At 30.4% G+C, this 115,343-nt stretch carries 102 protein-coding genes, 4 tRNA genes and 2 pseudogenes (2 of these 108 only partly in view); 59 read left to right on the top strand and 49 right to left on the bottom strand.

Annotated features, from left to right (window positions below; genetic code table 11):
- The 27 genes and pseudogenes from MPF19_RS08230 to MPF19_RS08105 form a co-directional block, all read left to right on the top strand.
- Nucleotides 1-122, top strand: partial view of a nucleotide sugar dehydrogenase gene (locus MPF19_RS08230; protein WP_249987704.1) — the 3' portion only. The gene continues 1,162 nt to the left of window position 1, outside the view; only the last 122 of its 1,284 coding nucleotides appear in the window; the start codon falls outside the window, past its left edge; its stop codon occupies nt 120-122.
- Between the two features lie 3 nt (nt 123-125).
- Entirely contained in the window at nt 126-1,058 is a 933-nt protein-coding gene (locus MPF19_RS08225) for a Gfo/Idh/MocA family protein (protein WP_249987703.1), read from the top strand.
- Between the two features lie 185 nt (nt 1,059-1,243).
- A complete protein-coding gene (locus tag MPF19_RS08220) occupies nt 1,244-1,675 on the top strand; it encodes an adenylyltransferase/cytidyltransferase family protein (RefSeq protein ID WP_203394110.1) in 432 nt (143 codons plus the stop codon).
- A gap of 111 nt (nt 1,676-1,786) precedes the next feature.
- Nucleotides 1,787-2,209: an adenylyltransferase/cytidyltransferase family protein gene (locus MPF19_RS08215; RefSeq protein ID WP_249987701.1), complete on the top strand. Its 423-nt coding sequence runs from the start codon at nt 1,787-1,789 to the stop codon at nt 2,207-2,209.
- A gap of 70 nt (nt 2,210-2,279) precedes the next feature.
- Nucleotides 2,280-3,602 (top strand): UDP-glucose dehydrogenase family protein, encoded by a 1,323-nt coding sequence (locus tag MPF19_RS08210; protein WP_249987700.1) that lies wholly within the window; start codon nt 2,280-2,282, stop codon nt 3,600-3,602.
- Between the two features lie 93 nt (nt 3,603-3,695).
- Nucleotides 3,696-4,643: a GDP-L-fucose synthase family protein gene (locus tag MPF19_RS08205; RefSeq protein ID WP_249987699.1), complete on the top strand. Its 948-nt coding sequence runs from the start codon at nt 3,696-3,698 to the stop codon at nt 4,641-4,643.
- Nucleotides 4,644-4,924: 281 nt separating this feature from the next.
- Nucleotides 4,925-5,269, top strand: coding sequence for a four helix bundle protein (locus MPF19_RS08200; RefSeq protein WP_203394107.1), 345 nt, complete (start codon nt 4,925-4,927; stop codon nt 5,267-5,269).
- Nucleotides 5,270-5,418: 149 nt separating this feature from the next.
- The gene (gene gmd, locus MPF19_RS08195; RefSeq protein WP_203394106.1) at nt 5,419-6,546 is read left to right on the top strand and encodes a GDP-mannose 4,6-dehydratase; all 1,128 of its coding nucleotides are present in this window, start codon (nt 5,419-5,421) and stop codon (nt 6,544-6,546) included.
- A gap of 61 nt (nt 6,547-6,607) precedes the next feature.
- Complete coding sequence (locus MPF19_RS08190) at nt 6,608-8,056, top strand: MBOAT family O-acyltransferase (RefSeq protein ID WP_249987698.1); 1,449 nt, start codon at nt 6,608-6,610, stop codon at nt 8,054-8,056.
- A gap of 26 nt (nt 8,057-8,082) precedes the next feature.
- Entirely contained in the window at nt 8,083-8,940 is an 858-nt protein-coding gene (locus MPF19_RS08185) for a hypothetical protein (RefSeq protein WP_249987696.1), read from the top strand.
- Between the two features lie 15 nt (nt 8,941-8,955).
- Entirely contained in the window at nt 8,956-10,473 is a 1,518-nt protein-coding gene (locus tag MPF19_RS08180; protein WP_249987695.1) for an oligosaccharide flippase family protein, read from the top strand.
- A 48-nt stretch (nt 10,474-10,521) separates the two neighbouring features.
- Nucleotides 10,522-11,415, top strand: coding sequence for a polysaccharide pyruvyl transferase family protein (locus tag MPF19_RS08175; protein ID WP_249987694.1), 894 nt, complete (start codon nt 10,522-10,524; stop codon nt 11,413-11,415).
- A 12-nt stretch (nt 11,416-11,427) separates the two neighbouring features.
- A complete protein-coding gene (locus MPF19_RS08170) occupies nt 11,428-12,387 on the top strand; it encodes a glycosyltransferase family 2 protein (RefSeq protein ID WP_249987693.1) in 960 nt (319 codons plus the stop codon).
- Nucleotides 12,387-13,397: a glycosyltransferase family 10 domain-containing protein gene (locus MPF19_RS08165; protein ID WP_249987691.1), complete on the top strand. Its 1,011-nt coding sequence runs from the start codon at nt 12,387-12,389 to the stop codon at nt 13,395-13,397. The genes MPF19_RS08170 and MPF19_RS08165 overlap by 1 nt, the downstream gene beginning before the upstream one ends.
- A 706-nt stretch (nt 13,398-14,103) precedes the next feature.
- Nucleotides 14,104-14,634 carry a hypothetical protein gene (locus MPF19_RS08160; protein WP_249987690.1) on the top strand — a complete coding sequence of 177 codons (531 nt, stop codon included), beginning with the start codon at nt 14,104-14,106 and terminating at the stop codon, nt 14,632-14,634.
- Nucleotides 14,635-14,763: 129 nt separating this feature from the next.
- Entirely contained in the window at nt 14,764-15,861 is a 1,098-nt protein-coding gene (locus MPF19_RS08155) for a glycosyltransferase (protein ID WP_249987689.1), read from the top strand.
- A pseudogene (locus tag MPF19_RS19490) lies at nt 15,851-16,063 on the top strand (hypothetical protein); the annotation flags it as partial. The gene MPF19_RS08155 and the pseudogene MPF19_RS19490, both read left to right, overlap by 11 nt.
- A gap of 87 nt (nt 16,064-16,150) precedes the next feature.
- A pseudogene (locus MPF19_RS19485) lies at nt 16,151-16,309 on the top strand (DapH/DapD/GlmU-related protein); the annotation flags it as partial.
- A gap of 104 nt (nt 16,310-16,413) precedes the next feature.
- Nucleotides 16,414-16,968 (top strand): LbetaH domain-containing protein, encoded by a 555-nt coding sequence (locus MPF19_RS08145; protein ID WP_249987685.1) that lies wholly within the window; start codon nt 16,414-16,416, stop codon nt 16,966-16,968.
- Complete coding sequence (locus tag MPF19_RS08140; protein WP_249987684.1) at nt 16,961-17,884, top strand: glycosyltransferase family 2 protein; 924 nt, start codon at nt 16,961-16,963, stop codon at nt 17,882-17,884. Before MPF19_RS08145 ends, MPF19_RS08140 begins: the two co-directional genes overlap by 8 nt.
- Complete coding sequence (locus MPF19_RS08135) at nt 17,885-18,634, top strand: glycosyltransferase family 2 protein (protein WP_249987682.1); 750 nt, start codon at nt 17,885-17,887, stop codon at nt 18,632-18,634.
- Between the two features lie 3 nt (nt 18,635-18,637).
- Nucleotides 18,638-19,561, top strand: a complete 924-nt coding sequence (locus MPF19_RS08130; protein ID WP_249987680.1) for an NAD-dependent epimerase/dehydratase family protein — start codon at nt 18,638-18,640, stop codon at nt 19,559-19,561.
- 4 nt (nt 19,562-19,565) lie between these two features.
- The gene (locus MPF19_RS08125; protein WP_249987678.1) at nt 19,566-20,540 is read left to right on the top strand and encodes an MraY family glycosyltransferase; all 975 of its coding nucleotides are present in this window, start codon (nt 19,566-19,568) and stop codon (nt 20,538-20,540) included.
- Nucleotides 20,530-21,636, top strand: a complete 1,107-nt coding sequence (locus tag MPF19_RS08120; RefSeq protein WP_249987677.1) for an aminotransferase class I/II-fold pyridoxal phosphate-dependent enzyme — start codon at nt 20,530-20,532, stop codon at nt 21,634-21,636. Before MPF19_RS08125 ends, MPF19_RS08120 begins: the two co-directional genes overlap by 11 nt.
- Nucleotides 21,637-21,663: 27 nt before the next feature.
- Nucleotides 21,664-23,577 (top strand): polysaccharide biosynthesis protein, encoded by a 1,914-nt coding sequence (locus tag MPF19_RS08115; RefSeq protein ID WP_249987676.1) that lies wholly within the window; start codon nt 21,664-21,666, stop codon nt 23,575-23,577.
- 28 nt (nt 23,578-23,605) lie between these two features.
- Nucleotides 23,606-24,373 carry a polysaccharide biosynthesis/export family protein gene (locus tag MPF19_RS08110; protein ID WP_249987674.1) on the top strand — a complete coding sequence of 256 codons (768 nt, stop codon included), beginning with the start codon at nt 23,606-23,608 and terminating at the stop codon, nt 24,371-24,373.
- A gap of 3 nt (nt 24,374-24,376) precedes the next feature.
- On the top strand, nt 24,377-26,770 hold the full coding sequence (locus MPF19_RS08105; protein WP_249987673.1) for a GumC family protein: 2,394 nt from the start codon (nt 24,377-24,379) through the stop codon (nt 26,768-26,770).
- Nucleotides 26,771-26,803: 33 nt separating this feature from the next.
- Here the strand turns inward: MPF19_RS08105 and MPF19_RS08100 are convergent, their stop codons facing one another.
- A complete protein-coding gene (locus MPF19_RS08100) occupies nt 26,804-27,541 on the bottom strand; it encodes a tyrosine-protein phosphatase (protein WP_249987671.1) in 738 nt (245 codons plus the stop codon).
- 156 nt (nt 27,542-27,697) lie between these two features.
- Here MPF19_RS08100 and MPF19_RS08095 point away from each other — a divergent pair, with 156 nt between their 5' ends.
- Nucleotides 27,698-28,549 carry an N-acetylglucosamine kinase gene (locus tag MPF19_RS08095; protein ID WP_203394087.1) on the top strand — a complete coding sequence of 284 codons (852 nt, stop codon included), beginning with the start codon at nt 27,698-27,700 and terminating at the stop codon, nt 28,547-28,549.
- A gap of 216 nt (nt 28,550-28,765) precedes the next feature.
- Here the strand turns inward: MPF19_RS08095 and MPF19_RS08090 are convergent, their stop codons facing one another.
- On the bottom strand, nt 28,766-30,022 hold the full coding sequence (locus tag MPF19_RS08090) for a UDP-N-acetylmuramoyl-tripeptide--D-alanyl-D-alanine ligase (protein ID WP_249987670.1): 1,257 nt from the start codon (nt 30,020-30,022) through the stop codon (nt 28,766-28,768).
- Between the two features lie 67 nt (nt 30,023-30,089).
- Nucleotides 30,090-31,760, bottom strand: coding sequence for a gliding motility lipoprotein GldJ (gene gldJ / locus MPF19_RS08085; protein ID WP_203394085.1), 1,671 nt, complete (start codon nt 31,758-31,760; stop codon nt 30,090-30,092).
- 202 nt (nt 31,761-31,962) lie between these two features.
- Between gldJ and porU the strand changes: the two genes are divergently transcribed.
- The 7 genes from porU (at nt 31,963) to MPF19_RS08050 (ending at nt 42,283) form a co-directional block, all read left to right on the top strand.
- The gene (gene porU / locus MPF19_RS08080) at nt 31,963-35,361 is read left to right on the top strand and encodes a type IX secretion system sortase PorU (protein ID WP_249987667.1); all 3,399 of its coding nucleotides are present in this window, start codon (nt 31,963-31,965) and stop codon (nt 35,359-35,361) included.
- A gap of 43 nt (nt 35,362-35,404) precedes the next feature.
- A complete protein-coding gene (porV, locus tag MPF19_RS08075) occupies nt 35,405-36,559 on the top strand; it encodes a type IX secretion system outer membrane channel protein PorV (protein ID WP_249987666.1) in 1,155 nt (384 codons plus the stop codon).
- A gap of 81 nt (nt 36,560-36,640) precedes the next feature.
- Complete coding sequence (cdd, locus tag MPF19_RS08070; protein ID WP_249987665.1) at nt 36,641-37,123, top strand: cytidine deaminase; 483 nt, start codon at nt 36,641-36,643, stop codon at nt 37,121-37,123.
- 176 nt (nt 37,124-37,299) lie between these two features.
- Nucleotides 37,300-37,680 (top strand): group III truncated hemoglobin, encoded by a 381-nt coding sequence (locus MPF19_RS08065; RefSeq protein ID WP_249987663.1) that lies wholly within the window; start codon nt 37,300-37,302, stop codon nt 37,678-37,680.
- Nucleotides 37,681-37,829: 149 nt separating this feature from the next.
- Nucleotides 37,830-38,894, top strand: coding sequence for a 3-oxoacyl-ACP synthase III family protein (locus MPF19_RS08060; protein ID WP_203394080.1), 1,065 nt, complete (start codon nt 37,830-37,832; stop codon nt 38,892-38,894).
- Nucleotides 38,895-39,134: 240 nt separating this feature from the next.
- On the top strand, nt 39,135-40,670 hold the full coding sequence (gene guaA / locus MPF19_RS08055; RefSeq protein ID WP_203394079.1) for a glutamine-hydrolyzing GMP synthase: 1,536 nt from the start codon (nt 39,135-39,137) through the stop codon (nt 40,668-40,670).
- A 137-nt stretch (nt 40,671-40,807) separates the two neighbouring features.
- The gene (locus MPF19_RS08050; protein ID WP_249987661.1) at nt 40,808-42,283 is read left to right on the top strand and encodes a PBP1 and LysM peptidoglycan-binding domain-containing protein; all 1,476 of its coding nucleotides are present in this window, start codon (nt 40,808-40,810) and stop codon (nt 42,281-42,283) included.
- A 273-nt stretch (nt 42,284-42,556) separates the two neighbouring features.
- Here MPF19_RS08050 and MPF19_RS08045 read toward each other — a convergent pair whose 3' ends face one another.
- The 18 genes from MPF19_RS08045 to MPF19_RS07960 form a co-directional block, all read right to left on the bottom strand.
- On the bottom strand, nt 42,557-43,072 hold the full coding sequence (locus MPF19_RS08045; RefSeq protein WP_203394077.1) for a DUF2892 domain-containing protein: 516 nt from the start codon (nt 43,070-43,072) through the stop codon (nt 42,557-42,559).
- Nucleotides 43,073-43,132: 60 nt separating this feature from the next.
- A complete protein-coding gene (locus MPF19_RS08040; protein WP_249987659.1) occupies nt 43,133-46,279 on the bottom strand; it encodes a cytochrome c biogenesis protein CcsA in 3,147 nt (1,048 codons plus the stop codon).
- A gap of 265 nt (nt 46,280-46,544) precedes the next feature.
- Nucleotides 46,545-48,113: a methylmalonyl-CoA mutase gene (gene scpA / locus MPF19_RS08035; protein WP_249987657.1), complete on the bottom strand. Its 1,569-nt coding sequence runs from the start codon at nt 48,111-48,113 to the stop codon at nt 46,545-46,547.
- Entirely contained in the window at nt 48,106-48,438 is a 333-nt protein-coding gene (locus tag MPF19_RS08030) for a DUF2304 family protein (RefSeq protein WP_249987655.1), read from the bottom strand. The genes scpA and MPF19_RS08030 overlap by 8 nt, the downstream gene beginning before the upstream one ends.
- 9 nt (nt 48,439-48,447) lie before the next feature.
- On the bottom strand, nt 48,448-49,806 hold the full coding sequence (locus MPF19_RS08025; RefSeq protein WP_249987654.1) for a methylmalonyl-CoA mutase subunit beta: 1,359 nt from the start codon (nt 49,804-49,806) through the stop codon (nt 48,448-48,450).
- The gene (locus tag MPF19_RS08020) at nt 49,807-50,124 is read right to left on the bottom strand and encodes an FtsB family cell division protein (RefSeq protein ID WP_203394072.1); all 318 of its coding nucleotides are present in this window, start codon (nt 50,122-50,124) and stop codon (nt 49,807-49,809) included.
- 5 nt (nt 50,125-50,129) lie between these two features.
- On the bottom strand, nt 50,130-50,735 hold the full coding sequence (gene udk / locus MPF19_RS08015) for a uridine kinase (protein ID WP_203394071.1): 606 nt from the start codon (nt 50,733-50,735) through the stop codon (nt 50,130-50,132).
- A gap of 214 nt (nt 50,736-50,949) precedes the next feature.
- A tRNA-Thr gene (locus tag MPF19_RS08010) sits at nt 50,950-51,023 on the bottom strand.
- A gap of 218 nt (nt 51,024-51,241) precedes the next feature.
- On the bottom strand, nt 51,242-52,549 hold the full coding sequence (locus tag MPF19_RS08005) for a cryptochrome/photolyase family protein (protein ID WP_249987652.1): 1,308 nt from the start codon (nt 52,547-52,549) through the stop codon (nt 51,242-51,244).
- Between the two features lie 35 nt (nt 52,550-52,584).
- Entirely contained in the window at nt 52,585-53,061 is a 477-nt protein-coding gene (locus tag MPF19_RS08000; RefSeq protein ID WP_249987651.1) for an SRPBCC family protein, read from the bottom strand.
- A 1-nt stretch (nt 53,062) separates the two neighbouring features.
- Nucleotides 53,063-53,524 (bottom strand): TspO/MBR family protein, encoded by a 462-nt coding sequence (locus tag MPF19_RS07995; RefSeq protein ID WP_249987649.1) that lies wholly within the window; start codon nt 53,522-53,524, stop codon nt 53,063-53,065.
- 183 nt (nt 53,525-53,707) lie between these two features.
- Entirely contained in the window at nt 53,708-54,178 is a 471-nt protein-coding gene (locus tag MPF19_RS07990) for a glutathione peroxidase (RefSeq protein WP_249987648.1), read from the bottom strand.
- 15 nt (nt 54,179-54,193) lie between these two features.
- Nucleotides 54,194-54,877 (bottom strand): SDR family NAD(P)-dependent oxidoreductase, encoded by a 684-nt coding sequence (locus MPF19_RS07985; protein ID WP_249987647.1) that lies wholly within the window; start codon nt 54,875-54,877, stop codon nt 54,194-54,196.
- A gap of 6 nt (nt 54,878-54,883) precedes the next feature.
- Nucleotides 54,884-55,099: a hypothetical protein gene (locus MPF19_RS07980; protein WP_087520715.1), complete on the bottom strand. Its 216-nt coding sequence runs from the start codon at nt 55,097-55,099 to the stop codon at nt 54,884-54,886.
- Between the two features lie 77 nt (nt 55,100-55,176).
- A complete protein-coding gene (locus MPF19_RS07975; RefSeq protein WP_203394065.1) occupies nt 55,177-55,401 on the bottom strand; it encodes a hypothetical protein in 225 nt (74 codons plus the stop codon).
- Nucleotides 55,402-56,131: 730 nt separating this feature from the next.
- Nucleotides 56,132-57,559 (bottom strand): SDR family oxidoreductase, encoded by a 1,428-nt coding sequence (locus MPF19_RS07970; protein ID WP_203394064.1) that lies wholly within the window; start codon nt 57,557-57,559, stop codon nt 56,132-56,134.
- 207 nt (nt 57,560-57,766) lie between these two features.
- Nucleotides 57,767-59,071: an ABC1 kinase family protein gene (locus tag MPF19_RS07965; RefSeq protein ID WP_203394063.1), complete on the bottom strand. Its 1,305-nt coding sequence runs from the start codon at nt 59,069-59,071 to the stop codon at nt 57,767-57,769.
- Nucleotides 59,072-59,078: 7 nt separating this feature from the next.
- Nucleotides 59,079-59,735, bottom strand: a complete 657-nt coding sequence (locus tag MPF19_RS07960; RefSeq protein WP_203394062.1) for a TetR family transcriptional regulator C-terminal domain-containing protein — start codon at nt 59,733-59,735, stop codon at nt 59,079-59,081.
- A 166-nt stretch (nt 59,736-59,901) separates the two neighbouring features.
- Between MPF19_RS07960 and MPF19_RS07955 the strand changes: the two genes are divergently transcribed.
- On the top strand, nt 59,902-60,984 hold the full coding sequence (locus tag MPF19_RS07955) for a formylglycine-generating enzyme family protein (RefSeq protein ID WP_249987645.1): 1,083 nt from the start codon (nt 59,902-59,904) through the stop codon (nt 60,982-60,984).
- A gap of 459 nt (nt 60,985-61,443) precedes the next feature.
- Here MPF19_RS07955 and MPF19_RS07950 read toward each other — a convergent pair whose 3' ends face one another.
- On the bottom strand, nt 61,444-61,956 hold the full coding sequence (locus tag MPF19_RS07950) for a hypothetical protein (protein ID WP_203394060.1): 513 nt from the start codon (nt 61,954-61,956) through the stop codon (nt 61,444-61,446).
- Nucleotides 61,957-62,283: 327 nt separating this feature from the next.
- Nucleotides 62,284-62,358, bottom strand: a tRNA-Pro gene (locus tag MPF19_RS07945).
- A 192-nt stretch (nt 62,359-62,550) separates the two neighbouring features.
- Between MPF19_RS07945 and trxB the strand changes: the two genes are divergently transcribed.
- Nucleotides 62,551-63,498: a thioredoxin-disulfide reductase gene (gene trxB, locus MPF19_RS07940; protein ID WP_203393864.1), complete on the top strand. Its 948-nt coding sequence runs from the start codon at nt 62,551-62,553 to the stop codon at nt 63,496-63,498.
- Between the two features lie 136 nt (nt 63,499-63,634).
- Here trxB and MPF19_RS07935 read toward each other — a convergent pair whose 3' ends face one another.
- Nucleotides 63,635-64,081 (bottom strand): KTSC domain-containing protein, encoded by a 447-nt coding sequence (locus tag MPF19_RS07935; RefSeq protein WP_203393865.1) that lies wholly within the window; start codon nt 64,079-64,081, stop codon nt 63,635-63,637.
- 191 nt (nt 64,082-64,272) lie between these two features.
- Between MPF19_RS07935 and MPF19_RS07930 the strand changes: the two genes are divergently transcribed.
- Nucleotides 64,273-65,046, top strand: coding sequence for an RNA polymerase sigma factor (locus MPF19_RS07930; protein ID WP_203393866.1), 774 nt, complete (start codon nt 64,273-64,275; stop codon nt 65,044-65,046).
- Nucleotides 65,047-65,098: 52 nt separating this feature from the next.
- Here the strand turns inward: MPF19_RS07930 and MPF19_RS07925 are convergent, their stop codons facing one another.
- The 5 genes from MPF19_RS07925 to MPF19_RS07905 form a co-directional block, all read right to left on the bottom strand.
- The gene (locus MPF19_RS07925; protein ID WP_249987643.1) at nt 65,099-65,914 is read right to left on the bottom strand and encodes a 5'-nucleotidase, lipoprotein e(P4) family; all 816 of its coding nucleotides are present in this window, start codon (nt 65,912-65,914) and stop codon (nt 65,099-65,101) included.
- Nucleotides 65,915-66,143: 229 nt separating this feature from the next.
- Nucleotides 66,144-67,952, bottom strand: coding sequence for an acyl-CoA dehydrogenase FadE (locus MPF19_RS07920; RefSeq protein ID WP_249987641.1), 1,809 nt, complete (start codon nt 67,950-67,952; stop codon nt 66,144-66,146).
- Between the two features lie 129 nt (nt 67,953-68,081).
- Entirely contained in the window at nt 68,082-69,272 is a 1,191-nt protein-coding gene (locus MPF19_RS07915; RefSeq protein WP_203393869.1) for an acetyl-CoA C-acyltransferase, read from the bottom strand.
- Nucleotides 69,273-69,349: 77 nt separating this feature from the next.
- Entirely contained in the window at nt 69,350-71,755 is a 2,406-nt protein-coding gene (locus tag MPF19_RS07910) for a 3-hydroxyacyl-CoA dehydrogenase/enoyl-CoA hydratase family protein (RefSeq protein ID WP_249987639.1), read from the bottom strand.
- A gap of 14 nt (nt 71,756-71,769) precedes the next feature.
- Nucleotides 71,770-72,225, bottom strand: a complete 456-nt coding sequence (locus MPF19_RS07905; RefSeq protein ID WP_249987638.1) for a MarR family winged helix-turn-helix transcriptional regulator — start codon at nt 72,223-72,225, stop codon at nt 71,770-71,772.
- A 179-nt stretch (nt 72,226-72,404) separates the two neighbouring features.
- Here MPF19_RS07905 and MPF19_RS07900 point away from each other — a divergent pair, with 179 nt between their 5' ends.
- The 5 genes from MPF19_RS07900 to MPF19_RS07880 are packed head-to-tail and all read left to right on the top strand — an operon-like array spanning nt 72,405 to nt 77,583.
- Entirely contained in the window at nt 72,405-73,337 is a 933-nt protein-coding gene (locus MPF19_RS07900) for an ABC transporter ATP-binding protein (RefSeq protein ID WP_249987637.1), read from the top strand.
- Between the two features lies 1 nt (nt 73,338).
- Nucleotides 73,339-74,664: an ABC transporter permease gene (locus tag MPF19_RS07895; RefSeq protein ID WP_203393874.1), complete on the top strand. Its 1,326-nt coding sequence runs from the start codon at nt 73,339-73,341 to the stop codon at nt 74,662-74,664.
- On the top strand, nt 74,665-75,540 hold the full coding sequence (locus MPF19_RS07890; RefSeq protein ID WP_249987634.1) for a mechanosensitive ion channel family protein: 876 nt from the start codon (nt 74,665-74,667) through the stop codon (nt 75,538-75,540).
- Nucleotides 75,541-75,550: 10 nt separating this feature from the next.
- Entirely contained in the window at nt 75,551-76,420 is an 870-nt protein-coding gene (locus tag MPF19_RS07885) for a DUF6268 family outer membrane beta-barrel protein (protein WP_249987632.1), read from the top strand.
- Nucleotides 76,420-77,583, top strand: coding sequence for a sigma-54-dependent transcriptional regulator (locus tag MPF19_RS07880; protein ID WP_249987631.1), 1,164 nt, complete (start codon nt 76,420-76,422; stop codon nt 77,581-77,583). The genes MPF19_RS07885 and MPF19_RS07880 overlap by 1 nt, the downstream gene beginning before the upstream one ends.
- On the opposite strand, the gene MPF19_RS07875 is transcribed toward MPF19_RS07880, so the two are convergent.
- Together MPF19_RS07875 and katG are read right to left on the bottom strand one after the other, a co-directional pair.
- Nucleotides 77,561-78,061, bottom strand: a complete 501-nt coding sequence (locus MPF19_RS07875; protein WP_249987629.1) for an ankyrin repeat domain-containing protein — start codon at nt 78,059-78,061, stop codon at nt 77,561-77,563. The genes MPF19_RS07880 and MPF19_RS07875 overlap by 23 nt on opposite strands.
- A gap of 60 nt (nt 78,062-78,121) precedes the next feature.
- Nucleotides 78,122-80,296 (bottom strand): catalase/peroxidase HPI, encoded by a 2,175-nt coding sequence (gene katG, locus MPF19_RS07870; protein WP_249987627.1) that lies wholly within the window; start codon nt 80,294-80,296, stop codon nt 78,122-78,124.
- A gap of 306 nt (nt 80,297-80,602) precedes the next feature.
- On the opposite strand from katG, the gene MPF19_RS07865 reads away from it, so the two are divergent.
- The 3 genes from MPF19_RS07865 to MPF19_RS07855 all read left to right on the top strand — a co-directional run bounded on the left by MPF19_RS07865 (nt 80,603) and on the right by MPF19_RS07855 (nt 81,893).
- Nucleotides 80,603-81,244, top strand: coding sequence for a peroxiredoxin (locus tag MPF19_RS07865; protein WP_203393880.1), 642 nt, complete (start codon nt 80,603-80,605; stop codon nt 81,242-81,244).
- Between the two features lie 80 nt (nt 81,245-81,324).
- Nucleotides 81,325-81,633 carry a thioredoxin family protein gene (locus MPF19_RS07860; protein ID WP_249987624.1) on the top strand — a complete coding sequence of 103 codons (309 nt, stop codon included), beginning with the start codon at nt 81,325-81,327 and terminating at the stop codon, nt 81,631-81,633.
- Between the two features lie 2 nt (nt 81,634-81,635).
- A complete protein-coding gene (locus tag MPF19_RS07855) occupies nt 81,636-81,893 on the top strand; it encodes a DUF6952 family protein (protein ID WP_203393882.1) in 258 nt (85 codons plus the stop codon).
- Between the two features lie 53 nt (nt 81,894-81,946).
- On the opposite strand, the gene MPF19_RS07850 is transcribed toward MPF19_RS07855, so the two are convergent.
- The 9 genes from MPF19_RS07850 to MPF19_RS07810 all read right to left on the bottom strand — a co-directional run bounded on the left by MPF19_RS07850 (nt 81,947) and on the right by MPF19_RS07810 (nt 89,829).
- Nucleotides 81,947-83,005 carry a flavin monoamine oxidase family protein gene (locus MPF19_RS07850; RefSeq protein WP_249987622.1) on the bottom strand — a complete coding sequence of 353 codons (1,059 nt, stop codon included), beginning with the start codon at nt 83,003-83,005 and terminating at the stop codon, nt 81,947-81,949.
- A 17-nt stretch (nt 83,006-83,022) separates the two neighbouring features.
- Complete coding sequence (locus MPF19_RS07845; RefSeq protein ID WP_203393884.1) at nt 83,023-83,799, bottom strand: SGNH/GDSL hydrolase family protein; 777 nt, start codon at nt 83,797-83,799, stop codon at nt 83,023-83,025.
- Nucleotides 83,789-83,956: a hypothetical protein gene (locus tag MPF19_RS07840; RefSeq protein WP_203393885.1), complete on the bottom strand. Its 168-nt coding sequence runs from the start codon at nt 83,954-83,956 to the stop codon at nt 83,789-83,791. Before MPF19_RS07840 ends, MPF19_RS07845 begins: the two co-directional genes overlap by 11 nt.
- A gap of 20 nt (nt 83,957-83,976) precedes the next feature.
- Entirely contained in the window at nt 83,977-84,663 is a 687-nt protein-coding gene (locus MPF19_RS07835) for a GNAT family N-acetyltransferase (protein ID WP_203393886.1), read from the bottom strand.
- Nucleotides 84,664-84,725: 62 nt separating this feature from the next.
- On the bottom strand, nt 84,726-85,577 hold the full coding sequence (locus MPF19_RS07830) for a GIN domain-containing protein (RefSeq protein ID WP_249987620.1): 852 nt from the start codon (nt 85,575-85,577) through the stop codon (nt 84,726-84,728).
- Nucleotides 85,578-85,657: 80 nt separating this feature from the next.
- A complete protein-coding gene (locus tag MPF19_RS07825) occupies nt 85,658-87,283 on the bottom strand; it encodes a dihydrolipoamide acetyltransferase family protein (protein WP_203393888.1) in 1,626 nt (541 codons plus the stop codon).
- Between the two features lie 3 nt (nt 87,284-87,286).
- The gene (gene pdhA / locus MPF19_RS07820; RefSeq protein WP_203393889.1) at nt 87,287-88,276 is read right to left on the bottom strand and encodes a pyruvate dehydrogenase (acetyl-transferring) E1 component subunit alpha; all 990 of its coding nucleotides are present in this window, start codon (nt 88,274-88,276) and stop codon (nt 87,287-87,289) included.
- A 132-nt stretch (nt 88,277-88,408) separates the two neighbouring features.
- Entirely contained in the window at nt 88,409-89,083 is a 675-nt protein-coding gene (locus MPF19_RS07815; RefSeq protein WP_249987618.1) for a hypothetical protein, read from the bottom strand.
- A 77-nt stretch (nt 89,084-89,160) separates the two neighbouring features.
- Nucleotides 89,161-89,829, bottom strand: coding sequence for a M15 family metallopeptidase (locus tag MPF19_RS07810; protein WP_249987616.1), 669 nt, complete (start codon nt 89,827-89,829; stop codon nt 89,161-89,163).
- 123 nt (nt 89,830-89,952) lie between these two features.
- On the opposite strand from MPF19_RS07810, the gene ctlX reads away from it, so the two are divergent.
- Nucleotides 89,953-90,888: a citrulline utilization hydrolase CtlX gene (gene ctlX, locus MPF19_RS07805; RefSeq protein ID WP_249987613.1), complete on the top strand. Its 936-nt coding sequence runs from the start codon at nt 89,953-89,955 to the stop codon at nt 90,886-90,888.
- Nucleotides 90,889-90,995: 107 nt separating this feature from the next.
- Nucleotides 90,996-91,670, top strand: a complete 675-nt coding sequence (locus tag MPF19_RS07800) for a PrsW family intramembrane metalloprotease (protein ID WP_203393893.1) — start codon at nt 90,996-90,998, stop codon at nt 91,668-91,670.
- Between the two features lie 102 nt (nt 91,671-91,772).
- Here MPF19_RS07800 and pafA read toward each other — a convergent pair whose 3' ends face one another.
- The gene (gene pafA / locus MPF19_RS07795) at nt 91,773-93,413 is read right to left on the bottom strand and encodes an alkaline phosphatase PafA (protein ID WP_249987611.1); all 1,641 of its coding nucleotides are present in this window, start codon (nt 93,411-93,413) and stop codon (nt 91,773-91,775) included.
- Nucleotides 93,414-93,521: 108 nt separating this feature from the next.
- On the opposite strand from pafA, the gene MPF19_RS07790 reads away from it, so the two are divergent.
- From MPF19_RS07790 to MPF19_RS07770, 5 genes are all read left to right on the top strand, one after another.
- Entirely contained in the window at nt 93,522-94,262 is a 741-nt protein-coding gene (locus MPF19_RS07790) for an MlaE family ABC transporter permease (RefSeq protein WP_203393895.1), read from the top strand.
- Nucleotides 94,263-94,265: 3 nt separating this feature from the next.
- Complete coding sequence (locus MPF19_RS07785; protein WP_203393896.1) at nt 94,266-95,039, top strand: ABC transporter ATP-binding protein; 774 nt, start codon at nt 94,266-94,268, stop codon at nt 95,037-95,039.
- A 55-nt stretch (nt 95,040-95,094) separates the two neighbouring features.
- A tRNA-Lys gene (locus tag MPF19_RS07780) sits at nt 95,095-95,167 on the top strand.
- A 117-nt stretch (nt 95,168-95,284) separates the two neighbouring features.
- A tRNA-Lys gene (locus MPF19_RS07775) sits at nt 95,285-95,357 on the top strand.
- Between the two features lie 121 nt (nt 95,358-95,478).
- Nucleotides 95,479-96,963 carry a DUF389 domain-containing protein gene (locus MPF19_RS07770; RefSeq protein ID WP_203393897.1) on the top strand — a complete coding sequence of 495 codons (1,485 nt, stop codon included), beginning with the start codon at nt 95,479-95,481 and terminating at the stop codon, nt 96,961-96,963.
- Nucleotides 96,964-97,150: 187 nt separating this feature from the next.
- Here the strand turns inward: MPF19_RS07770 and MPF19_RS07765 are convergent, their stop codons facing one another.
- The 4 genes from MPF19_RS07765 to MPF19_RS07750 form a co-directional block, all read right to left on the bottom strand.
- Nucleotides 97,151-97,747: a SprT-like domain-containing protein gene (locus MPF19_RS07765; protein ID WP_203393898.1), complete on the bottom strand. Its 597-nt coding sequence runs from the start codon at nt 97,745-97,747 to the stop codon at nt 97,151-97,153.
- A 20-nt stretch (nt 97,748-97,767) separates the two neighbouring features.
- A complete protein-coding gene (locus MPF19_RS07760; protein WP_249987609.1) occupies nt 97,768-98,448 on the bottom strand; it encodes an SDR family NAD(P)-dependent oxidoreductase in 681 nt (226 codons plus the stop codon).
- Between the two features lie 59 nt (nt 98,449-98,507).
- Nucleotides 98,508-100,025: a hypothetical protein gene (locus MPF19_RS07755; RefSeq protein WP_203393900.1), complete on the bottom strand. Its 1,518-nt coding sequence runs from the start codon at nt 100,023-100,025 to the stop codon at nt 98,508-98,510.
- Between the two features lie 122 nt (nt 100,026-100,147).
- Complete coding sequence (locus MPF19_RS07750; protein ID WP_249987606.1) at nt 100,148-101,191, bottom strand: glutaminyl-peptide cyclotransferase; 1,044 nt, start codon at nt 101,189-101,191, stop codon at nt 100,148-100,150.
- Nucleotides 101,192-101,454: 263 nt separating this feature from the next.
- Between MPF19_RS07750 and MPF19_RS07745 the strand changes: the two genes are divergently transcribed.
- The 4 genes from MPF19_RS07745 to MPF19_RS07730 all read left to right on the top strand — a co-directional run bounded on the left by MPF19_RS07745 (nt 101,455) and on the right by MPF19_RS07730 (nt 105,886).
- Nucleotides 101,455-101,706, top strand: a complete 252-nt coding sequence (locus MPF19_RS07745) for a type B 50S ribosomal protein L31 (RefSeq protein WP_203393902.1) — start codon at nt 101,455-101,457, stop codon at nt 101,704-101,706.
- A 372-nt stretch (nt 101,707-102,078) separates the two neighbouring features.
- Nucleotides 102,079-103,593 carry an FMN-binding glutamate synthase family protein gene (locus MPF19_RS07740; RefSeq protein WP_249987605.1) on the top strand — a complete coding sequence of 505 codons (1,515 nt, stop codon included), beginning with the start codon at nt 102,079-102,081 and terminating at the stop codon, nt 103,591-103,593.
- A 15-nt stretch (nt 103,594-103,608) separates the two neighbouring features.
- The gene (locus tag MPF19_RS07735) at nt 103,609-104,580 is read left to right on the top strand and encodes a YpdA family putative bacillithiol disulfide reductase (RefSeq protein WP_249987603.1); all 972 of its coding nucleotides are present in this window, start codon (nt 103,609-103,611) and stop codon (nt 104,578-104,580) included.
- Nucleotides 104,581-105,004: 424 nt separating this feature from the next.
- A complete protein-coding gene (locus tag MPF19_RS07730) occupies nt 105,005-105,886 on the top strand; it encodes an NAD(P)-dependent oxidoreductase (RefSeq protein ID WP_249987601.1) in 882 nt (293 codons plus the stop codon).
- A 141-nt stretch (nt 105,887-106,027) separates the two neighbouring features.
- On the opposite strand, the gene glgP is transcribed toward MPF19_RS07730, so the two are convergent.
- From glgP to gcvP, 4 genes are all read right to left on the bottom strand, one after another.
- Nucleotides 106,028-107,668 (bottom strand): alpha-glucan family phosphorylase, encoded by a 1,641-nt coding sequence (gene glgP / locus MPF19_RS07725; RefSeq protein ID WP_203393906.1) that lies wholly within the window; start codon nt 107,666-107,668, stop codon nt 106,028-106,030.
- 214 nt (nt 107,669-107,882) lie between these two features.
- Complete coding sequence (locus MPF19_RS07720; RefSeq protein WP_249987598.1) at nt 107,883-108,845, bottom strand: sugar phosphate isomerase/epimerase family protein; 963 nt, start codon at nt 108,843-108,845, stop codon at nt 107,883-107,885.
- Nucleotides 108,846-108,851: 6 nt separating this feature from the next.
- Nucleotides 108,852-109,640, bottom strand: a complete 789-nt coding sequence (locus MPF19_RS07715) for a 3-keto-disaccharide hydrolase (RefSeq protein ID WP_249987595.1) — start codon at nt 109,638-109,640, stop codon at nt 108,852-108,854.
- Between the two features lie 307 nt (nt 109,641-109,947).
- Nucleotides 109,948-112,833: an aminomethyl-transferring glycine dehydrogenase gene (gene gcvP, locus MPF19_RS07710; protein WP_249987592.1), complete on the bottom strand. Its 2,886-nt coding sequence runs from the start codon at nt 112,831-112,833 to the stop codon at nt 109,948-109,950.
- A 186-nt stretch (nt 112,834-113,019) separates the two neighbouring features.
- On the opposite strand from gcvP, the gene MPF19_RS07705 reads away from it, so the two are divergent.
- Nucleotides 113,020-113,841, top strand: a complete 822-nt coding sequence (locus tag MPF19_RS07705; protein WP_249987589.1) for a UbiA prenyltransferase family protein — start codon at nt 113,020-113,022, stop codon at nt 113,839-113,841.
- 140 nt (nt 113,842-113,981) lie between these two features.
- Nucleotides 113,982-115,343, top strand: partial view of a phosphoglycerate dehydrogenase gene (serA, locus tag MPF19_RS07700; RefSeq protein WP_249987588.1) — the 5' portion only. 531 nt of this gene lie beyond the right edge of the window; 1,362 of the gene's 1,893 nt are visible here — the first part of the coding sequence; its start codon is at nt 113,982-113,984; its stop codon lies off the right edge, out of view.

The following is a 115,343-nucleotide window of genomic DNA, read 5'->3' as shown; positions in this document are numbered from 1 at the left end:
TTTTAGTGGTAGCGCATAAAGAATTTCAAGACTTGAATTTTGTAGAAATTAAAAAAGAAAAATCAATTGTATATGATGTTAAGAATTTTTTAGATTCTAAGCATGTAGATAAATCACTATAAAAAATGAAGAATTTTGCATTAATAGGTGCTGCAGGGTACATTGCGCCAAGACATTTAAGAGCTATTAAGGATACTAATAACCAACTAATAGCAGCTTTAGATAAGTTTGATAGTGTTGGGGTTATGGATAGTTTTTTTCCGAAAGCAGATTTTTTTGTGGAGTTTGAAAGATTTGATCGTCATATAGAAAAACTGAAAAGAGGAGGCACTCATTTAGATTATGTAAGTATTTGTACGCCAAATTATTTACACGATTCTCATATTAGAATGGCTTTAAGAAGAGGTGCGGACGCTATCTGTGAGAAACCTTTAGTTTTAAATCCTTGGAATATTGATGCTTTAAAGGATATCGAAAAAGAATCTGGTCAGAAAATTAATACAATTCTACAATTAAGACTGCACCCAAGTATTATTGCCTTAAAAAACAAAGTAGCTTCAGAAAACAAAAATGGAAAATATGATGTAGATTTAACATACATAACTTCTAGAGGAAGATGGTATGATATTTCTTGGAAAGGAGATGAAAGTAAATCTGGAGGAATCGCTACAAATATAGGAGTTCATTTTTACGATATGCTTTCTTGGATTTTTGGAGAGGTTCAAGAGAATGTAGTTCATGTAAGAGAAAAAGATAAATCGGCTGGGTATTTAGAGTTTAAAAATGCTAGAGTACGCTGGTTTTTATCAATTAATGAAGAAGATTTACCTCAGAAAATAAAAGAAAAAGGACAAAGAACTTTTAGATCTATTACTATAGATACTGAAGAGTTAGAGTTTAGTGCAGGTTTTACAGATTTGCACACTACAAGTTATCAAGAAATATTAAAAGGAAATGGTTTTGGACTTAAAGATTCTGAGGAGTCTATTAAGATTGTTCATAATATTAGAAATGCGTCGATTAGTAAACTAGGAGAAAAACACCTATTTGTTAAGTAATAGTTATTTTTTTTAGAGGCTTAAAAAAGGTTGATCTAATTAAGGTTGTTGCTTTTGTTTTAGCGAGATTCTCTTGATTATTTTTTTTATTTTATTATAACTTTAGATAGGTTTGAGGGAAGCGTAGAAGGAACAGTGTCTTTGTTTATTAAAAATTTAATATATATTTGCTAAAAAAGAAATTTATGAAAGTAGGAATTACCTTTAGTTCTTTTGATTTATTTCATGCAGGTCATGTAAAAATGTTAGAAGAAGCTAAACTAGAATGTGATTATTTAATTTGTGGATTGCAAACAAATCCAACCTTAGATCGTCCAGAAAAAAATATGCCAGTGCAATCTGTTGTGGAAAGATACATTCAACTAAAAGGATGTAAGCATGTAGATGAAATTGTTCCTTATGCAACAGAACAAGATTTAGAAGATATTTTAAGATCTTTTAAAGTTGATGTTAGAATTATAGGGGATGAATATGCTAGTAAGCAATTTACAGGCAGAAAGTATTGTGAAGAAAAAGGTATTGATTTGTATTTTAATAAAAGAGAACACCGTTTTTCTAGCAGTGGCTTACGTAAAGAAGTTCATGAAAAAGAGAATTTAAAAAAGAAAGAGAAATAAAGGGGCGTCTATAATAATCTATGAACACTTTGTTGTTTGTAAATTTTTTATAAGGAAACCACTTTTTTTCTATGGAAGAATTAATTACATATTAGTCAAAAAAAAGAAGATATGAAGAAACTAATTATAGTATCAGGATATTTCAACCCAATTCACAAAGGACACCTTGAATATTTTAATAATGCAAAAGCATTGGCAGATGAATTGTTTGTTATTGTGAATAGCGATCTTCAAAGAGGATTAAAAGGTTCTAAAGAATTTCAAAAAGAAGAAGAACGTTTGTTTATTGTAGAAAATATTAAATCTGTAGATAAAGCAATGATTTCTGTTGATAAAGACAGAACTGTTTGTGCTTCTATACGTGCTATTCATGAAAAGTATGGCAAAGAGTATCAAATAGGTTTTGCCAATGGAGGTGATCAAGATAATAACTCAATTCCAGAAGCACCGGTTTGTCAAGAATTAAATATTGATTTGATTGATGGTTTAGGAGATAAAATACAATCATCATCTTGGTTGTTGAAAAATAATTAGTTTAAAATAAGCACTTATTTATAAGTGTTTTTTTATTGTGATTGCTTTAAAATAAAAAATAAAAAGAATTATGAATATTGCTGTAATTGGGTCTGGTTATGTTGGTTTAGTTTCTGGAACTTGTTTCGCCGAAATGGGAAATAAGGTAACTTGTGTAGATATCGATCAGAAGAAAATTCAAAAATTAGAAGAAGGAATTTTACCGATTTTTGAACCTGGCTTAGAACAAATGGTTTTAAAGAATGTAAAAAATAAAAATTTACTTTTTACAACGAATTTAGGAGAAGCTATCAGCGATGCAGAAATTGTTTTTATAGCTGTTGGGACACCAATGGGAGATGATGGTTCTGCCGATTTACAATATGTTTTAGCGGTAGCGAAGTCTATTGGAGAAACCATGCAGAAAAGATTGATAGTAGTAGATAAATCTACTGTGCCAATTGGTACTGCAGATAAGGTAAAAGCTACTATTCAAGCAGAATTAGATAAAAGAGGTGAAGATATTGAGTTTAGTGTTGTCTCTAATCCTGAATTTTTAAAAGAAGGTGCTGCGATAGATGATTTTATGAAACCGGATAGAGTTGTTATTGGTGCAGATTCTGAATATGCATTTGAGTTAATGAAGCAATTATATTCGCCTTTCTTTAGAACGCATGATCGTTTTATTACTATGGATATCCGTTCTGCGGAAATGACCAAATATGCGGCTAATACTATGTTAGCTACAAAAATTTCATTTATGAATGAGATTGCAAATATTTGTGAAAGAGTAGGTGCAGATGCTAATATGGTGCGTATAGGTATTGGTTCTGATAAAAGAATTGGGTATAGTTTTATTTATCCAGGTGCGGGTTATGGTGGCTCTTGCTTTCCTAAAGACGTAAAAGCTTTAAAGAAAATAGCCGAAGAAAACGGGTATAAAGCAAATTTAATTGAATCTGTAGAGAATGTAAATGATGCTCAGAAATTGGTGATTGCCAACAAAATTGTAAAACGTTTTGGAGAAGATTTGTCAGGAATGACTTTTGGTTTATGGGGACTGGCTTTTAAACCAGGTACTGATGATATGAGAGAAGCACCAGCTATTTATATTGTAAAGGAATTAGAGAAAAGAGGCGCAAAAGTAAAAGCATATGACCCTAAAGCAGTAGAAGAAGCAAAAGAGTTTTATTTAAAAGAGGCTAAAAATGTTACGTATTGTACTTCTAAGTATGAAGTCTTACAAGATGCGGATGCATTAATATTATTAACGGAATGGAAAGAATTTCGTTCTCCAGATTTTGTGGAAATCAAACAGCAGTTAAAGAATCCTATTATTTTTGATGGTAGAAATCAATACAATGCTTTTAATTTAGAAGAAAAAGGATTTGAGTATTTTCAAATAGGGAAATAAAAAACGATGTTCGATTTCCGATATTCGATATCCGTTTACAGCTCGAACGAAAAATAATAGTCGAAAAACGAGACATCAGATAAGAAAAAAAATATGAAAAAAGATACTAAAATATATATAGCGGGCCATAGAGGTATGGTGGGTTCTGCTGTTTGGAGAACTTTAGAGAAAAAAGGGTATACTAATTTAGTTGGGAAATCTAGTAAAGAATTAGATTTAAAAAATCAAGAAGCAGTTCTTGATTTTTATTATACTGAAAAACCAGCAGTGGTTATTGATGCAGCTGCAAAAGTTGGTGGAATATTAGCAAATAACGATTTTCCGTATCAATTTTTGATGGAGAATATGCAAATTCAAAATAATTTAATTGATAGTGCATTAAAAACAGGTATTGAAAAATTTATATTTTTAGGGAGTTCTTGTATTTATCCTAAGTTTGCACCACAACCTTTAAAGGAAGAACATTTGTTGACAAGTTCTTTAGAACCAACAAATGAAGGGTATGCGATCGCAAAAATAACAGGAGTTAAAGCATGCCAAGCAATTAGAAAGCAATTTCAGAAAGATTATGTAAGCTTAATGCCTACCAATTTATATGGAACACATGATAATTTTGATTTAAAATCATCACATGTGTTGCCTGCTATGATTCGTAAATTTCATGATGCTAAAAATAATAATTCGGATGTTGTTTTATGGGGAACTGGAACGCCAATGCGCGAATTTTTATTTGTAGATGATATGGCGGAAGCTGTGGTGTATGCTTTAGAAAATGAATTGCCAGAATATTTATACAATATTGGTTCAGGAAAAGACATTACCATTAAAGCATTAGCAGAGACCATTCAAAAAGTAATAGGACATCAGGGACAAATTGTTTGGGATTCTGAAAAACCAGATGGAACGCCAAGGAAATTGATGGATGTCTCGAAAATGAAAGAGATAGGGTGGCAATATTCTACAGAATTGGAAGATGGAATAGAAAAAACCTATACTTGGTTTTTAGAGAATATAGAAAACTTTAAAGAAGTCAAGCTTTAAAAATCGTCTATCGTTTGCCGTTTATCGTTTATCGATCAACGAAAATCGAGTAACGAAAATCGTCTGTCGTTTGCCGTTTACCGTCCATCGAACAACGAACAACGAGTAACGAAAATCGTCCAACGAGTAACGAAAATTGTTTACCGTTTATCGTCCATCGTCCATCGTTTACCGTCTAACGAACAACGAAAAACGACCAACGAACAACGAAAATCGAACAACGAAAATCGAACAACGAAAATCGAACAACGAAAATCGAACAACGAACAACGAACAAAAAAATGGAATGTAAACTACAAGTTTGGAAACTAGCGCATCAATTAACTCTTGATGTATACCAGGTTTCAAATAACTTTCCTTCCTCAGAAAAATTTGGGTTAACCAATCAAGTAAGAAGAAGTTCTAGTAGTGTTCCAACAAATATAATAGAAGGGCAAGGGAGGCAGTATAAAAAGGAGTTTATTCAATTTTTATATATTGCGAAAGGCTCTTTAGAAGAAGCTAATTATCAATTATTTTTGGCTAAAGATTTAGGGTATATTTCTAATGATGAGTATACGAAATTATTAGATCTTTGCACAAGAATTAAGATGATGCTGTATAAATTAATAAAATCACTAAAGTGAAAGATCGTTCTTCGATTTTCGTCCACCGAGTAACGAAAATCGTCCATCGTTTACCGTCCAACGAGTAACGAAACACGGTCAACGAAAATCGAACAACGAACCACAAACAACGAACAACGAACCACGAACAACGAACAACGAAAAACGATATGAAAGTAGCATTAATCACAGGAATTACAGGACAGGATGGCTCATATTTAGCTGAGTTATTATTAGAAAAAGGATATGAAGTACATGGTATTAAAAGAAGATCTTCTCTTTTTAATACCAACAGAATTGATCATTTATACCAAGATCCACATGATCCAAATCAAAGATTAAAATTGCATTATGGGGATTTAACGGATGCGATGAATTTAACGCGTATCATTCAAGAATGTCAACCAGATGAAATTTATAATTTAGGAGCAATGTCTCACGTGGCTGTATCTTTTGATACTCCAGAATATGTAGGTAATGTTGATGGATTGGGGACTTTAAGAATTTTAGAAGCAGTACGTATTTTAGGGTTAGAAAAGAAAACAAGAATTTACCAAGCGTCTACTTCAGAATTATATGGAGGAATGCCAGAGAATAAAAATGAAAGAGGTTTCTATGATGAACTTTCTCCATTTTATCCTCGCTCTCCTTATGGAGTAGCAAAAATATACGGTTTTTGGATAACTAAAAACTACCGTGAAGCGTATAATATGTTTGCGTGTAATGGTATTTTATTTAACCATGAATCACCAAGAAGAGGGGAAACTTTTGTAACTAGAAAAATTACGCGTGCCGTAGCAAAAATAGCTTTAGGCTTGCAAGAAAAAGTGTTTTTAGGAAACTTAGAAGCAAAACGTGATTGGGGACATGCAAAAGACTATGTTCGCATGATGTGGATGATTTTACAAGCAGATGCACCAGAAGATTGGGTTATTGCTACGGGGGTAACTACCACAGTGCGTGATTTTGTACGTATGGCATTTAGTGAAGTAGGTATTGACGTTGAATTTAAAGGAGAAGGCGTAGCAGAGAAAGCATACGTTGTTGCATGTAATAATAAAGAATTTCAAGTAGCAATAGGGAAAGAAGTGTTGTCTGTAGATCCTTCTTATTTCCGTCCAACAGAGGTAGATTTATTAATTGGAGATCCTTCTAAAGCGAAAAACAAATTAGGATGGGTACCAGAACATGATTTAGCTTCTTTGGTAAAAGATATGATGAAAGGTGATGTAGAAATCATGAAAAAAGATGTTGTTTTATTAAAGGCAGGTCATGAAATTTTGAAACAGGCGGAATAATTTTATTTAGTACTATATAAAAGATAGTGTCTATACCTCTTTAAAATATTTTAATAAAATTATGTTATTTAATTCAATAGATTTTGCGGTTTTTTTACCGATTGTGTTTGTTTTTTATTGGTTTCTTTTTAATAAAAATATTAAACTTCAGAATTTACTAATTGTAGCTTCTAGTTATGTATTTTATGGTTGGTGGGATTGGAGGTTTCTATCTTTAGTTTTGTTTAGTACAATTATTGACTATAGTATTGGGGTTAGACTAATTAGTGAGGATAGTAAAATAAAGCGGAAACTTTTACTTTGGACAAGTATTTTAATTAATCTTGGGTTCCTAGGTTTTTTTAAATATTATAATTTTTTTCTGGAAAATTTCATTAATGCTTTTTCTTTTTTTGGAACTGAAATAAGGGCTAATACTTTGAATATTATTTTGCCAGTGGGTATTAGCTTTTACACCTTTCAAACACTTAGTTATACTATTGATGTCTACAAGAAAAATTTGTCACCTACAAAAGATTTTATAGCTTTCTCTGCTTTTGTTAGTTTTTTTCCTCAATTAGTAGCAGGACCAATTGAAAGAGCTACTAATTTATTACCGCAGTTTTATACGAAAAGAAACTTTAATTATAATAAAGCTGCTGATGGTTTGAGACAAATACTATGGGGGTTATTTAAGAAGATAGTGATAGCAGATAACTGTGCATATCACGCAAATATTATTTTTAATAATTCAGATAATTATAACGGAAGCACATTAGTTTTAGGGGCTTTATTTTTTACTTTTCAGATTTATGGTGATTTTTCAGGCTATTCAGATATCGCAATTGGTACTTCAAGACTCTTTGGGTTTGATCTTAAAAAGAATTTTTCTTTTCCATATTTTTCAAGAGATATTGCTGAATTTTGGAGACGTTGGCATATTTCATTGTCGACTTGGTTTAGAGATTATTTATATATACCTTTAGGTGGAAGTAAAGGTGGTACTTGGAGTAAAGTGAGAAATATATTCATTATATTTATTGTAAGCGGTTTTTGGCATGGGGCTAATTGGACTTTTATTGTGTGGGGTGCATTAAACGCTTTCTATTTTCTACCATTATTTTTATTAGGGAAAAACAGAGAGAATACTAATGTTGTTGCCCAAGGTAATTGCCTACCAACAATAAAAGAGTTTTTAAAAATGTCGCTTACTTTTGGGTTGACAATGTTTTCTTGGATATTTTTTAGGGCTAATAATATAGATCATGCTTGGGGTTATGTAAAGGGTATCTTTTCATCATCATTATTTGAAATACCATATTATTCGGGGATCGGGTTATCCGCTCCGATTTTTGTTTTAATTGTTTTATTTGTTTTTATAGAATGGATAGGAAGAGAAGGGGAATATGCGATTTCAAGTCTTTTATTAAATTCCTATAGACCATTAAGGTTAGCTTTTTACTACTGTCTAGTTTTTATTATTATTAAATGGGGAGGTACCCAACAAGGGTTTATCTATTTTCAATTTTAGAATTATTTTTTTAAACATTATTAATAATGAGAAAGTTTTTGAATAGAGTTATTTCTTTTACAGGAGTTATATTTTGTACATATTTTGTGGTCTATAATGTTATTTTGTATTCTTTAGAAAATCAGTTATCTAATAGTAAAAATATTATTTTAGGAGATAGTCAAACTAAGTTTTTGAGCATGCCAAATTCTTTTAACTACTCTATTGATGGTAGTCCATATTTTCTACACTACGAATTTGTGAAAAGATTTAAAAATATTTTTAGAAATAAAAATATTTTTATTTCACTTAATTACCATAATTTTTCTGATTTATATGAAAATAGATATAGATACGATGCTCTTTTTCCTGGTTGGGCTAAATTAAATATTGATCGTATTAATGATTTCTCTATATTTAGTTCTATAAATCCTGATATAAATAATGAGTTGTCTAAAACACGTTTTTTTGATGTGAAAAATAAACTAGAAAGGTTAGTAGATGTTACTTATTCTAGAAAAAAAACAGAAAATTCATCACAGAAGGTTCTAGATTCTTTAATAATAATGGAAGATGTCCAAAGACATTGGTTAAATTCAAAATTTATAAATGAAGATAAAATTCAACATAAATATTTAATAAAATTAATTCAACTTTTATTAGAGAACAATAATGAAATTACTTTATTAAAGATGCCTGTTACTAATTTTTATTTTAAGAATGTTCCAAATGATATAAAAATTGATATAGATTCTGTTGCTCACTATACTGGTTTAGATTTGTTAAACCTAAAAGATAGTCTTAGTATTTCTAACAGATATGAATTATTTAAAGACTATGGACATTTAAATAAAATAGGAGATTCAATTGTTATAGATTATTTATCACAATTTTTTAATAAATAACCTTAATTAGGAATAATGAGTAATAGTGAAAACAGTAAGCGTATTGTAAAAAACACGGGCATGTTGTATATACGGATGCTTCTTACAATGGGGATTACCTTGTATACCTCAAGAATAATATTAAGTACTTTAGGTGTTGAAGATTTTGGAATCTATAATGTAGTTGGTGGTGTTGTTATAATGGCTGGATTCTTAAATAGTTCAATGGCAACAGCAACACAACGTTTTTTATCCTTTGAACTTGGTAGAAAAGATGATAGACAGTTGGCGAAAGTCTTTAACGTTAGTTTGATGATTCATGTGGTTATAGGGGTATTTATATTAATACTTACTGAAACCATTGGATTATGGGCTGTAAATACTCAATTAACAATACCTTCAGATCGTTTAGTCGCTGCTAATTGGGTTTATCAATTTTCTGTATTATCTTTTATGGTGACTATAATAGGAGTGCCTTATTATGCTGTTATTATTGCTCATGAACGGATGAAAGTTTATGCGTGGATAGGCACAGTAGAGGTTTTTCTAAAACTATTGATTGTTTTTTTACTACAAAGTTTTGGATTTGATAAATTGACCACATATGCAATTTTAATTTTTATTGTAACTTTTATTATTAGGTTAGCTTATGGTTTTTATTGTAAACGAAATTTTAAAGAAACAAGGTTAAAGTTTATCTGGGATAAAGTACTTTTTAAAACAATGATGAGTCATGCAGGATGGAATATGTGGGGAAATGCAGCAGGAGTAATATATGGACAAGGTGTCAATATATTATTAAATATTTTCTTTGGCCCTGTTGTAAATGCTGCTAGAGGGATAGCATTTCAAGTTAAAAGCGCAATGTCTGGGTTTGTTAGTAATTTTCAATTGGCGATGAATCCACAATTAGTAAAGTCTTTCGCAGAGAATAATTTAACTTATATGCATCAAATAATTTTTCAAGGAGCCAAATTTTCATTTTTTCTCCTTCTTCTTTTTTGTATTCCAATAATAATGGAAACAGAATTAATCCTTTCAATATGGTTAAAAGAAGTGCCAGAACATACTGTTATTTTTACAAGGTTAGCGCTAATTAATATTATGATTGATAGCTTGTCTGGGACGATGGTAGGGGCTGTACAGGCTTCTGGTAAAATAAAATTATATCAGTCACTTGTAGGTGGTTTATTACTATTAATCTTACCAATTTCTTATTTATTTTTAAAAATAGGATTCCCTGCAGAAGTTACGCTATACGTAAGTATTATAATTTCTATTATTGCAATGTTTTTAAGAGTAATTTTGTTAGAAAAATTAATTGATATCTCAATTAAGAAATTTATTAGCAAGGTGATTTTTATTTCTTTTATTGTAAGTATATTGTCTTTTGTGATGCCATTAATTCCTAGGTTAATAATGAATACAGGAATATTTCGCTTTTTAACTGTAAGTATAGTTGCTATTATTAGTACGATTTGTTCAATATATTTTATTGGGTTAAATACTATTGAAAAAGAATATATAAGAAGTCGAATAAAATTTAAAATATAATAATACATTTAATCTAATAGCTTTTTAATTAATAATTAAATATAATTTATGATACGTTTATATAATTACGAAAATAATTTTGGAGATGACTTATCTCCTTATATAATATCTAAACTTAGTGGGGAGAAAGTTGTTTTACGTAAACCATTCTCTTTATCTCGTTTTGGTTTAGATTTTTTAAGGTTTTTTAAAAAGTTATTACTTAAAGGTGTAGCTGATAAATCGTTATTAGCATACTCTCCTTTTAATAAAGTAATTATCTCAATTGGCTCTATATTAGAGGAATCTACTTCTAATTCTATTGTTTGGGGGTCTGGTTTAGGTTCTAAAGACATTAAAATTAAAGGAGGTGAATTTTTAGCGGTTCGGGGGCCATTATCTCAAAAAAGATTATCGGAACTAGGCTTAAAAGTACCTGAAGTTATAGGTGATCCTGCTATATTATTACCTTTAATTTACCCTCGAAAAAATGCAATAATAAAAAAACGATTTAAAGTAGGTGTAATTCCTCATAAAATTGATTATGTAGATATAGTTTCTGATTTACAAAAACTAAATTTAGAAGACTTTTTAGTGATTGACTTGGTTGATCCTAATTTAGAAAAAGTAATGGATGATTTTCTTTCTTGTGATATGATTTTATCTTCATCTTTACATGGTCTAATTGTTTCTCATTCTTATAACATTCCTGCAGTTTGGTTTCAAAAAAGCCCTCTAGCAGGAGATGGAAGTAAATTTGTTGATTATTTTTCATCTGTTGGTATAACGCCTTATAGTTATATTAATTATGAAGATATCGATTTCTCAAATAATGAGGTCGTTAAAGAAATTTTTAATAAGGCAAGTGATGTTTCATTAGCGAATAAAAATAATATATCTAATATTCAAAAAAACCTTTTAGATGTAGCTCCATTTAAAGTAAAAGAACATTATAAACTATAGTATTTTAGGTCTATGAAAATTAGTATAATAATTCCGGCATATAATGTTGAAAAATTAATATCAAAATGCTTGAAAAGTGTTTTATCCCAAGATCTTTCACCGGAAGAATATGAGGTTATTATTATTGATGATGGTAGTACTGATAATACCTATGAGGTTATTAAAGCGTATATTAAAGATGTGAAAAATGTCTTTCTTTTTAATCAAGTAAATCAACGTCAAGGAGCAGCAAGAAACAACGCACTTAAAAAAGCAAGAGGAGAGTATATTTGGTTTGTAGACAGTGATGATTACATTGAAGAAAACTCTTTGAAAAGCCTGTATACTATAGCTAAAAAGAAGGATTTAGATATCCTCTTTTTTACAAGTTATAAGGACCTTAAAGGTGAAGTTAGAGAGGTTAAGCCAAAATTAGATAAGATTGAATATAATAAAATTTATAAAGGGCAAGATATTATTGCAGCTCGTTGTATAAATTGTGGTCCATGTTTTTGCATTTACAAGAAAGTTTTTTTAGACTCCAATGACCTTCGTTTTATAGAAGGGGTTTTTTATGAGGATAATGAATTCATGTTAAGGGCATATTATTATGCTAAAAAAGTTTATTATATTAACAAACCTTATTATTATGTTGTTTTAACGGAAACATCATCTACGCGTACAATGTCTTCTACTCCAATATTTGATATTTTAAAAGTAATGAGTTATATGTTTAAATTCACACAGAGTGTAGAAGAAAATAAGGAAATTCAAAGAGCATCTTGGTACTATTCTGTAATGATTTTTAATACGGCTTTAAGTAAAATGAAAAATCAAGATAGTAATACTCATAAACAGTTTATTAAAAAAATAAAACCACTAAAAAATGATTTAGTAAAAGCAATGTTTAATTCTGGAAAAACAAAGTATATTTTAGAAGGAGTTATTTGCTTTTTATCAATCAAGTTTTTATTACGTTTGTCTAAAAATTAATGATGATTAATATAAATATTTTAACAAGATATACAACAAATAATTTTTTACATCAATTAGATAAAGAGAGATTTGGGGAAGATTTTGAATTTTTTGAAAACTCTAAAGAAAATATTTTTTGGGATGTTGTAGTAGTATATGAAGGAATTACTTTAGAAAGACATCTTAAAGTTAAAAAAGGAGGATTGATTTTCATTTCCGGTGAGCCACCGATGAGTAGTGTTTATCCCAAAAAATTCCTACAACAATTTGATCAAGTTTTGTCTGCTCATCCTAAATTAAAACATAGTAACAGTATATTATCTCAACAGGCACTTAATTGGCATTTTGGGTTTAACTTTGTTACGAATACATATAAATATGATTTTAAGGAGCTAAAAGAAATTATTCCACCAAATAAAATTAAGAATATTTCAATTATTTCTTCATCAAAAAAAATGATGCCAGGTCATAATAAAAGGATGAAATTGATAAAATTTTTAAAGGATAAATTCCCCGGAGAAATCGATTATTTTGGGAAAGGAATAAATCCAGTTGATGACAAAGCAGACGCTATTCTCCCTTATAAGTTTCATATATGTATTGAAAATTCATTTATAGATGACTATTGGTCTGAAAAATTTGCTGATCCAATTTTAGGTTATAGTGTTCCTATTTATATTGGTTGTACTAATATAAAGGAATATTTTACAGATGATTTTTATTATAATTTTAATATAGCTGATGTAGATAAAATTAGTGAGCTTATCACTGATATTTTAAAGGATCCAGAAGTACATTATAATAATAAAATTGGTAAGCTGAAAATAGCAAGAAAAAAACTCTTACAGCAGTATAATATTTTTCCATTATTAGTTGATTTTTATAAATCGGCTAAGATATCTAAGAGTGAAATAAAATCTGTTAATATTAAACCCAGTAATAGTTTTGGTATTTATAGTTATTTGTTTCTCAAGTTACGTGCAAAGAGGTTAATTTATAAGTTATATTTAAATTTTTTTAAAAATTAATATGATATTAATGTTAAAGAAAAGGGGGCTTTTATACTTATTAGGTGTTGCGCTTATATCATTTTCAGTATCACCTCTTTGTGTGGTATTCATGACTAAGTTCTTATCAGTTAACTTTTCTGAACTTTTCCTTATACCAGGGTTTTATTTAGTGATTGCTTCAGATAGCGCTATTAGACATGAGCTTAAGTACAATATAAAAAAGAAATCGTTTCTAAGGTTATTTATTATGCTGTTTGTTTTTTTTGTACTTGGTTTGATCACTGGAGACAATATTGCAAATGTTTATGGAGATTTTAGAACAATTTCTGTTTTTCTTTTCTTTTCTGTTCTAACAATAAAAAGTATAATTAACCAAGAGAAGTTTAAGTCTTTTATTATTCATGTTTTTATTACATTGTCTCTGTTAGATGTCATTTTTTTATTGTTAAGGAATTCTTTTTTTAATATAGATTTAGAAAGATTTATTGTAATGGCAGTTTGTCCTTTTGTTATTTCTATTTTCTTTTTAAATAAAAATAAGTTTATTTATTCAATGTTCTTTTTATTAATTCTAATTTATGAATCTGTTATATCTACAATGAGAATAAATTATATTTTAATTATATTTTATATATTTTATATGTTTTTTGTTTTTGTTACCTCCTTTTCTAATAGAAAAATATCACTTATTAAAATGTTGCTTTTTTCTATTGGAGTATTCTTTATGGCATTAAAAATAACACCTATAGTTACCAAATATTTTGAAGCAAATGGAAGTCGTTATGTTCATACTGTTATGAGAACAACAGAAACAGTAAATAATTTTGAAGAAGGAGAGAAAACAAGAGTTAATACAACTTTAATTTTTTTACAAGAACCTTTTGACTTAATGATTCCTCAAGGGTTAGGTTGGAGAAATCATATCGAAAGAATACAATCATTATTCCGTGAACAATATGGTATTTTGAGTACAATGGATTCAAATGTTTTTTATTGTATGTACCATTTTGGATTATTTATTGGCTTTTTTATTGTGATTTTGTTTTTTAGATTATTTATTACATTAATTTCCAAAGCAAACAAAAAAACATCAAAATTAGGAATTTCATATTATTTAATCTTGTCAGGAGTAATCCTTTCAATGTTTTTATTAAAATCATGGATTTTTGTGTATTTAAATTTTGGATTTATTTATTCTTTATTAATTATCCTTATAAGATATCCAGATAAGGAATTGTTAAAAAAAATAAAATAGGCTATACCTTTCTTAGATTGTATATTTGTTTTTTATTTAATATTTTGATTAATCTTGTACAAGATTAATCAAAATATTAAATGATGTTATTCAAAATAAAAATTGAACACTAAATAATTTTATTAAAATATGGTTTGTCTTATTTACAATTATGCCCAACACTATAGAGGTGGTATTTTTAAGGCTTTAGATAAAGATTTAAAAATTGAATCTTATTTTGGAGACAAAATGGGGGATATAAAAAAATTAGATTACAATGAATTAAATTATTTTAAAAAAGAATTAACTAATATTAATTTAATGCCACCTTTTTACTGGCAAAAAGGAGTGCTTAACTTGTTATTTAAACCTTATAACAGTTATATATTTTTAGGAGAATATTACTGTCTTTCTACTTGGTTGTTTTTATTGTTGGCTAAATTTAGTGAAAAAAAAATAGTGCTTTGGACTCACGGTTGGTATGGAAATGAAAGTTTTTTAAAAAAAATAATAAAAAAAACATTCTTTAAATTATCAGATAGTATTTTATTATATGGTGATTATGCTAAATCTCTAATGGTAAATGAGGGTTTTGATGAAAAGAAGTTACATGTAATTTATAACTCTTTAGATTATTATTCTCAGATTGAAATTAGAAATAAACTTAAAGTTACCAATGTTTTTAGTAATCATTTTCAGAATAATTATCCAGTTCTTTTATTTATTGGAAGACTAACTGAAGTTAAAAAATTAGATTATGTAATTAAAGCTCAAAAGGATTTGATAGAAACAGGTTTTCCTGTTAATTTGGTTTTTATAGGAACTGGAGTAGCAGAAGAGAACTTAAAAAACTTTGTAGTCGAAAGCAAAACTGAAAGTATGACATGGTTTTATGGCTCATGTTATGATGAAGCACAAATAGGTAATTTAATTTATAATGCAGACATTTGCGTTTCTCCAGGTAATGTAGGTTTAACTGCGATGCATTCAATGGTGTATGGTACTCCTGTTATTTCTCATGATAACTTCCCGTTACAAATGCCAGAATTTGAAGCTATCGTTAAAGGAGAAACAGGAGATTTTTTTAAGTATGATGATATATCGTCTCTAACTGATAAAATAAGAAACTGGTTAAAAACAAATACAGATAGAAATAGCATAAGAAATAAATGTTTTAATAGAATTGATAATTATTTTAATCCAAATTTTCAGTTAAAAATCATTAAAAGTGTATTAAATGAAAAATAAATTAAGAAAATTATACAGAGATATAAGAATGTTTTTTCTAAGAAAGAAATATAAGCTTAATAGTGTCCACAAAACTTTTTATGCAGGAGGAAGGTCTCATATTTCTTTTGATTTAAAAGCTGGTCCATATTCATATATTGGTCCAAATTGTATCATTTACCCTAAAGTTACCATTGGTGATTATACAATGTTTGCTAATAATGTAAGCATAATTGGAGGCGACCACGATTTTATAAGTCCTAAGACTCCAATTATCTTTGCAGGAAGAGGTGTTTTAGAAGAAACAATAATTGGAAAAGATGTTTGGGTTGGAGCTTATACAAGAATAAAAACAGGTGTTAAGATTGGAGATGGAGTGATAATTGCAATGGGGTCTGTTGTTACAAAAGATGTAGAACCTTATTCAATATACGCAGGAGTACCCGCTAAAAAAATAAAGAATAGATTTAAAACTGAACAAGAGGTTGATTATCATAAAAAAATGTTAAATAAAACATATACAGAATTAGGGTTTAATTTTAATATGCTGTGTGATTAAAAGAGGGTAATTCTATGTCAGAAATAAATTTATCTGTATACAAAAATACATTGGGAATAAAACATAAAATATTACGGATTTTATGGAACTTTGTTTGGATCATTCTTGCAAAACCTTTTCCACGAAGTGTAGCAAAAAGTTGGAAATTATTGTTGCTAAGATTATTCGGCGCTAAAATTCATAAGACAGCAAATGTATATTCTTCTGTAAGAATTTATGCTCCTTGGAATTTGGAAATGCATGAGTATTCTTGTTTAGCTCCGGAAGTCGATTGTTACAATGTAGATAAAATTGTTATTGGAGCGAATTCAACGATATCTCAGAAAAGTTATTTATGCTCAGCATCACATGATATTACTAAAAGTAATAATCCTTTAATAACAGCTCCTATCATTATTAAAGATCAAGTTTGGGTTGGTGCAGATGTTTTTGTCGGTATGGGGGTTGTAATTGAACAAGGTGCAGTTGTAGGAGCAACTTCTTCTGTATATAAAAATGTAGAACCATGGACAGTCGTAGGAGGAAACCCTGCTAAGTTTATTAAAAAAAGAGTTTTAGATAATGAATAAAAAGAAACCATCATTAACCGCTTTAGTACTTACTTATAATGAAGAAATGCATCTTAGAAGGTGTTTAGAGTCATTAAAAGATATTTGTCAAGAAATAGTAATTATAGATTCTTTTTCTAAAGATGAAACAGAAAATATTGCTAAAGAATTTGGTGCAAGGTTTTATCAAAATCCATTTGTAAATCATGCCGTTCAATTAAATTGGGGTATAGAGAATACAGAAATAAATACAGATTGGGTTATACGTGTAGATGCAGATGAATACATTTCTAAAGAACTAGCAAGTAGTATAGAAAATGAATTGCCTAATCTAAAGAGTGATATTACAGGTGTAAGGGTAAAAAGATTAATGTATTTTTTTAATAAACCTCTTAAGAAAGCAGGTATGTATCCTATTTGGCATTTAAAATTATGGAGACACGGAAAAGCTTCTTGTGAACAACGTTGGATGGATGAAAGAATGAAGCTGTCTAATGGAGAAACAACAACATTAGAAGGAGATTTAATAGATAATAATTTAAATAATTTAACTTGGTGGACAGATAAGCATAATAAATATGCTACAAGAGAGGCAATAGATATTTTAGATAAAATTTATAATTTCACAAACTCAGACGTAGTTAATGCAAATCTTTTTGGTACTGGAGAAGAAAGAAGAAGGTGGTTTAAGAAAAAATATTTAAACCTGCCATTATTTGTTAGACCTTTAATTTTTTGGTTTATTAGATATGTTCTACAAGGAGGTTTTTTAGAAGGTAAAAGAGGTTTTATTTGGAACGCATTACAATGTGGATGGTATCGTTTTTTAGTAGATGCTAAAATTTATGAAGCGTATAAAGCTGCAGGAAAAGATAAAAATGAATTAATAAAGTACTTTAAGAAAACTTATGGTTACGATATTACTAAAATAGGGTAGATGAAAATTTCCATAATAACAGTTTGTTACAATAGCGAAAAAACTATTGAAAAAACATTTAAATCTGTAGAAGCACAAACATACAAGAATATAGAATACATTATAGTAGATGGTGGCTCTAAAGATACTACGATAGATTTAGTAAAGAAATATAAATCTATGATATCTCAATGGGTATCTGAACCAGATAAAGGTTTGTATGATGCCATGAACAAAGGGATTGAAATGGCTACAGGAGATATTGTAGGGATTTTAAATTCTGATGATATTTTTACAGATGAAAAAGTGCTAGAAAATGTAGCTAATTTTCATTTAAAAAATAAAAACATTGATGCTTCTGTAGGAAATATTATACAATTTAATGATGAAGGAAAAACGGTAAGAAAGTATTCCGCTAAAAACTGGAATCCAGAAAAGCTGAAAATAGGTTTTATGCCAGCGCATCCAGCGATATTTTTCAAAAGAGATTTGTTTAAAAAATATGGATTGTATCATTTAGATTTTACCATTGGTGCAGATTATGAATTGATTACTCGTTTTTTCCTACAACATAAGATCACTTGGGAATTTTCTGATATTACCACTACGTCTATGTTAATAGGAGGTGTAAGTAGTTCTGGTTTTAGTAGTTATCAATTAATTTCTAAAGAAATAAAAAAAGCATTGACCAGAAATAATATAAAATTTAGTTATTTAAAAGTACAGTTAAGAGGCTTTTGGAAAATAATTGGGTTTTTAAATAAAAAGTAATTGATGAACAGTAATTTGCATATCATTACAGGAAATAAAGGTTTTGTTGGTCTTAATTTGGTAGACTATTTTAAGAGACAGAATAAAGAAACTGTTGGTGTTTCTAGAAGCCCAAAGTCAAACGAACTTAGTTATAAAACTTTAAGTTTAGAAAAGCTTAATCAAGCTAAGAGTTTTATTCATTTAGCAGGGAAAGCGCACGATTTAAAAAAAACATCAGAAGACGCAGCATATTTTGAGGTAAATACGGAGCTAACAAAAACACTTTTCAATCAATTTTTAGAAAGTGATTGTGAAGTTTTTATATACATGAGTTCTGTAAAAGCTGCTGCAGATGATGTAGAAGGTGTTTTAACAGAAGAGGTAACGCCAAATCCAGTTACGGTGTACGGCAAATCTAAATTAGCTGCAGAAGCGTTTATTTTATCACAAGAAATTCCACAAAATAAAAGAGTGTATATTTTAAGACCTTGTATGATTCATGGTCCTAATAATAAAGGAAATTTAAATTTACTGTACAGCTTTGTGTCTAAAGGTATTCCGTACCCTTTTGGGAAGTATAAAAATGCAAGATCTTTTGTTTCCGTAGAAAATTTATGTTTTGTAATTAATGAATTGATAGAAAATATAAATATAAAATCTGGCATATACAATGTTGCCGATGATGCTTCTTTATCTACAACAGCATTAGTAAAAACTATAGGAGATGTTATCGGAAAACCTGCAAAAGTTTTAAATATACCAAAGGTTTTTGTAAATATTTTGGCTAAATTAGGAGATGTATTGCCGATTCCTATCAATTCTGAGAGATTGCAAAAACTCACAGAAAATTATGAGGTTTCTAATTCAAAAATAAAAAAAGCACTTCAAAAAGAATTACCTTTATCAGTAAAAGAAGGTATCGAAAAAACAATCGCATCATTTTAAATTTATGGAGAAAAATATAATCGTTTTATGTATATTAATTGTTGCCTCTTTTGTGTATTTAAAGTTGGCCAATAAATTTAATATTGTAGACAAACCCAATGAGAGAAGTTCTCATACGAAAGTAACCATAAGAGGAGGAGGAATTATTTTTCCGATTGCAATTTTACTATTTTTCTTTTTAAATGATTTTCAATATCCCTTTTTTGTTTTGGGGCTTATTTTAATTTCTTTTGTTAGTTTTTTAGATGATATCTATACCTTAAGCTCTAGAATTCGGTTTCCTTTTCAAATTTTAGCCGTTTTATTAATTCTGTACCAAGTAGATTGTCCAATTGTGCCATTGTATTACTCCATACCACTCTTAGTGCTAGGTGTTGGGCTCATAAATATGTTTAATTTTATGGATGGTATTAACGGAATAACTGGTGTTTATAGTTTGGTTGTTTTGTCTGGTTTGTATTTTATCAATTTAAATGAGCAAATTGTTAGTAATGATTTAATTGTATTTTCTGGATTGTCACTTTTGGTATTTGGGTTTTATAACTTCAGAAAAAAAGCATTATTTTTTGCGGGAGATATCGGTAGTATCGCTATTGGAATGCTAATTTTTTTTATAGGCGTTTTATTTACCTTACACTTAGAATCACCCATTTTTTTATTGTTGGTTTTAATTTATGGTGTAGATACAGCGTGCACCATGTTGTATAGAATACTTTATACGAATGAAAGTATTTTAGATCCTCATAGGCATCATATCTATCAAAAATTGGTTGATGTTTACAAAATATCACATTTAAAAGTTTCTATGATTTTTGGTGTGCTTCAATTAGTGGTAAATTTCATCATTTTAAAAACGTATAAATTAGATGTGTCAATTCAGCTACTGGTGTCTTTTGGGTTAATTCTCTTTTTTGCCATACTGTATGTTTTCCTTTTTAAATTGATTGAGAAAAAAGTAAAAGTGAACAATGTTAAATAAAATCCCTTTATCTGAGTCTATTATAAATATTGATTTAAAAACTAGTTTTTCATCAATAGGTACAGATGATGTTAAAAATTTCGAAAATTCTTTAGAAGCTTATTATGAGCACCAAAAGAGAGTGGTTGCAGTAAACTCTGGTACCTCTGCGATACATTTGGCATTAATTTTAAGTGGCGTAGAAAAGGGAGACGAGGTCTTGTGCCAATCGCTAACATATATTGCTACTGCAAGCCCTATTTTATATCAAAAAGCAACTCCTATTTTTATTGATAGTGAAAAAGAAACCTGGAACATGTGTCCGGATCAATTAGAGCTTGCTATAAAAGATAGAATCTTAAAAGGGAAAAAACCAAAAGCTATTATTTTTGTTCACCTCTACGGAATGCCTGCAAAGGTTGATGAAATAGTGCGTATTTCTCGTAAATATAATATAACGTTGATTGAAGATGCCGCTGAAGCTTTGGGAGCTGAATATAAGGGAAAGAAATGTGGTACTTTTGGAGATTTTGGAATCCTTTCTTTTAATAATAATAAAATTGTATCTACATTAGGCGGCGGAGCTTTAATCTGTAATACAGAGAAAGAAAAGGAAAAAGCTTTTTTTTACGCAACCCAAGCTAAAGAAAAAGAAAATTATTACGAGCATAAGACTTTAGGATATAATTATAGGATGAATTCTTTAGGAGCACGTTTAGGAGTTTCGCAACTTAAAAAATTGCCAGAATACCTAAAAAAAAGACGTGCCATCAATGATTTTTATAAGGGTTATTTTAAGCGTTTTTTTAGAGTTCAATTATTAAAGGAACCTTCAGCATCTTTTGTTTCTAATTATTGGTTAAGTTGTATTCTATTTGAATTAGAAGGAGTTGGAGATAGTACAACTAAAATTATGACCTTGCTACGAGAGAATAATATAGAATCTCGACTTTTATGGAAACCGATGCACTTGCAACCACTTTTTAAAAATCATCCATATTATGGAGGTAAAGTAGCCGAAAATTTATTTAAGAAAGGGCTCTGTTTACCATCTGGTTCTAACTTAGAGAAAAATGATTTATTGAGAATTTCAGAATCCATTAAGAATTTTTTGTAGATTTGTTAATAAATAGCACCCCAAATAATGATAAGAAATTTTATTTTAAGAACATTAGATAAGTATGCGTCTAAATGGATTGTATTTTTTGTAGATCTATTTTTAGTTTTTGTTTCATTTTTTATCGCTTATTTTATACGATTCAATGTTAGTTTTAACTTTAATGTCAATAACTTACTAAACCAAATACCTTTTGTGTTGTTTTTTGCGGTTGTAAGTTTTTTAACAGTAGGTTCTTATAAAAGTATTATTAGACATACGGGTATTAGAGATGCTTTTAACGTGTTTATTGCAAGTTCATTATTATGCGTACTTCTTCTTTTAGCAGTTACTTTTAATGTTTTTTTTAAAGTTATAGATTCTTTTTACATACCAAAGTCAATACTTATTATTCATTATTTAGTAACCACTTTAGTGCTTATATTAAGTAGATTTATTTTTAAATCCATTTATGAAGTTCTTTCTATAGAATTAGATTCGATTCATAATGTTTTGATATATGGAGCTGGAGAATCGGGTATTATATCTTTTGGCGCCTTAAATAGAGATAAAAAAAATAATTACGACGTTATTGGCTTTATAGATGATAACAAAAATAAAATTGGAAAAAAAATAGATAGAGTAAAGATTTATAATCCAAAGTTGATTACAAAAGAATTTATTAAGAAGTATGCTGTTGATGAAGTAATTATTTCAATTCAAAAAATAAAACCCAATCGATTATTAGCGATAACAGATAAATTTATAGGGTTAGGTATTGATGTTAAAATTGTACCACCTTTATCTAAATGGATTGATGGCGATTTTAATGCAAACCAAATTAGACAAGTTAAGATTGAAGATTTGCTAGACAGAGCACCAATTATTATAGACAATCCAATTGTGCAAAGAGAAGTGAATAATAAAGTGGTGTTGGTTTCTGGTGCAGCTGGTTCTATTGGGAGTGAGATTTCTAGACAATTAAGTTTGTATAATTGTAAATTAATAGTACTAATAGATCAGGCAGAATCTCCTTTGTATGATTTGCAACAGGAGTTAATTCAAAAAGGGATTACCAATTTTGTAGCGATTGTGTCTGACGTAAGAGATCGGTTTAAAGTAGAGCGAATCTTTAAGAAATACAAACCTCAAAGAGTTTTTCATGCAGCAGCATACAAACATGTTCCTTTAATGGAAAAATCTCCTTATGAAGCCATTAAGGTAAATGTGTTAGGAACAAAAAATATAGCAGATTTGTCTAATGAATATGGCATAGAACGGTTTGTGATGATTTCTACGGATAAAGCTGTAAACCCAACCAATGTGATGGGGGCTTCTAAAAGGATTGCAGAATTATACATTGGTTGTGTAAGTAAAGCTTCTGAAAAAACGAAATTTACCATTACGAGATTTGGGAATGTTTTGGGGTCTAATGGTTCTGTAATTCCATTATTTAAAAGACAAATTGAAAACGGAGGTCCTTTAACAGTAACTCATAAAAAAATTACTAGGTATTTTATGACCATTCCTGAAGCGTGTAGCTTGGTGTTAGAAGCGGGTACCATGGGGAAAGGTGGAGAGATTTATATTTTTGATATGGGGAAATCTGTTAAGATTTTTGAAATAGCAAAAAGGATGATCTATTTATCTGGTTTACGGTATCCTGAAGATATAGATATAAAAGTTACGGGTTTAAGACCTGGAGAAAAATTATATGAAGAATTATTGGCGGATGGTGAGAATACGACTAAAACGTATCATGATAAAATAATGATTGCGAAAACTCATGACATAGATAATTCCGTGGTTAAAATAAAAATTGATGACTTATCACTTAATTTTGATAAATTAAATAATAGAGAACTCGTGAAATTAATGAAAACATTAGTTCCTGAATATGTGTCAAATAATTCTGAGTTTGAAATATTGGATGCAAGACCTAAGGAAGTTAATATTAAATAGTATTTTTGCAAAAAAAAAAGAATAAAATATGATTAAAGTTAAGATAGCCATACTTTTGGTGGTTTTAGGGTTGTCCTCTTGTGTTTCTAATAAGGATATTGCTTATTTTCAGTTTGATGAAATTGATCAAAGTAAAGTAAGTAACAAGTTTGAGACTGTTTTTAAACCAGATGATTTATTACAAATAACCATTTCTTCAGATGATATAGAAGCTACTAAACCTTTTAATTTACCGGCTGTTACTTATGCAACTACTACCAATGCTGTAATTGGGACACCGAAACAACAGTCGTATTTAATAGATAGTAAAGGGGAAATTGATTTTCCCATATTAGGAAAATTAAAATTAGGAGGCCTCTCTAGAGAAGCTGCTTTGCAATTGTTAAAAGGAAAGTTGTCTCCAGATTATGTTGCAAATCCAACAATAAATATAAGCATTGCTAATTTTAAAGTAACGGTGTATGGAGATGTTAAAAAACCAGGTACTTTTACCATACCAAATGAAAGAGTAAGTATCTTAGATGCTATAGGTTTGGCAGGTGATTTAAATATATCAGGAAAAAGAGATAATGTGTTGGTGATTAGAGAGGAAAATAATAAGAAAGTAAAATATAGAGTCAATTTATTATCTAATAAAACCTTAACCTCACCTGTATTTTATTTACAACAAAATGATGTGGTATATGTAGAACATAACAAAGCACGGATTCAATCTGCTTCTTCCAATTCTAACACTAGCTTATTCATTTCGGTTACAAGTTTGATAATTACTTTAGTATCTATTTTAACAAGATAAAAAATGCAAATACATAAAGAAAATACTAATTTTAAAGGTAGTGAAGAGTCAGATACTATTAATATTAGAGAAGAGTTAGAAAAGTACCTATTTCATTGGAAATGGTTTGTTTTAGGAGGTATTTTTGCTGTTGCATTTGCTTTTTTTTATTTACGATATAGTACACCTCAATACAGTGCAGCTACATCTATCATGATCAAGGACAATCAAAAGTCCGGAATTTCAAAGGAGTTAGAGGCTTTTAAAGACATGGGGATTGTAGGAGGTGGTTCTTCTAATAATACCGATAATGAGATAGAGATTTTAAAATCTAGAAAAATTATTGGAGCTGTTGTAGATTCTTTAGATTTAACGACTATTTATTTTGCGCAAGGAAGAATAAAGAAAACAGAGGTGTATGGTAATAATCCTATTCAAATAGTTTTTGATAGGAATAATACATCCTTTTTAGAACAAAGAAAAGACACTTCTTTTACTGTTAACATATTATCTCCTGAGAAGTTTGAATTAAATGATGCGGAAGATAATTTAATTTCAGCTTATAGTTTTAACGAAGTGATTCATTCTAATATAGGTGATTTCAATGTAAAAAAAACAGCGAGTTTTGATTTTAAAGAAGGAAATAAAATTTATGTAACGCTCTTAAAAAGGAGTAAAGTTATTGATCGTTATAAAAATATATTAAACATTAGTACTGTAAATAAAAATGCTAGTGTTTTAACTTTGGCTATTAATTATCCTGTTAAAGAAAAAGCGGAAGACTTTTTAAATGAATTGGTAAAACAATACAATATAGACGCCATTAAAGACAAAAGTGAAGTCTCTCAAAAAACCAAAACGTTTATAGATGATAGATTGGATGCCATTGGTAAAGATTTAAACGCAATTCAAGATAGAGTAAAAAAATTTAAGACCGATAATAAAATAACAGGGCTTTCTAATGAAGGTGAGTTGGCGCTTACTACGGCTTCTAAAAATAATGAAAAATTAATTGAGATAAAAACCCAGTTAAATATTGCTGAAGGTGTTTTAGAAAATATCAAGAAGCAATCGAATACAGACGAAACCTTACCTCAAAATTTAGGTTTTTCGGAGGGCACTATTTCTGAATCTATTAAATCGTATAATGAATTAGTGGTTTCTAAAAATCGGTTGAGTGTAAATGCTGGAGATAAGAATCCACAAATAATACAGTACCAAATAGAAATTAATGCTTTAAAAAGAAATTTAAAGAATAGTATAACAAATTTAATTTCTTCATTAGAAACGGAGTACAATCAAATTAACAGAGAAGCAAATAAAATAAATTCTAAAGTATCTGCAATCCCTGTTTTAGAAAGAGGTTACATAAATATAGGTAGAGAGCAAGAAATAATTTCTGGCTTGTACTCTTATTTATTAAAGAAAAAGGAAGAAACAGCAATTTCATTGGCGGTAACCGTGCCAAATGCAAAAATTATTGATGTTGCGTATAGTGATGGTATTCCAGTTTCACCTAAAAGGAAAATTATCTTTTTAGCTGCATTATTATTAGGGGTATTAATTCCTTTTATAATCATTTACCTTAAAAACTTATTAGATACCAAAATTCACACGAGAAAGGATATCGAGGAGTTAACAACGGTGCCTTTTATTGGAGATGTACCGCATTCTGAAACGAATGAGAAGATTGTTATTGGTAATGATGCTAGAACGAGTACAGCAGAAGCCTTTCGTTTAATTAGAACTAATTTAGACTTTATGTTGTCTAATAGAGAGGGGAGTGAAGGTAAAACAATCTTTATTACCTCTACGACCAGTGGAGAAGGAAAATCATTTATCTCTATTAACCTTGCTGCAGCACTTTCTTTATCTAATAAAAAAGTATTGCTAATGGGTATGGATCTTAGAGCTCCAAAAGTTACTGAGTATCTAGGAATCCCAGAACGAAAAGGAATAACCAATTTTATTACAAACGATAGTATTTCTTTGGATGATCTAAAATTTTCGATCCCTGAAATTAAGGGATTAGATATTATTGCATCTGGAGTGATACCTCCAAATCCGGCAGAACTTTTATTGAGTTCTAAAATTAAAGATATATTTGAAGAGGTTAAAAAGGATTATGATTATATTATAGTGGATACTGCACCCGTTAATTTAGTTACGGATACGTTATTAGTAGCCAAGTATGCAGACATGTTTTTATATGTGTCAAGAGCTAATTATTTAGACAAGCGTATGCTAAATATTGTACAGACGTTGTATAATGAAAAGAAATTGCCTAATATGGCTATCGTTCTTAACGATACGGACATGACACGAGGTTATGGTTATGGGTACGGCTATGGCTATGGTTATGGAAACGGTTATGTAGAGGAAGTAAAGAAACCTTGGTACAAAAGAATATTAAAGTAATAAAAAAAGCATCCATTTGGATGCTTTTTTTATTTATAAGAACTTTTTATTATTATCTAAAAGGTGTTTAATTTTTTCTAAATTCTTTTTAGTCCCAATTTTTTTAAGCAATTCTAAATGGTTACTATGGTGGGTATCGCTGCCTACAAAATCATATAAATTTTCTTTTAAAATCTTTTCAGAAACTTTTTGCACTCCTTTTCCGTATTGTTCCGTTAAGGATAATAAATTTAATTGAAATAAACAGCCAGCTTTTTTTAATTTATAATAATGGTTAAAATCATTGTGAAAAAAACCATACCGCTCTGGGTGAGCTAAAACGGGTTTGTATCCTTTAACTTGTATTTCAAAGAGAATGTCATATAAGTTTATGGGCGCACTGAAATAAGACATTTCAACAAGAATATAATTGTCTTTTAAAGTAAGAATATCATTGTTTTCTAATAGTTCAGAAAACTGTTCATCCATCATGTATTCTGCAGCAGCATTTATAGATATATCGGTAATATTTCTTTTTTGAAGTGCAGCTTTTACTTCTTCAAGCTTTTCCTTTATAGTTTGTGAAGAATTTGGATAAACATCTCCTAAAACATGAGGTGTGGTTATAAAATTTTTAATTCCGTAAGAACGCATCTTAGAAATTAATGCGATGGATTTGTCTAAATTTTTAGCGCCATCATCGATTCCTGGGAGTATATGAGAATGAATATCTATAAAATCTTTAGGAAAGAAATCGATTAATGGAATTACTTTCTTTTTAAAAAAGAGCATGTTATTTATGTTTATTACAAATTTACAATAATTAAATACAGTTTTTAAATCTTATTGGTATTCAGATTAAATTTTTTAATACGAAAACGATTGAAAATTGATTTCCTATTGTATATGAGTTTTACTTGTAATATCTTTGGTTAAAACAAAATAATTATGATTTTAATTGCAGATGGTGGCTCTACTAAAGCAGATTGGATTGCTATAGATAAAAATAAAAAAGAAGCTTTTAGAACTAGGACTTTAGGTTTAAATCCTGCTATTGTGCCAGAAGAAGAGCTTTATAACAGAATAATTAATATGTTTCAATTAATTAATGTTAAAGACGAAGTAGAGGAAATTCATTTTTATGGAGCGGGTTGTGGAACTCCAAAACCTATTCAAATTTTAAAAACTATTTTAGAGTCTATCTTTGTAAATGCAAAAATATGTATAGCAGAAGATATGTTAGCGGCAGTGTATGCAGCAACAGGTAAAGAACCAGCTTTAGTTTGTATTTTAGGAACCGGATCTAATAGCTGTTATTATGATGGTGAAAAGATGGAGATGCTAGTGGCTTCTCTGGGATATATTTTAATGGATGAAGCTAGTGGTAATTATTTTGGTAAAAAGTTGATTATTGATTACTTCTATAATACAATGCCTAGTGATATTGCTAAGAAGTTTAAGGAAGAGTTTGATCTTGATCCAGATTATATTAAGAGAAATTTATACAGAGAACCAAATCCTAATATGTATTTAGCTTCTTTTGCAAAATTTATGTTTGATTTTAAAGAAGAAAAATATATTAAGAAAATTATAAAAAATGGATTTCAAGAGTTTTTTAAATATAGAATTTTACCATATAATAAAACGGCAGAAACTCCAATTTACTTTATAGGATCGATAGCATATTATTTTAGAGACATTTTAGAAGAAATGGCTAAAAAGAATAATTTAGTAATTACAGATGTAATACAAAGACCTATTGATAAGTTACTTGAATATCATATAAATAATATTAGTTAATTATTAGTTATCTATTATTTTTTGATAGATTGATAAACCTTTTTTTATAAAGCAATTTAGTGGGTTCTTTAAATGATACACTTACTTTGTTATAATAATTTTATTGTGAAAAGGCAGACTAATTTTAGTTTAAATTACATTTATTTATTATGCAGTTAGAGTCAAGTCTTGGTTCTAATAGTGAAGCAGGCTTAGGTCTATTATCGAACCATAATATCAATTAATAATTTCTAACAGTCTTTCTAAACGCATTCCTCTTGAACCTTTAATCAAAATTGATTGCTGTTTAAGAGGATTGTTTTTTAGATGAAGCAGTAGCTCTTCAAACGTTTTATACGCGTTGTTCTTTGTTTTTGTTTGATAAAAATTCTCACCAACAAAAAAACAATTATTAAAATGTAGTTGCGCTACTAAATCTACAATATTTTGATGTTCTTCTATACTTGTTTTTCCTAGCTCAAACATATCACCCAAAATTACAGTTTTGTTTTCTTCTTTAATTGCTTCAAAATTTTCTAAAGCAGCTTTCATGCTTGTAGGATTTGCGTTATATGCATCTAAAATAATCTTGTTCGCCGTTTTTAGGATGATTTGAGAACGATTATTTTCTGGGGTATAGTTTTCTATACCATCCTTTATATCGGTGTCAGAAACCTTAAAATAGCTTCCAATAGTGCAGGCTGCGGCTATGTTGGTGTAATTATATTTTCCGATAAGATTGCTTTGAACAGATTTAGAATTTAAAGATAGTTTAACAAACGGATTTACCTCTAAAAACTGTAAGTCATTGTTAAAAGAAATGGACTTTATATTGTTTGTTTTTTCTACTTGTACAGCATCTTGTGGGTTTATAAATGCAATTTTACCGTTTTCTTTTAAGTAGGTATATAGTTCACTTTTAGCTTCAATAACACCCTTAATTCCTCCAAAACCCTCTAAGTGGGCTTTTCCAAAATTGGTAATATATCCAAAATCTGGTTCACAAAGTGTACAAAGAAATTCTATTTCTTTTTTATGATTTGCACCCATTTCTACAATTCCAATTTCAGTTTCAGGAGTCATAGAAAGTAGGGTAAGAGGTACGCCAATATGATTGTTTAGATTCCCTTTGGTTGCTGTAGTTTTATATTTTGTTTTTAAAACAGCATTTATTAATTCTTTGGTAGTTGTTTTTCCATTGCTACCTGTTAATCCAATAATTGGTATTTTTAAAACCTTTCTGTGGTGGTTTGCTAGTTTTTGGAGCGTTTCTAAAACATCATCAACTAAAATAATATTGGGTTCATGGCTATGTGATTCTTCGTCTACAATGGCGTAATCGGCACCTTGCTTTAAAGCTTCTTTTGCAAAATTATTTCCATTAAAATTATCGCCTTTTAGGGCGAAAAATAAAGTATGGTTTCTAATAGTTCTTGTGTCTGTATCTACAAGAAAATGTTTTGTATATAATTGGTAAATTTCTTCGATTTTCATCCTTTAAAAATAAAAAAACCTCACTGTAAATCTTACAGTGAGGTTATATTTTTTAATAAATATTTTATTATCTAACTGAGTTTCTAGCCTTTTTTTTCTTAGAAGACATTGGCCCTACTTTATCCGTTACACATCTAAAACCAATAAAATTGGTAGCCATATATTCTGGTAAATATCTTCTTTGAGCTGGGTCTAACCAATATTCTCCATCAGACCATGCTCCACCTTTGTATACTCTTGTTCTATTACTTATTAAGGTAGTTCTTTTTTTAGCATCATTTACTAATATTTCTCTACCTGTTTCTGGGTCTATTTCTTTTGTAGGGTTTCTTGGCGAGTTGTACATACTTGGTTTAGATCCAAATTGATCTTCTTCTTCTTCATAAAATCTAGAAGAATTTAAGTCACCATCACCAATATCTGTATTGTCAGAAACAGAAAAATTTCTTCTTAAGGTTGCATCATCTTTAGTAATAGGAATGTATTTAATAGTACCAGGGAATTGTTTAGGAGTAATAACACCATTTGGTAGCGTATCGTATTCTACTTCTGCTGCGCTAGAGCTATTCACTATCACAACTTTCCCGTCTTTATCAATCATCTTTTTAGTAAAAATATTACCTCTAAAATAATTAAAATCATTTGCTTCATTATCTATAATAGGTCTGTAAACATCTGCAACCCATTCTGCCACATTTCCAGACATGTCGTATAATCCGAATGCATTTGGAGGGTAAGACTTTACTATAATAGGAATGTCAGAACCATCAGTACTCCAACCAGACAAACCACTATAGTTTCCTTCACCTTGTTTAAAGTTAGCCATTTGATCTCCTCTATGTCTTTTTTTGGTTTCTCTAGAATATTTACCATTCCAAGCATATTTTTTTCTACCTCTAATGTTATTGTATTCTCTGTTTTCTATATTCGCTTTAGCTGCAAATTCCCATTCAGCTTCTGTTGGTAGTCTGTATTTCTGACTTAAAACGCCGTCTGCTTGGGTAATTTTTCTTCCTTGAAAAGAACCTTTATTATTTTTAATAGGACCTCTAGATCTTATTCCTCTTTTGTAAACAGTAGTATCTCCATCAAAAAGATTATCAGAATCTGCTAAGAAAACATCTGTATCAAAGAAGTTTCTAATACTGTCGTTTTCAAAAATATTTTTAATGTACCCTTTGTCTATTAATTTCTTTAAGTTTACTGCATTTGTACGCCATTTACAGTATTGGTTTGCTTGTAACCAGCTAACTCCCACTACAGGATAATCTGAATAAGCAGGATGTCTTAAGTAATTTTCAGATAAAATATCAGTATTACCTAAACTTTTTCTCCATACTAAAGTGTCTGGTAAAACGGAATTATAAATGTGTTTGTATTTTTCTTCTGATGGAGGAAAAACATCTTTTATATTTTGAATATATAAAAAGTATTCAGAGTTGGTAACCTCCGTTTCATCCATGTAAAATGAACGAATATGCATTTTTTTAGGGGTTGTATTCCAGTCAAACATAACGTCATCTTGTACTTGTCCCATTGTAAAAGAACCACCTTCAATAGCAACCATTCCTAAAGGAATTTCTTGTCCGGCTGTTTCATTTCCTCTTATATAATTACCATACTTAGGATTGTTAAAAGGCAATCCTGTAAGTGTCGATTTTCCTGAAGTTGATTTACTACAACTAGCCAATGTTAAGACAGATAGTAGAACTAAGGATGTTTTTAATACGTTTCTCATTTCCTAATTAAAAATTAGTTAAGGGTTTTTATTATAGCGATGCAATTTACAATAATTCTACAGTCATACAAGTAAAACGGAAAATTTAACGCTTCATTTTTCTTCTCTTATCTGTTTAAACGACTGTTTTTTAAATTTAGTATAATTTATCTTTGTAAGTACTAAAATATCTATAATTTATTTGCGTTATTTGAATATTATTATGAGAAAACAATTTTTAACGCTTTTTTTTATTTCTTTCATTCACTTAATTTCCGCTCAGAGCAGTAATTCTGTGCTTTCTTCCGGAGATTGGTTTAAGTTTTCTGTTGATACTACTGGAGTTTTTAAAATTAATAAAAACCTATTACAGCAAATAGGAATTTCTACAAATGGCTTAAATCCTAAGAAAATTCGCATTTATGGTAATGGAGGAAGTCTTTTGCCCGTTTTAAATGCGGATGAAAGATTTAAAGACTTACAAGAGAATGCCATATATATAGAAGGAGAAGCCGATGGCTCTTTTGATAATGATGATTATATTTTGTTTTATGCAAAAGGGCCACACGATTGGAAAGGTACAACTGCTAGTAACATAAAACATCGGCAAAATATTTATTCTGATAAGGCATATTACTTTATTACTGTTTCTAGTGTAGATGGAAAAAGAATTCAACAAAAAGCACCAATAACTACTGCAACTGCGGCACTATTTGATGCTTTTGACGATTATACTTTTTACGAAAAAGACGAAAAAAACTTAATTGCTGCAGGTACACAATGGTTTTTTAACCAGGATTTTAATATAGAAAACACACAGAATTTTAAAATACCTTTTAATAATGCAGTTCCAAATACAGATATTAAAGTTTTAGTTAGAGGTGTTTCTACTTCTATCAATTCTTCTTCTATGGCTATTAATGTAAATGGTGCATCTGCTGCTACTTTAAATTTCTCTGGAGCAAGTGGAGCAACAAAGGCAAATGCAAGTGACGTATCTGTAAGTTTTATAAACTCAGCAAATCTATTAGATTTTTCTATTACCTATAATAATAACGGAAACCCTTCTGCCACCGCTTTTTTAGATTATATTGAAATTGTTGGAAAAAAACAATTGATTGCAGCCGGAAAGCAATTTTCTTTTAGAAGTTTTGAGCAAGCAAATACTATAGGTACAGTAGAATATCAAATTCAAAATAGTACAAATATTTTTCAAGTTTGGGATGTTTCAAATTCCATAGAACCACAAAATATACAGAATGAAATTACGGGAAGTAGCTTTAATTTTAAAGATAATGGTGGTTTATATATAAATGGGAATTTAAAAGAATATATCGTTTTAAACGAAAATGATTACTACACGCCAAAAGCATTACAAAATGGACGCGTTGCGAACCAAAATTTACATGCCTTAAAAGACCTTAATTATATTGTTATTACAAATGATGACCTTTCTAGTGAAGCACGAAGGTTAACAGATTATCATCAACAAAACTCAGGGTTATCTACAAAAGTAGTTTTGTTAAATGAAATTTATAACGAGTTCTCCTCTGGATCAAAAGATATTACCGGAATTAGAGATTTTCTAAGACATCTTTATCTGACAAATTCATCCGAAGAAACAAAACTAAAATATGTGTGCTTTTTTGGAGATGCTTCTTACGATTATAAAGATAGAATTATAGGAAATAATAATATTGTACCTGTAAAATTATCTGAAAACAGTTTTAATTTAGCAAGTTCTTGGGTTACAGATGATTTTTATGTGATGTTAGGTGAAACTGCCGGAGGTATGAGCTCTAGTGATAAAATTGATGTTGCATCAAGTAGAATTCCGGTTTCCACAGGTACTGAAGCAAAAGATGTGGTTGATAAAATTTTATCTTATTATAATAAAAATGCATTTGGTGATTGGAGAAATACAATAACCATGTTGGCAGATGATATAGATGAAAGTGGAGAGGAAGTTTTACAACAAGGAGTAGAGTCTATTGCAGATGAGATTAAAGTTAATAAACCAATTTTTAATATTAGTAAAATCTATTTAAATAACTATGTACAAGAAAATTCTTCTGGAGGAGAACGTTATCCAGAAGTTAATGAGGCAATTACTAATGCTATAGAAAAAGGAACTTTAGTTTTTGATTATTTTGGACATGGAAGTGAAGACGGATTTGCTTCAGAAAAAATATTGACAAAATCACAAATTCAGGGTTTTAATAATCCTAGTACGTTGCCGCTTTTGATTACTGTTACTTGTGATTTTTCTAGATTCGATAACCCCAATAGAATTACTGCTGGTGAACTTACATTATTAAATGCAAATGGAGGGGCTGCAAGTATGATAACCACTACAAGAGAGGTTTATATTTTTACAGGGCAAAAGTTTAATGAAGAATTAATTCGGGTTTTACTTGAGTTTAAAGATGAAGACTTATCAATTGCACAATCTTTAATGGAAACAAAGAATGCTTCTCCTAGCACTCAAAAATTCTTTATTTTTCATTTTGGAGATCCTGCTATGAAATTGGCAATACCAAAACCAAAAGTAAGCATTACAGAAATGAATGGTAAAGATATTTCTCAATTAGACACCTTAAAAGCGTTGTCTAAAGTTCGTTTTAAAGGAGAAATTTTAGATGATACTAATGTCTTGTTATCAGATTTTAATGGAACTTTATCAACTACAGTTTTTGATAAAATAATTGATAAAACGACTTTAGATAATGATGGTTTTGGAATAACAATGCCTTTTGATACGCAAGATAGTAAGTTGTTTAAAGGAAAAGCTACGGTAAAAAATGGCGTATTTGAATTTGATTTTATCGTACCAAAAGACATTAAAATAGCATACGGAGAAGGTAAATTAAGTTTTTATGCAGAAAACGGAACTATAGATAAAGCAGGTTATAATGTAGATATTGTTGTTGGTGGTATTGATAAAAATGCGCCAGAGGATACGGTTGGTCCAGAAATAAAACTATTTATGAATGATGAGTCTTTTATTGATGGAGGAAATACCAATGCATCACCTAATTTAGTGGCAGTTTTATCAGACACTAGCGGAATTAATACGTCCATTACTGCGGTAGATCATGATATTGTAGCGGTTTTAGATGGCGATAACACCAACCCAATTATATTAAATGACTTTTATGAAACCGAATTAGACGATTTTACTAACGGTAAAGTCACTTATAAATTAAGAGATTTAGAGGTTGGGCCACATACTATAAAAATAAAAGCTTGGGATACGTATAATAATTCATCTGAACTTACGTTAAACTTTGTGGTTGTTAGTGATGCTATACTAAATTTAGAAAACGTATTAAATTACCCAAACCCTTTTGTGAATTATACAGAATTTTGGTTTAACCATAACAAACCGAACGAAAGTTTAGAGGTACAGGTACAAATTTTTACGGTTTCAGGTAAATTAGTAAAAACAATCAACCAAAATATACCAAACGCAGAAACCTTAGTAAGAAGTGTTACTTGGAATGGTTTAGATGATTTTGGCAATAAAATAGGTAAAGGAGTTTATGTCTATAAATTAAGAGTAAAAGCAACAGCAAGCGGTCTAGTTTCAGAGAAATATGAAAAATTAGTAATACTTCAATAAAAATTAGATATTTGTCAAATAAAAATCAGAATAAAGAAATCAAATGAAGAAATTAACAATCTTTTTTATAGTATGTGCGTTTGTTACGATTAGGACAACGGCACAAACTGAAATAAACACAGATAATATTGGAGGAATTACCACAGCGGTACCATTTTTATTAATTACACCAGATGCAAGAGCAGGTGGTATGGGAGATGTTGGGGTTGCAACTTCTGCAGATGCCTTTTCTCTTTTTCATAATGCTGCAAAAATGACGTTTAGTAATAGACAAGTGAAAGCAGGTATTACCTATTCTCCTTGGTTGCGTAATTTAACAGATGATATTTTTACGGGAAGCGCTTCTTACATGAATCGTTTTAGCGAAAATGCTGCTTGGGGAGCAGATTTAAAGTATTTTTCTTTAGGTCAAATAGATTTAACAACATCCGATGGAACTGATAACGGTTCTATTAACCCTAATGAATTGGCCTTTACAGGGGCATATTCTTTAAAATTAAGCGAAACTTTTTCTATGGGAGTTGGTTTAAAGTATGTGCGTTCTAACTTAACTTTTAATGGAACAAACAGTACTTTAAGACCAATAAATTCTTTTGCAGTAGATATTTCTGGATATTACCAATCTTTCGAAGAAAACTATGGAAATTTTAACGGACGTTATAGATTAGGATTTAATATTGCTAATATTGGTCCGAAGGTTTCTTACAGCCCAGGGAGTGATGACTTTATTCCAACTAATTTAAAATTAGGGGGTGGTTTCGATTTTATTTTAGACGATTATAACACCATTTCTACCACATTAGAATTCACAAAATTATTAGTACCAACTCCACCAATTAGAGATACGGATGGAACTATTTTAGAGGGAGAAGATGATAATGTTGGTTGGGTAAGTGGTATTTTTCAATCTTTTGGAGATGCTCCGGGAGGTTTTAGCGAAGAAATAAAAGAATTTACCTACGCTTTTGGTGCAGAGTATTTATACAATAATGCCTTTGCTTTAAGAGGTGGATATTTTCATGAAAGTGCAGATAAAGGAAATAGACAATATTTTACGTTAGGTGGTGGGTTTAAAACCAATGCTTTAAATGTAGATTTATCTTATTTAATTAATTCTTCAGACGTAAATAATCCATTAGAAAACTCGTTGCGTTTTTCATTATCATTTGATTTAGGTGAAGTTTTTGATGACTATTAAAAGTCAATTATTTTTAGTAATTTTATAACAATATTTAAAAGCAGTCAAATAAGGCTGCTTTTTTTTGACGAATAGATTTTTATGAGAAAAATTGAAGTTTCAACATCCGCAACTGTTTATAAAGATATTTCAGAACTTTCTGTAGAAGACCAAAAGTTAATGCAAAAAGCAATTGAAGCTAGAAAAAAAGCCTATGCTCCGTATTCTAAGTTTAATGTTGGTGCAGCTTTGTTATTAGATAATGGAGAAATTGTTTTAGGAAACAATCAAGAAAGTGCGGCGTATCCTTCTGGTATGTGTGCAGAAAGAGTTGCTATTTGGAAAGCAGGATCTACCTATCCGAACATGAAAATAAAAAAGTTAGCAATTACAGCTAGTTCATCAATCACTAAAGTAAACAAGCCAATTGGACCTTGTGGCGCCTGTAGACAAACATTATCAGAATACGAAATCAATCAAAAAACACCATTTCAGGTGCTTTTTATGGGAGAGGTAGGTGAAGTTGTCGTTACAGAATCGCTACTTTCACTATTGCCTTTTTCTTTTGATAGTACCTATTTATAATATTTTTTAGGGCGTTTTAATGGGCTTGGAATTTATCTTGAGCGTAGTCGATAGGCTATATATTTTTGCTAAAAAAGCAAAAAGGATGTCGTTTCAATCCCTAACGCAAACAAATAGTAAATTTGTAAACACTTGTAATATTTAAAGAACTTTTTAGAAGCTCAAAATAATAAAAAATGAAGCCAGATATTTTATCAAGAAAAGACATAAAATTTATCATCACAAAATTTTACAACTTATTATTGGCAGATCATAAAATGATTCCTTTTTTTGAGGATATCGTTGCGCAAAACCAGTTAGAAGAACATTTAGATATTATTTCCGATTTTTGGAACGACATTCTTTTCGATACAAATACCTACTCGAACAATGTAATGAAAAAGCACGTAGATAAAAACGTATTTGTAGCCTTTAAGAAAGAGCATTTTGCCATTTGGATGTCGTATTTTTTTGAAACTATTGACGCCAATTTTGATGGTGAAAACGCAAATAATATGAAGAACAGAGCTAGGTCTATAGCCACTGTTATGGAGTTAAAACTAGATTTATATAAATAAAATAAACCCAATTTTCTCTATTTTGTAGTTTGTTTAAAATAGTAGTTTTGAATATCATTTTTTGTAAGATATTTTAATTCTATTTGTAGCGAAATGTGTACTTTAGAGGGCTAATATTTTTTTAGCAAAATAATATATTAATATCAATTATGATTTCATCAAAAATAACAGGAACAGGTACTTTTATCCCCTCTATAACTAAAGAAAACAAAGATTTTTTAAACGAAAACTTCTTAAATGAAGATGGTTCAACTTTTGATTCTGATAACGATGTAATTATAGAGAAATTTAAAGCGATTACCGGTATAGAAGAAAGAAGATATGCAAAACTAGATTACACTTCTTCGGATTTAGCTTTCTTTGCGGCTCAAAAAGCAATTGAAGATGCTAATATTAATCAAGAAGATTTAGATTATATTATTATAGCTCATAATTTTGGAGATGTTAAAGCAAGTGGAAATCAAAGTGATTTATTACCAAGTTTAGCTACAAGAGTAAAGCATAAATTAGGTATAGAAAACCCTAATTGTGTTGCTTATGATATTCTTTTTGGTTGTCCAGGTTGGATAGAAGCAACCATACAAGCACATGCATTTATAAAGGCCGGTATGGCAAAAAAATGTTTGGTAATTGGTTCGGAAACATTATCTAGAGTGGTAGATAAACATGATAGAGATTCTATGATTTTTAGTGATGGTGCTGGAGCTTGTATTCTAGAAGCAACGGAAGAAACTGGTGTGGGTATTTTAAGTCATGGAACCCAAACTTTTACAAAAGACGAAGCGTATTATTTACATTATGGAAGTTCTTTTAATAAAGAAGCAGACCAAGATGTTAAATATATAAAAATGTTAGGAAGAAAAATTTATGAATTTGCTTTGATTCATGTTCCTGCAGCAATGAAATTTGCTTTAGATAAAAGTGGTGTTGAAATAGATGATGTTAAAAAGATATTCATTCATCAAGCCAACGAAAAAATGGATGAAGCTATTATAAAACGTTTCTTTAGATTGTTTAAAAAGAAAGTTCCAGAAGGGGTTATGCCATTAAGTATTACTAAGTTAGGTAATAGTTCTGTAGCAACGGTACCTACACTTTTAGATTTGGTATTAAAAGGTAAAATAGAAAACCAAGAAGTAAATAAAGGAGATGTAGTTATTTTTGCTTCTGTAGGAGCAGGAATGAATATAAATGCGATAGTTTATAAGTTTTAAAAAGTTAAGCAATAAGGAAATACAGTAAGTTACAGCGTGTTTACCATGCTATTACTAACAGTAGAAAAGGAATAAAATAAGACTCAGGAAAACATTTTTCTTGAGTTTTTTTATGCTTTTTATTTTGTGAAAAGCAAGTATACTTTAAGAAGTACTCGTAATTAATATTTCTTTGTAATCTTAGTAAAAAATCTTTACAAACTTTGTGTTCAGTTTCAATTCAAAATATTATTTTTGCGCATGCAACAACACAACGTACTTATTTTAGATTTCGGATCGCAATACACACAACTAATTGCAAGAAGAGTAAGAGAATTAAACATTTACTGTGAAATTCATCCATATAATCATCTACCAAAAAACCATGCTGAATTTAAGGCAGTTATCTTATCAGGTAGCCCAAACTCTGTAAGAGGAGAAAATGTTTTACATCCAGATTTAGCAGAAATTAGAGGAAAAAAACCTGTTTTAGCAGTTTGTTACGGAGCGCAATATTTAGCGCACTATGCAGGCGGACAAGTAGCTCCTTCTAATACTAGAGAGTATGGTAGAGCAAATTTATCATACATAAAAAGTAATGAAACTTTCTTTGAAAATATTTCAGTAGGTAGCCAGGTTTGGATGAGTCATTCAGACACTATAAAAGAATTGCCAACTAATGGAGAGTTATTGGCAAGTACAAAAGACGTAACAAATGCGGCTTATAAAATTAAAGGAGAAGAAACTTTTGCTATTCAATTTCACCCAGAAGTATATCATTCTAAAGATGGTAAACAACTTTTAGAAAACTTTTTAGTTAAAATTGCAGGTGTTGCTCAAACATGGACACCAGATTCTTTTGTAGAAAGTACTGTAGCAGCAATTAAAGAAAAAGTTGGTAATGATAAAGTAGTTTTAGGGCTTTCTGGAGGTGTAGATTCTTCCGTAGCAGCTGTTTTATTAAACAAAGCAATTGGAGAAAATCTATATTGTATTTTTGTTAATAATGGACTTTTACGTAAAAATGAGTTCGAAACCGTATTGAAGAGATACGAAGGTATGGGATTAAACGTTAAAGGTGTAGATGCATCGGCACGTTTTTTGAAAGCCTTAGAAGGTTTAACAGATCCAGAGAAGAAAAGAAAAGCAATAGGTAACGCTTTTATTGAAGTTTTTGATGATGAAGCACATCAAATTACAGATGTAACTTGGTTAGCACAAGGAACTATTTATCCAGATGTTATTGAGTCTGTTTCTGTAAATGGAGGTCCATCTGCAACCATTAAAAGTCATCATAATGTGGGAGGTTTACCAGATTATATGAAATTGAAAATTGTAGAACCTTTAAAAATGATTTTTAAAGATGAGGTAAGAAGAGTAGGTGCTTCTATGGGAATAGATCCAGAGTTATTAGGACGCCATCCTTTTCCAGGACCCGGTTTAGGAATTCGTATTTTGGGAGACATTACCGCAGAAAAAGTAAGAATTTTACAAGAAGTAGATGCTATTTTTGTAAATGGATTAAAAGAAGACGGTTTGTATGATAAAGTTTGGCAAGCAGGTGCTATGTTACTTCCTGTAAACTCCGTAGGAGTAATGGGAGATGAAAGAACGTACGAAAAAGTAGTGGCTTTAAGAGCAGTAGAAAGTACAGATGGAATGACGGCAGATTGGGTAAATTTACCTTATGAATTTTTGCAAAAAACATCTAATAAAATTATAAATCAAGTAAAAGGTGTAAATAGAGTTGTGTATGATATTAGCTCTAAACCACCTGCAACTATAGAATGGGAATAATGTATATGAAACATGTAAAATTTTTTGTTTTTCTATGTATTTTAACGTTTACCGTATCGTGCGGTCAACAAAAAAAATACGTTCAGTATAAGGTTAAAGAAGGTGAAACAATGAGAGGGATTGCCCAGAGATTGGACATGAAGACTAAAGATTTGCTTCGCTTAAATCCGGATGTTGGAAGAAACCCTGGAGTGAATTCAGTAATCGTAATACCGAATAAAAAAATAAAAGCAGGAACTACTACCAAAGGTAATAAGGCAGAAGAAGCGGTAAAAACAGCTGCAGATAAAGCTTCAGCTTTAAAAGATAAAAAGGATAAAGATATAGCAGCGCTTAAAAAGAACTTTGTGGTTTATGAAGTTAAAAAAGGGGATACTTTCTATAGTTTAACTCGTTTTTATAATGTAACGCAAGAAGAATTGATAACGCTGAATCCTGTTTTATCAGAAGGATTAAAAGTAGGTCAGGTTATAAAGATTAAAGGCATAGAAGAAGGAGAAGAAGTGCTAGAAAATCATATTTATGAGGATGTAATTGAAGAAGATATTTCTTTAAAAGTTGCTTTATTATTACCTTTTAAAGCGCAAGAATACAATACGGTTGATGCTAAAGATATTTTTCAGAAAAGTAAATTAGCAAATATGGTAACAGATTTTTATTTAGGTGCTAAAATTGCTGTAGACTCTATTAGAAAACAGGGAATTCAAGTAGATTTAAATGTTTTTGACACGCAAAGAAATGGTACAGAGATTAGAACTATTTTAGCTCAAAATGATCTGAATAAAAATGATGTAATTATTGGCCCTTTGTATTCAGAAGAAGCAGAAATAGTTGCACATAAGGTAAAGGTGCCGGTTGTTTTTCCTTTTTATTCTACGAAGCAGTCTAAATTTAGTGCGTCTAGTTTAATAAAAACATCACCAGAGAAAAAAGTGTTTAGAGAGGAATTAACATCTTATATCAAAGAGAACTTTACAAAAGGAAATTTAATTCTAGTAGGAGACGGAAAAGCAGATTCTAACATTTCTAATGCTGTAATTAAACAATCCTTACAATCTCATGATTCTATTTCTGTAGTTCATATTTTAAAACCAACTAAAGGGTATATAGCTAAAAAACGTTTCCTAGAAATTTTGAAACCAAATGAAGATAATTGGATAATTTTAACCTCAGGTAACACGGTTTTAGTAGCAGATGCTATTAATAGTTTAATTAGTTTGCCAGAAAAAACAAGTGTTCAGGTTTTTACTTTTAATAAAGGTGCTGCATTCGATAAAATAGCAAATTTAAAGTTGGCTAAAATAAATTTAACCTATGTTAGTGATGAATATGTAAATGAGGCTTCTGCATCTACCCAGTTATTTAATAAGCAGTATTTTAGTAAAAACAATGCGATGCCTTCTTTTTATGCTACCAAGGGTTTTGATATTACGTATGATATTTTAATTCGATTAGCATCTGGAGATGATTTAAAAAACACTTTTAAAGAAGGTGCTTCTTTTAGAATAGAAAGTAAGTTTGATTATACCGATAAGTCTACAGGGATTTCAGAAAATAAAGGATTATTTATTGTTAAATATAATAATGATTTAAGCTTAACAAGGTTAAAGTAAAAAGGTAGTAGCGTAAGTTAGATTAAGTAGAATGTTTTTTAGAAGCTATTTTCTGCTTTTACTACTCGCTTTTTTATCCGATAAATATCAGAACAAAAAAGAGCTCAAAAAATATCCTGTCTTGAGCTTAACGGAAGGTAAGGCTTTATAAGAGCTAAGGAATTTTGTTAGCTTAATGCTTAAAGAGTAGTATAAGTTATAATTAAGGAAATATAAGTCATAAAAAAATCCGCTGAAAAGCGGATTTTTTTTATATCAGTAAAAATGAAAAAACTAGATTTTCTTCATTTGATCTTTCATCATTTTCATTTGATCTTTTAACATTCCATGTTTATCTAATTTTTTAGCTTCTGCCATTAAATTAGTTGCTTCACGTTTACGTCTTTTTGTCATAGCAATACCCGCCAACTGTAATTTTGCCATGGCTAAGTCATGATCCATAGGTAGACCTATTTTGACAGCCTTACGCAAATACTTTTCTGCTTGTGTAATGTTTGTTTGGCTTAATATAATTCCGTGTAAATAATTAAAATAACCTTGTTGTTTTACAATTAAAGCAGCTTCTGGGTTTTTAATATACCCCAACCATTTTTTAGTTCCTTCAAAATTTTGTTTACGCAGTTGTAAAAATGCCAGTAAAATAAATTCGTTTTTAAAATAAAATAAAACAAAAATTCCTGCTAAAAGCAATATTGAAATTCCGTTCATTATATTTCCTTGACTAAATTGATAAACAGCCCAAACTGAAATTAAACCAGCTAAAATTAATTTTATATTTTTATGAAACATATTGTTTTTTATTGTTAATAAATCAATTGCAAAAGTACATTTTCTTGCTAAATTATGTGGCTACTTTTTAAAGTATTTCTTGTATTTAAACGATGCTATAATGGTTAGTAAAATTAATGCCCCAATATAAACATAAGCTTCTCTTGGCGTTACTGCTTTATCTCCACTAGCATAAGAATGCAAACCAGATAAGTAGAAGTTTACACCAAAATAGGTCATCATAATAGATAAATAAGCAAATGCAGAAGCAAAATTAAATGCGAGTCTACCACGTAAACCCGGTATTAAACGCATGTGTAAAACAAAAGCATAAATCATAATAGAAATTAAAGCCCAAGTTTCTTTTGGATCCCAACCCCAATAACGGCCCCAACTTTCATTAGCCCACATTCCACCAAGAAAATTACCAACCGTTAACATAACCAAACCAACAGTAAGCGCCATTTCATTAATAATGGTTAACTCTTTAATATTGATATCCATTCTTTTTTTATTCTTATCTGTAGTAAATACAATAAGTATTAAAGAAACAATACCTAAAATCATACCTAAAGAAAAAGGACCATAACTAGCTACAATAATAGATACGTGTACCATTAACCACCAAGAGTTTAATACAGGTTGTAAGTTGGCAATGGCTGGATCTAACCAGTTTTGATGTGCAAAGACTAGTATAATGGCTGCTAAAAAAGTAGTTGCTCCAATGGTTAGTGTAGATTTTTTTCCTAAAAACAAACCAAATAACATCGTTGCCCAAGCAACATAGATAATAGATTCGTACGCATTACTCCAAGGTGCGTTACCGCTAATGTACCATCTAGCAGCTAACCCGAAAGTATGAAATAGAAAACTTAAAATGGTTAATACAATTAACCCTTTAACAATGTAGCTTAGTGTTTTAGATTTATAATAAAATATTTTTAAAATTTCAATAAAGATTAATAACAATCCTAAAATCATATAAAAGATAGAAGTCTTTGTGAAAATTTCCCACTTATTATACATGATTTCTAAATCAATTTTATTTTCGGAAGGATATACTTCTGCTCCAAATTTCTTTTGAAACTTTTTAATTCCGTCTAAAATCTGATTTGCTTTTGTATAATCTTTGGTTTTTTTAGCTTCTTGTAAAAGTTGTATGTAAACGGGTAAAGATTGACGTACAAAAACAGAATCTGTAGCTTTAAAACCTGCTGTAGAGGTTTCTGGTTGAGAAACCCAAGTATTATTATCATCATTAGGAATTGGATAAATACGTAAAATACCTCCGCCAATAGCACTATACAATAAGCCTACTCGTTTATCAATTTTAATTAAATCTTTTTCAAATTTATTTTTTACATTTTTTTTCTGTGCTTCTGCTACGGCATCTTTTATTTTATACGCCCCATTAGGCATAATAAAATCTGATAAACGAGCATATTTTGCGGTGTTAGGTAAACTTAAAATCTCTCTAATTTTAGAGTTTCCTTTTTCTAAATAAATTACAGGAACCTCAAACCAAAAGCGAGGGTTTTCTATAATAGATAATAAAACCTGACTTGGTTGCATGCCATTAAACGTCTCTGTTTTACTAACTTTTCGGACCAATTCAGACGCAAAGGTATCTGCGGGTTTCATACGGCCACCAGCATCTTGAATCACTAGTTTATTAAAACTTTCGGCATGTTTAATATCAACTGCATTTGCTTTTAATATAGAGTCTATTTGTTGATTAGTGATGTTGTTTTCTTGATGCTCTGTATGTTGTCCAAAACTAATAGTAGAAATGAATAATGCAGTCACCATAGACATTGTCATTTTTTTCTTTTTAATTTTTTTCAAACCTTTTTTTAAGTCATTAAAATGTGTGTTTTTATCAAAAAGCATACTAATTAAACCAGTATATAATAGGGAATATCCTAAGTATGTAATAAATGTTCCTAAAAAATCATGGTTTACAGAAAGGTGTGTTTCTTCTCTTGGGCCAGATAAATCGTAACTAGATTGAAAAAATTTGTAGCCTTTATAATCTAAAATATGATTCATAAAAATTCGATAGTCAAATGTTTCTTTTGCATCTATAACAGTAACTTCGCTAGCATAAGATGCGGCACTTTCGGAGCCTGGGTATTTTTCTAGTTGAAAATCATTTAATTTTACTGAAAAAGGAGTTTCTAATATTTTTGAACCATATAATACTCTGAAATTTAAGTTCCCAACAGTAATTTCTTTAGAACCTTGAGCATTATATTTACCTCCGGTTAATTCTATTCTTTCTGTTTTGTTATCTGTTTTAATATCTAAAACAATAATGTCGAAATTTTTACTATCTTTTTTACCGCTAATGGTTTTCATAATCCCTTTTTCAGCAGGTTTAGGAATCACAAATTGCAATCCTGCTATATTATTTAAAGTTAAATATTGAAAATTCTGAATTGAGTCTTTCGTGATTTTCCCTCTTTTTTGATCAGCCATTCTAAACCAATCACCTTCATCTTTAGAAACCATTTTTAAGTTTCCTTCTTTATTTGTAAAGTTGATAGAAGCATTGTTATTTAGAGCATCAAAACCAACTAAAACTCCATGAATATTTTGGATAGTTCCTTTTTCAATCCAATGTTCATGGCGAGTTCCGTCTGACGATTCTACAAAAAACAAATGTTCAACTCCGTTTTCGTCTTCTATTAATTTTTTTTCAGCCTTAGGAATATAATCAACAAGCTCAAAACTAAAATCTTGGGTTTTATCTTCGTTTTTAAAATTGTCTGAGTAAAACCATGAGTTTTTACCCCAAGCAGATAATAATATAGGTTTGTTAATTTCTGGTTTTTGAACCTTACCATTATCAACAATTATGTTTAGATAGGTAGTTTCGGATAAATATTTATTTACAGTTTCTCCTTCCTTAATCATCATAGTACCTTCGTAACCAATATACCTAGTTACGCCTGCTCCAATTATGATAAAAAGGAAAGCTAAATGAAACATTAAAACGGCCCATTTTTCTTTTTTGTACAATCTGTATCTAAAAATATTTCCAAAGAAATTAATAACAAAAAAGACCATAATAGCCTCAAACCACCATGTGTTATATACAAGTGCTTTAGAAGTTTGTGTGCCAAAATCATTTTCTATAAACGTGGCAACTCCCATTGCAACTGCAAAAAGGATAAATAAAAATGCCATTAATCTGGTAGAGTAGAGTATATTAAGAATTTTTTTCATTCTATTTTAGTAGTTTTTAAAGTGTGGCAAATTTAAGGATAAAAGAAATACTAAGACATCTTGAAAAGTTCTTTTTTCTTGTTAAAGTTTGTTAAAAGAGGTCGCTTATTTCATTAAGATTCAATAAGAATAATAATTTCTGTATTGATGTCAATTCAAATGAAAGTCTAGTTTTTTATAGATATATCTTATCCTGGTTTGGATGAAATAATTTTCGGAATCTTTCTTTTAAATTTTAAAATTCTGATGCTTTGTAATAAACTGTTTAATGAACAGCTTTATATCTTCCAAAAACAGCTTCTAATGCATTAGAAATTTCACCTAATGTAGCTCTGTTTTTGGCTGCTTTTACTGCTAATTCTAATAAGTTTTCTTTTCCTGTTCTTGCAGCTTCTGTTAAAGTTTTGAGAGACTTTTTAACTTCAGTATTGTTTCTAGAATCTTTTAATTGATGTAGTCTTTTAATTTGAGAATTACGTACCGCTTCATTATCAACTTCTAATATATGTAAAGGGTCTTCTTTTTTTAATTGATATCTATTAACACCTACAATTACCTCTTTTTCGCTATCTATTTTAGCTTGTTTTATAGCTGCAGCTTCTTCAATGCGCATTTTAGGAATTCCTTTTTCAATGACTTTTGTCATGCCTCCAAGTTCTTCTATCTCACTAATTAGCTCCCAAGCTTTGTTAGCAATATCTTCTGTTAGTTTTTCTAGGTGATAACTTCCTGCCCAAGGGTCTATAGTTTTGGTAATATGAGTTTCTTTTTGTAAATAGATTTGCGTATTTCTTGCAAATCTAGCAGAAAAATCTGTTGGTAAAGTAACGGCTGCATCTAAAGCATTGGTGTGTAAACTTTGTGTTCCGCCAAAAGCAGCTGCCATGGCTTCTATAGTTGTTCTTGTTATATTATTGAAAGGGTCTTGTGCTGTTAAAGACCAATCACTTGTTTGGCAATGTGTTCTTAAAGCTAAAGATTTTGGGTTTTTGGGGTTAAATTCTTTTACAATTTTAGCCCACAACATTCTTGCAGCTCTTAACTTTGCTATTTCTGTAAAATGATTCATTCCAATAGCCCAAAAGAAAGACACTCTTGGAGCAAAAGAATCTATTTCCATACCAGCTTCAATTCCATTTCTTATATATTCTAATCCATTTGCAAGTGTATATGCTAATTCCATTTCTGCAGTTGCACCCGCTTTTTGCAAGTCAAATCCAGAAATAGAAATAGCATTAAATTTTTGCATTTTATTGCTAGTATATTTAAAAATATCTGCAATAATCTTCATGGATGGAGAAATAGGGTAGATGTACGTGTTTCTTGCTATAAAATCAGTGAGAATATCATTCTGTATTGTACCATGTAAGTTTTCTATAGAAATACCTTGCTCTTCTGCCGCAACAATATAAAATGCAAAAATGGGTAAGACAGCACCATTAATTGGCATAGAAACAGATACTTTATCTAACGGAATTTTGTTAAATAAAATCTTCATATCTTCTACAGAATCTATGGCTACACCCGCTTTACCAACATCACCTTGTACAAGCTCATGATTAGAATCGTACCCTTTATGCGTTGCTAAATCAAAAGCAACAGATAATTCTTTTTGTCCTGCTTCTAAAAGTTTTCTATAAAAAGCATTGGTTACTTCGGAAGTAGAAAAACTTGTATTTTGTCTTATGGTCCAGGGTCTTTTAACATACATGGTGGCATAGGTACCTCGTAAATTCGGTGCAATACCAGCAACAAAACCTTCTTGGTTAAAAGAAGGTCTTGGTTTTTTGTGATTTTTTGTAAGTTTTATATGTTGTAATTCTTTTCTATTCATTTTTGGGTTCTACTTCTAGCTTCTGAAGTTTGTATAATTTGATTCCAATTTCATTTATTTTTTTTTCTTTTTTCCTTATTTTAAAGTAACTAGTTAAAATTAAAAATATAGAAAAAACGACTAAAATTATAACAGCAGTAAAAATGAAATTGGCGTTATTTCCAAAAAAATGATAAAATTTATCTTCTAAGAAATAAAGGCTGACTGCAATAAAAAAAATAAATCCAATTATAATAGAAGGTAGTTTTTTCTTCAATTTTTGTATTTCTTCTTTTAATTTATTTTGTCTTTTTTGTTCAATGAGAATTTCTTCTTTTTTTTCCATTTTCAGGTTTTATGAACCTTTTTCAGCGTTTAATCGTTCTTTTTCTAACGATTCTGAAAGTCGGTTTCTGGTTAATGGGGAAACTATTGTTTTTATATTTCTTTGCTTAACAAAGGGGTATAATTCCAACGCTTGTTGCATTTTTTCCTCTTTGTTTTGTAGGGAATTTGTACCTAAAAGTATCACTTCTTTTTCTAAGAAACCATTTTCTTCTTTTTTAGCACTTTCTTTAATTTTTTTCTGAATGATGCCACTTTTTAGTTGTTTTAAAAAGCCGCCACTTTTTTCTATTTGCTTAAAAAGCGTTAAAGCATTTTCTGCTAATTGTTCTGTTATAGATTCTATATAATAAGAACCTTCTGCAACGTTTTTACCTTTTTGAAGGGAGCTTTCTTGCTGAAATATTAATAATTGATTTCTAGAAATACGATTCCCAAATTCATTAGATTTATGAAAAATAGCATCATAAGAAACATTAGAAATAGTATTAGCGCCACCTAAAATAGCACTCATACATTCTGATGTTGTTCTTAATAAGTTTACATTATAATCATAAATTGTTTTGTTTCTTAAACTGGGTTGTACAAAAAGATGGGCTTCTAAATCTTCTGCCTCATATTCTTTTATAACTAAAGACCATAAGATTCTAAAAGCTTTTAATTTTGCAATTTCAAAAAAATAATTACTTCCTACAGAAAAAGAAAAAGTTATTTTTTTAGCTACATTACTTCCGTATTTATTTAAGTATTCATTTGCATGCGCTAAAGTATATGCAAGCTGCTGTGTAATGGTAGCGCCACAATTTTGATATAAATCTGCCGAAACAGCAATACAATTTGTAGTATTTCTTTGAATTCGCTCTAATTTTATAAAATCTTCTTTTAAATTAAAGAACCAATTACCGGTTTCTGCTAAGTTTCCAATAATATCCGTTTGAAAATAAGTTTTGTCTGAATTTATAAATTTTGATATTTCAAGTTGGAAAGAATCGTCTAAAAATGAAAATTGAAAGTAAATGAAAACTGATTTCACATTAATGTTACCAAGTAGTTTTCTGTAATCAAATGTTTTTTTTGCTATAAATTGAATTGAATTCGCTCCTCTTTTTAAAGCATCTATGGCTAATGAGTTTGCTATTTTTTCATCATCAATAAAAATAGTTTCACAAATGTTAAATTCTGTTTTTGGGTTTTCTATTTTTAGATTTGTTCTGTCTTCCGCTGTGTAAAAAGGTTTTACAACAATTCCTTCTTGAGTTCTCCAAAGTAATGTGTCATTATAATCTGCACCTCTTAAATCTACCTGGATTTTATTTTTCCAAGCAGCAGGTGTAGTTTTTAAAAAATCATCAAACAAAGGAGTATTCATTTATTTTTTTAGGGTATCAAATTCTATTAAATAAATATCTTCATTTTCTTTTTTCATTAAATATTTTTCTCGAGCAAATCGTTCTAACTGAATTGAATCTTGTAGCTTTTTTATGGTAGCTTTGTCTTCCTTTATTTTCTTTTCATAAAATGAAATTGTACTTTCTAAATCTGTAATTTCGTTATCAAATTTTCTGTGTACTAGGTATGAGTTTTCATCAAAAAAGAACATCCAAATTAAAAATGGAATTAAGATTAAAACAAAAACGTTTGTTAAAATTTTTACGGCTCTTATGTTTTTAAACTTATTAAAAGTCATAATCTTTATAAACGATCGTTAATTACTGTTCTTACAACATCAATGGCCACTAAATTATGCTTATTATTTGGGATAATTATATCTGCAAAATTTTTGGTAGGTTCTATAAATTGTAGGTGCATTGGTTTTAAAGTATCTTGATATCTGTTTAAAACCTCATCAATATCTCTTCCTCTTTCAGTAATATCTCTTCTAATTCTTCTTATTAAACGTTCATCCGTATCGGCGTGTACAAATATTTTAATATCAAATAAATCTCTAAGAGCTTTGTTATTTAAGATTAAAATACCTTCTACAATCACTACTTTTCTAGGGTGCGTTTTTACGGTATCTGTTGTTCTGTTATGCGTAACAAAAGAATATACAGGTTGTTCAATTGTTTTTCCCGATTTTAATTTTTTTAAATGTGTAACAATTAAATCAAAATCGATAGCTCTTGGATGATCAAAATTAATTTTGGTTCTTTCTTCATAAGATAAGTTAAACGTTTCGTTGTAGTACGAATCTTGTGATATTACACAAACTTCATCTGTAGGTAGTTGTTTAATTATTTGATTTACAACCGTAGTTTTTCCACTTCCTGTACCTCCGGCAATTCCAATAATGAGCATATAATTATGTTTAGGATAATTAATCGTCTAAAATAATAAAGATTTTGCAATAACTTATGGTTTTTTTAATCTTAAATCGGTTCTTTTGAAGAGGGGAACAGTGAAAGATTATTAAACTTTAAAAAGAAAGTTGTAAAATATATTTGTAATTAAATTAGTGTTTTTCATAAAAAAAAAGTCTCAAAAAATATTATTTTGAGACTTTTTAAATTTGAGCCGATAGAGGGACTCGAACCCACGACCTGCTGATTACAAATCAGCTGCTCTAGCCAGCTGAGCTACATCGGCTTTTGTTTTGAGAGCGCAAATTAAAAACAATTTTTAGTTTCTACCAAATAAAATTACATTTATTTTTAATAAAAAGAGCTTCAATCTAGATTGAAGCTCTTAGAACAAGAATAATTTTACATAAAATAGAATAATTTGAAAGGTTATTTTTCTATTTATACTTAAAAAACGTAATTTTATTTTATTTGTTGCCTTTATTAGTTTTTAAATATTGTTAGTTAAAAGTCTACTAAAGCTTTTTTATATGTGGATAAACAGCGTTCTCTAGCTAGTTTATGTTCTACAATTGGAGTAGGGTAGGTGAGCTCTTGAAAATTAGGTACCCATTTTTTGATGTAATTTAAGTCTTTGTCAAATTTTTTAATTTGAGTAGTGGGGTTAAAAATTCTAAAATAAGGAGAAGCATCTACACCGGTTCCGGCAACCCATTGCCAGTTACCAATATTACTTGCTTGTTCATAATCGTGTAATTTTTCAGCAAAATACGCTTCTCCCCATCTCCAATCTATTAATAAATGTTTGCAAAGAAAGCTACCAACCAACATTCTAATTCTATTGTGCATAAAACCTGTTTTATTTAATTCTTTCATGCCAGCATCTACTAATGGATAGCCTGTTTCGCCGTTACACCAAGCTTTGAATTCTTCTTCGTTATTTCTCCAGAGAATCTTATCGTATTTGGGTTTAAAGCTGTCTTTAACAGTGTGAGGAAAATGCCATAAAATTTGCATAAAAAACTCACGCCAAATTAATTCTTTTAAGAAAGTACTATTATTACTTTTTGCTGCTTTGTCAACCATTTGACGAATACTAACGGTTCCGAAACGTAAATGTGTACCTAATTTAGATGTACTGTCTTTTGCAGGGAAGTTTCTGGTTTCTTCGTAAGTATCAATTAATAGAGAAGATACTTTGTAAGAAGTAACTTTTATTTCAGATTTTATAAAACCAATAGTTTCTAGTTTTAAAATAGGTTGGTTTTTACTTTTGATAAAATTTTCTAACAGTGTTTCTGAAGGATAAAATTGAATTCCTTTATAATGAAAAGCTTCTAACCATTTTTTAGAATAGGGTGTGTAAACTTTATACGGTGTTCCATCTTTTTTTACAATTTCATTTCTTTCAAAAATTACTTGGTCCTTGAACGTTTTAAAATTGATATTTTTTGATGTCAGGAATTGCTTGATTTCTAAATCTCTTTTTATAGCATAAGGTTCATAATCATGATTTGTAAAAACAGTGTCAATGTTGTGTTTTTCTGATAATGAATTGAATATTTCTATTGGTTTTCCGTAAAGTACTTCAAAAGCACTTCCTATTTCGAGTAGTTTTTTATGAATATGTTCTATTTCTTGATAAATAAAGGAAACACGTGCATCTTCTTTATTTAATTTACTTAAAATTTCTTCATCAAAAATAAAAATTGGAAGTACTTTTTTGCCTGATTTTAATGCCTGATATAATCCGCAATTATCTTCTAAACGTAAATCTCTTCTAAACCAAAAAATATGTATAACTGTCTTCATTTATTATCGTTGTCTAATTTCTATAAACCAAAAATCTATTTAATTGGTGGGTAATATTGTCCAAAAAGGTCAATTAATTTTTTTTGTCTGTATTCAAAAATTTCTTCTAATTTGGGTTTTACCAGTATGGGGTGCACCATTTGACCTAAAATTCCCATAGGAACTTTATAATCTATAATATCTTCCATTTCTACGCCACCTTCAATTTCTTTAATAAAATGTTTATGATGCCATAAAGCATAGGGGCCAAAACGTTGCTCGTCTACAAAATATTCATTTTCCTTTACATGTGTAATTTCGGTAACCCATTTTGTTTTTATCCCAAGAATTGGAGTTACAATATATTGTATAATTTGACCTGCAAACATTGGTTTTTCTGCTCCAGAAAGAATATCGAAACTCATGTAAGAAGGAGTAATGGTTTTTAAGTTTTTAGGGCTCGATAAAAACTCCCAAGCTTTTTCTAATGTAATTGGTAATTTTTGCTTTCTGTGGAATGTGTAGATTTTCATGTTAATTATGAATTAAAATGTAGAGGTTTAGTGATGTTGCAATGCAAAGCCAAATTATGTATGGCAATAGTAAATATTGATAATATTTAGTTTTATTACTGAGTTTAAAAAAGAAATAAAACAAGGTAGAGGTGAGTAATACAATTGTTATGAAGCCGATTAAGACTAAGTGTTGATTAAAGAAAATGTAGTTCCAACTTACGTTTAGAATAAATTGAATTATAAAAACAGAGCGTATTTTTGAGTTGTAATTGGTTGTAAATAATTTACCTAAATAAATAGAGAAACAAATCATAATTAAGGTCCAGGCAATTCCAAAAACAATTCCACGAGGTGTCCAAGGTGCTTGGTTTAAGTTGGTATACCAATCAGTAAGTGGGCCGTTATTCATTAACCATCTTCCAATGGCTAATCCTCCAAAATTGATAACTAAAAATAATAGTGTAAGTTTTACTTGTTTCATAAATGCATTATTTATATTCTAAAGGCTCATTTTTTTTAAAATGTTATCTGCTTCTAGCTATTTTTGATTGCTATAGGTTCTATGGATGGCTTGTAATTTAAAAGCTTCTTCCTTTATTTTATTGCAAGCTTCTTGCAGCTTTTCTATTTCACTTTCTATTTAAATAAGCCAAACATAACTTTATTATATTAGGTGTTTTGTTATTTTTGAACTCAATGGATTTGTAATTGAAAAATAGTAATCAACGAATTCTCCTTTTGGGGAAACTAAATATTTTTGAAAATTCCATTTTACAGATGAGCTTTTTTTATGATTTAACTTCTTTGATGTTAGCCAAGTATATAAAAGGTGTTGGTTTTCTCCTTTCACATCAATTTTTTCTGTAATTAAAAATGAAACGCCATAATTTACTTCACAAAATTCTTGAATCTCAGAAGAAGATCCAGGTTCTTGTTTCCCAAACTGATTACAGGGAACTCCTATTACAACTATTTTGTCATTATATGTTTTATGTAATTCTTCTAAATCTTTGTATTGTGGTGTAAATCCGCACTTAGAAGCAACGTTTACAAAAAGAATGTATTTACCTTTAAAATCTGACAAAAGAATAGGGGTATTCTGGAGACTATTAATCTCTATATCGTAAATATTCATATAATTTTGATTTATTTATATTTTAAAACTGACAATTCCGCAGTCTAACTCAAAAATTTGACCAGATATAGCACTCGCTTTTTCAGAAATTAAAAAAGAAGCCATATCTGCAACTTCTTTTGGAGCTAGATATTTTTTTAGAGGATGACGCTCTTTTATGTTTTCAATCATCCGTTCATTATGTAATAGTTTAGAAGCCAAATCTGTGTCTGTTACAGTAGGTGCAATTGCGTTTACACGAATTAAAGGAGTTAATTCTGCTCCTAAGGATTTAGTTAAACCTTCTACGGCAGATTTAGCTGAAGCTACACTGGCATGAAAAGGCATTCCTAATTTTGCGGCAACTGTACTAAATAATAAAATAGAGGGTTTGTTTCCTTTTTTTAAAGAAGGTAGGTAATGTTGAATTGCTTTAACAGCGCCAATAACGTTAATTTCAAAGTCTTCTCTGAAATCATTTAGCTTTAGTCTAGAAATTGGTTTTAAATTGATGCTTCCTGGGCAGTAGATTAAGGTGTCTATTGCTTCTATGTTAGGTAATTCATCTGTAAGAATATCACAAGTATAGTGGTTGAGATTAGTGTGGGCAAGTAAAGGGTTTGTTCTACTAATATTTATAATAGAATTTTCATCAATTAAATTTGCAATAATTGCTTTTCCAATTCCTTTACTTCCTCCAATAACTAAAATTTTATTCATTTGCTTTTAAGGTCTTCCTTTCAAGCGCTTTTCAATTTTTTGTTTAACTGCTGTAAGGCGCTTCATTTGATCCATTATTTCAAGATCTTTTTCTACTTTATATACTTCATTTAGTTCTAGTATTAAGGCTTTTACCTCTCTAGAAGCAACAATTCTATCACTAGTTGTTTTAAATGAGAATTTTCTGTGTTCAAATTCTTCCGCTCTTTCTAATAAATTCATTCTATGTTTCTCTATTTTATTCTATAATTTGTGAATATAATTATAAAATTTAGAAAAACAAGAGAAACCTGTAATTATTACGCAGTAAGTGGTTTTCCTTTTAAACGTCTTTCTATTCTTTGCTTTATAACGGTTAAACGTTTCATGATATCCATAATTTCAGAATCTTTATTCTCTTTATAGATTTCATTTAAGCTTAAAATTAAAGATTTTGCTTCTCTAGCTGCCAATACTCGATCACTGGTAGTTGGGAATCTCATTTTTCTAGTTTCAAATTCTAATGCTTTTTTTATTAACTCCATAATTTAATTTCTGTATTTTACATTTAAATATTCCTTTTTGGAAACTTATAAACTTTAAATGTTTGTTTCGTCTTTTATTCTATTGCTATGATATAATCAATAGTTGTGCCGTTTAATTGATTTAAATATAGATTTATCTTATAGCGTTATAGAGTAAATTTTAGTAGTTTTTAATATGTTTATAACATTTAACTACGATAAATATATTAAAATAAAAATTATCTTTTTCTATTATCAAAAAATATGAATAGAAATTAGGGGCTTTATTTTTTATTAATAATTATTTATATTTCAAATATAATAAATGTTTAATTAATTTGCAAAATAATTAAACAAAATTATTTTTTAAATTGATATGTTTTTATTTTGATACTAATTTGTAATAGCTTTTTAAAGCTAAATAATACCAATTTCATTTTGTTATGTCACTAAAATAATTGAAAATCTGAATGTCTTCCTGAGTCTGTTGGAGGGTATTCAGTAGTTTAAATAGGGTTTCCGACTGAGCAGACGTGAAGTGATCAGAGAGTCGTATCTTTTTTTTAATTAGAATAGTCAAAAACTAATAATGAATTTTAAAGCTTCTTTAAGTAGTTAAATTGGAATAATTCAATTATTTTTTAATAATGAGGCTTCTAAATAAGTTGTTTTTGTGTTTTTAAAAAAAAATAGGTAGAGATGTTTTTATGTATTATAGATAGAAGGAGTGTGTATTAAACACAGATGTTTGTTAAGAGTCTTTGTTTATATTGTTAATCATTCCGTTAAAAACAAACCAATGAAAAGGCATAACGGCATACCAATAGATTCTGCCAGCTAAACCATGAGGTCTAAAAGTAGCTGTTTGGTGTAATTGGTCATCTTTAATTTTAAATTCTAACCAAGCTTCACCGGGCATTATCATTTCTGCGTAGAGTAGTAGTTTTCCTTTTTCCTTATCAGCATATATTACACGCCAAAAGTCTAAAGCATCACCAACATTCAACTCTGTAGGATGTCTTCTCCCTCTTCGTAAACCAGCTCCACCAAAAAATTGATCTAAAAATCCTCTAATTTTCCAAAGAAAAGTGCCATAATACCAGCCTGTTTCTCCACCAATTGCCCAAATTCTGTTTAGTGTTCTTTTTTTGTTTTTTACAATTCTCGTTTTGTGGTCTTTAAAACAGCCATACTCTGGAACATTTACAAATTCATGTACAAAGTTTTTTAGTTTTCCGCTACTTATATAAGAGTCTTTCCAGCTGGAAACAATGCTGTTTTGTTCAATTTTTTTAAAAGCTAATTTTACCGCTTCTTTGTAAGGCATTGGCTGTACGTCTAAAATAGTATTGATGTCGCTTTTATTACCAATTACTTCTACACCCATAGAATTTACTAAAGAACTTGCTAATTTATATGATGTAGAGGTTACAAAATAGAGCCAGTAAGAGGATAGTTTTGGTGTCATAACAGGTACTGTTAAAATCCACCTTTTTAGTTTTCTTACTTCTGCAAATTGCAACAACATTTCTTTATAAGTTAGTATTTCTGGGCCAAAAATATCATGAGAAGTATTAAATAATTCTTTTCTGTCGAGTGCTTTGTGTAAAAAAGACAAGACATCTCTAATTGCTAAAGGTTGTGTTTTTGTGTTCAACCATTTAGGCGCAATCATTGCAGGTAATTTTTCTACTAGGTCTCTTATGATTTCAAAAGAAGAACTTCCGGACCCTACAATTATTCCTGCTTTAAAAGTGGTTAAGGCATATGTGTTTGATGCTAATGTATTTTCAACATTTTTTCTTGATAATAAATGCTTAGAGAGCTTGGTGTCGTTGGTTATGCCACTTAAATAAATAACTTGTTTTATTGTGGTCGTTTCAGCATATTTTTTAAAGTTTAAGGCGCATTTTTCTTCTAAAACATGAAATTCTTTAGCAGAATTAGACATAGAGTGAATTAAATAATAGGCCGCATCAATATCTTTACGGAGGTGAGTTAAGCTTTCATAGTCTAAAAAATCAGCTTCAACTAATTGAATGTTTTTTTGATTTTTGTAATAGCTTTCTGCTCTTATTTTATCTCTAACAGGACAAATAACGGTGTGTCCGTCATTTAATAATAACGGAATTAAACGTTTGCCAATATATCCGGTTGCTCCTGTTACAAGAATTTTCATAGAAGTTATGCTGTGTTTTTAGTTCTTTGATAAGGTAATTTTTTTTTAGTAATTCAACCTTTACATATAACTTTTTAATTTGAACTACGGTAGGCATTTCATATTACAAACTTATAAATTGGCAGATTTAAAACTAGAGCACTTACTTATAAGGTTTATCTTATAAAGATGCTCTAGATCTTTCATTTTTTTATTCTTAAAATGACTTTAAAGCGTTTTAAAATTATTTATTTTTATGTCTTTTGCTTTTAAGTCATGCATTAAATTATACAAACCAAAAAAAGTTCTGTTAATGTAAATAAAGTGCTTAGAACCTCTGTTTCCATTCATGTTTTTTAGTTCTGTGCTTTTGGCATATTTCTGACCCAAATCAGAGAGCTTGCCAAAGAAAACTTTGTCAGAAAAATCAAAAACTTCTTGATGCAAGGGTTGTGTAAATAAAGTTAACATTTCATGAAACATGGCTCTAAAAAAGTCTAATTCTTCTTTAGAATCATCTGCTCTTAGAATTTCTAATTCATATAATTTCTGTTCAAAAATAACAGGATCACTAATACTTTCTGGTTTTGCTAATTCAAAATAAGGAACATAAAACTCCATAGGAATCGTTTTCATGCAACCAAAATCAATGACAATTAATTCGTTTTCTGGTGATATTAAAAAGTTTCCGGGATGCGGATCTGCATGTACTTTTTTTAAGTTATGCATCTGAAACATATAAAAATCCCACAAAGCTTGTCCTAATTTATTAGAAACTTCTTGGTTGTTTGTAGAAAATTCAGATAAATGTACGCCGTGCATCCAATCCATGGTAATAATTCTGTCTGATGATAAATCAGCATAATATTCAGGGAAATTAAGATTCGGAATGTGTTTGCAAGCAGCTACAATTTCTTTACTTTGTTCAACTTCTAATATGTAATTTGTTTCCTCAACTAATTTATTTTCTACTTCTTTAAAATATTTATCAGAATCTTTTCCTCTAATATTAAACATTTTAATAGCAATAGGTTTTACCAAAGCTAAATCTGAAGAAATACTTTGTGCCACACCAGGATATTGAATTTTTACAGCCAATTCTTTTCCATCTTTTTCTGCTTTATGAACCTGACCGATACTTGCGGCGTTTACAGAAACGGTATTGAATTTGTCGTAAATTTCATTCGGATCTTTTCCAAAATATTTTTTAAAAGTTTTGGTAACCAAAGCAGGAGAAAGTGGAGGTACAGAGAATTGAGAAAGCGAAAATTTTTCTACATAAGCCTGCGGTAAAATACTTTTTTCCATACTCAACATCTGAGCTACTTTTAAAGCACTTCCTTTTAAGGTTTTTAAACCGTCGTAAATATCTTCCGCATTATTTTCGTTTAGCTTAGCCTTGGCTTCTTCTTCTGTTTTGGTTATTTTATCTCCGTAATATTTAAGATAATTTACACCTATTTTTGCGCCAGTAGTAACTAATTTAGAAGCTCTCTGAATCTTAGAAGTTGGTATAGAATCTATTGTTTTCATAGGCTATTTAATTGAAGTTTACTTTTTCTTTTAAAATGAATTTTCCAAAATCGATAATGCTTTGTAAAGGTTTAATGTCCATTAAATCAAAACGAGCATTTATAGATTTTTCAATAAAAATATCTGTTTTTTCAAAGGATGGAGAAACATCATCTAGCCAAAACTTCATTGTTACCAATAAGTGAAACCAAGATGATTCTTGAATTGATTTATCTTGGATTTTTTCTAATTTTTCGTGTTTTAAATCTAATTTTTCTATGCCAATATTCTTAACATAGTTGAGATAATTTTCTCGCAGTTTTTTAAGAGACTTTAGTTTTTTAAAATTTTTTTGGCTATTTTCTAAAGCGTATACAACATAACTTCTGTTTGCTGTTAGTATTTCGAAAAATGTAAAATAAAAACTGAGTAATTTGTTTCTTGCATCAAAGTTTTCGTAGTCATCACTTTTGGCTAAAACGGTAATAGTGTGATTAAAAAATTCGGTAAAAACAGCTTCTTCAATAGTTTCAAAAGAACTATAGAATTTATAAAAATCAGCTTCGTCAAAATTATTTTCTTTCGCAAAACTATATACAGATTTTGGTTGATGGTTGTTTTCTAATATAAATTCCATATACCAGGATATTAAATTGTCTTTTGTAATATTTTTCTTTCTAGCCATAATCTTTTGATATTTATGTAAATATACGATTGTTTAACTAATTATCTATTTTGTTAAACAATAATTTTTTGTTAAAATAAATTGAAGCTTTTAAATTAAAAGAATAAACATCAATATATTATCTATATTTGCTTGTAATCTTAATTTATTATAGATGAATTTTAATGTGAAAACAGTATTAATTGCAGTAGTATTAGCAACAACTCTTTTTAGTAGTTGTGATAAAAAACAATCAGAAAAGGATAAAAAAACAATCGTACAAAATGAAGTTTTAACTGAAGAGGTTAAGGCACCGGAAGATATGGTGTGGGTTTCTGAAAAAACTTTTTTAATGGGGGCAAAAGTAGAGGATCAATATGCGATGCCGCGTGAAAAACCTGCGCATAAGGTTTCTGTTGATGGTTTTTTTATTGACACGCATGAAGTTACTAACAAACAATTTAAGAAATTTGTGGATGCAACTAAATATGTTACTGTTGCAGAAAGACCAATAGATTGGGATGAAATTAAAAAAGATTTACCTGCCGGTACAGAAAAACCAGCAGATTCAATATTACAACCAGGAAGTTTAATTTTTAATAAACATGCTAAAGGAGTTGTTTCTATGGATAATTATGGACAGTGGTGGAAATGGCAAATTGGTGCAGATTGGAAGCGTCCTGAAGGTCCAAAAAGTTCTATTGAAGGTCTAGATAATTATCCTGTTGTACACATGGCGCAAGAAGATGCTTTGGCTTATTGTAAATGGGCTAATAGAAGGTTGCCTACTGAAGCGGAATGGGAGTCTGCAGCACAAGGTAAATTTGAAGATAATATTTATACTTGGGGAAATAAGTATGAAGACTTAAATGCGAATGCAAACACTTGGCAAGGTAAATTTCCAACAGAAAATATTTCTGAAGATGGGTTTGATTACATTTCTCCAGTAGCATCGTACCCAGCAAATAATATTGGATTGTATGATATGGCTGGTAATGTTTGGGAAATGACTTCTGATTTATTTAATGTAAATTATTATCAAAGTATAGATCCATCAGTGGTACTTGCAAATCCTATAGGAGCAGAAAAATCATACACACCTAGTAATCCGTATCAAGTGGAGTATGTTATGAAAGGTGGTTCTTTTTTATGCCATGAGTCTTATTGTGCTAGTTTTAGAATTTCCGCAAGAATGGGAATGGAGCCTAATTCTGGTTCAGATCATATTGGTTTTAGAACCGTTGCTACCAAAGAAATGTTAGTGAAATAATTTATTTTTTAGCTAGACGTTTTATTTTACCTAGTTATTTAAGTTTATCGGAATGACTTTTTATAGTACTATTAATTTTTTATTAATAGTACTATTTTTTTTGTGTAGCCTTTAAAATGTTCCTTTAAAAATTATCTTATTGATATCTTTTATAGCTCAGGTATTATGCGGATTCTTGGTCGGAAATAGAGGTATATATACCTACTGACGGATGTAATGGTTGTTTAAATGTTGGTTGAATTCAATATGCGCACGCATGTCAAACTCCAAATTTAGATTTTACAACGGTTTACCTAGTGTATTAGATAGGAATAAATTCTTCTAAATTTAATATTATTTTAAAAGCAAAAAACCTTGATAAATTTTATCAAGGTTTTTTGCTTTTATGTCTCTTAGTGTATTTGTTACAAGACTATATATTAAGGAATAGTGATTGCAATTTAACTAAAAGATTAGTAATTAAAATCGTTTTCCAATACCAATTCCAATGGCCCAAGTATCTAAATTGTTTGCGCGATAGTCATATAAAACAGTAGGAGAAACATCCCAATTGTTTCCAAATTCTATTTCATATTCTAGACCTGCTCTAACAATAAAAAGATTTTCTTGTTTTTCTAACTCAACACCTGCTCCTAAAACTAAAACCCAGTTTTCATGAAACTTATGAAGTGCATCAAGAGTTAAAACGACAGGATGCTCTTTTTCAACAAAAATTTCATGTTCTTTTTCTATTTCAAAAGTTTCAAGTTCTAGATCATTATGTAGGCCTAATCCCCATTTTTCATTAATCCAATATTCTAAATCCAATCCAAAGGAGGGAACAATAACAACTTTATCCCCATCGCTTGTAGAGGTAGGAATGAATGTGTGACTTAAAACAGGGCTAACTCTAAAATGTTTAAAATTTTCTTCTTGTGCAGTAGCAATAAAGCTAATAAAAGTTAATACGATTATTAAGGTGTTTTTTTTCAAAATAATTTTTATTGAATATTATTAAGCAAGCAAAAGTATATATTTATTTTATTTTCAAACATGATAAATGTTATTTTTTACTTCTAAGTAAGTCTTAGGGAATATTAAATTATTTGAAGTCCTTGATTTATGTTTTCAATATTAGGACTTATAGACTTGTTCTGTGTAGTAATTAATATAGGTAGGTGAAATTGTGATGTGATTTTTTATCTTTTTGCTAAGAAGTTTTAAGGCGTATGAATTTTGAAATTGATCACAGAATATAAAAAAACAAGGTTTTTGTAAAATAAAAAAAGCTGAATATTTTAAAAAATATTCAGCTTTTAGTCGGGGTGGCAGGATTCGAACCTGCGACCTCCTCGTCCCAAACGAGGCGCGATGACCGGGCTACGCTACACCCCGAAAATGATAGTTCATTTAAGGACTGCAAAGATACACTCTTTTTACAAATAACAATCATTTTTAATAATTATTTTTCATTACATATTGTTAATTTACTTTAATTATGTTTTCATTATTAAAATTTATAAACATTTGTATTTATAAGTATCAAAATATGATACTTTTACACTTCTAAAATTGATACAGAATATTATGTCAGATACAATAGAAAAAATTAAATGTTTAATAATTGGTTCAGGGCCTGCAGGATATACTGCAGCAATTTATGCAGCAAGAGCAGACATGAAACCTATTATGTATACAGGAATGCAAATGGGAGGTCAATTAACAACTACAACTGAAGTTGATAATTTTCCAGGGTATCCAGAGGGTACGGATGGAACGGCAATGATGACCGATTTACAAAAGCAAGCAGAACGTTTTGGTACAGAAGTTCGTTTTGGATTGGTAACTAGTGTAGAATTAAGTGATAAAGTGGGTGGAATTCATAAAGTTGTTGTGGATGAGACGAAACAAATTGAAGCAGAAACTATTATTATTTCTACAGGAGCAACTGCAAAATATTTAGGATTAGAAAGTGAACAACGTTTAATTGGTGGAGGTGTTTCGGCTTGTGCTACTTGTGATGGGTTTTTCTACAAAGGACAAGATGTTGTAGTGGTTGGAGCAGGAGATACGGCTGCAGAAGAAGCTACTTATTTATCTAATATTTGTAATAAAGTTACAATTTTGGTTCGTAAGGATTTTATGAGAGCTTCTAAAGCGATGCAACATAGAGTTCAAAAGACTAAGAACATTGAAGTTTTATACAATACAGAAATAGATGAGGTTTTAGGATCTAATGTTGTAGAAGGGGTTAGAGCCATCAATAACCAAACAAAAGAAACTACAAATATTCCTGTAACAGGTGTATTTATAGCTATTGGACATACGCCAAATTCAGATTTATTTAAAGGTGTTTTAGATATGGATGAAACAGGTTATTTAATTACCAAAGGGAAATCTACAAAAACAAACTTACCAGGAGTTTTTGCTGCTGGAGATATTCAGGATAAAGAATACAGACAAGCGGTAACTGCTGCAGGTACAGGATGTATGGCTGCTTTAGATGCAGAACGTTATTTAGGTGCTCTAGAATAAGCAACGCAATTGTATTTTATATATAAAAAAAGAGATTACTGTTAAAGTAATCTCTTTTTTGTTGTTTCATTGCGTACAACGAAGTAATCTTTATATTCTATGTATGGACTCCTGCTTTAGCAGGAATAACAAATTCTTAAACTTCTACAGAAGCTTTCATAGATTTTCTGTAAGTAAAAGAATTAAATATATTTCTTTTACCAAAATTGTTCATTGATTTTGCGTTTACAAATTTTCCGAAAAGTATTTTACTAACACCAAAGTATTCGTATTTATTTCCATCAGTAAAAGTAACCTCTAATAACATACTTTTATGGTGCCAATCTGCAACCTGAAATTCTGTTATTGTTGTTTTATAAGCATCTAAATTAGCCGCTTTCGTTTCTGGAGCTATACTTACTAAGAAATGATACCCATCAATAATTTGAGTACTCATTACATCTGCTTCATCCTTTTTTTCTTGATCTTGAAATTTATCTGGGTGCCACTCTTTCACTAAACCTCTGTAAGATTTTTTTAAATCCTTTAAATCAATAGATCCTTCTACTTTAAAAAGTTTTTTATATTCTTTTATACGCTTCATTTCGTTATTTTCAAATTGCGTGCAAAACTACTGATATTAAATGGATTGTGATGCACCAAATTATTATTATATTATAAACATCTATTTTAAGTCAGATTTTTAATTGTTTAAATTGTTTTTTTACTGATTTATATCATTCTTTTTTGGTGTTTAATTTTGCAACTTTAAGCATAGTTCTAAAGCCTTTTATTATGAAAACGCACATTTCTTATTACGAAAATAAATATGAGTTTCGCTTGTTTGTTCAAAAGTCCTTTTCTACTTTATTAAAGCTAAAACAAGAAAAAGATCAGACTTCCTTTAATAATTTGGTCTTAAAAATATTGCCAGAAATTCGAAAATATGTAAATAAAAGATTAAATGCTGCTATAAAAACAGGTCATTTTTCTAAAAAGAAATATAAAGCTGATGATATTATTGACCAGCTCTTTATAGCTATTTATGATGCTATTGAAGCTGTAGAAAATGAAGACAATTTCTATGTATGGTTGTTTAAAAAAACAAATGATTTGTTAGATGATGTTATTGTAGAAGAAGAGTTTAATGAATTGTTTTTTAAAAATATAGATGATTATACCAAACCAGAATGGGATGAAATGCAAGAGAAATTTAGTACTGATGGAGGAGGAGATTTATTAATGATTGAAGAACTAGATGATTTTACATACAATCATAACGATTATAGTTTAGAGGATGTTTTTGTGGAAGATGATGAGAAAGCATTAGCTGAAACATTAGATAAAAAATTAGGAGAAGATAAAGTTAATGAACATATAGAATTAGTAGTGCACAATATGCCTGCGGAAATGCGAATTGTTTTCTATTTATGTACCAATCAAAAGTTACAAATAGAGGAAATTGCAGAAATACAAAAAAAATCAATCCCTGAAGTTGAAAAACTTTTAAGCGATGCAAAAAAAGTAATTCAAAGAAGTCTCTTTAATAGATACGCCGCAGAGAATTAAGGTTTTAAATTTGGGTTAGAAATCACTTTTTATAAGTTAGCTAAAAATCTACTTAATAAGAAGTGATTTTTTTATGACGAATAGAATCTTTTTGATCATTAGTCCAATTATATTTTCCCTCATAAATACCTTTTGTTTCCCAGTCTCCATACATTGGGTTTGGTAATACAATGTACTTATTACCAAAAGAGGTATGTAAGCTATCTGTATTTTTATTTCTTTGAGTTGTAGTGCTATTTTCAAATATCGATGAAAAATCAGATAAATTATCACCCAAAAGTAATACTATTTCATGGGTTTTGTTGACAATACTTCTTCTAGAACCTTTTCCGCTACTATTGGTTTTTAAAAGTACGTGAGTTTCATCCGCAAAAGGAAAACCTTTTAATTGTAAGTTTCTAATGGTTTCTTTTGTCTGTTCTGCAGATCTGTTAGAAATGTAAAATATAGTTACATTTTTACGCTGAGCGTATTTAAAAAAATTGAGTGCTCCTGGTATAGCTTTTGCATTTTCTTTTTTTACCCATTCGGTCCATCTTTCTGAAGTATAATTTTCGTCTAATTCAATTTGTTTACCAGAATACGGACTGTTGTCTAAAAGAGTTTCGTCTATATCGGTAACAATAGCAATTGGTTTTTTAGATGTATTATTTGCTAAAATTTGATCTAATCGAAGCTGTGCTAAATTGTAAGCTTGATAAGTTAATGCTTTGTATTCTGCTGCATTTTGAACCCACAATAAAGATTGTATGGTATGTTCCTTAATTGGAGTCTTATTTATAGTTTGTTGTTTTATAGTAGTAATTTGAGTTTTACAACCGAAAAAAATGAATGCTGTAAAAAGAGAAAAAAATATTTTATTTTTCATTATGGTTTCTATTTTAGGAAATACGAATGTGCTTCAAAATTAATATAATTTTAATTATATTATGAATATTTAGCATATAAAAAAACCATCATTTTTAATGATGGTTTTTACAACAAACAACTAATTTAATCTAAAAGTTAGATTAATTTTTTACTATATTTTGATTGTCAGTTGAGTTTGAAGAAGAGTTTAAAAATTTCAACAAACTCAATTTGACATCAAGAGATTTTTAGAAGCAGTATTTATTTTCTGCTTTTACTTTTTCTGCTATTTCGTTACGTAAATCAACAATATCTGGGTAGTTTTGGTATTTTGTAAAACGTTTTAAGCCCATTAACATCATACGTTGCTCATCTCCTTCTGCAAAAGAAATAATACTTTCTTTTCCTTTTTCTTCAATAATATCTACTGCGTGATATAAATATAATTTAGACATTGCAATTTGAACAGATTGTTCTTTTTCGCTGGTGCGTTTTACATTCTTTTCTGTTCTTAGAATGGCAGATTCTGCCATGTATATTTCAATTAAAATATCTGAAGCTGCAATTAATAATTGTTGATGTTTTTCTATCTCAGGACCATATTTTTGAAGCGCTGCACCTGCAACCATTAAAAATGTTTTCTTTAATTTAGAGATCATTAGTTTTTCTTCAGAAAATAATTCTGAAAAATCAGGAGTATCAAAAGAAGGAATACCCATTAAGCTATTTGCAACTTCTGTTGCTGGGCCTAATAAATCTACATGCCCTTTCATGGCTTTTTTAATCAACATTCCTACAGAAAGCATTCTGTTAATTTCATTTGTTCCTTCGTAAATACGAGCAATTCTTGCATCTCTCCAAGCAGATTCCATGGGAGTTTCTTCAGAGAATCCCATTCCACCAAAAATCTGAATTCCTTCATCGGCACAACTTTGTATGTCTTCGGAAACGGCCACTTTTAAAATAGAACATTCAATAGCATATTCTTCTACACCTTTTAATTCTGCTTCTTGATGTGTGTTTCCTGCTGCAACTCTTAATGCAATTCTGTCTTCAATATCTTTAGAAGCTCTATAGGTTGCTGATTCGCCAACATAAGAATTCGTTGACATTTCTGCTAATTTTACTTTAATAGCACCAAAATCTGCAATAGGAGTTTTAAACTGCTTGCGCTCATTTGCATATTTTACAGCATGCGTAATCACCCTTCTTTGAGAATCTAAACAAGCAGCTGCTAATTTAATTCGCCCAACATTTAAAGCGTTCATGGCGATTTTAAAACCTTCTCCACGACCAGCTAACATGTTTTCTGCAGGTACTGCCGTATCATTAAAAAATACTTGTCTTGTAGAACTTGCTCTAATCCCTAATTTATGTTCTTCTTCTCCTAATGTAATTCCATTCGGATTTTCTTTATCGAATTCAACAATAAAACCAGTAATATTTTTATCACCTTCTATACGAGCAAAAACGATCATTAAACGACAAAAACCTGCGTTCGAAATCCACATTTTTTGTCCGTTAATTTTGTATGATTTTCCATCAGCAGACAATTCTGCAGTTGTTTTTCCTGAATTTGCATCAGAGCCAGCACCTGGTTCTGTTAAACAATATGCACCAAACCACTCACCTGTAGCTAGTTTAGGAACATATTTTTGTTTTTGTTCTTCCGTTCCGTATAAAGTAATTGGCATAGTTCCAATACCAGTATGCGCACCAAAAGCAGTACTAAAAGAACCTGTTCCGCTTGAAATATAATCGCAAGTTAAAACGGTAGAAACAAATCCCATTCCTAATCCTCCATAAGCTTCAGGCACTGCAACTCCTAGAAACCCTAATTCACCAGCTTTTACCATTACTTCTTCAGTAAGCGCATAGTCTTTAGCTTCAAAACGTGCTTTATGCGGAATGATTTCTCTATCATTAAATTCCATAACCGCTTCCTTCATCATCTGTTGCTCCTCAGAAAAATCTTCTGGAGTAAATACATCTTCACAGTTTGTTTCTTTTACAAGAAATTGTCCACCTCTTAAAAGTTCTTTATTAGTTGTTTCCATATTTTTATTGACTTATGATGGTAAGACTGATGACATAAGACGTCAATTGAATTACCAGATTTTGATAGTTATATAATTTTTTTATTGAATTTAAGTCTTACGTCTTAAGTTCATTTAGTCTTATGTCGTTTAAGACAAAAACTCAAACACACCTGCAGCACCTTGTCCAGTACCAACACACATGGTTACCATTCCGTATTTGTTCTTCATGTTACGTTTGCGCATTTCATCGAATAATTGCACAGATAATTTTGCACCAGTACAACCTAATGGATGTCCTAATGCAATGGCGCCACCATTTACATTTACAATGTCTTGGTTTAGGTCTAGCTCACGCATTACTGCTAAAGATTGAGAAGCAAAAGCTTCATTCAATTCAATTAGTTCAATATCTTTTTGTTGTAAACCTGCTTGTTTTAAAACCTTAGGTATTGCAGCTACAGGACCAATTCCCATAATTCTTGGTTCTACACCTGCAGCAGCATAATTTACTACTCTTGCAATAGGTTCTAGATTTAATTCTTTTACCATTTCTTCACTCATCACCATAACAAAAGCAGCACCATCACTCATTTGAGATGAGTTACCAGCTGTTACACTTCCACCTGCCGCAAAAACTGCGCGTAATTTATTTAAAACTTCAATAGAAGTCCCTTTTCTAGGTCCTTCATCTTTAGTTACTGTATATTTTCTTGTTGCTTTTTTTCCGTTTGCATCTAAAAAGGTTTCTTCAACTTCAATAGGAACTATTTGATCTTGAAAACGGTTTTCTGCTTGCGCTTTTAAAGCTTTCATGTGAGAATTAAATGCAAATTCATCTTGATCCTTTCTAGAAACATTAAATTGGTTTGCAACTGCTTCTGCAGTGTTTCCCATTCCCCAATAATAATTAGCATGACCAGATTTAACAGTATCATAATTCAATTCTGGTTTAAAACCAGTCATTGGTACAGAGCTCATGCTTTCTGCTCCACCTGCAATAATACAACTTGCCATTCCTGCATTAATTTTAGCTGCTGCCATGGCAATTGTTTCTATTCCAGAAGAACAGAAACGGTTTACGGTAACACCAGGAACATCCACTGAGTTTAATCCTATTAAGGAAATAAATCGTGCCATGTTTAACCCTTGTGCTCCTTCTGGCATTGCATTACCAACCATTACATCATCGATGCGTTTTACATCCAAATTTGGGATTTCTTTCATCATGTGCTGAATGGTTTCTGCACCTAATTCGTCTGCTCGTTTAAAGCGAAAAACACCTTTTGGAGCTTTTGCAACTGCTGTTCTATATGCTTTTACTATATATGCTGTTTTCATTTTTTCTTGATTTTTAGATTATTGGATTTTCAGATATTTAGATTTCTAACAATCGAGAAATCTAACGTTCTAATAATCTAATTTCTTAATGGTTTTCCAGTTTTCAACATTGCTTGAATTCTTTCTAATGTTTTACGTTCTGTACATAAACTCAAAAATGCTTCTCTCTCTAGATCTAATAAATACTGTTCTGTAACCAATGTTGGTTCAGATAAATCTCCACCAGCCATTACATACGCTAGTTTATTGGCAATTTTCATGTCATGTTCACTAATGTATTTAGAGTCTTTCATAGAATCTGTACCTACCAAAAACATTCCTAAAGCTTGTTTTCCTAAGACGGTAACATCAGTACGTTTTGCGGGTTGTGTATATCCACTTTCCGCCATTAGTTTTGCATGTGCTTTTGCAGTTGCAATTTGTCGGTCTTTATTAACAACTACAACATCTTTTCCTTTTTGAAGTAACCCTAAATCGAAAGCTTCATAAGCAGAAGTAGATACTTTTGCCATACCTATGGTTAAGAAGTTTTCTTGTAAAACGTTTAATTCTACGTCTCCTTTCTTAAAAGAATCTGATGCTCTTAAAGCCATTTCTTTAGAACCACCACCACCAGGAATTACACCAACTCCAAATTCTACTAATCCCATATACGTTTCTGCTGCTGCAACCACTTTATCGGCATGTAAAGAAATTTCACAACCACCACCTAAAGCCATTCCGTGTGGAGCAGAAATAGTTGGTATAGATGAATAGCGCATACGCATCATCGTGTCTTGAAAATATTTAATGGCATAATTTAATTCATCATATTCTTGCTCTACAGCCATCATAAAAATCATACCAATATTTGCTCCTACAGAGAAGTTTGCAGCTTGGTTACCAACAACCAAACCTTGAAAGTCTTTTTCTGCTAAATCAATTCCTTTATTAATTCCTGCTAAAACGTCTCCACCAATGGTGTTCATTTTAGATTGGAATTCTATATTTAAAATTCCGTCTCCAATATCTTCTATAACAACACCAGAATTTTTAAAAACTTCGTTTGATTTTCTAATGTTATCTAAAATAATAAAACCATCCTGACCCGGTTTTTTAGTTTGAGATTTAGAAGGAATGTCATAAAAATAAGTAGCTCCTTCTTTTACTGAATAGAACGATTTAGAACCAGAAGCTAACATTTCTGTTACCCAAGTTGCAGGTTCTTTACCTTCGGCTTTCATTAGTTCGATTCCTTTTTCTACACCAACGGCATCCCAAATTTCGAAAGGACCATTTTCCCAACCGAATCCTGCTTTCATGGCATCATCAATCTTATACAATTCATCAGAAATTTCTGGAATTCTATTTTGGACGTATGCAAACATGGCTGCGAAGTTCTTTCTATAGAATTCACCAGCTTTATCTTTTCCACCAATCAATACTTTAAATCGGTCAATTGGCTTATCAATCGTTTTCGTAAGTTCTAAAGTTGCAAATTTTGCTCTTTTAGAAGAACGATATTCTAAAGTATCTAAGTCTAAAGTTAAAATTTCTTTTTTTCCTTCAGCATTTACTGTTTTTTTGTAGAAACCTTGTCCAGTTTTACTTCCCAACCATTTGTTTTCCATCATTTGGTTGATGAAACTAGGAAGCTTAAATAAATCGTGAGCTTCATCATCAGGACAGTTTTCATAGATTCCGTTAGCAACGTGTACTAGCGTATCTAAACCAACAACATCTACGGTTCTAAAAGTAGCCGATTTAGGTCTACCTATAACTGGTCCTGTTAATTTATCAACTTCTTCAACGGTTAGGCCTAGTTCTTTTACTTGATGGAATAAAGATTGAATTCCGAAAATTCCAATTCTATTTCCAATAAATGCAGGCGTATCTTTTGCTAAAACAGATGTTTTACCTAAGAATTTCTCACCATACATCATTAAGAAGTCTGTAACTTCTTGTGTACAATCTGGACCAGGAACAACTTCAAAAAGTTTTAAATATCTTGGAGGGTTAAAAAAGTGAGTTACTGCAAAATGCTTTTGAAAGTCTTCACTTCTTCCTTCATTCATAAATTGGATAGGAATACCAGAAGTATTAGAAGAAATAATAGTACCTGGGGTTCTGTGTTTTTCTAGTTTTTCAAAAACGATTTTTTTGATGTCTAGTCTTTCAACAACAACTTCCATAATCCAATCTACATCAGCAACTTTTGCAATATCATCCTCTAAATTACCAGTGGTAATTCTGTTTGCAAATTTTTGATTATAAATAGGAGAAGGCTTAGATTTAAGGGAAGCTGTAAGCGCATCATTTACTAAACGATTTCGTACAACTTTGTCTTCGAGGGTTAATCCTTTAGCTTTTTCTTTGGCGTTTAATTCTCTTGGCACAATGTCCAATAATAGAACTTCAACGCCAATGTTTGCAAAATGACAAGCAATTCCGCTTCCCATAATTCCAGAGCCAACTATTGCTACTTTTTTAATTCTTCTATTCATTAGTTAATTGTTTTTTATACTTTATTGCTAACAGTACCATAAATATGTTTGTCAGCAATTAATTTGTTAATTGTTGATGTTACTTTAAAAAAACCTGTCAAATCTTTATCGGAAACATTTTCTCTTATAGTTTCATTAAATTGTATTACATAGGCTTTAGATATTTTACGCATTTCTATGCCGTAATCTGTTAATTTAATTAGAATGCTTCTACCGTCATCGGGGTTTTTTTCTCTGCAAATAGCACCTTTATCTTCCATCGTTTTTAAAATTCTAGAAAGACTTGTCGGTTCCATACCCATTAAAGGTCCTAAAGCCGTAGATGGTGTTCCGTTTTGTTTATCAATATTTAATAAAACAAATGCTGTAGACATTGTGCTATCATGTTTTACAGCTTGCTCATTATAAACTTTAGCAACAGCTTGCCAAGTTGCTCTGAGTTCGTGATCTATAGATTTTTTTCTTTCCATTATGTCAAATATATAAAAATTTATTATGCATGCATAGTAAATTGAAAAAAAGTTATGCACGCATAGTAAAATTTAACAAAAAATTATGTTGTAACGTTTTAGTACAATTGAATACTAATACTATTAAAATATGTAAGTTTGTAGTTATTGAGAACTTTCCGTTAAATTATGAAAACCCAATGAAGAATTTATTAGAAGTTAATAATGTTGTAAAAAAATATGGAGATTTTACAGCTTTAAATGATGTTTCACTGCATATACCTAAAGGATGTGTTTTTGGATTATTAGGCCCAAATGGAGCTGGAAAAACATCTTTAATTAGAATTATCAACCAAATAACAATGCCAGATAGTGGTTCTATTATTTTAGATGGAGAAGCATTAGCACCGCATCATACAGCACAAATTGGCTATTTACCAGAAGAACGTGGTTTGTATAAATCTATGAAAGTAGGAGAGCAGGCTTTGTATTTAGCGCAATTAAAAGGATTGAGTAAAGCCGAAGCTAAAAAACGTTTGAAATATTGGTTTGATAAATTTGATATTTCTGCTTGGTGGAACAAGAAAATTGAAGAACTATCTAAAGGAATGGCGCAAAAAGTGCAATTTATTGTAACGGTAATGCACAATCCTAAATTATTAATTTTTGATGAGCCTTTCTCTGGGTTCGATCCTATTAATGCGCAATTAATTGCCAAAGAAATTTTACAACTTAGAGATGAGGGAGCAACCATTATTTTTTCTACGCATAGAATGGAATCTGTAGAAGAAATGTGTGATGAAATAGCCTTAATAGATAAATCGAACAAGATTTTAGATGGAAAGCTAGATGATATCAAACGTCAGTTTAGAACTCATACTTTTCAAGTGGGGCTTCATGCGGATCATCCTAAAGAAGTGGAAGCAAAATTAAAAGAGCGCTTTGAAGTTTTTCCATCCAACTTTAAATTATTGAATGATAGTTTAACTATGAATGTAAAATTAACGGAAGGAAATTCTGCAAACGATTTGTTGTCTTTTTTAACAAGTAGCGGAGAAGTGCAACATTTTGTAGAATTGATACCAAGTGCAAACGATATTTTTATTCAGGCAATAAATAAAAACAGTTTATAAAATGAGCAAGTTAAAACTAATTATACATAGAGAATTTATTGCTAAGGTTCGTAATAAATCATTTATAATGATGACTTTTTTAAGTCCCTTATTAATGTTAGGTATGGGTGCTTTGGTTTATTTTCTGATGCAAAAAAATGAAGAAAAAGTTAAAGAAGTTGTCTATGTAGATAATTCAGGCTTGTTTTCTAAAGAAGATTTTAAAGATTCTAAAACCATTCATTATAAAGATTATACTGCTTTAGGGATTGAAGAAACAAAAAAGAAAGTAGAAGAAGGCAATTATTATGGAGCCTTGATTATCCCAAAACAAGATAGTTTAGAATTGCTAGCAAAATCTATAGAGTTTTATTCTACAGATTCTCCAGGGATGTCTGTAATAGGTTCTTTAGAAAATAAAATAGAGACTAAGATAAGACATGAAAAACTAAATAATTTTGGTATTGATTTAGAAAAAATAGAAGCTTCTAAAATTAATACAGATATAAAAATGTTTAATTTTTCTGGAGAAGAATCTTCAAAATTAATAAACGGATTAAAAATAGGCCTTGGTGCAATGGCTGGTTATCTGTTAATGATGTTTGTTATTATATATGGTAACTCAGTAATGCGTAGTGTTATTGAAGAGAAAACAAGCAGAATTATAGAAATTATAGTATCATCTGTAAAACCTTTTCAATTAATGCTAGGTAAAATTATAGGAAATGCTTCTGCTGGGTTATTACAATTCTTTATTTGGGGAATTATACTATTTGTGCTAACAACCGTTGCATCTTCTGTTTTTGGGGTTGATGTTGTAGGTATGCAATCGGCTAGAGTACCTGCAGAACAAATGGAAGCAATGAAATCTGCAGTTGGTGGAGGGGAGATGCAAGTAGTGGTACAGGAAATTTTAAAATTACCAATTTTAAAAATGTTTATTTTATTCATATTTTATTTTCTAGGTGGTTTTATGTTATACAGTTCTTTGTTTGCAGCAGTTGGTGCAGCTGTAGATAATGAAACAGATACGCAACAATTTATGTTGCCAATTATGTTGCCTTTAATGTTAGGTATTTATGTTGGTTTTGCAACCGTTATAAATGATCCTCATGGTTCTATTGCGGTACTGTTTTCTTACATTCCATTTACAAGTCCTATTGTTATGTTAATGAGAGTTCCTTTTGGAGTTTCTTGGTATGAGTTGGCCATTTCTATGACGTTATTATTGGTTACATTTGTGTTTATGGTATGGTTGGCAGCAAAGATTTACCGCGTAGGTATTTTAATGTATGGTAAAAAACCTACTTATAAAGATTTATATAAATGGTTGAAGTATAAAGGGTAAATGCAAGATAACGTACAGGAAGTTACTGGTGATATTATAGAGAAAGCAAATTCTATATTAGATTATACTATTCATTTTTCTAATGAAATTAGTGTAAGTCTTAGAGGGCTGTTGTATATAGTTTTTGCTTTATTTTTAACTTCAATTCTTCTTAAATTAATTAAAAGAATAGTTACAAAAAAATTGCCTGAAAATGATAAACATAAATTTGGAACCGTCTTTAGTTACCTTAGATGGTTTGTTTATTTAATTATTTTCTTGGTGGCAATGCATGTTTCTGGTGTAAATGTAACAGCTGTATTTGCTGCATCTGCGGCTCTTTTAATAGGTGTTGGTTTGGCGTTACAAACGTTGTTTCAGGATATTCTTTCTGGAATCTTTATTTTAGTAGATCAATCTGTGCATGTGGGAGATATTATTGAGTTAGAAGGAAAAGTAGGTAGAGTTTTAGAAATTCGTTTAAGAACCACAAGGGCAGTTACTATAGATAATAAAGTATTGGTAATTCCTAATCACTTATATTTAACCAATATTTTATTTAATTGGACTGAAAACGGCATTGAAACTAGAGAATCTGTAACCGTTGGTGTTGCTTATGGAAGCGATGTAGATTTGGTAAAACAAATTTTATTAGACACTGCAAAAAACCATCGTAAAATTTTAAAAAGACCAGAGCCAAATGTCTTATTTACAGATTTTGCAGATAGTTCACTAAATTTCAAACTAGTGTTTTCGTTAAATGATAGTTTTGAAACAAGATTTGTACAAAGTGATTTGCGTTTCGAAATTAATAAGAAGTTTAAAGAGCACAATATTTCAATTCCATATCCACAAAGAGATGTACATGTTTACTCTAATACACAACCATTAGTTTAATAAGTATAAAATGAAAAGATCTTTAATTATTCTAGTATTGTTTGCAAGCTTTATAGCAAATGCACAATTAACAGATTTAGCAAGAATAGAATATTCTTTTATTCCTCAAAAAAAATCTGATGATCAATATACTAGAATTAGAGCGTTGTTTAATTATCCAATTAAAATAAAAGAAGGTAGTTATTTAATTATAGGTTCAGAATTTAATAGGATATTTTTAAATTTAAAAGATCAATATCCTTTTAATACAGCACTACTAGAAAATATTAATGTTATTGATTTAAATTTAGCATACACTCATAAAATAAGTGATCATTGGAGAGTTGCTTATAGTTTTACGCCTAGGTTAGCTGCAACCTTAACCCACAAAATAACGAATGAAGATTTTTTTATTAACGGAGGTCTTTTTTTTATAAAAGATAGAACAAAAGATAAAAAATTAGCAAAGCCATATCGTTTAACTTTGGGGTTAACCTATAATACAACTGCAGGTGTTCCTTTTCCGTTACCTTTAATAAATTACTTTAGGCAAGTAGATGAGAAATGGTCTTATACAGTTGGTGTACCTAAAATGAATTTAAAATATAAAATAAACCCAGTAAACAGTTTACAATCTTTTGTTGGTTTAGATGGTTATTTTGCACATTTAAAGACGCCAATAATTATAGATAATAAAGAAGCAGACAATATATCTTTATCTGTATTGGTGGCCGGTTTAGGCTATAACTATCAATTTACAAAGCATTTAGTGTGGTTTGCCTATAGTGGTTACACTATTAGATTGAGTAATGTTTTAAGAGATAAAGACAGAAAGAATGTATATACTTTAGATAAAGTAAATGCGTTTTATTTAAGAACAGGTATTAAATTTAAAATATAATGTCAAAGATTTTAATAATAGAAGATGAAGCCGCCATTAGAAGAGTTTTAACAAAGATTATTTCTGAAGAAAATGAAGCTTACCATGTAGAAGAGGCAGAAGATGGTTTGTTAGGAATTGAAATGATTAAAAATAATGATTACGATTTGGTTTTGTGTGATATTAAAATGCCAAAAATGGACGGTGTTGAAGTATTAGAGAAAGCAAAAAAAATAAAACCAGAAATTCCGATTGTAATGATTTCAGGGCATGGAGATTTAGATACTGCAGTAAACACAATGCGTTTAGGCGCGTTTGATTATATTTCTAAACCACCAGATTTAAACAGACTTTTAAATACAGTTAGAAATGCTTTAGATAAAAAAGTATTAACTGTAGAGAATAAAAGATTAAAGAAAAAGGTTAGTAAAAACTACCAAATGATTGGTGAAAGTGTTGCAATCTCTCATATAAAAGAGATGATTGAAAAAGTAGCACCAACAGATGCAAGAGTTTTAGTTACAGGGCCTAATGGAACAGGAAAGGAGTTGGTTGCGCATTGGTTGCACGAAAAATCAGATAGATCTAAAGGTTCTTTAATTGAGGTAAATTGTGCTGCAATTCCATCAGAATTAATAGAAAGCGAATTATTTGGTCATGTAAAAGGTTCTTTTACTGGTGCAAATAAAGACAGAGCAGGTAAGTTTGAAGCAGCAAATGGAGGAACTATTTTTTTAGATGAAATAGGAGATATGAGTTTGTCTGCACAAGCAAAAGTATTACGTGCTTTGCAAGAAAATAAAATTCAGCGTGTTGGTTCTGATAGAGACATTAAAGTAAATGTTAGAATTGTTGCAGCAACTAATAAAAACTTAAAGGAAGAAATTGCAGAAGGTAGATTTAGAGAAGATCTATATCACAGATTAGCCGTTATTTTAATTGAAGTTCCGTCTTTAAATGATAGAAGAGAAGACATTCCGTTATTGGTAGACTTTTTTACTGGAAAAATTTCTGTAGAACAAGGCACTCCTAAAAAAGCATTTTCTGCTGCTGCAATTAAATTATTACAAGAATATGATTGGACGGGAAACATCCGTGAATTAAGAAATGTAGTAGAACGTTTAATTATTTTGGGAGAAAAAGAAGTCTCTGCAAACGATATTAAAATGTTTGCAAGTAAGTAGCTTCTTTAGTTTCTAGTATGCTGATTATTTCTGTAAATTCTTTAGCTTTTGCATAATCTAAGGCAGATTTGTTTTCTTTATCTTTAAGAGATAAATCTGCATTTTGTTCCAATAAAAATGCCACCATTTTTAGTTGATTGTACATAGTTGCAAAAATTAAAGGTGTATAACCAAGATTGTTTTGCACATTCATATTTGCATTATTCTTTAAAAGAAGTTTTGCAATATCAACATTACCTTTAAAAGCAACACCTAATAAAGCGGTGTTTCCTTTAGCATCTCTATGATTTATATTTGCATTGTGATTTATTAAAGTTTCTGCAATTTCTATTTTATCAAAATAGGTAGCAAAAACTAAGGGTGTAAAACCTCTTTTATCTTGTGCGTTTGCCAATTTAGGAAACCTTTTTAATAGTGTTTCTATTACATTGATGTTCACAGATTGAATTGCATCAAAAAAAGTATTTAAAATATTCATAAGTAGTGTGTTTATTAAAAGGATAAGCTTTCACAAAAAAGCTTATCCTTTTTTTATTAATTATTTGACATCAAATCTATCAGCATTCATCACTTTTGTCCAAGTTTTTACAAATGCATTCACAAATTTTTCTTTATTGTCATCTTGTGCGTATACTTCTGCGTAAGAACGTAAAATTGAATTAGAGCCAAATACTAAATCTACACTTGTTGCGGACCATTTAAAAGCACCGGTTTTACGATCTCTAATTTCATATAAACCTTCACCAACTGAATTCCATGTATTCCCCATATCAGTTAAGTTTACAAAGAAATCATTCGTTAAAGCACCTTCGTTATCTGTAAAAACTCCATGTTTAGTTCCTGCATAATTAGTGCCCAATACTCTCATTCCTCCAATTAAAATTGTCATTTCTGGAGCAGTTAAGCCTAAAAGTTGTGTTTTATCTAACATCAATTCTTCCGGACTAACAATATATTCTTGTTTTAACCAATTTCTATATCCGTCTGCAATTGGCTCTAAAGGCTCAAAAGAAGCCGCATCTGTCATTTCATCCGTAGCATCTCCTCGACCAGCGGTAAAAGGAACAGTTGTGTTGAAACCTGCATTTTTAATTGCTTTTTCTACACCAACATTACCCGCTAAAACAATGGTATCAGCAATACTAATTCCAAATTCCGTAGCAATAGGAGTTAGAATATCTAATACTTTGTTTAATCTCTCTGGTTCGTTACCAGCCCAATCTTTTTGAGGAGCTAAACGAATACGAGCACCATTTGCTCCTCCACGCATATCAGAACCCCTATAAGTTCTGGCGCTATCCCAAGCAGTAGCAACTAATTCTGCAATTGTTAAATCTGTACTCGAAATTTTTGCTTTAACAAGGTTTACATCATATTCTTTATTTCCTTCAGGAATTGGATCTTGCCATATTAATTCTTCAGTAGGTACATCTGGGCCATAATATCTAGCCTTTGGTCCCATATCACGGTGTGTTAATTTGTACCAAGCACGCGCAAAAGTTTCTGAAAAATATTGGTGATCGTTACTAAATTTTTCACAGATTTCACGATAAATAGGATCTACTTTCATCGCCATATCAGCATCTGTCATCATAGGATTTAAACGAATAGATGGATCTTCTACATCTACAGGTTTGTCTTCTTCTTTGATGTTGATAGGTGCCCATTGTGTAGCTCCTGCAGGACTTTTCGTAAGTTCCCATTCATATCCAAATAAAAGATCGAAAAATCCATTATCCCATTTTGTAGGTTCAGTGGTCCATGCACCTTCTATACCACTTGTTACCGTATCTCTACCAACACCTGTTCCAGTAGGATTAGACCACCCTAAACCTTGGTTTTCAGTAGGGGCAGCTTCTGGTTCTGGGCCTAATTTACTAGCATCTCCATTTCCGTGCGCTTTACCAACTGTATGACCTCCTGCAGTTAATGCCGCAGTTTCTTCATCATTCATTGCCATACGAGCAAACGTTTCTCTAATATGTAAAGCCGTTTTTGCAGGGTCAGATTTACCGTTAACACCTTCTGGGTTTACGTAAATTAATCCCATTTGTACGGCTGCTAACGGATTTTCCATTGTGCTAGGATCTTCCACGTCATTATAACGTTCATCACTTGGCGCAAGCCATTCTTTTTCATCTCCCCAATACGTATCTTTTTCTGGTTGCCAAATATCTGTTCTACCAAATGCAAAACCATACGTTTTTAAGCCCATAGATTCATAAGCAATGGTACCCGCTAAAATGATTAAATCTGCCCAACTTAATTTGTCCCCATATTTTTTCTTAATGGGCCAAAGTAATCGTCTTGCTTTGTCTAAACTAGCATTGTCTGGCCAAGAATTTAAAGGAGCAAAACGTTGGTTTCCGGTTCCACCACCACCACGGCCATCACTAGTTCTATAAGAACCTGCGGAGTGCCAAGACAAACGAATCATTAATCCGCCGTAGTGGCCCCAATCTGCAGGCCACCAATCTTGACTATCGGTCATTAATTTTGTTACATCTTCTTTTAAAGCTTCAATATTTAAGCTTTTTAGCGCTTCGTGGTAATTAAACGCTTCACCAAGTGGGTTTACTTTTGTGTCATGTTGATGTAAAATATCTAAATTTAAAGAATTTGGCCACCAGTCATTATTTGTTTCATTAGTTGTGTTTCCTCCATGAAACGGACATTTTGTGATGTCACCAGAACCGTGTTTTAAGTTTTCCATTATATATGTTTTTAAATGTTATGTTTTAATTTTTGACAAACCTACAATATGTTTTTAAATAATTTTTATCTATTGTTTTTATTTTGTAATAGTTTAAAACAATAGATGATGATATTTCTTTAAAAATAAGAATTTACTTTTCTGTATCTATGTAAATAGCTAAAATCTATTTGTTTTTATTTTTATTATAATTAAAAACTATAGTAATATCAAAAGTTACCATTAAAATAATTACTTTCTTTTTGCTTTCTTTTTATCTTTGCATCAGTGAAAATTGAATATTAATAATTATAAAACTTATATAAAATGGCAACAGCAGTTGGAAAAAAATTCCCAAATTTAAATGTAGATGCAATGAACGAAATGGGAGATACGTTCAAAGTAAATGTATTAGAAGAAGCAATTAAAAATAAAAAGAAAGTATTGTTATTTTGGTACCCAAAAGATTTTACATTTGTTTGCCCTACAGAATTACATGCTTTTCAAGCGGCTTTAGGAGAATTTGAAAAAAGAAATACCGTTGTAATTGGTGCTTCTTGTGATACTCCAGAAGTTCATTTTGCTTGGTTAAGTACTTCTAAAGATAATGGTGGAATTGAAGGTGTTACCTACCCAATTTTAGCAGATACTAACAGAAACTTGTCTTCTATTTTAGGTATTTTAGATATTACAAACGAAACTTTTGATGAAGCTTCACAAACAATTCAAGTAGAAGGAGATAATGTTACTTATAGAGCAACTTATTTAATTGATGAAGAAGGAACTGTTTTTCATGAAGGAATTAACCACATGCCAGTTGGTAGAAATGTAAATGAATTTTTACGTTTAATTGATGCTTATGCACACGTTCAATCTCATGGAGAGGTTTGTCCTGCAAACTGGGAAGAAGGTAAAGATGCAATGTCTCCAGATGCAAAAGGAACTGCAGCTTATTTAGCTTCTCACTAAAAAATAAATTGTGAAAAGGGAAAAGTTCGTGTGAGTTTGGGGGAATAAGCACGGACTCCTTTTCTATTATATATTAAATTATGGTACAAGAATTAAGTCAAGATAATTTAGCAAATATAGTTGCTGACAATAAGAAAGTAGTAGTACAGTATGCTGCCACTTGGTGTGGAAACTGTAGAATTATGAAACCAAAATTTAAAAAATTATCTTCAGAAAATGAAGAGATGGTTTTTGTAATAGCAGATGCAGAGAAATTTCCTGAAAGCAGAAAATTAGCAGATGTTAGTAATTTACCAACATTTGCCACTTTTGTAGATGGTAAATTTGTAAATCAAACGCAAACAAATAAGTTTGAAGTTTTGAAGGATTTAGTAAACGAAGTTGTCTAATTATGAAACTACCTGTAATAAAACATTTAACTAATTTTATCGAAGAAAACGATCAAGATTATGTTTTAGAAACTATTGAAACTCTAGAAGCTTTAACAGAAGTTCCGTCTTTAAAAGACGAAGAATTAGATGTTATTGGCGAGTTAATTTCTAATATGTATGGTGCTCTTGAAGTTGATAAAATGGTAAAAGACGGTACACCAAAGAAAGAGGCGTTAAATACTTTTATGAAACGCGTTTTAGGTTCTATTGACAAATAGATAGAAACAATTATACGATGTAAAACCTCAAGCGAAAGCTTGAGGTTTTTTATTTATTGAAATTTATTTTTCAATGCTTCTACAATTTGATTTCCTCTATAAATTGCACCTTCCATATAACCGCCATAATTTGATGATGTTTCTGAACCAGCAATTATAAATTTACCTTTTAAAAATTCTTTCAGATAAACTGAATGTCCATTATTAAAATGTGGATGGATAAACTTGTTATTGTCAAAATTTAAAAGTTCTTCTTCATTCCATACTTTTTCTTCATATGAAAGATAGTTTTTTCCATCTTTTCCAAAGAATTTAAAGAGTTGTTCTTTTATTTTTCTCTCTCTGTTATCTCTTGATTCGTTTGCCAAATCACCATTTAAAAATCCCATTAAAGCAAAACGGTTGTACTCAAAATTAGAATGATCATACATTTCTGTAAATGGACCAACATTGCTAAAACCTACACCAGACAAACCTTGTTCTTTCCAAAAAGGAGTTTTATAAACGATTGCAAATTTTATAGAATCTTTCATCCACGTATGTGTGTTACTTGCAATCTGTATAAGGTTTGTATCTAATTTAGAAGAAAATGAAACTGAATTTACCAATAGCTGAGGAGGAATGGTAGAGATAACAATATCCGCAATAAATACTGTTTTTTCTGTAATTACTTTTAAAGAAGTCCCAATATCATCTATCTCTAAAACCTTATGATTTAATAGAATTTCATCTTCAGAAAAATCTTTAGTTAATTCTTTTAAGATTGTTGCAGTTCCACCAACAACTCTATAACTAATTTCTTGGTTTTGTGGTGTTTTAAAACGTTGAGGTAAGTTATTTTCGGTAGCTTCAAATAAAGCGTCACCATCCATATTTTGCTCAAATAAAGAGATGTTTAGTTCTTTACAAATTTTTAATAATTCTTCATTATATCTCCAAAGCCAAGTGGCTCCTAATTCAACTTTTGTATCATTTACTTTTTTAGTGTAAATTCTACCACCAATTCTATCGTTCGCTTCTAAAATTTGAATTGAAAATCCAGCTTTCTTTAATTGATACCCTAAATAGATACCAGAAAGTCCTGCGCCAAGAATAATAATTTTTTTCTTCATTTTGATAAAAGAGAATCTTACTTATTTAATTTCCATTTAATAAAATTCCCCATTTCTTCTCCCCAAATTTTATAAGTCAATTTGGAAGGATGAACGCCGTCACTAAAATAAGTTTTAGAATTATTAGTAGGTAAACCATGTTTTTTACTCCAATTTTCTAGCGTGATAACTTCATTAAAATAGAAAACGTTCTTTTTATCTTTAGTTATTGTTTGTAATCTTTCTCCTAAAATCTCTACCAAATTACCAATTACAAACTTTATTGGTTTTGTAAAGGCAGGAAATTCTTTAATAGGAGGCATGTTTGTAAAGAATAAAGGAGTACCAGGAAATTTGTTTTGTAATAAATTGATGAGGTTTTCTATTGCTGAATCCCAATTTTTTGGGGAATTTAATGTAAAAGCATCATTGCCTCCCATTCCTATAACAATAATATCTGCAGAATTTTCCTCTATTTTAGGTATTATTTTTTTACAAACTTGAGCTACGGTATAACCACTTCTAGCATACACACGCCAATTTACATTGCTTTTTAAATTGGTAGAAAGTATATTAGATAAGGAGCCTGTAAACCCGTTTTTATGATAATCTACACCAACTCCTGCTATGGTACTTTCACCTATAGTAAGTAGGTTTAGCGTTTTGTTAAAATTACCATTAACAATGCCTTTAGGTTCTTTTGCTTCCGGAAGTTTCGGGACTTTTTTTCTAATATTTTTTCCTTGAAAGTATAAAAAGGGTAACAACGGAACAGAAATAATTGCACCTAAAAAGTATTTTAGTTTATTGTTCATCCTTTTTTGCATCGTTGACTTTTTTAATAATAGCTTTTAAACGTTCTTTATTTAGTTGTTTTTCTAGTTTTACCTTATTAATTTTTTGATTCATTAATTTGGTGTGTTTTGCTTTATTAACGGAGTTTTTTGCTTTTCCTTTCCCTTTTTTTGGCATGTTGATAAATTATAGGTTTATTATTTTCTACAGAATAACCACCAATTCATATCTCTAGTTAATTTGAATCCTAATTTCTCATATAGAGGAATTGCGGTGTTTCCTTTATTGGTATGCAATATAGGTAGTTTTTTTTCTTTTAAAATTTCTTTAGTTGTATGATAAATTAATTGTTTTGCAAAACCCTGTCTGGTATAGTCAGGATGTGTAACTACTGAGCTAATTTCAATAAAATCATCAGTTTGCATTCTTTGACCAGATATGGCAACTAGTTTATTGTCTTTATAAATACCGAAAAATTTACCCATTTCAAAACCTCTCTTTTTATAAAAATCAGGCATTACTAACCAAATTAGGTCATATACTTCGTTAATATTTTCTTTGGTTAATAATATAATTTTTTCCTTTATTTCTACCTCCACTAAATGGTCTAAAACCATTTGACAACCATTAAACTTTTTCTTTAATACTACTTTTGATGTGTCTATGGTTGGTGTGTCTTTTTCTACTACTAAAAAGAAGCTTTCGGCTATTTTAGAATGTTTATTTAATGCGTTGGCTGTTTTAGTGGCATCTTTAAAAGCACCAAAAGAACAGATATCTGTTTGGTAAAATTGTACACCTTCATACTTTATTAATAAAGGATTGTGTGTTTCATTTAAAGAGTACCAAACAGGATTTTTAAGTTTTTCTTCTAAGTTTTTCATCAGAATAAATATATAAAAAAAGCTCACAAATTGCGAGCTTTTTTCTTAGTTTTAAAGATGTATTACAATTCTTTTTTAAATAGTTTAGCGCTTTCTGTAAACTGAGTTAAAACTATTTTAGCGTTTCCGTATACTTCCGTTTGACTTTTATCTGATGCTTCTATAGTAATATTTTCTGAGGCATTTATAGTAATAGCAGCCGAATTTTTTATAATACTAGTACAAGTATTGGTACTTAGTTTTTCTCCGTTTAACTCTGAGTCTTCTAATGTAATGGCATTAAATAAATTAGCAGTTCCTTCAATATTTAAACCAGAATTACCAATCATTCTTGTGTTTAAATTTTCTGCTTTAATAATCATGTCTACCTTACAAGACTCGCTTAAATCTAAATCTACATCTTTACTTTCTATATTTAATTTGCTTTTAGATCTCAATTGAATTCGTGATTTATTATTATTTAAGAGCTTAAATTTATCAGATTTTATCTTTAAATCAGCTATTCCATAATCATTTATTTTAAGTAGCATATTGGTTGTTTTTATGGTACCTAAAGATGTTATTTCTGCATCATCATTTAAAGTTATTTTATTTAATGCATTTTTATAATTTACATCAATATTTAATTTTTTTGCTTTTAACTTTTTGTCTGTAGTTATAGTTAATACAGAATCTTTAACGCTAAAATTGATATGTTTGTGTAGGTTTTTGTCGGTTTCTATTTCTATCGATGAAGAAATATTTGAGATTACCAACTTAACTTTAAAATCATCGTTTATAACGATAGCATGGAAAGGAGCTAAATCTGTGCTTATTTTTGATATTAATTTATTTCCCTTTATTTTTTCTTGACTAAAGGTTGTATTAAATAAAGCAAATACTAATACGATTAATAATGTAGTTTTCTTTTTCATAATTTTTTGTTGTTATAAAAAATAAAAACCATTTCAAAAAGATATTGAAATGGTTTTTATTGTATTATTTAAGGTAAACCTTAAGCTAACATGGTAACTGGGTTTTCTATAAACGTTTTTAATGTTTGTAAAAATTGAGCTCCAACAGCACCATCAACTGTTCTATGGTCTGATGTTAAAGTCAAATTCATTGTATTACCAACTACTATTTGCCCGTCTTTAACTACTGGTTTTTGAACAATTGCACCAACAGATAAAATAGCAGAGTTAGGTTGGTTGATGATAGAGTTAAAACTACCAATACCAAACATACCTAAGTTAGAAACCGTAAAAGTACTTCCTTGCATTTCTGCAGGAGTTAATTTTTTGTTTCTAGCTTTACCTGCTAAATCTCTTACACCAGCACCAATTTGAGTTAAACTCAATCCGTCTGTATGTTTAATTACAGGTACTAATAAACCATCATCTACAGCAACAGCTACACCTACGTGAATGTGACTGTGATAAATAGTGTTTGCTTCTGTCCAAGAAGTATTTACTTGTGGATGTTTTTTTAATGCCATTGCACATGCTTTAACTACCATATCATTAAAAGATATTTTAGTGTCTGGAATTGCATTTATAATTTTTCTAGAAGCCATTGCGTTGTCCATATCAACTTCAATATTTAAACTGAAATCTGGAGCGGAGAATTTAGAGTTACCTAAAGACTTCGCAATAGCTTTACGCATTTGAGAATTTTTAACTTCTTCTGAGCTTTCTACACCACTAGCAGTAATACTTGCAGCGGCTGGAGCAGCTTCTACTTTAGCAGCAGGAGTATAGTTTTCTACATCTTTTTTAATGATTCTTCCGTTTTCACCAGAACCACTAACATCTGCTATGTTAATTCCTTTATCAGAAGCAATTTTCTTAGCTAAAGGAGATGCGAATACACGTCCGTTAGAAGTATTGTTTACTACAACTGGTTTTGCTTCTTCAACTTTAGCAGCAGGTTTTGGTGCCGCTTTTTCTGGAGTTTTCGGAGCTTCAGCTTTTTCTGCAGCAGCAGGAGCGGCAGCATCTAAATTACCACCATTAGCAACCAAAGCAGAAACATCTGTTCCGGCAGGGCCAATAATCGTTAATAAACTGTCTACAGGAGCAGTTTCTCCTTCTTGCACACCAATGTATAAGATAGTTCCTTCATAGAAACATTCAAATTCCATTGTTGCTTTGTCTGTTTCAATTTCAGCAAGCATATCACCTTCAGAAACAACATCTCCAACTTTCTTTAACCATGTTGCCACAGTTCCATCGGTCATGGTATCACTTAAACGAGGCATTGTGATTACTTGCACTCCTTCTGGAATTGCAACTGAACCCGCAGTACTTGTTTCGGTAGTAGCTTCTTCTTTGACTTCTTCAGTAGTAGCAGCTTCTTTTGCAGGTTCTGCACTACCGTTTATAATTGCAGAAATATCTTCACCTTCTTCACCAATAATAGCTAATAAAACATCAACAGGAGAAGTTTCTCCTTCTTGAATACCAATGTACAAAAGAGTTCCTTCGTAGAAAGACTCAAATTCCATTGTTGCTTTGTCGGTTTCAATTTCGGCTAAAATATCGCCTTCTTCGATTTTATCTCCAACTTTTTTTAACCATTTTGCCACAACACCTTCTTCCATGGTGTCACTTAGTCTGGGCATATTTATTATTGTAGCCATATTTTAACTTATAAAAGGATAATCTTCTTGTTCGTAAACCATATCATACATTTGCTTAAGCTCTGGATAAGGAGAGTCTTCTGCGAATTGTTCACATTCTTTTACTCTTACTTTTACGTCCTTATCTATAGCCGCTAATTCTTCAGCAGTAGCATATTCTTGTTCTAAAATAATATCTTTTACTTGCGTAATAGGATCTATTTTTTTATATTCTTCTACTTCATCTTTTGTTCTGTAATGCTGTGCATCAGACATTGAGTGACCTCTATATCTGTATGTTTTCATTTCTAAGAAAGTTGGTCCATCACCACGTCTAGCTCTATCTAAAGCTTCATCAATAGCTTCTGCAACTTTTATAGGATTCATAGCGTCTACTGGTCCACAAGGCATTTCGTAACCTAAACCAAGTTTCCAAATATCGGTATGACTTGCAGTTCTTTCTACAGAAGTACCCATTGCATACCCGTTGTTTTCACAGATAAAAATTACAGGTAGTTTCCATAACATAGCTAAATTAAATGCTTCGTGTAAAGAACCTTGTCTTGCAGCACCATCTCCAAAACAAGTTAAAGTAACACCACCGGTATTATTATATTTATCACCAAAAGCAAGACCAGCACCTAAAGGAATTTGTCCTCCAACGATACCATGACCACCATAAAAGCCAAATTCTTTAGAAAAAATATGCATAGAACCTCCCATTCCATGAGATGTTCCGGTAACCTTTCCATACAATTCTGCCATTACACGTTTAGGATCTTCTCCCATACCAATTGGTTGTACGTGATTTCTGTAAGCTGTAATCATTTTGTCTTTAGATAAATCCATTGCATGCAATGCACCTGCTAAAATTGCTTCTTGACCATTATATAAGTGCAAGAAACCTCTAACTTTTTGTTGAATGTAAACAGAAGCAAGTTTGTCTTCGAACTTACGCCAAAAAAGCATGTCTTTGTACCAATCTAAATAGGTTTGTTTGGTGATTTTTTTCATTTTTAGAGATATTGTTATTTTAATCGTTTAAGCAGTTATTATATTAGATATAATATGAGCACAAAAATAACTTTTTTATGTAGAATAAAAAAACTAGATTACTTTAAAATAAAACAAAATATTTTAAGGTAGTTATTTGTCTTTAGCTATTACTATTGTTGCTTTAGCACCTGTTGCTAAATTCCATTCATTAGAAGAGAGTAGTAGGCCTGCATCATTATAAACTTTAAAAGCGGCAGTATTTGGCCCAGAAGAACCTTGGTTTAAGGCTTTAAAAGCAATTTTATTAATACCAACCTCTAAAGGGATATTAAATTTTTGATAACTTTGTTTTAGGGTAATGTTATGAATAACCGGAATATCATTTACAAGTATGGTTACTTTATCTCCGTCTGGGTATTGGAAGTCTCTACAGATAATGTTTACACTTTTAGAATCTGTTCTAAAACTACCTAAGTCTTGATCTATTACGGGATAAAGGTATTGTCCGTTTATTTTTTTAAAAGCCTTTAAAAAATGTTCTTCTCTTAGCTTTTCTTTTGTTAAAATGCCTTTATTATTAAGATCCTCTTCTTCTTTTTGTTTTTTTAATTTATCGTTTTCTTTATCAAAAGCATTTTTAAAACCATCGCTTCCAGCCAATTCTAATGCTTTAGGTTTTGTAACTTCTTTAGAATTATTTAAAACAAGTCCTTTAGTGTTACCTTTTTCTTTGGTTCCTGAATTAGAATCTAACTGTGCAGATAATTGATAAACAGAGAATAAGGAAATAGTTAAAAAAAGAAGAAAATTAATTTTTGTTTTCATTTATATGATGCTTTCAAGCAATTCTGCAAATATAATGCCGATTTTGAGCGAAGTTGTTTCTGTTTTGTTAAAACTTCTTATTCTATTGGAAAATTAAAATAGGTAGTAGGAAAGGGTTCATGTCTTAAAGTAAAATGCCACCATTCGTTATTGTAAGGTCTAAAATTATATTTAGCCATGATATTTCTAAGTAGCATTCTGTTTTTTTGTTGTTCTGGAGTGATGATTTTAGAGAGGTAATGAGACTTGTTTCCAAAATAATCAAATGAACTACCCATGTCTAGTTCTTTGCCTGTTTTTGTATTTACAATTGTTAAATCTACAGTACTTCCTCTTGAATGTCCAGATTTAGAGGCAATATAACCTCTTTTAAATAATTGCGATTTTGGCACATCTGGATAATATACTGATTTCATTAACGTATCTTCTAAAACCTTTGCCCAACGTACAAAATGATTTACGGCTTGTTGAGGTCTGTAGGCATCAAATATTTTAAGACTTAAACCCTTTTTACGGAGGCTTTGTTGCACTTTTATAAGAGCGTTAGCAGACGCTTTTGTAACAATTATACAATTTTTATGATATCCATCAATTGGTTTTCCTATAAAATTATTATTGCTAAAATATCGTAATTCTAGTTGTATAGATTTATCTAGGTCAGATAAATAGACAAATCCATCGGGAAGTTTTTGTCCGAAAGAATAAAAAGAAATTAAGAATATAAAAATTGGAAGTATCTTTTTCATGAAGTAAAAATAAACAAAAAGATAATAATAAACTTTTAGAATGATTTTATATCCAAAAATAAAATCATTCAAATCTATAGTGATTAAAAAAAAGGCTAATTTTGTTTTAAATAAATGAATTAAATGAATCAAACTACAAATACAATTTTAATGATTCGTCCTATTGCTTTTAGGATGAATGAGCAAACTGCTGTAAATAACTATTATCAAAAAGAAATTGATGATACACTTCCATCAACAATAAATACAAAAGCACAATATGAGTTTGATACTTTTGTAGAAAAATTACGCAGTTTTGGAATTCATGTAATTGTAGTTTCTGATACAAAGGAGTCTGATACCCCTGATTCTATTTTTCCTAATAATTGGATTTCTTTTCATGAAGATGGTACTGTTGCGATATATCCTATGTTTGCAGAAAATAGACGCTTAGAAAGACGAGAGGATATTTTAGAAGAATTAGAAAAGGAAGGTTTTTTAATAGAAAATATAGTAGATTATACTTCGGCAGAAGAAGATCATATATTTTTAGAAGGAACAGGAAGTATCTGTTTAGATAGAGAAAATAATAAGGCATATTGTGCGCTTTCTCCTAGAGCAGATGAAGAATTGTTTATCGAGTTTTGTGAGGATTTTGAATACACGCCAGTTGTTTTTACAGCGAATCAGACAGTAAATGATAAGAGAGTAGCAATTTATCATACCAATGTTATGATGTGTGTTGCAGAAAACTTAGCTGTCATTTGTTTGGCTTCTATTGATGATAAATCTGAACGTAAAAATGTGTTGAAACATTTAAAAGAAGATGGTAAAAAAGTAATTGATATTACGGAGGAACAAGTAACTAATTTTGCAGGAAATATGTTGCAAGTTCGTGGTAAAGATGACGAACGTTTTTTAATAATGAGTCAAGTTGCTTTCAATTGTTTAACACAATCGCAAAAAGCACAAATAAACAATCAGTGTAAAATTATTTCGAGTCCTTTAGATACTATTGAGTTTTGTGGTGGTGGAAGTGCACGTTGCATGATGGCAGAAGTTTTCTTACCTAAGAAATAATATTAATTTTTAAAAAGAAATAAGAAAAACGTAAAGTTATAAAAGAAGTTTAAGCCTAATTTATACTAATCTTTACGTTTTTTATAAAAATCTAGTTATATTTTCTAATGCATTTACTTCTTCTTGCTATTGCTCCTGCTACGGTTATTATACTTTATATTTATTTTAAAGATAAGTTTGAAAAAGAACCGATTCCTTTTTTATTTAAGAATTTTCTTTTAGGCGCAACTGCAAGTGTTTTAATAACTGTAATTCTTGGTGGGTTTGCTGATAAATTATTTCCTATAACAGAGGTTACAAATATTTTTCAACAGTTTATAAAAGCCTTTATAGTGGTTGCTTTTGTTGAAGAGTTTTCTAAGTATGTAATTGTAAAATATTTTGCACAAAGAAATAAAGAATATAATGAGCCTTTTGATGGTATTGTATATGCTGTTATGGTTTCTATGGGATTTGCCACGTTAGAAAACGTATTATATGTTTTTCAACATGGGGTTTCTACAGGTGTTATACGGGCTTTTACGGCGGTACCGGCACATGCTACTTTTGCAATTTTAATGGGTTATTTTATGGGGAAAGCTAAGTTTTCTAAAAATAGAATAGCTTTAAATTTAGCAGGGTTGTTCTTTGCAGTACTTTTTCATGGGGCTTATGATTTTTTTCTGTTTATCAACTTTATTCCAGGGATTTCTATAGGAGCCTTTATTTCTTTAATATTAGGAATTGTGCTTTCTAGAAAAGCGATAAAAAAACACCAAAACAGTTCTGTTTTTAAAGTATAATTAAAAAGCAACCCCAAAAATTTATTTTGGGGTTGCTTTTGTAGTTTTATTTTCCAGAAATAGGAGTCTAAAATAATCTTTTAACCAATTAAAATGTGCTATTTACTTTTCTAAAACTTCATCAATAACAACACCACTTGTTCCGTTTGGAGCTTCAATCTTTAATAAGTTTGCAATAGTTGGTGCAATATCTGTAATATTATATCTTTTAGATGATGCCCCTTGTTTGATACCATTACCATAGAAAATAATTGGTACATGGGTATCATAAGAATAACCAGAACCATGGCTTGTGCCTGTTTTGCCTCCGGTTAAAGTAGCAGGATAAGGAATCATTAAAACATCTCCAGATAATTTTTGATTATAACCATTTTGTAGTGAATTCAAAATACCTGAAGAGAAATGTGTTGTTTGTAAAGTTCTTGCAGTTACAGCTTTGTAAATTCCATCAAAATTAAGGACTTCATCTGCTAATTTTTGAGCTACAGTGTTTACTTCTAAACCTAAAGATTCTATTTTTTCTTTGTTTAGAAATATTTGATAATTAGAAACGTTTTCAATTAAATCTACAGAATTAAAATACTTTTTAGTAGTTTCTAAAATAAATTCTTTAAACTTTTTAATATTTAAATAATGAGCAGGAATTTTTAAAGATTGTAAATAAGCTGGTGTATGAACAGCTGCATGATCTGCCGTTAAAAATAATGTATAATTATCTTTTCCAACTTGTTGGTCTAAAAACAGTAGTAAATCTGCTAAATCTTTGTCTAAACGTAAATAAGTGTCTTCTGTTTCTATGGCAGAAACGCCATATTTATGACCAACATAATCTGTTGGAGAAAAACTTACAGCTAAGAAGTCTGTGTATTGGCTTTTACCTAAGTTTTCACCTATAATTGCTGCTTTAGCAAAGTCTGCAGTAAATGTATTACCAGCAGGTACAGTTTTTATTAAATCGAAATTTCCGTTTTTAGATCGTAATGCTTTTAGGTCTTTCGGAAAAGTTGGAGTTTTTTGTCCTTTAAGTTTTCCTTCAAAGATATTATCGTCAGCTCTACTATTGGTATATGTTTTTATATCGTATAGTGTTTTCCAAGGAGTATTAAGATATGTATCTGCCTTGTTGTTTGCATTAAAATCTTTAACCCATTTTGGTAATTTATTCATATAAAAAGTACTGGTAACCCAGGTATTAAAATTACCACCATCATACCAATAAGCAGCATTTGCAGAATGACCTGCAGGTAAAATTGCAGATCGATCTTTTATTGAAACTCCAATGGTTTTTCCATGCATGTTTTGAGCCAAGTGTAACTGGTCTGTTATGGTTGACGTAAAAAGTCTCTTAGGTGATTTTTGCCCATATTTTCCATTGTTTCCAACGGTTTCATAAGAAGAATCATCTACACAGTAAATAGATTTTTTTAAATATTTGTCATACCAATTGTTAGAAATAATTCCGTGTTCACTTGGCGTTGTTCCGGTATAAATAGAAGTGTGTCCAACAGCTGTATAGGTTGGTATATAATTATAATGAGCGTTTTCTAATGAAAACCCATTTTTTAGGATTCTATTAAATCCGTCTTTTCCAAATCTATCAGAAAACCGAGTTAAGTAATCGTATCTCATTTGGTCAATAACAACACCTACAACTAATTTTGGTTGTAGGTGTTGTGCTAATATTTTATTGTTTCCTAAAAAAAGAAATAAGCATAGAAAACTAAAAAGATATTTAAATTTCATAAGTACAGATATAAATTATAGACCAAAAGTAATTATTTTTTGGTTTGATTTTGTCAATTTAACAGACTATTAATGATAATTTAATACTTTAGCACAAAATTAAAATGAATGGGTTACCTAGAACATATTGGTAAATATTTTCTCATGTTAGGTCGTGTTTTTAAAAGACCACAAAAAGGAAAAGTTTTTTATGAAGCTTTGGTAAAAGAGATTGACGAATTAGGCTTAAAATCTTTAGGGATTATTATGTTTATTTCCTTTTTTATTGGAGGTGTAATTGCATTGCAAACTGCTTTAAATTTAGACAATCCTTTTATTCCGGAATCTTTAATCGGTTTTGCCGCTAAACGTTCAATTATTTTAGAATTTGCGCCTACTTTTTGTTCAATTATCTTAGCAGGTAAAGTTGGGTCTTATATAACATCTAGTATAGGTACAATGCGTGTTACAGAACAAATTGATGCTTTAGAAGTTATGGGAATTAATGCATTAAGTCATTTAGTTTTACCTAAAGTTATTGCTACTGTTTTCTTTTATCCTTTTTTAATATCATTAGGGATGTTTTTAGGTATTTTAGGAGGATGGGTTACTGGGGTTTTATCGGGGCTTTTTTCTGGTGCAAGTTATATAGAAGGAATTCAAACAGATTTTGATCCTTTTTTATTAACCTATGCAATTATTAAAACGTTAGTTTTTGCCTTTTTAATTGCTACAGTACCTTCTTATCATGGGTATTATGTAAAAGGAGGATCTATAGCTGTAGGTAAAGCAAGTACACAAGCTGTGGTTTGGACGACTATTTTAATTGTAATAGCAAATTATTTTTTAACTCAAATGCTTTTAACCTAAAAAATGATAGAAGTAAATAATTTACATAAAGGTTTTGGAGAAGCAAAAATATTAAAAGGTATTTCTGCTACTTTTCTTCCTGGCGAAACTAGTTTAATTATTGGTGAAAGTGGTTCTGGTAAGACGGTGTTTATAAAATCTTTAATAGGTTTGCATACCCCAGAAGATGGTACTATTTCTTTTGATGGTAGAATAAATACAAAATTTACAGAAAAAGAAAAACAGCAATGGAGACAAGAAATTGGTATGGTTTTTCAAGGAAGTGCATTATTCGATTCTCAAACGGTACAAGAGAATGTAATGTTTCCTTTAAAAATGTTTACTAATCAATCTAATGTGGAGATGTTAGATCGTGTAAATTTTGTTTTAGATAGAGTTAATTTACAAAATTCAAATAAAAAGTTACCAGCAGAGCTTTCTGGAGGAATGCAAAAAAGGGTTGCCATTGCAAGAGCTATTGTAATGAACCCAAAATATTTGTTTTGTGACGAACCAAATTCTGGTTTAGATCCTAGAACTGCAATTGTGATAGATAATTTAATTCAAGAAATTACAGATGAATATAAAATTACAACCGTAATTAATACGCATGATATGAATTCTGTAATGGAAATTGGAGAAAAAATAATTTTTTTAAAAGAAGGTAGGAAAGCTTGGGAAGGTACTAATGAAGATATATTTAAAACTGATAATGAAGCTGTTGTGAGTTTTGTGTATTCTTCTAATTTATTTAAGAAAGTTAGAGAAGCATATTTAAATGAAAAAAAATATAAATAGATTTGTTTTATTTAATTTAAAGTATATCTTTGCAGCCGCTTAAAAGGAAATAAACGACCTGGTAGCTCAGTTGGTAGAGCATCTCCCTTTTAAGGAGAGGGTCCTGGGTTCGAGCCCCAGCCCGGTCACAAAATTTTAAAACTTCATAGATATGTGAAGTTTTTTTATTAAAGTAATTGCATCGAGAAGCGTTGTTTTTCGAATTTTAATTAAGCGTATATTTTAGTCATTAAGATAAAATAAATGACCTGGTAGCTCAGTTGGTAGAGCATCTCCCTTTTAAGGAGAGGGTCCTGGGTTCGAGCCCCAGCCCGGTCACATTAAATTAGAAGCTTCACAGAAATGTGAAGCTTTTTTTATGCAAAAAAAAATAGAGGCTGTTTAATTGTCGGTTTTAAATTTTTGTATCTTTCCCAAGTTAAAAAGAAACTTAATTTTGATGGAAGAAGAAAATAAGGTAGTTGAGGAAAAGGTAGATCAATCTAAGCAAGAAATGAAAGATGAAGCTAGGGGATTACTCTCTAGTATAAAAAGATATTTAATAGAACTCTTAGACTTTAGACACGATACAGACCATGAAGCTACCATGGAAGCTATTAAAGCAGATATTCCTTTTAAAGGGGCTACTGCTTGGATTCTTATTTTTGCTGTCTTTGTGGCTTCTATTGGGTTAAATGCAGATTCTACTGCTGTGGTTATTGGAGCCATGTTAATATCTCCTTTAATGGGGCCCATTTTAGGTATTGGAAGTGCCTTTGCAATTAATGATATTGATGTTTTTAAAAAATCAGTAGTAAGTTTAACTACCATGATTGTGTTAAGCTTGTTAGCGTCATTTGTATTCTTTTATTTTTTTCCTTTAAGTGAAGATACTTCAGAGTTATTAGGCAGAACAAAACCAGATATTAGAGATGTACTGATAGCTTTTTTTGGTGGTTTGGCCTTAATGGTTGCTAAAACAAAAAAAGGAACTGTAGCTTCTGTAATTTTTGGAGTAGCAATTGCTACTGCTTTAATGCCTCCATTGTGTACTGCTGGTTATGGTTTGGCAAAAGGTTTTTCTGGAGATGTTGTTGGGTTTACGTACGCTTTTGGTGCCTTATATTTGTTTACTATTAATACTATTTTTATCGCTTTGGCAACCTTTATAGTCTTAAAGTTGTTGAGTTTTCCTATGCATAAATACGCAAATGCAGCAAGAAGAAAACGGTATGCCACTGTTGCAACGGTTGTAGGTATTGCTGTTATGATTCCTGCAGTGTATACATTTTTACATGCTTTGGAAGAAAGTAGAGTAAATGCACAGTTAAAAACCTTTGTAAAGAATGAAGTAAAGACTATTGAAAATTTTCAACTGATAGAGGAGGATTATGATTCAGATACTAAGGTTTTAAAGCTAAATTTCTTTAATGAAGTAAGTGCTGCGGAGAAAAATATGTTAGAAAGTAGTTTGGTTAATGACCCAAGATATGATCGCTTAAAAGAAGTGAAAATTAATATTAAAGGAAGTGATACTAAAAGTTTTGAGTTGATAACAACAGCTTACACAGAGAAAAAGGAAGAGTTGATTGAAAGTAAAAAACAGATAGAAGAACTTCAAAACAAAATAATCCAATTAGAAGGAACTATTTCTGCTTTAAATACAAGGATTGAAAATGATGCACTGCATAATGATAAAAATGCAATTGCTTTTAGTAGAATTTCTAAAGAGGCAAAAATTCTATATAGTGATATAGAAGAAATCGGATTTTCAAAAGTTTTATTTTCAAAAGATTTTATTAATATAGATACTATTCCTACGGCAACTATTAAATGGAACTTAAAGTTAACAGATAGCATTATTAACATAAAAGAAAGTAAATTACGTCCTTGGTTGCAAAAAGAAATGGATTTAGATACGTTGTTTCTCAAAAGAGAAAGATAAGCTTTAAGGAGCTTTCTAAAAGTTTTGAATATTGTCATACTGAACTTGTTTCAGTATCTTAACCTATCTATATTCAATATTCATAAGAATCTGAAATAAATTCAGATTGACAAAAAAATAACTTGTTAGATAACCTAATTTGTTAAACGAATTACTCTATAAGTGATGTTATTAAGGTAGATAAACGCTAACCGTTTTTATAAAATTCAATTTCTACATTTTGATTGAATAAATAGACTTTCTTGTTACTCATATTCATGCATTCATAACGCGTTCTACGTTTATTTCCTCTTTTGTAGATCGTGTTTTTAAAGACGAATAAACTACCAAAAGGAATATCAAAAATAAAATGTTTGCCAGTTTCTGCTACATTTCCTCTTAGGGCTAAAGATAAATCGGCATCAGTATCTGTACTTGCTTTTGGGTTTTTAAAATACCTAGCTAAAAAAGGTAGCATCTCCATGGGGTAAATTTCTGGACGTAAAAAAGGCAACATTAAATGCTGAAAAACCATTTTCCATTCCTTACCGTGAGGTTGTACGCGTCCAAATTTTTGATGCGTAACATGATGGGCAATTTCGTGCACTAGCGTTAGTAAAAACTGATATTTATTAAGATTATTATTTACCGTAATTTGAAACCTTCCGTCTGGTAATTGTCTAAAATCACCATGTTTTGTTTCTCTCTGATTTACAATTTTTAGCGTAAAAGAATGCTCGTTTATTAGAAATTCTATAAACGGAATTGCTTTTAAAGGAACGAAATTTTGATAATTTGAATTCAATTTTTAATTTTGCTTAGTGCTTACGGGTTTGTAGATGAAACTTGTAATACTTTACCGTTATAAAACTTATTTCCTGTTAAAGAGAAGTCAAAAATATAATTTGCCATTTCTGTAGCAGTGGTTGGAGCTTCATATCCAGGAAAAGCTTCTTCTAGCATTTCTGTTTGTACAGCGCCTAAAGCTAAAACATTAAAAGCTATTTGTTGTTCTTTATATTCTTCTGCTAATAATTCTGATAAAGTAATTACAGCGCCTTTGGCGGATGAATATGCCGCTAATCCAGGGAATTTTAGACTTCCTTGAATTCCACCCATAGAGCTTATTGTAACTACATGACTTCCTTTTTGCATAAAAGGAATCATTAATTTAGTGATTTCTGCAACAGCAAAAACATTCACTTTATAGACTTCTAAAAAATCATCAGAAGATAAATCTGTAAAAGGTTTGTTAATTAATTTACCTGCATTATTAATTAAAACATCAACTTGTTTCCAATTATCTTTAATATAATCTGTTACTTTTTTTAAATCTGAATTTACAGATAAATCAACAGAAAATAATGTAATGTTTTTATGATTGAAATCAGAAAGTGGTTTTGTGTTTCTAGATAAAGCTAAAACATTGTGTCCGTTTTCTGCAAATTGTTTTGCTAGTTCAAAACCAATTCCTCTACTGGTTCCTGTTATAACTATATTTTTCATTTGTAAAAATTTAAAGAAGCAATTTGCTTCAATTTATTTGTCTATTAGTCAAAAGAAAATTACTCTTCTTTTTCAAAAGTAATATGTTGATATGCTCCAATATCGGGGTTTGTTGTTCTGTCAACCCCTAAAATATCTGTAGAAAAAGCAGTTGATTTTGCTTTGTTAATAGCATCAGACACTTCGCCAATAATAAAATCACTGTTTTGAGTATCTCTAAAATGAGCTTTTCCATTTATAATATTGTCTTGGTAAAAAGAATTGGAAAAATCTAATTCGGAATTATCGGCATAACTATCATTATAGTCTGTAAATTTAATCATAGAATTGCGAACGTTGTAGTTGAAGATTCCGCCTCCATCAACTTTGTCTAAGATAAATTCTATATTATTGTTTCCATCAAAAATACAATTGGTAAAATTTGCTGCATGTAAATTTCTTGTTTCAATAATTTCTTGTCCGGTTGCATCCGAATACACAAAAAAGTTGTTCACTAAAACAGCAGGTAGTTGACGTAAACCGCTGTTCCAATAGTTTGCAAAAGTAGAATGCGTAAAATTATAGGTTCCTCCAATAGTTGCTGCTAAAGAAACTTGTCCTGCAGCACCAATTACCACATTGTTTCCTTCAATATTTGCTTCTCTACCTAAAATACCATAGCTAGAATTATTGTAAATTTCTGTGTTTTGTAGTTTTAAAGTTGGGGTAGAAGGAGTACCGATACTATCAACCAAAATACCTATTATTCCGTTTTTAATAATGGTATGGCTCATTTCGTTGTCTTTACTTCCGGCACGCATCCAAATAGTACCCCATTGTCCGGCGGTTTCACTAAAAGCATGTTCTAGGCGGTCGCCTTCAAAAACTACTTTTTCAGTTAAAGTGCCGTTTACTTTTAAAGTAGCTTTATCATCTACAATTAAACCAGAATTATCATGAAAATATACTTTTGCTCCAGCTTCAATAGTTAATGTTTTATTAGCGGGTACAGCAGCAAAACCATAAATAACAGTAGGTTTTATATTGGTAATTGTTAGCTCTGAGTCCGTTAAAAAACGACCTTTTAAAGTGGTTGGTTCTCCGTTTAAAGTTAGGCTATCAATTTTCATAGTAACGGCATCTTTACCCGGAAAAATAAAATTAGCATCCTGCACTAAAGTAACCAGGTCTACATCTTGTAGAGAACTTCCTGAGTCGAATAAAATTCTATCTGTGTAAAGCGGATTTAAAACATTGCTAGCATTTATAGTAGTTTCTACAAATATAAAAATACTGTCTTTGGCAAGAATATCAATGTCTTTAAAATCTTTTCCAGGAATTCCATCTACATTTAATCTGTAGTTAGAACTTGTTCCGTTTTCTAATTTTATTTCAGGAATGGTGATTGCGTTTTTTCCTCTGTTGTAAACCTTTAGATTATAGGTTGCAGAGCCAATATTTGTAAATATGGTATCTAAAAAAACGGTGTCTTTAGAGAATTCTAATTTTCCTAAACTAGGTGTAGTGTCAAAATCTTTTCTACAAGAACCTAAAGAAGCAACAATAATAATTAAGAAGAGGTATATAGTGTATCTCATGTTGTTTTTATAAAAAATACCACTATACATAGCAATATGTTGTCTATGTTTCTATGTGGTAAAACTTGTTTTTATTTTTAAATCTTAAAATGTATTAAGGTTAGAACTTTTTATGATGATAATTATTGTTTTTTAATCAATTCAATTTCAAATAATTTGCCCCAATGTTTACCTGTTACAAAAAGACGATTATTCTCTGCATCAAAAGCAATACCATTTAAAACCTCGTCTTGTGGCACTAACTTCTGAGTTTTTTCCATTTCTGCATGCAAACCTTTTAAATTTGCAATACCTTCTACAACACCCGTTTTAGGGTCTATAATAACAATAGCATTTTGTTGATATTTGTTCGCGTAGATTTTTCCATTGATCAATTCTAACTCATTTAAGTTATCTACTGCATATTTATTGGTGTATACTTGTATTGATTTTAGTTCTTTTAAAGTATCCGGATCTAAAAACCAAATTTTAGAAGTACCATCAGATTTTATCAACTGAGTTCCGTTATGAGTAAAACCCCAACCTTCTGCACTATTATTGTATGCAAACTCTTTTTCTTGTTTAAAGGTTTCTAAATTATACACAAAACCTTTTTTACCTTGCCATGTTAACCAATAAATTTTGTTGTTAAAAATAGTCATACCTTCACCAAAGTACTTTTTATCTAAATCTATTTTTTGTAAAACTTTACCGGTTTTAATTTCAACCTTTCTAAGATTAGATTGACCTCTACGACCTGTACTCTCATATAAAAAACCATCGTGATATTCTAAACCTTGTGTGTAAGCAGTTTTATCATGCGGATATTCATTTATAATTTTATAGTCATAAACAATAGGAGTTTTATCAGCTAAAACCTCAAAAAAACTATTTTCTTTTTTAGTTTTTTCAGCATAAAAAATCAAGGCAGATATTTTATGTTTTCCAACACCCAAATTAGTGGTGTTTATAGAAACCGTATTTCCTTCAGAAGAAACTTCTTTTCCATTCACAAAAAACTGGACATTAGTTACTGGTTTGTCTTCTTTTTCTTTTAGAGTAACCTCTAAATTAGAATTTAAAGTAACTTGTTTTTTATGGTTTAAGCTAAATTTATACACATCAGAACAAGATGTAATTAGTAAGAAACACGCTAAAAAAGCAACCAATAGAGTACTATTTTTCATTTTTTGTAATTTTTTATATTAAATTTTAATCTTTTTAGTATTCAAAAAAGTGATAAAAAACCGCTATTCATCAACAAAAGTAGGTGTAAAAGTAACTATTGTGTTTATTAGACCAAATAAAAACGAAATATTTATTTGTTAATTAAAAAATATAGTTAAATTTGCATCCTCAAAATAGTAAAAAACAACTATTTAGAGAATAGAGTAAGCCTTACCAACTTTACTCATGCAAACATAACATTAAAGTATTAAAATATAATAAAATGAGAAAAGGAATTCATCCAGAAAATTACAGAATGGTAGCTTTTAAAGACATGTCTAACGAAGATGTATTTTTAACACGTTCTACTGTAGACACTAAAGAAACGTTAGAAGTTGATGGTGTTGAGTATCCTTTAGTAAAATTAGAGATTTCTAGAACATCTCACCCATTTTACACTGGTAAATCTAAACTTATTGATGCTGCAGGACGTATCGATAAATTTAAAAACAAATACGCAAAATTCAAAAAATAATTTTTTTAGAATTTTCAACATATTTAAAACTCCAACATTTATTTGTTGGAGTTTTCTTTTTTACCACATAGACACATGGTTTACATAGCGCTATGTTTTTTATGTGTCTATGTGGTAAATATATTATTTTGGGCGTTCCCTAAAGGTCAGGCTTTTCACTATATCTTTTTTGAATTTGTCATTGCGAAGAAAGTTTTTTTCTTTCTGTGGCAATCTTGCTTTTCTATAAACAGATTGCTTCGTGCCTCGCAATGACATTATTAAGCATAAAAAGGATGCCGTTGCAATCCTTAACGCAAACTATTTGTAAGGCTTGTGCAAAATATCGTACTAAATGACTATTTTTAAAGTCTTTTAAATAACTATTTTATAATGAGAAATACCTTACTTTCTATTTTTATAGGAATCACTATTTTATCCGGAGTTTTAGTTTACTTCATTCCGCAAATTGGCACTATTATTTTATTAGCTATCTCTTGTTTGCTAACCTTACTAGCAATTTATGACAGCTTTCAAACCAAGCATTCGTTGTTAAGAGCTTTTCCTGTAATAGCACGTTTACGATGGTTTTTTGAAGATGAAAGAGATAAAATTCAACAATATTTTATAGAAGACAATTTAAATGGTACGCCTATAAATAGAGAAAAAAGGAGTATTGTATATCAACGTGCCAAATTATCTAAACAAACAGTTCCTTTTGGTACACAGCATAATGTCTATGCAAAGGGGTATGAATTTGTAAAGCATTCTTTGTTTCCAAAAGATCATCATCATATTGCAGGAGAAAGAATTGTTTTTGGTTCAGATAAGTGTACCCAAAAATATGATGGTTCTATCATTAATATTTCTGCAATGTCTTTCGGTTCTTTGAGTAAAAATGCAATTATGGCATTAAATCAAGGAGCAAAAATGGGTAATTTTGCGCATAATACTGGCGAAGGTGGTATCTCACCTTATCACCTACAAGGAGGAGATGTTATTTTTCAAGTAGGAACTGGGTATTTCGGTGCAGGAAAACACGATGCCGATGGAAAACGTTTTTTTGATGACGAAATTTTTAGAACGAATGCCATTCGTCCGGAAGTAAAAATGATTGAAATTAAGTTTTCTCAGGGAGCAAAACCTGGACATGGAGGAATTCTTCCGGCAGTAAAAAACACAGAAGAAATTGCAGAAATTCGTGGAGTTATTCCGTTTACACAAGTAGATTCACCTCCAGGACATTCCGCATTTTCTAACTATGAAGAAATGATTGTTTTCATACAAAAAGTAAGAGATTTATCTGGAGGAAAACCCGTAGGAATCAAATTTTGTGTGGGTAATAACGAAGAAATTGAAACCATGATGCAAGCTTTTGCAGATGCTAATAATTATCCAGATTTTATTTCTGTAGATGGAGGAGAAGGCGGTACGGGAGCTGCACCAATGGAGTTTACTAATTATATTGGCACGCCACTTGTTGAAGGATTAGTTTTTGTAAATAAACTTTTAATAAAACATAAATTAAAAGATCAAATAAAAATTATTGCAAGCGGAAAAGCAATTGATGCTTTCGATATTATAAAATACTTGTCTTTAGGTGCAGATGCAATTGGAATGGCAAGAAGTTTTATGTTGAGTTTAGGGTGTATACAAGCTAGAGAATGTAATTTAGATACGTGCCCTGTTGGTGTTGCTACACAAGATGACGATTTGGTAAAAGCATTAGTGGTAGAAAAGAAAAATGTACGTGTTAAAAATTACCACAATAAAACTATTGAAGCAGTTAAAGAGGTTGTTGCAGCAATGGGAGTAGCGTCTATTTCAGATATAAAAGCTAATCAAGTTTTTAGACGTAGAAAAGACGAAGAAGTTGTTAGTTTAGAAGAAATTTTTTATCCTAATTAAAATCTTATTTATTTTATGAAAAATTTAGATATTGTTATAGTTGGAGGAGGTCCAATAGGTATTGCTTGTGGTTTAGAAGCTCAAAAAAAAGGGTTGACGTATGTAATTCTAGAAAAAGGTCCTATTGTAAATTCAGTGTACAATTATCCGGTGAACATGCAGTTTTTTTCTTCTTCAGAGAAATTAGAGATCGATGAAATTCCGTTTATTAGTAAAGAAGCAAAGCCAAGAAGAAGTGAAGCTTTAGAATACTACAGAAGAATAGCTACTTCAAACAAATTAAATATCAATTTGTTTGAAAAAGTAACGTCAGTTTCTAAAGTAGATAATGAGTTTACCATTGTTTCTGATAAAAACAGCTACAAATCTAAGAACATTGTTATTGCAACAGGTTTTTATGATATTCCAAATTTATTAGATGTCCCTGGAGAGAATTTACCAAAAGTTTCTCATTATTATAATGATCCTCATTTTTATGCAGGACAAAAGGTGGCGGTTATAGGGGCAAGTAATTCGTCTGTAGACGCAGCTTTAGAGTGTTATAGAAAAGGTGCAGACGTTACCTTAATTATTAGAGGAACAGAGGTTGGACAGCGTGTAAAATATTGGGTAAGACCGGATATTATAAACCGTATAAAAGAAGAAAGTATAAAGGTTTTTTATAATAGTACTGTAAAAGAAATAGCGAAAGATACGATTACAATAAATACAGAAAAAGGAATAGAAACGCTACAGAACGATTTTGTTTTGGCGTTAACAGGTTACAAGCCAAATTTTACGCTTTTAGATGAAATTGGTGTTTCTTTTTCTGAAGATGCAAATAAAATTCCTACTTATAATGATGAAACTATGGAAACCAATGTGGCAGGCGTATACTTAGCGGGTGTTATTTGTGGCGGAATGGAAACGCACAAGTGGTTTATAGAGAACTCTCGCATTCATGCAAAGATGATTATTGATAATGTAGTAGGGAAAAATAATAATTAATTTCTTTATCGTTCTTCGTTTGTTTTTCATTTTAAAGATAATTGGAAATCATTATAATCTTTTTATGGTATTGCCTTAAGAATAGTTTGTGTTCAATTATCTTGATTTTTAATCATTATTTTTCTGTATAAATTTACATATTTTACTTTTTTTAACTGATGATTGTAATTTATTTAACTATTTTATTATGAGGTAGATAGGTGTGGTGTTTGCTCCCTTTTAATAAGTGATTACTTGTGTAAATTATTGTAAATCAGTTATTTGAGTTGTTTTTTTTGGTTCTTTCTTACATCAAGATGGATCTTTCCTTCTATTTTTATGTTTATTTAACGCATCAATCCTTCATTGAGCTTGGTTAAATACTTTTGTAAGTGCTAGCAGAAGCATATCTTTGTAGCTACAATTATAATTTAAATAAGTAAATATGAAAAAACCCACTATCGGATTTATCGGACTAGGCCTTATGGGCGGTAATATGGTTGAAAATCTGCAAAAGAGAGGTTTCGAGCTAACAGTAATGGATCTTAATAAAGATGAAGTTGCAAAAGTTATTGCTCGCGGTAATGCTTCGGAAGCTGTTTCACCAAAAGAATTAGCAGAAAAGAGCGATATTATAATGTTCTGTTTAACAACTTCTGCAGTTGTTGAGAAAATAGTTTATGGAGAAGAAGGTGTTTTAGCTGGAATTAAAGAAGGTGCCGTTTTAATTGATTTTGGAACTTCTATTCCTGCTTCTACTATTAAGATAGGTAAAGATTTAGCTGCAAAAGGTGCTGGTATGATTGATGCTCCACTTGGACGTACTCCAGCTCATGCAAAAGACGGATTGCTTAATATTATGGCAGCCGGTAATAAAGATACTTTCGAGAAAGTGAAGCCCGTTTTAGATGAGCAAGGTGAAAACGTTTTCTATTTAGGAGCTTTAGGTGCAGGTCATACAACTAAATTGATCAATAACTTTATGGGGATGACTACTGTTGTAGCAATGTCTCAAGCTTTTGCTGCAGCAAAATTAGCTGGAGTAGATACGCAACAATTATTTGACATTATGTCTTCTGGACCGTCAAATTCTCCATTCATGAAATTCTGTAAGCATTATGCTGTAGATAACGTAAGTGATTTAGGTTTCTCTATAAACAATGCAAATAAAGATTTAGGATATTTTGTACAAATGATGAATGATCTTGGTACAACTTCTAAAATAGCAGAAGCTACATCTTCTAACCTTCAAGCTGCAGTAGCTGCTGATATGGGGAATGGAAATGTACCTGAAATTTTAGATTATTTCATGCAATTAAAAAAATAGTGTCGAAATTATTTTTAATTAAACTTAAAGTTTTTTTGGTTTAAAAATCAATATTTCAAACATCTATTTATAACAAAAAAAACCTGAACATGTATTTGTTCAGGTTTTTCTATTTTTAAGATTTATTGATTAAGATTTTACTTAAAATAATTTTTTATAATAATCATCTGCCATTCTTTGAGTGGTAAACTCCGGAATAACATCATCCATAGCCTTAAATACTATTTTTTGCCATTTTTTAGGAGCGCCATAATACATTGGTAATACTTTGTTCTCTAAAATATTGTATAAATTATCTGTGTCTAATTTATCTTGCTCATAGGTTGGTAACTTATAATCTAGTGCAGGTAATACGAAACAGTTTTCTTCGTCTTTTTTAAATTCAGGAATCCAACCATCATCCGTAGATACATTTACAGATCCATTCATGGCAGCTGTCATACCACTTGTACCAGAAGCTTCTCGTGTTATTCTAGGAGTGTTTAACCAAACATCAGACCCACATTTTAATTTTCTAGACAAATCTATTTCATAACCAATAAGTACGGCTAAATTTGGCTCTTGTTTAGATTGATGTACCAAATGGTTAAAGGTGTCAATAGCACCATAATCAAACGGATATGGTTTTCCTGCCCAAATAATTTGTACAGGATATTTTTCGTTATGTAATAATCTTTTGAAACGATCGTAATCATGTAAAAGTAAATCGGCTCTTTTATAACCTGCAAAACGTCTCGCCCAAACAATTGTTAATACATTTGGATCTAACTTTTTACCAGTCTGTTTATATACCTCTTCAAAAAGTTCACTTTTTAATTCCAGTTTTTTCTTTTTATAAGCAGTCGTATTTCCTTTCTTCCAAGATTTTTTAATAGTTTCATCTTGCCAGAATTTTTGATTTTGAGCATTCGTAATCGGTATTATTTCACAGATACCATCATAGTCTTTCCACATATCGTTAGCAACAATAGCATGAAGTTTAGAGACTCCGTTTGCTTTTCTAGCCATTCGTAAGGCAGATATGGTATAATTAACCATGTCTCCATTCACCATTTCTTTATGTAATTCTTCTTCAGAAAGAGATCTGCCAAAGAAACCACATCTGTTTAAAAGACGCGCATCGCGTTCTTCATTCCCGGCTTTTTCCGGAGTGTGCGTTGTAAATACCATTTGTTCTTTGGTTACACCTTGGTCTCTTAAATAATAAAAAGCAGGTAAAGCATGTCCTTCATTTAAATGGTAGGTGTCAGCACCTCCTAAAGCCTCTACTACCTTCGCACCCGCAATTCCTAAAACAATACTTTGAGATATTCTAGTTATTGGGTTTTGATCATACAAATGGTTTGTAATCGTTCTAGTTAAATGGTCGTTTTCTTCTACATCCGTACTTAAAAAGTACATAGGTACGGTTCCAAAAACTTCTGGTTTTAAAACATAAGCTCTTACTTTTACATTCGGATTGTCATGAAGTTTTATAGTTACTTCAATACCTGTATATTCTAAGAAATCGAAGTGTTTTTCATTAAACTCTGTTTTTAGTGTTTGGTCATCATTTCTTGCTTGGTCGTAGTAGCCATATTTCCATAGCATACCAATACCAATCATATTTTGTTTTTGTTCTAAGCCAGAACGCATGTGAGATCCTGCTAAAAAACCTAAACCTCCAGAGTAAATATTAAAAGCCTGATCAATACCAAATTCCATACTAAAATATGCAACTTTCTTTTTATATTTTGCTGCCGGTTTGTAAGGATGATGCCATTTACTATATATATGTTCCATAGAATTTTCTGTTAAATTTTAAGTATTAAAAGTAAAGAAAATTCACAACTTATAGTATAATGATAATAATAATTTTATGTAAAATTTTTAATTTATAATGGGTATAAATTTATTGAAATTTGTTTGCTTTTAGTTTTTGGTGATAAAAATCATTGCAAGTTGAAGGTAGGGTAGAGGTATTTTTAAGTATTTTACGGAATAGGAATTATAGTTGTTATAATTCTGTAAAAACCATCTCAAGTAATGCTTTTGTGGCTTTTATTCCTTCAGGTTCAGAAAGAGAATTCCCTTCATATTCAATACCTATATAACCTTTAAATCCAGATTCTTTTACGATTTTCATCATTCTCAGAAAATCAATTTTTGTTTCACGCCCTGTTTTATCAAAATCGTACGATTTTGCACTAATCCCTTTTGCAAAAGGAATTAGTTCGCTAATACCCTTATATCTATCATATTCAGATAGACAATTCTTCTCAGAATCACGACTTAAGCAGAAATTCCCGAAATCGGGAAGAGTTCCTACATTTTCCATTCCAACATGTTGTATAACACTTGCAAGCCACGCACCATTAGAAGAGTTTCCTCCGTGATTTTCTACAATGATATTAATGCCTTTTTCTGATGCATATTTACCTAGCTTAGAAAGGCCATCAATAACATTTAGTGCTACGTCATCTGCGTTACCTTTACCGGCTGCATTTACGCGAATAGAATGAGCGCCTAAGTATCTAGCAATGTCTACCCAAGCATAATGGTTTTCTACAGTTTTCATTCGCTCCTTAATATTTGGATTTCCTAGATTTCCTAAACGATCACACATAATTAAACCAACGCTTACTTTATTTTCATCACATTTTTGCTTAAAGGTTTTCCAATATGTCTTGTCATTTACTTTAGTTCTATAAAAGCTATTTACAAGTTCAATAGAATAAATGTCATAAGAGGCCGCTATTTTAGGGAAGTCCATTGGATCTAAGCTACCATCTTTAAAAGCTCTATGCAAAGACCATTGAGCAAGTGATATTTTAAAATCTGAGGTAGATTCTTTATTAGCTGTTAAAGTTTTTTTAGCAGTTTTTGATGATTGAGGTTTGGAATTACAAGATATTAATAGAAAATTCGCAAATAATATTAATATAAAATGGACAAATGAAATTGTAAGTTTTCTTTTCATTATTTTCTAATTAAGATTTTTAATTTTTATTTCTCTAAATTCTATTCCCTGTCCTTCTGCTTGTAACGCGATGAATCCTTCCTTTAAAGGTTTCCCGTCAATTTTTATACGCTTATCATAGCCTTTTACTACTTTTCCGCCAATTTGTGGTTTAGTATATTCTAATACTTTATTGTTTTCAACAATATGTGTAATTAATGAATCTCTATAAACAATTACTTCTCCAGACAACCATTGATTCCATTTATAGGTTTTAGAACTTGAAGGTATACAGTGTTTCGGATCCATTTCTCCTTTAAAAAACACTTCTGTTCCGGGAGAGCACATATTGCCTGTAGGTCTAGATTCATTTTCTTCTCTCTCTGCTAAAATTTGGTATTCAACAGAAATTGGCCAATTCTGATCTTTTAATATACTATTTGGATTTTGAGAATGAATCATTACACCACTATTTCTATAAGTACCACGTGGAGCATCTTTCATCCATTGGTCTGTAAATCGATATTCAAATTTTAAATGGTAAGAAGAAAAAGGTTTTTCATAATAAAGGTGTCCAAAGCGTTCTCCAAATTCAGAATACTCATTATAATTAACCTGAATTGCACCATCTACTACTCTAAATGTGTTGGCGTAATTATCGCCAACTTCATGATGGTTTATTTTTGTAACCCAACCATTTAAATCTTTACCATTAAAAAGGTAGACCCAATCATTATCGGTTTTTGGGGTGTTAGAATTACATGAGTTTAATGTTGTTATTGCAATTAGTAATAGAATTATTTTTAGCTTATGCATATATTGGATTCAATTTTTACGGTAGATTATTAGTGACGAATTTATTTTAAATATTTTGTTTTAATGTTAACAAGAGTATGTAAAATGTTTCTAAGAGTTCATTTAATACTATTAAAAATTGAAGTATAATTGTTTTCTGAACGCAAATAATACTGTATTATATATTCATTTATGCATTCAGTTTAGCATGTTCAGTTGAGTTCTTTTTTTGAATCAAAACATCAACATTGCAAATAACGGTTTTTTAAAACAAGAAAACCGCTTCAAAAAGAAACGGTTTTAAAATATTAAAAGAACATTGTGCGTTCTACATATAATCTTCAATTGGGTTACAAGAACAAATTAAGTTTCTGTCTCCAAAAGCATCATCTACTCTACGAACAGAAGGCCAAAATTTATTTTCAGCAATATATTCTAAAGGAAAAGCTGCTTGTTTTCTAGTGTAAGGTAATGTCCATTCATCTGCAGTTAACATTTCTTGCGTATGAGGCGCATTCTTTAAAGGATTGTTGTCATTCTCTTTAGATGCATTTTTAATCTCTTCACGAATTGAAATCATAGCATCACAAAAACGATCTAATTCTGCCATAGATTCAGATTCTGTAGGTTCAATCATCATAGTTCCCGCAACAGGGAAAGAAACGGTTGGAGCATGAAAACCATAATCCATTAAACGTTTAGCGATGTCTACTACTTCAATTCCGTTTTGTTTAAAATCACGACAATCAATAATCATTTCGTGTGCAGCTCTGTTCATTTCACCAGAATACAACGTGTTGTAATTTCCGTGTAAACGTTCTTTAATATAATTGGCATTTAAGATGGCGTTTTTAGTAGAATCGGTCAATCCTTTTGCACCTAACATGGTTATGTATCCGTAAGAAATTAAACAAACTAATGCAGAACCCCAAGGAGCTCCAGAAACAGCTGTAATGGCATTTTCTCCTCCCGTAGCAATTACCGGGTTTGTTGGTAAAAACGGAACTAATTGCGGAGCCACACAAATTGGCCCAACTCCTGGTCCACCACCACCATGCGGAATGGCAAATGTTTTGTGTAAGTTTAAGTGACAAACATCTGCGCCAATTGTTGCAGGATTTGTCAACCCAACTTGTGCGTTCATATTTGCGCCATCCATGTATACTTGTCCGCCGTTATTATGAATAATTTGTGTAATTTCTTTAATCGCTTTTTCATATACTCCGTGTGTAGAAGGATATGTCACCATTAAAGCAGCTAAATTATCTTTATGTAAAATTGCTTTAGCACGTAAATCTTCAACATCAATATTTCCTTTCTCATCAGTTTTGGTAACTACAACCTTCATACCAGCCATAACAGCTGACGCAGGATTTGTACCGTGCGCGGAAGCAGGAATCAAACAGATGTTTCTATGAGAATCGTTGTTAGATTCGTGATACGCTCTAATAGTCATTAAGCCAGTAAACTCGCCTTGAGCACCAGAATTTGGTTGTAAAGAAGTACCAGCAAAACCAGTGATAATATTTAATTGATGCTCTAATCTTTTTAACATTTGTTGGTACCCTTCAGCCTGATTTAATGGCACAAAAGGATGAATATTTCCCCATTGTGGATTGCTTAAAGGCAACATTTCAGATGCTGCATTTAGTTTCATGGTACAGGAACCTAAAGAAATCATAGAGTGGTTTAATGATAAATCTTTACGTTCTAATTTTTTAATATAACGCATCATATCTGTTTCAGATTGATACGTGTTAAATATATTGTTTTCTAAAAACGGTGTGTTTCTTTTGGTGTTTTCTGTAATAACTTCAAAATCTGCATTAAAAGATTCTTGTGTTAAAATTTGATGAAAATCACCTACACTTTCTGCTTCCGAAGCAACAGGTTTCTTTTTAAGTTGACCAAAAATGGTAAACAGATTCATTAAATCTTTTTGAGTAGTTGCTTCATTTATAGAGATAGAAATGTGTTTTTTATCAACATAATTAAAGTTCACTTTAAAAGATTCTGCTACAGATTTTAATTTAATACAATCTATTTCTACTAATAAAGTATCAAAATAAGAAGTATTCAATTGATTGAAACCTGCTTTATCTAAGTAATCTGCAACTAATTTAGTTTTGTTGTGTACAGAATCTGCAATAAATTGCAAACCATTTTTACCATGGTAAACAGCATACATACCTGCCATAACAGCTAATAGAACCTGTGCAGTACATATATTAGAAGTCGCTTTTTCTCTTTTAATGTGTTGTTCTCTAGTTTGCAATGCCATGCGTAATGCACGCTCTCCATGTATATCTTTGGTAATACCAATAATACGACCAGGCATGCTTCTTTTATATTTTTCTTTTGTTGCAAAATAAGCGGCATGAGGTCCTCCGTAACCTAATGGAATTCCGAATCGTTGCGTGGTTCCTACAACAACATCAACACCAAATTCAGCAGGTGCTTTTAATTTTACCAATGATAAAATATCTGCAGCAACGGCTACTTTTATGTTGTTTTCATTCGCTTTAGTAACAAAATCTGCGTAGTCATAAACCTGCCCATGTTTTCCTGGGTATTGTAAAATGGCTCCGAAAAAATCCTCAGAAAAATCGAATTCTTCGTGGTTTCCAATCACTAATTCAATACCAATAGGAGTAGAACGAGTTTGTAAAAGAGATACTGTTTGAGGTAAAATTTCTTCAGAAACAAAAAACTTGTTTACATCAGCTTTCTTTTGGGCTCTTTCTCTAACGTCAAATAATAAAGCCATTGCTTCTGCAGCAGCAGTACTTTCGTCTAATAAAGAAGCATTTGCCAATTCCATTCCTGTTAAATCACAAACCATGGTTTGAAAATTTAACAAAGCCTCTAATCTACCTTGTGCAATTTCTGCTTGGTATGGAGTATAGGCAGTATACCAACCCGGGTTTTCAAAAATATTACGCTGAATAACACTTGGCACAATAGCCTCATGATAGCCTAAACCAATGTAAGTTTTAAAAACTTTATTTTTTTCTGATAACTCTTTTATATGTGCTAAATATTCATATTCGCTCTTAGCAGGCGCCAAATCTAACTCATTTTCTAAACGGATATCATCTGGAACAGTTTGGTAAATTAACTGATCTAAACTATCCGCTTTTATAGTAGATAACATTTTTTCTTGTTCCTTTTTATTAGGTCCAATATGTCTGTTTTGAAACAAATTTGTATTCATGTAATAAGGTTTTGATTAGGCTCATTTCAATCGATATAGTATGTGTTTTATCACCTCTAAACCAATTGATTTTAAAAGTCTCAAAAGTAGGGAAATAATAAAATAATTTTCTCCATTTCTTAAGCAAAAACGAGAGAATTATCAACCAAAAATGAATGTTATGAACATAAAACCTATTTTTGCCGAATGAGATTCTTAAAATTAGTGTTCGACTTTTATATAAATGCAAGTATTCATGTTGCATTTTCTGTATATGCATTTTTAAGAATTACAGAAATTTATTTAGAGTTGCCTTACAATGGCAACTTAAACTACTTTATATTTTTTGGAACTATTACAGGGTATAATTTTGTAAAATATGCGGGTATGGCAAAATTACATCACAGAAGTTTAACAAAAGGTTTAAAAAATATCCAGATTTTCTCGTTTTTTTGTTTTTTAGCGTTGTGTTATTTTGTGGTTCAAATTTCTGTAGAAACCTTGTATTACACGATTCCTTTTTGTTTGTTAACGGTGTTATATGCAGTTCCTTTTTTAAGTGGATTCGATAAAAATTTAAGAGAAGTCAGTTACTTAAAAATTATTGTGGTTGCCTTAGTTTGGGCTGGGTTTACGGTTTTAATTCCGCTGATAGCTGTAGGTGAGGAAATTACATTAAACGTGATGCTTTTAATGTTGCAACGGTTTTTAATTGTTGTAATTTTAATACTACCGTTTGATATAAGAGACATAATGTATGACGCTATTTCTTTACAAACAATACCAAAAAAAATAGGCATAGAAAAAACGAAGAAATTAGGATTAATGCTATTGGTGTTTTCATTAGTCTTAGAATATTTAATTTCTAGTGTTAGCATGGTAAAAACACCATTTATGATTTTCTTTTTTCTATTGATTATTTTCCTGATGAGGGCTAGAACAGCACAATCTAAGTACTATAGTTCTTTTTTTGTTGAGTCTTTGCCAATTGTTTGGTGGTTACTTCTTTTAGGATTTCATAATTTTTAAGGTTAAAAAACACTTTATTACTATTATTTTTTAATATAAAGAATAAATAAAAAAGATATCATAAAACTTTAAAATAGCTTTATAGTATCCTACTATATTTGTAGATTTACTCACTTAAATTCAACCAAGATTCTTAAGTAATGATTACCACAAAAAGAAATTATATTTTCGATTTTGACAGCACCTTAACCAAGGTAGAAGCATTAGATGTTTTAGCTGAAATCACCCTTGAAAACAATCCTAGAAAAGACGCAATTATTCAAGAAATAATTGACATTACCAATTTAGGTATTGACGGAGAAATATCCTTCACGGAATCTTTAGAAAGAAGAATTAAGCTATTAAAAGCAAACAAAGCCGATTTATCTGGTTTAGTAGTAGCTTTAAAAAAGCAAGTATCAAAATCCATAGAAAGCAACAAAGACTTTTTTGAAAAGTTTGCAGATGATATTTATGTGATTTCTTGCGGATTTAAAGAATTTATAGATCCTATTGTAAAAGAATACAATATACCTTCAGGTAGAGTGTATGCAAATACTTTTGAGTTTGCAGAAGATGGAGAAATTATTGGTTTCGATGCCAACAATCCACTTTCTCAGCACAACGGAAAGATAAAGTGTTTAAAAGACATGAACCTAGAAGGAGAAATACAAGTTATTGGCGATGGGTACAGCGATTATGTAACTAGAGAAGCAGGTGTAGCAGATAAGTTTTTTGCGTACACAGAAAACGTTTCTCGAATTAAAACAACAGAAAACGCGGACCATATTGCCCCAAATTTAGATGAATTTTTATACGTAAACAAGTTGCCAAGAAATATCTCATACCCAAAGAACAGAATTAAAATTTTATTATTAGAAAACGTACATCCAGATGCTTTTAAAAAGTTGTCTTCAGATGGTTTTTCTGTAGAAACCGTTTCTAAAAGTTTGTCTGAAGACGAATTGATAGAAAAAATTAAAGACGTACACGTGTTAGGAATTCGTTCTAAAACAAACGTTACTCAAAAAGTAGTAGATGCTGCAGATAAATTAATGGTAGTAAGTGCTTTTTGTATTGGTACCAAACAGATAGATTTAGATGCGTGTAAAGAAAAAGGAATCGTTGTTTTTAACGCACCTTATAGTAATACACGTTCTGTTGTAGAGTTAGCAATAGGAGAAATTATTATGCTAATGCGTAGTGTTTTTCAAAGAAGTACAGAAATTCACAATGGTCAATGGAATAAAACAGCAGAAGGTTCTAGAGAAGTACGTGGTAAAAAACTAGGTATTGTTGGTTATGGTAATATTGGTAAACAATTATCAATTTTAGCAGAAGCTTTAGGTATGGATGTTTACTATTATGATGTAGAAGATACTTTAGGTTTAGGAAATGCAACTAAAGTTGATAAATTATCAGACTTATTAGCGCTTTCTGATGTGGTTACTTTACACATTGATGACAATGCTGCAAACAAAAACTTTATTGGAGAAAAAGAAATTTCTCAAATGAAAGATGGT

The organism is Polaribacter sp. Z014, assembly GCF_023555435.1.
Classification (GTDB): Bacteria; Bacteroidota; Bacteroidia; order Flavobacteriales; family Flavobacteriaceae; genus Polaribacter.
The sequence above is the reverse complement of the archived record's forward strand: the minus strand, read 5'-3'. Positions and strand labels throughout refer to the sequence as shown.

Bases quoted from the DNA above. Each gene is read 5' to 3' on its own strand.
- MPF19_RS08225 (WP_249987703.1), top strand. From the start codon at position 126: ATGAAGAATTTTGCATTAATAGGTGCTGCAGGGTACATTGCGCCAAGA.
- MPF19_RS08220 (WP_203394110.1), top strand. From the start codon at position 1,244: ATGAAAGTAGGAATTACCTTTAGTTCTTTTGATTTATTTCATGCAGGT.
- MPF19_RS08215 (WP_249987701.1), top strand. From the start codon at position 1,787: ATGAAGAAACTAATTATAGTATCAGGATATTTCAACCCAATTCACAAA.
- MPF19_RS08210 (WP_249987700.1), top strand. From the start codon at position 2,280: ATGAATATTGCTGTAATTGGGTCTGGTTATGTTGGTTTAGTTTCTGGA.
- MPF19_RS08205 (WP_249987699.1), top strand. From the start codon at position 3,696: ATGAAAAAAGATACTAAAATATATATAGCGGGCCATAGAGGTATGGTG.
- MPF19_RS08200 (WP_203394107.1), top strand. From the start codon at position 4,925: ATGGAATGTAAACTACAAGTTTGGAAACTAGCGCATCAATTAACTCTT.
- gmd (WP_203394106.1), top strand. From the start codon at position 5,419: ATGAAAGTAGCATTAATCACAGGAATTACAGGACAGGATGGCTCATAT.
- MPF19_RS08190 (WP_249987698.1), top strand. From the start codon at position 6,608: ATGTTATTTAATTCAATAGATTTTGCGGTTTTTTTACCGATTGTGTTT.
- MPF19_RS08185 (WP_249987696.1), top strand. From the start codon at position 8,083: ATGAGAAAGTTTTTGAATAGAGTTATTTCTTTTACAGGAGTTATATTT.
- MPF19_RS08180 (WP_249987695.1), top strand. From the start codon at position 8,956: ATGAGTAATAGTGAAAACAGTAAGCGTATTGTAAAAAACACGGGCATG.
- MPF19_RS08175 (WP_249987694.1), top strand. From the start codon at position 10,522: ATGATACGTTTATATAATTACGAAAATAATTTTGGAGATGACTTATCT.
- MPF19_RS08170 (WP_249987693.1), top strand. From the start codon at position 11,428: ATGAAAATTAGTATAATAATTCCGGCATATAATGTTGAAAAATTAATA.
- MPF19_RS08165 (WP_249987691.1), top strand. From the start codon at position 12,387: ATGATGATTAATATAAATATTTTAACAAGATATACAACAAATAATTTT.
- MPF19_RS08160 (WP_249987690.1), top strand. From the start codon at position 14,104: ATGGCATTAAAAATAACACCTATAGTTACCAAATATTTTGAAGCAAAT.
- MPF19_RS08155 (WP_249987689.1), top strand. From the start codon at position 14,764: ATGGTTTGTCTTATTTACAATTATGCCCAACACTATAGAGGTGGTATT.
- MPF19_RS08145 (WP_249987685.1), top strand. From the start codon at position 16,414: ATGTCAGAAATAAATTTATCTGTATACAAAAATACATTGGGAATAAAA.
- MPF19_RS08140 (WP_249987684.1), top strand. From the start codon at position 16,961: ATGAATAAAAAGAAACCATCATTAACCGCTTTAGTACTTACTTATAAT.
- MPF19_RS08135 (WP_249987682.1), top strand. From the start codon at position 17,885: ATGAAAATTTCCATAATAACAGTTTGTTACAATAGCGAAAAAACTATT.
- MPF19_RS08130 (WP_249987680.1), top strand. From the start codon at position 18,638: ATGAACAGTAATTTGCATATCATTACAGGAAATAAAGGTTTTGTTGGT.
- MPF19_RS08125 (WP_249987678.1), top strand. From the start codon at position 19,566: ATGGAGAAAAATATAATCGTTTTATGTATATTAATTGTTGCCTCTTTT.
- MPF19_RS08120 (WP_249987677.1), top strand. From the start codon at position 20,530: ATGTTAAATAAAATCCCTTTATCTGAGTCTATTATAAATATTGATTTA.
- MPF19_RS08115 (WP_249987676.1), top strand. From the start codon at position 21,664: ATGATAAGAAATTTTATTTTAAGAACATTAGATAAGTATGCGTCTAAA.
- MPF19_RS08110 (WP_249987674.1), top strand. From the start codon at position 23,606: ATGATTAAAGTTAAGATAGCCATACTTTTGGTGGTTTTAGGGTTGTCC.
- MPF19_RS08105 (WP_249987673.1), top strand. From the start codon at position 24,377: ATGCAAATACATAAAGAAAATACTAATTTTAAAGGTAGTGAAGAGTCA.
- MPF19_RS08100 (WP_249987671.1), bottom strand. From the start codon at position 27,541: ATGCTCTTTTTTAAAAAGAAAGTAATTCCATTAATCGATTTCTTTCCT.
- MPF19_RS08095 (WP_203394087.1), top strand. From the start codon at position 27,698: ATGATTTTAATTGCAGATGGTGGCTCTACTAAAGCAGATTGGATTGCT.
- MPF19_RS08090 (WP_249987670.1), bottom strand. From the start codon at position 30,022: ATGAAAATCGAAGAAATTTACCAATTATATACAAAACATTTTCTTGTA.
- gldJ (WP_203394085.1), bottom strand. From the start codon at position 31,760: ATGAGAAACGTATTAAAAACATCCTTAGTTCTACTATCTGTCTTAACA.
- porU (WP_249987667.1), top strand. From the start codon at position 31,963: ATGAGAAAACAATTTTTAACGCTTTTTTTTATTTCTTTCATTCACTTA.
- porV (WP_249987666.1), top strand. From the start codon at position 35,405: ATGAAGAAATTAACAATCTTTTTTATAGTATGTGCGTTTGTTACGATT.
- cdd (WP_249987665.1), top strand. From the start codon at position 36,641: ATGAGAAAAATTGAAGTTTCAACATCCGCAACTGTTTATAAAGATATT.
- MPF19_RS08065 (WP_249987663.1), top strand. From the start codon at position 37,300: ATGAAGCCAGATATTTTATCAAGAAAAGACATAAAATTTATCATCACA.
- MPF19_RS08060 (WP_203394080.1), top strand. From the start codon at position 37,830: ATGATTTCATCAAAAATAACAGGAACAGGTACTTTTATCCCCTCTATA.
- guaA (WP_203394079.1), top strand. From the start codon at position 39,135: ATGCAACAACACAACGTACTTATTTTAGATTTCGGATCGCAATACACA.
- MPF19_RS08050 (WP_249987661.1), top strand. From the start codon at position 40,808: ATGAAGACTAAAGATTTGCTTCGCTTAAATCCGGATGTTGGAAGAAAC.
- MPF19_RS08045 (WP_203394077.1), bottom strand. From the start codon at position 43,072: ATGTTTCATAAAAATATAAAATTAATTTTAGCTGGTTTAATTTCAGTT.
- MPF19_RS08040 (WP_249987659.1), bottom strand. From the start codon at position 46,279: ATGAAAAAAATTCTTAATATACTCTACTCTACCAGATTAATGGCATTT.
- scpA (WP_249987657.1), bottom strand. From the start codon at position 48,113: ATGAATAGAAAAGAATTACAACATATAAAACTTACAAAAAATCACAAA.
- MPF19_RS08030 (WP_249987655.1), bottom strand. From the start codon at position 48,438: ATGGAAAAAAAAGAAGAAATTCTCATTGAACAAAAAAGACAAAATAAA.
- MPF19_RS08025 (WP_249987654.1), bottom strand. From the start codon at position 49,806: ATGAATACTCCTTTGTTTGATGATTTTTTAAAAACTACACCTGCTGCT.
- MPF19_RS08020 (WP_203394072.1), bottom strand. From the start codon at position 50,124: ATGACTTTTAATAAGTTTAAAAACATAAGAGCCGTAAAAATTTTAACA.
- udk (WP_203394071.1), bottom strand. From the start codon at position 50,735: ATGCTCATTATTGGAATTGCCGGAGGTACAGGAAGTGGAAAAACTACG.
- MPF19_RS08005 (WP_249987652.1), bottom strand. From the start codon at position 52,549: ATGAAGACAGTTATACATATTTTTTGGTTTAGAAGAGATTTACGTTTA.
- MPF19_RS08000 (WP_249987651.1), bottom strand. From the start codon at position 53,061: ATGAAAATCTACACATTCCACAGAAAGCAAAAATTACCAATTACATTA.
- MPF19_RS07995 (WP_249987649.1), bottom strand. From the start codon at position 53,524: ATGAAACAAGTAAAACTTACACTATTATTTTTAGTTATCAATTTTGGA.
- MPF19_RS07990 (WP_249987648.1), bottom strand. From the start codon at position 54,178: ATGAATATTTACGATATAGAGATTAATAGTCTCCAGAATACCCCTATT.
- MPF19_RS07985 (WP_249987647.1), bottom strand. From the start codon at position 54,877: ATGAATAAAATTTTAGTTATTGGAGGAAGTAAAGGAATTGGAAAAGCA.
- MPF19_RS07980 (WP_087520715.1), bottom strand. From the start codon at position 55,099: ATGAATTTATTAGAAAGAGCGGAAGAATTTGAACACAGAAAATTCTCA.
- MPF19_RS07975 (WP_203394065.1), bottom strand. From the start codon at position 55,401: ATGGAGTTAATAAAAAAAGCATTAGAATTTGAAACTAGAAAAATGAGA.
- MPF19_RS07970 (WP_203394064.1), bottom strand. From the start codon at position 57,559: ATGAAAATTCTTGTAACAGGAGCAACCGGATATATTGGCAAACGTTTA.
- MPF19_RS07965 (WP_203394063.1), bottom strand. From the start codon at position 59,071: ATGAAAACAATAGATTCTATACCAACTTCTAAGATTCAGAGAGCTTCT.
- MPF19_RS07960 (WP_203394062.1), bottom strand. From the start codon at position 59,735: ATGGCTAGAAAGAAAAATATTACAAAAGACAATTTAATATCCTGGTAT.
- trxB (WP_203393864.1), top strand. From the start codon at position 62,551: ATGTCAGATACAATAGAAAAAATTAAATGTTTAATAATTGGTTCAGGG.
- MPF19_RS07935 (WP_203393865.1), bottom strand. From the start codon at position 64,081: ATGAAGCGTATAAAAGAATATAAAAAACTTTTTAAAGTAGAAGGATCT.
- MPF19_RS07930 (WP_203393866.1), top strand. From the start codon at position 64,273: ATGAAAACGCACATTTCTTATTACGAAAATAAATATGAGTTTCGCTTG.
- MPF19_RS07925 (WP_249987643.1), bottom strand. From the start codon at position 65,914: ATGAAAAATAAAATATTTTTTTCTCTTTTTACAGCATTCATTTTTTTC.
- MPF19_RS07920 (WP_249987641.1), bottom strand. From the start codon at position 67,952: ATGGAAACAACTAATAAAGAACTTTTAAGAGGTGGACAATTTCTTGTA.
- MPF19_RS07915 (WP_203393869.1), bottom strand. From the start codon at position 69,272: ATGAAAACAGCATATATAGTAAAAGCATATAGAACAGCAGTTGCAAAA.
- MPF19_RS07910 (WP_249987639.1), bottom strand. From the start codon at position 71,755: ATGAATAGAAGAATTAAAAAAGTAGCAATAGTTGGCTCTGGAATTATG.
- MPF19_RS07905 (WP_249987638.1), bottom strand. From the start codon at position 72,225: ATGGAAAGAAAAAAATCTATAGATCACGAACTCAGAGCAACTTGGCAA.
- MPF19_RS07900 (WP_249987637.1), top strand. From the start codon at position 72,405: ATGAAGAATTTATTAGAAGTTAATAATGTTGTAAAAAAATATGGAGAT.
- MPF19_RS07895 (WP_203393874.1), top strand. From the start codon at position 73,339: ATGAGCAAGTTAAAACTAATTATACATAGAGAATTTATTGCTAAGGTT.
- MPF19_RS07890 (WP_249987634.1), top strand. From the start codon at position 74,665: ATGCAAGATAACGTACAGGAAGTTACTGGTGATATTATAGAGAAAGCA.
- MPF19_RS07885 (WP_249987632.1), top strand. From the start codon at position 75,551: ATGAAAAGATCTTTAATTATTCTAGTATTGTTTGCAAGCTTTATAGCA.
- MPF19_RS07880 (WP_249987631.1), top strand. From the start codon at position 76,420: ATGTCAAAGATTTTAATAATAGAAGATGAAGCCGCCATTAGAAGAGTT.
- MPF19_RS07875 (WP_249987629.1), bottom strand. From the start codon at position 78,061: ATGAATATTTTAAATACTTTTTTTGATGCAATTCAATCTGTGAACATC.
- katG (WP_249987627.1), bottom strand. From the start codon at position 80,296: ATGGAAAACTTAAAACACGGTTCTGGTGACATCACAAAATGTCCGTTT.
- MPF19_RS07865 (WP_203393880.1), top strand. From the start codon at position 80,603: ATGGCAACAGCAGTTGGAAAAAAATTCCCAAATTTAAATGTAGATGCA.
- MPF19_RS07860 (WP_249987624.1), top strand. From the start codon at position 81,325: ATGGTACAAGAATTAAGTCAAGATAATTTAGCAAATATAGTTGCTGAC.
- MPF19_RS07855 (WP_203393882.1), top strand. From the start codon at position 81,636: ATGAAACTACCTGTAATAAAACATTTAACTAATTTTATCGAAGAAAAC.
- MPF19_RS07850 (WP_249987622.1), bottom strand. From the start codon at position 83,005: ATGAAGAAAAAAATTATTATTCTTGGCGCAGGACTTTCTGGTATCTAT.
- MPF19_RS07845 (WP_203393884.1), bottom strand. From the start codon at position 83,799: ATGAACAATAAACTAAAATACTTTTTAGGTGCAATTATTTCTGTTCCG.
- MPF19_RS07840 (WP_203393885.1), bottom strand. From the start codon at position 83,956: ATGCCAAAAAAAGGGAAAGGAAAAGCAAAAAACTCCGTTAATAAAGCA.
- MPF19_RS07835 (WP_203393886.1), bottom strand. From the start codon at position 84,663: ATGAAAAACTTAGAAGAAAAACTTAAAAATCCTGTTTGGTACTCTTTA.
- MPF19_RS07830 (WP_249987620.1), bottom strand. From the start codon at position 85,577: ATGAAAAAGAAAACTACATTATTAATCGTATTAGTATTTGCTTTATTT.
- MPF19_RS07825 (WP_203393888.1), bottom strand. From the start codon at position 87,283: ATGGCTACAATAATAAATATGCCCAGACTAAGTGACACCATGGAAGAA.
- pdhA (WP_203393889.1), bottom strand. From the start codon at position 88,276: ATGAAAAAAATCACCAAACAAACCTATTTAGATTGGTACAAAGACATG.
- MPF19_RS07815 (WP_249987618.1), bottom strand. From the start codon at position 89,083: ATGAAAACAAAAATTAATTTTCTTCTTTTTTTAACTATTTCCTTATTC.
- MPF19_RS07810 (WP_249987616.1), bottom strand. From the start codon at position 89,829: ATGAAAAAGATACTTCCAATTTTTATATTCTTAATTTCTTTTTATTCT.
- ctlX (WP_249987613.1), top strand. From the start codon at position 89,953: ATGAATCAAACTACAAATACAATTTTAATGATTCGTCCTATTGCTTTT.
- MPF19_RS07800 (WP_203393893.1), top strand. From the start codon at position 90,996: ATGCATTTACTTCTTCTTGCTATTGCTCCTGCTACGGTTATTATACTT.
- pafA (WP_249987611.1), bottom strand. From the start codon at position 93,413: ATGAAATTTAAATATCTTTTTAGTTTTCTATGCTTATTTCTTTTTTTA.
- MPF19_RS07790 (WP_203393895.1), top strand. From the start codon at position 93,522: ATGGGTTACCTAGAACATATTGGTAAATATTTTCTCATGTTAGGTCGT.
- MPF19_RS07785 (WP_203393896.1), top strand. From the start codon at position 94,266: ATGATAGAAGTAAATAATTTACATAAAGGTTTTGGAGAAGCAAAAATA.
- MPF19_RS07770 (WP_203393897.1), top strand. From the start codon at position 95,479: ATGGAAGAAGAAAATAAGGTAGTTGAGGAAAAGGTAGATCAATCTAAG.
- MPF19_RS07760 (WP_249987609.1), bottom strand. From the start codon at position 98,448: ATGAAAAATATAGTTATAACAGGAACCAGTAGAGGAATTGGTTTTGAA.
- MPF19_RS07755 (WP_203393900.1), bottom strand. From the start codon at position 100,025: ATGAGATACACTATATACCTCTTCTTAATTATTATTGTTGCTTCTTTA.
- MPF19_RS07750 (WP_249987606.1), bottom strand. From the start codon at position 101,191: ATGAAAAATAGTACTCTATTGGTTGCTTTTTTAGCGTGTTTCTTACTA.
- MPF19_RS07745 (WP_203393902.1), top strand. From the start codon at position 101,455: ATGAGAAAAGGAATTCATCCAGAAAATTACAGAATGGTAGCTTTTAAA.
- MPF19_RS07740 (WP_249987605.1), top strand. From the start codon at position 102,079: ATGAGAAATACCTTACTTTCTATTTTTATAGGAATCACTATTTTATCC.
- MPF19_RS07735 (WP_249987603.1), top strand. From the start codon at position 103,609: ATGAAAAATTTAGATATTGTTATAGTTGGAGGAGGTCCAATAGGTATT.
- MPF19_RS07730 (WP_249987601.1), top strand. From the start codon at position 105,005: ATGAAAAAACCCACTATCGGATTTATCGGACTAGGCCTTATGGGCGGT.
- glgP (WP_203393906.1), bottom strand. From the start codon at position 107,668: ATGGAACATATATATAGTAAATGGCATCATCCTTACAAACCGGCAGCA.
- MPF19_RS07720 (WP_249987598.1), bottom strand. From the start codon at position 108,845: ATGAAAAGAAAACTTACAATTTCATTTGTCCATTTTATATTAATATTA.
- MPF19_RS07715 (WP_249987595.1), bottom strand. From the start codon at position 109,640: ATGCATAAGCTAAAAATAATTCTATTACTAATTGCAATAACAACATTA.
- gcvP (WP_249987592.1), bottom strand. From the start codon at position 112,833: ATGAATACAAATTTGTTTCAAAACAGACATATTGGACCTAATAAAAAG.
- MPF19_RS07705 (WP_249987589.1), top strand. From the start codon at position 113,020: ATGAGATTCTTAAAATTAGTGTTCGACTTTTATATAAATGCAAGTATT.